The following is a 115343-nucleotide window of genomic DNA, read 5'->3' as shown; positions in this document are numbered from 1 at the left end:
TTAAAGCATTGACACGTGTTTCAAAACCGGGTCTTAGACGTTATACCAACGTGGAGGAAATGCCTCAGGTATTGAACGGATTGGGAATCGCGATTTTATCTACTTCATTAGGAATAATGACGGATAAAGAGGCTCGCCAAAAAAATGTAGGCGGGGAAGTATTGTGTTATGTTTATTAATAGAAAGGGCTTAAGATGTCACGAATAGGAAAATTACCAATAGATATACCACAAGGGGTTACCGTAACGGTAAACCCGGACAACACGGTGATTGTTAAAGGTCCGAAAGGAGAGCTGTCTCAAAATGTAGGAACCGATATTACCGTAAACGTGGGAGAGAATCAGGTGACTTTGGAACGTCACACCGAAGATAAAAGTCATAAGGCTCAGCATGGTCTTTACCGTGCTTTGGTACATAATATGGTTGTTGGTGTTTCAGAAGGGTACACGATTAAACAAGAGTTGGTCGGAGTCGGTTACCGTGCGAACGCCGAAGGTCAGGTACTTGAACTTGGATTAGGTTATTCACATGGAATATTCTTGGTGTTACCGAAAGAAGTTAAGGTGAGTGTACTTGCTGAAAAGCGGTCTAATCCGATTATTACATTGGAGAGTTGTGATAAGCAACTTATCGGTCAGGTTGCGGCGAAAATTCGTTCATTCCGTAAACCGGAGCCTTACAAGGGTAAAGGTATTAAATTTGTGGGTGAAGTTCTTCGTCGTAAGGCTGGTAAGTCGGCTAAAGTTTAATCACCTGTAAAAAAGTAATGTTATGGCTTTAACGAAGGTAGAAAGAAGAATAAGAATAAAAAGAAGAATACGTAAAGTAGTCTTCGGAACAGCAGAGAGACCCCGGATGACGGTTTTCCGTTCCAACGCGCAGATCTCTGTTCAGTTGATTGATGATAATGTCGCCAAGACATTAGTATCGGCCTCCTCTCTTTGTAAGGAGATTGCAGAGAAGAAAATCACCAAAATCGAACAGGCTCAACTTTTGGGTGCCATGATTGCCGAAAAAGCGAAAGCAGCCGGAATCGAGAACGTGGTGTTTGATAGAAACGGATATTTATATCACGGAAGAGTAAAGGCATTAGCAGATGCAGCTCGTAACGGTGGTCTTAACTTTTAATCGTAAGCAAGAATGGAACAGAAGATAAATAATACGTCTGACTTGGAATTGAAAGACAGATTAGTTGCTATCAACCGTGTAACCAAGGTTACCAAAGGAGGTAGAACCTTTAGTTTCTCTGCTATTGTTGTAGTGGGCAATGAGAATGGTGTAGTTGGTTATGGATTAGGTAAGGCCAATGAAGTAACGACGGCTATCTCTAAAGGAATAGAGGCTGCTAAAAAGAATTTGGTAAAGGTTCCCGTGTATAAAGGAACGATTCCTCACGCTCAAGAGGCTAAATTCGGCGGTGCCGAGGTGTTTATGCGTCCTGCTTCTTCCGGTACCGGTCTTGTGGCGGGAGGTGCTATGCGTGCCGTGCTGGAGAGTGCCGGGGTAAAAGATGTGTTGGCTAAATGTAAAGGTTCTTCCAACCCGCATAACTTGGTCAAGGCTACTTTTGCCGCGTTGAAAGAGTTAAGAGACGCCCGAATGGTAGCTCAACAAAGAGGAGTCAATCTCGATAAAGTGTTTAACGGTTAATTTGAATGACGATGGCAAGGATTAAAATTACATTGGTAAAAAGTAAAATCGGCAGCGATAAACGTCAAGTTAGAACGTTAGATTCTCTGGGATTGGGGAAGATGAACAGTAGCGTGGAACACGAGGCTACTCCTCAGATCTTGGGTATGGTTGCGAAAGTAAAACATCTTCTCCGCGTGGAAGAGGTAAAGTGATTGTCAAACTATTTTAATGATAATAAAATGGATTTAAGTAACTTAAAACCGGCAGTCGGATCAACTCACAATACAAAGAGAATTGGTCGCGGACAAGGTTCGGGAAAAGGAGGTACTTCTACAAGAGGACATAAAGGTGCTAAATCAAGATCCGGTTATAAAAACAAGATCGGTTTTGAGGGAGGACAGATGCCTTTGCAGAGACGTGTGCCTAAGTTTGGCTTTAAAAATATAAACAGAGTAGAATATAAAGCTATCAATGTTGGTATGCTTCAGGCTTTGGCAGAAAGAGATAATCTTACTGTGATCGATAGGGAATACTTGATCAAAGCTAATTTAATGTCTAAGAACGAACTTCTTAAGGTGTTAGGTGATGGAGTATTGACTGCCAAATTGGAAGTAAAAGCTGACAAGTTCTCGGAGAAAGCAAAAGCTGCTATCGAGGCTGCCGGCGGTACGGTAGTTGAATTGTAAGATTAAAAATTTGGGAGTTTAAAGTTGTTTTTAGAATAGATTTACTATTTTTGAAGCAACTTTAACAAAATCCCAGATTTAATGCCTTAAAAGGAAGAACTTATGAAGTTATTTGATACATTAAAGAACATTTGGAAAATCGAGGAACTCAAGACTAGAATTTTGACTACGCTTGGGCTCATTCTCGTTTATAGATTAGGAACTGAGGTGGTACTGCCGGGTATCGACCCTCACATGTTGAATGCGTTGAAGGCACAGACACAAAGTGGTGTTCTGGGATTATTGGATATGTTCTCTGGAGGAGCGTTCTCTAATGCATCGGTTTTTGCATTGGGAATTATGCCGTATATCTCAGCGTCAATCGTCGTGCAATTATTGGGAATCGCTGTTCCTTATTTTCAACGTTTGCAAAAGGAAGGTGAGAGCGGTCGGCGTAAAATAAACCAGATTACCCGGTATTTGACCTTAGTTATCCTTGTTTTGCAAGGTTCAGCGTATCTTACCAACTTATATGCTCAAGTGCCTGCCGAGGCTTTTGTGTTAACAGGTGCTTTCTTTAAGATTTCGTCCATAGTTATTATGGCCGCGGGATCTATGTTCGTTCTATGGTTAGGTGAAAGAATAACGGATAAAGGTATTGGCAATGGTGTCTCTATCATTATCATGATCGGTATTATCGCTCGTTTGCCCTTCGCTTTTTTTGCGGAGTTAACCTCTCGGGTGACGCAGCAAGGTGGCGGTTTAGTCGCTTTGTTAATCGAGTTGATACTTCTTTTCTTGGTATTCTGCGGGACGATTATGTTAGTACAAGGTACGCGTAAAGTGCCTGTACAGTATGCTAAACGTATCGTGGGTAATAAGCAATACGGTGGTGTACGTCAATATATCCCGTTGAAGATCAATGCTGCCGGAGTTATGCCTATCATTTTTGCTCAGGCAATTATGCTTTTGCCTATCTCTTTGATCAACTATGCTAATTCAGAGTCTTTATCCGGTTTTGCTTCGGCCATGTCCAATTTTACCGGTTTCTGGTATAATGGAGTATTCTTCGTGATGATCGTAGCGTTTACTTATTTTTACACGGCTATCACGGTGAATCCGATGCAGATGTCTGAAGATATGAAAAAGAACGGCGGTTTTATTCCTGGTGTGAAACCGGGAAGGAAAACAATGGAGTTCCTTGATACGATTATGTCGAGAATCACTCTTCCCGGTTCTATATTCCTTGGGATTGTAGCTATTTTGCCTGCATTTGCTCAAATTTCCGGAGTAAATCATCAATTTGCGCAGTTCTATGGCGGTACATCCTTGCTGATTTTGGTCGGTGTCGTATTGGATACGTTACAGCAGATCGAATCTCATTTGTTGATGCGTCATTATGACGGGTTGATGAAATCGGGACGTATTAAAGGTAAGAATCCGGGCGGTCCTGCTGCTTATTAATTGAAAGTAAAGGAATAGGAAATTGAAAATGAAGAAGATTGTATATTAATTTTCCATTTTCAATTTTCCGTTTTCAATTAAAAAGTATTACTTTTGCGGCATGATTTTTTTTAAGACACAGGAGGAAATCGAGCTATTACGGGAAAGTAACCGTTTGGTTGGAAGGGCTTTAGGAGAGGTATCTAAATATATACGTCCTGGAATTTCAACGTTGGAATTGGATAAGATCGCGGAAGATTGCATCCGTTCAAATGGTGGGGTTCCCGGTTTTCTTGGATATGGAGGGTTTCCTAATACGCTTTGTATATCGATAAATGATGAAGTTGTCCACGGAATTCCATCTTCTCGATGTCTAAAAGAGGGTGATATCGTTTCCGTCGATTGTGGGGTCGTAAAGAATGGCTTTTATGGTGATAGTGCTTATTCTTTTGCCGTGGGAAAAGTCAGTGAAGAGGTCGATAAACTTTTGAGGGTGACTCAGGAGTGTTTGTACAAGGGAATAGAGCAGGCAATATCTGGAATGCGTATAGGCGATATCGGGTATGCCGTACAATCTCACGCGGAAGCGAACGGTTTTACTGTCGTGAGAGAGTTAGTCGGACACGGGGTTGGCCGAAATTTGCATGAAGAGCCCCAAGTGCCAAATTTTGGAAGAAGGGGACAGGGGTGCAAGTTAACGACGGGAATGGTTATAGCCATTGAACCGATGATAAATATGGGGAAACGTTATGTTTATCAGCTGTCCGATGGTTGGACGATTCGAACCAGAGATCATATGCCCTCAGCACATTTTGAACATACCGTTGCGGTGGGTAAAGGAAGTGCTGATATTTTGTCGACGTTTGAGTATATATAGAAATTGTAAATTGTAAATTTTGGATTGTAAATTAGAAGATAAAAGGTTTAATTTAAGATCTAAAATCTAACATCTAAAATTAAATTATGGCGAAACAGCCTTCAATAGAGCAGGATGGAGTAATAACGGAAGCATTGTCAAATGCTATGTTTCGTGTTGAACTGGAAAACGGGCATATTATAACGGCCCATATCTCCGGGAAGATGCGGATGCACTATATAAAAATACTTCCGGGAGATAGGGTACGGGTGGACATGTCTCCGTATGATCTCACGAAAGGTAGGATAACATTCAGATATAAAAATTAAATTGTTGAACCATGAAGGTAAGAGCATCTGTAAAAAAGCGTAGTGCTGATTGCAAGATTGTCAGGAGAAAAGGCGTTTTGTACGTCATTTGCAAAAAGAACCCGAAGTTTAAACAACGTCAGGGTTGATTATTAATTTAAGTAAAAAGAGTAAAGAAATTTATGGCAAGAATCGTTGGTGTAGATTTACCCTCGAACAAAAGAGGAGAAATAGCTCTAACCTATATCTTCGGAATAGGTAGAAGTAGTGCCCGGACCATACTTGAAAAGGCGGGCATCGATTTTGACACTAAGGTGAAGGATTGGAATGACGATCAATTAGCTGCTGTACGTAAAGTCATCAATGGTGAGTACAAGGTAGAAGGAGAATTGAGAACTTCAGTCCAGATGAACATTAAACGACTGATGGATATCGGTTGTTATCGCGGAATCAGGCATCGTATCGGTCTTCCGGTCAGAGGACAAAGTACGAAGAATAATGCCCGTACGAGAAAGGGTAAGAAGAAAACTGTTGCGAATAAGAAAAAAGCAACTAAATAATTGAATTGAGATTGAATTATGGCAAAGAAGTCTACATCAAACAAGAAACGGCTAGTTAAAGTAGAAGCCGTGGGACAAGCGCACGTTCATTCGTCTTTTAATAACATCATTATTTCTTTGACCAATTCCAACGGTCAGGTGATCTCTTGGTCATCCGCGGGTAAGATGGGTTTTAGAGGATCGAAGAAAAACACTCCATACGCGGCTCAAACAGCAGCTACCGATTGTGGGAAGGTTGCTTTTGATTTGGGTATGAGAAAAGTGAAAGTTTACGTAAAGGGACCAGGTAATGGTCGTGAATCGGCTATTCGCGCTATCCACGCTTGTGGAATAGAAGTGGCTGAAATTATCGATGTTACCCCGCTTCCGCACAATGGATGTCGTCCTCCTAAAAGACGTAGAGTATAAGCGTGGAGCTTAATCTAAGAATTTTAAAATACAGAATAAAATGGCTAGATATACAGGACCTAAGTCTAAGATAGCAAGAAAATTTGGTGAGCCCATTTTCGGACCGGATAAAGCGTTGGAACGTAGAAACTATCCTCCTGGACAACACGGTTTGGCTCATCGTAGAAAGAAAATCTCCGAGTATGGAATGCAGCTAAAGGAGAAACAAAAAGCAAAATATACTTATGGATTGTTAGAAAAGCAATTCCGTATTTTGTTTGAAAAAGCCGAGAGCAGTAAGGGTATTACCGGTGAGGTATTGCTTCAATTGTTGGAGTGCCGTTTGGACAATGTCGTGTACCGTTTAGGTATCGCTCCTACCCGCGCCGCTGCCCGTCAGTATGTATCGCACAGACATATCGTGGTTAACGGCAAGGTATGTAATATTCCTTCTTGCCACGTACGCCCGGGAGATATCGTAGGTGTGAGAGAGAAATCCAAATCTTTGGAGGTGATCAATGAATCTTTAAGAGGTTCAAAGACCAGTAAGTATTCTTGGTTGGAGTGGGATGCTGCTTCTATGAGCGGTAAACTTCTCAACGTTCCGGAAAGAACGGACATTCCAGAGAACATCAAAGAGCAGTTAATCGTAGAATTATATTCTAAGTAGTAAAATAAAAATATATATGGCAATATTAGCTTTCCAGAAACCGGACAAAGTGATCATGCTCGAATCAACGGATAAATTCGGAAAATTCGAATTCCGTCCTTTGGAGCCTGGTTACGGTATCACTATTGGTAATCCACTACGCAGAATCTTGTTGTCTTCTTTGGAAGGCTATGCGATTACCGGTATTAAAATTCACGGTGTAGAACATGAATTCGCTACAATTCCCGGAGTTATCGAGGATGTAACCGAGATCATCTTGAATTTGAAACAGGTTCGGTTTAAAAGAAAAGTGGAGGACGTGGAGAATGAGAAGCTGACCGTTGTCGTTTCTGGACAAGAGACGTTTACTGCCGGTGATATGAACCAATTCCTGTCTGGGTTTGAGATCTTGAATCCGGGACTTGTAATCTGCAATATGGACTCTTCGACCACGTTGGAAATGGAGATTACCATACAGAAAGGACGGGGATATGTTCCTTCTGCTGAAAATATGCCGGCGGAGGTTGAAATCGGATTTATTCCGATCGATGCTATATACACGCCTATCCGGAACGTAAAATACGAGATTGAGAATTATCGTGTAGAAGGAAAGACCGACTACGAACGTCTCCTTTTCGAGATTGAAACCGATGGTTCGATTAATCCGACAGATGCGTTGAAAGAGGCAGCAAAAATTCTAATTCATCACTTCATGTTATTCTCGGATGAAAAGATTACTCTGGAAACCGAAGACAAGTATGGAAATGAAGAGTTTGATGAAGAGGTATTGCACATGCGTCAGTTGCTGAAGACAAAATTAGTGGACATGGATCTTTCTGTTCGTGCCTTGAATTGTTTGAAGTCAGCTGAGGTAGAGACTTTGGGTGAGTTGGTTCAATTCAATAAGAACGATTTGTTGAAGTTCAGAAACTTCGGAAAGAAATCTTTGACAGAATTGGAAGCTTTGCTTGAGAACAATAACCTCGAGTTCGGAATGGATGTTGCCAAGTATAAATTAGACAAAGAATAAGTAAAATGAGACATAAAAAGAAATTTAACCACTTAAGTAGAACGAGTGCTCACAGAAAAGCACTACTTTCTAATATGGCTTGTTCTTTGATTCTTCACAAGAGAATTAAAACGACAGTAGCTAAAGCTAAAGCCCTTAAGATGTATGTTGAGCCGCTTTTGACAAAGAGCAAGAACGATACGACTCACTCTCGCCGAATGACATTCTCCTACCTTCGTCAAAAAGAAGTAGTGTCCGAATTATTCGGGGATGTGGCTCAGAAGATAGCTAATCGTCCGGGAGGTTATACCCGTATTTTGAAATTGGGTGCTAACCGTATCGGTGATAATTCTGAAATGTGTATTATCGAGTTAGTTGATTATAACACCACTTACACGGAGGTGAAGAAAGAAGAGGTGAAGAAAACAACTACTCGCCGTCGTAGAAGTACGACGAAAAAGGAAGAGGCTCCCAAAGCTGAGGTTGCCGTTGAGGCTCCTAAAGCGGAAGAAGCTCCTGCGGAGGAGACTCCTAAAGCCGAGTAAGTAAATTTTTACTTCGAAATATAAAAGCCGCCGCGAAAGGCGGCTTTTTTATTATTTCAGGACAGATGGGCCATAGGTACTTTCGAAAAAGAGATAGGACAGGTCGAAGGAGACGTCTTTCTCGGGCATTTTCTTTGTTTGTTAGATTAGAAACAATTTGTAAGAAGTAATGCAGGTTATTTCTTTTGTTTTTCGTATCTTAGTATCCCTAATTTATTATGAACTTAAAAAGCACAAGAGATGTATATTACGGAAGTTGTAGGAAGAGAAATCTTAGATTCAAGAGGAAACCCCACGGTAGAAGTGGATGTTATGTTAGAATGTGGAGCTATGGGACGTGCTGCAGTGCCGTCCGGAGCCTCTACGGGAGAAAATGAAGCATTGGAGTTGCGGGATGGAGATAAGAAACGTTACGGCGGGAAAGGTGTTACCAAGGCCGTAAATAACGTGAACACGGTGATTGCCGATGCTTTATTGGGCATGAGTGTACTGGATCAGGTGGAAATAGATCGTGTCTTGATCGAGTTAGACGGAACCCCGACTAAAAGTAATTTAGGTGCCAATGCATTATTAGGGGTTTCTTTAGCCTGTGCTAAAGCTGCTGCCAATGCTTTGGAGATGCCTTTGTATCGTTATTTGGGAGGAGTGAATGCTAAGGTTTTGCCTGTGCCGATGATGAATATTATTAACGGAGGTTCTCATTCAGATGCTCCGATTGCTTTTCAGGAATTTATGATCCGTCCGGTTGGGGCAGATTCTTTCCGGGAAGCATTGCGGATGGGAGCTGAAGTTTTCCATAGTTTGAAAAAAGTATTGCACGACCGGAACCTGAGTACGGCTGTCGGTGACGAAGGAGGTTTCGCTCCCGCTTTAAAAGGAACGGAAGATGCCTTGGAGTCTATCATTAGTGCTATTAAGGCCGCGGGTTATAAGCCGGGAGAAGATGTTATGATCGGTTTGGATTGTGCTTCTTCCGAGTTTTACAAAGACGGTATATATGATTATTCTAAATTTGAAGGGCCTCAGGGTGCCAAGAGGAATTCAGAACAGCAAGCCGCTTACCTGGAGGAATTGATTACGAAATACCCGATTGATTCCATTGAAGATGGTATGAGCGAGAATGATTGGGACGGTTGGCAATTGTTGACAAAGCGTATAGGTGATCGTTGCCAATTGGTGGGGGATGACCTTTTCGTTACGAACGTACAATACTTGAAAAAAGGAATCGAATTGGGATGTGCTAATTCCATTCTTATCAAAGTAAACCAGATCGGAACATTGACAGAGACGTTGGATGCGATAGAAATGGCTCAGCGTGCCGGGTATACGACAGTAACTTCTCATCGTTCAGGGGAGACTGAGGATGCTACGATTGCGGATATCGCCGTGGCAACGAATTCCGGTCAGATAAAAACGGGTTCTTTAAGTCGTTCCGATCGTATGGCCAAATACAATCAATTACTTCGTATAGAAGAAGAGTTAGGAAATAATGCTAAATTCTACGGTCGTAAATTTAGTAAGTAAGTATAATTTATACGCGAGAGAGCCGTTCGTCATTTTTCGAACGGCTTTTATTTTGGATATTTCTATCGTTTATTTGCCTATAAAGATATTTTTTAACAAGACGGTCTTTTTAGAAGATTTTATTATAACTTTCGGGGGATTTAATTTCTGGAATTTAAACAAGGAAGGTATGAAAAAATATGTGGCAGAGATGATTGGAACGATGGTTCTCGTCCTCATGGGGTGTGGCAGCGCTGTTATCGCCGGTAGTGAAATAGGTTTCTTGGGTATCGCTTTTGCGTTTGGTTTGTCTGTTTTGGCCATGGCATATACTATCGGGAGCATATCCGGGTGTCATATCAATCCTGCCATAACTTTAGGAGTGTGGTTATCCGGGAGGATGGGCGGTAGAGACGCGGGCATGTATATGTTGTTCCAGGTCATAGGGGCTTTTATGGGTTCCGCGATTCTTTATATGATCTCTTCCGAAATGGGGTTGGAAGGAACCGGGGCTAATGTATACGCGGATGGAGATGTTCTTCCCGCTTTTGTGGCGGAACTGGTATTTACCTTTATCTTTATTGTAATTGTACTTGGTTCTACTGGCAAGGGTGCTCCTGTGGGTTTTGCCGGTTTGGCGATCGGTTTGGCGTTGGTTTTGATTCATATTGTTTGTATCCCGGTGACGGGGACTTCCGTTAATCCTGCCAGAAGTATTGCTCCTGCTGTTTTTGCGGGAGGCGAGGCGTTGTCGCAACTTTGGCTGTTTATCGTCGCTCCTTTTTGGGGAGCTGTTTGTGCTGCCGGGTTATGGAAATATTTGGGAAAAGCAGATGATTGAGTTGGCGATTATGTGATTCGGAGATTTACGATGGCAGATAAAAACGATCCAAAGATTCGGAGATTGAATTTAATCTCTGAATCACGAAATGCTTATCGTTTCCAAGCTACAATTAGGTATCTTGTGGATTTGTAAATATTTACTCTTCTTCTATGTCGTTTCCCGTATTTTCTTTTTTAGGTTTTCCTTCCACGATCAATACGATTTCCCCCTTTACTCCTGTTTCCGTGAAATGTTCCAGCAGTTCCTTAAGGGTTCCCCGTTGAAAGTCTTCGTGTAATTTACTGATCTCTCTTGCAACGCATGCTTTTCGATCCTCTCCGAATAATTCGGCCATTTGTTCCAAAGCTTTGACGATACGGAAAGGGGATTCGTAAAATATCATTGTTCTTTCTTCCTCTGCCATCTGGGTTAATTTTTTCAATCGTCCCTTTTTTTGAGGTAAAAAGCCTTCAAAACAAAAGCGATCGCAGGGAAAACCTGAATTGACCAAGGCCGGAATCAAGGCCGTTGCTCCTGGCAGACACTCTGTTTCTATGCCTTGTTCCACACAGGTACGTACCAGTAAAAAGCCGGGATCGGAAATCCCCGGAGTTCCGGCATCGCTAATGAGAGCTATATCTTCTCCCCGTTGGATCCGCTCCGCCACTCTTTTCACTTGCTGGTGTTCGTTGAACTTGTGATGCGAGAGTAGTGGCGTGTTGATATCATAATGTTTTAAAAGTTTTGCGGAAGTTCGAGTATCTTCCGCCAAAATGACGGAAACCTCTTTTAAAAGTCTTAAAGCTCTTAGCGTGATATCTTCGAGATTACCCACGGGGGTAGGGATCAGGTAAAGTTTGGCCATATGAATATTTGTAAAATTAACCTCAATCGATTGGAAAACAAAAGTAAGGTATTTATTTGAAAAGCGGTTGCATAAAGACTAAAATGTATTAGTCGGATATTTCGAACGGAGGGTTATTTAGATGGATTTTAAGGTCGTTGCTCGCGTAAAATATTGGTATTTATGTTTTTATGTTTTGTTTTTAGTGAAAATTGTCTGGGGATGGAAAAATATGCAAGGATTTTTTTGGTAGGAATGAAAATTGCCGTATATTTGCATCCGCTAAAGGCAAACGATGGTCCGTTCGTCTAGGGGCTAGGACGCAAGATTCTCATTCTTGTAACACGGGTTCGATTCCCGTACGGACTACAATTTTAGGATTATTATAATGGTCCGTTCGTCTAGGGGCTAGGACGCAAGATTTTCATTCTTGTAACACGGGTTCGATTCCCGTACGGACTACATAGTTTTTAGGATTATTACGATGGTCCGTTCGTCTAGGGGCTAGGACGCAAGATTTTCATTCTTGTAACACGGGTTCGATTCCCGTACGGACTACGAAAGTTGAATTAAATTTATTTGAAGAGATGGCAAATCATCAATCATCAGAGAAAAGAATAAGGCAGACTCAGAAAAGAAGATTGCACAATCGTTATTATGCAAAAACTGCGAGAAATGCTGTTAGAAAATTGCGTGCATTGAATGAAAAAGAAACTGCTATGGATTTGTTTCCGAAGGTTGTGGCTATGTTGGATAAATTAGCGAAAAAAAATATTATCCACAAGAATAAAGCTGCAAACTTGAAATCCAAGTTGGCTTTGCACGTGAATAAACTATAATCTTCTTTTTCGTTTTAAGATATTGAGGTAACGGATTTCCCGTTACCTTCATTTCTTTATTTGTCTGATCTTGAGATTTCCGTCTCAGGATTTTTTTTATTTCTTGAAATGGATTAACTTACCATATCTAAAATTGATCGGGTATGGATGGTAAGTATATTCCAATATCTTCATGGGCAGAAGACGATAAACCTCGTGAGAAACTTTTATCTAAAGGGGTTTCGGCTCTTTCAACAAATGAACTGCTGGCGATTTTGCTGCGTTCCGGGAGCGACGGGGAATCTGCTTTGGATTTGGCACGCAGGATCCTTTCAGACCATAATAATGATTTGAATGTAGTTGCCCGGCTTGGCGTTCGTGATTTTATGAATGTTTATAAAGGGATAGGTGTTGCTAAAGCGGCTTCTGTAATTGCGGCTTTCGAGCTTGGTCGAAGAAGAGGGCTTGTCGGAAAAACTGATGTTATGACACTTGTTTCCAGCCGGGATATTTACGAGTTGCTTCAGCCTCGTATAGGCGATTTGGATCATGAAGAGTTTTGGGTTATTTTTCTGAATACAGGTTGTAGAGTGAAATCTTGTGAACGTTTGTTTTCCGGAGGAATGGAAGGAACTCTTGTCGACATGCGCATACTTTTTCGTAAAGCATTGGAGATGAAGGCCCGTTCTTTTGTCATTGCTCATAATCACCCGAGCGGAAATATAGAACCGAGTAATCAGGATATAGAGTTAACCCGGAAGATTCGAAAAGCGGGGGATACGTTAGATATAATTTTATTGGACCATTTGGTTATTACTTCTCATGGTTTTTATAGTTTTGCGGATTACGGTATTTTGTAAATAAGAGGCTGAAACGGAGGTTTTGGTAAGATTATTGTATGATCCGGGACAAAAAAGAGATCGGTATTTATTTGTCTGTCAATGAGCAAATCTCTACCTTTGTGTCTGACAGTTGTGCCATGTTGGCATTTCGTGTTATTGTCAATGTGGCATACCCTGTTGTTGGCAAAGATTTTGTTTATTAATAAAAATCACAAGAATAGAACTAAAAAAATTATAGATATGTCGGAAGAGAAGAAAAGAAAACAGGAAGAGGAGTTGATTGGGGCTCAACATGTATCAGAATCAAAAGGTGAGGGACATGAAGAATCTTCAAAAAAGAAGGATAAGTCTTGTAAAAAGGAAGAAAAGCAATTGGAGGAGATGGGACAGAAACTGATGGAGATGAATGATAAATATCTTCGTTTGTCAGCAGAGTTCGATAATTACCGTAAGAGGACTTTAAAAGAGAGAATGGAGCTGACGAAAACGGCCGGAGAGCAGGTGTTAACAGGAATATTACCCGTGGTCGATAATTTCGAGAGGGCTTTGGCAAGCATGGAGAAGGCCACGGATGTTCGTGCTTTAAAAGAGGGGGTTGATTTGATTTATGCTAATTTTAAGGATTTTCTGATGCGAAATGGCGTGAAGGTGATTGAGACAGAAAATGTGGATTTCAACACGGATTTGCACGAGGCTGTGACCACTATTCCCGCACCTACGGAGGAGCAAAAAGGTAAGGTCATCGATTGTATCGAAAAGGGATATACGTTGAACGATAAGGTAATTCGTTTTGCGAAGGTTGTTGTTGGAGAATAATTGATTTTAGATTGTAAATTGTAAATTTATAGTGATTTACGGTGTGTGCTAAATCTAAAATTTAAATCTAAAATTTAAAATGGAAAAGAGAGATTACTATGAAGTGTTGGGGGTATCTAAAAATGCGGATGCTGCTGCGATAAAAAAGGCATATAGAAAATTAGCATTACAATACCATCCGGATAAAAATCCCGGGGACAAAGAGGCCGAGGAGAAATTTAAGGAAGCTGCAGAAGCCTATGATGTATTGAGTAACGAAGAGAAGAGACGCCGGTACGATCAATTCGGTCATGCGGGAATGGGAAGCGGGGCCGGTGGTTTCGGAGGCGGAATGAGTATGGACGATATATTTTCTCATTTCGGAGATATTTTCGGAAGTTTTGGCGGTTTCGGAGGTTTCGGCGGAGGGGGAAGAAGTGCTCGTCGGGTAAATCGGGGGACCAATTTACGGGTGAGAGTAAAGATGAGCCTAAAAGAGATTGCCACCGGTATAGAAAAAAAGATCAAGGTAAAGAAGTACGTGGCTTGTGAGCATTGTAAAGGAACGGGAGCAAAAAATGGCACCTCTTTTTCGACTTGCAGCACTTGTGGGGGAAGCGGACAGGTAACACGGGTACAGAATACTATTTTGGGAGCGATGCAGACAACTTCGACTTGTCCGACTTGTCAAGGAGAGGGGAAGATTATTAACGATAAATGTACGTATTGCAATGGTGAAGGAGTACAGATGTCTGAAGAAGTAATCACCATAAATATTCCCGCGGGAGTGGCAGACGGCATGCAATTGTCCCTGGGAGGTAGAGGGAACGCTGCCCGTCGGGGAGGTGTGAACGGGGATTTGATCGTGATGATAGAGGAGGAGGAGCATCCAGATTTGTTGCGTGACGGCAATGATTTGTTGTATAACGTATTTGTCGGTTATCCGGAAGTCGTGTTGGGGGAGACGGTCGAGATCCCGACGGTTGACGGCAAGGTGAAGGTGAAAATTGAGCCGGGAACCCAGCCTGGTAAGATTTTACGTTTACGCGGCAAAGGATTACCCGATGTCAACGGATACGGTAAAGGCGATCTATTAGCTAAAGTAAACGTGTGGATTCCGAAAAATTTATCGAAAGAAGACAAAAAATTGGTGGAAAAGATGAAAGAAGGAGAGGGTTTCCATCCGGGAGCCAGCGATAAGAAAAGTTTCTTTTCCAAGGTGAAAGATTTTTTTGAATAGTATATAAAGTATGATTACACTCACTCAATTAGAATATATTGTTGCGGTTGACGAGTACAGGCATTTCGCCACGGCTGCGGATAAGTGTTTCGTAACTCAACCGACATTGAGTATGCAGATAAAAAAATTAGAAGAGGATCTGGGTGTAATTATATTTGACAGAAGTCGTCAACCGGTTGTCCCGACTGATATTGGAAAGAAATTGATCGATCAGGCGAGGGACGTTTTAGCGGCGAATCAACGGATCAGGGAGATTATCAACGAGGAGAAAGAGGAGGTGTCAGGTTCGTTGAAGATAGGAATAATTCCAACCTTAGCTCCTTATTTATTACCTATTTTTATTGGTAATTATATTCGTAAATATCCCGCGGTAAAGGTGGAGGTGGAGGAGCTGGTTTCCGAAGAGATTATTTATCGATTGAAGCGTGATACGTTGGATGCGGGAATCTTCGTGACTCCTTACGGGGATGAAAAAATTATCGAATGTCCCGTGTTTTATGAAGAGATGATGATTTATGCTCATCCGGAACATGAATTGTTGAAGAAAGAGATCGTGGAGGTAAAGGATATAGCAACACCCGAGATATGGATGTTAGGGAGTGGGCATTGTTTTAGGGATCAGGTGATCAATTTATGCGAGATGAATGCTGTTCAGCATAAGAATTTGCCTTTTGAGTTTGAGAGTAATTCATTGGAGACCTTAATGAAGATTGTAGATCAGGAGGGAGGGTTTACCTTGATTCCGGAATTGGCGATCCGTGATATGAGCGAAAAGAAAAAAAGGCAGGTGAGATCTTTTTCTACACGTATTCCGTTAAGAGAAGTGAGTGTAATTTATTCAAGACATTATGCGAAGCAAAAGTTAATCGATTTGCTCTGTGAAAACATTAAAGAGGTCGTTCCTTCGATTATGTTGAAAAAAGACCGTGGAGAGGTTGTTGAGTGGAGAAAAATAAATAGTTGAGAAAGGATGAATGGAATAAAAAAAAGTTTTGAAGATGCCCGGCAGCTATTAGCTGATTTTGTAGCGGATGAAGAGAATATATGTCGAATTGAAAAGGCCGGGGAGATTCTTGTCGGTGCTTTACGGGAGGGGAAAAAAGCGTTGAGTTGTGGAAATGGAGGTTCTCTCTGTGATGCGATGCATTTTGCTGAAGAATTAACCGGTCGTTTTCGTGAAAATCGTAGAGCATTGCCGGCAGTAGCTATTGCAGATCCTTCTCATTTGACATGCGTCGCCAATGATTTTGGGTTTGAATATGTTTTTTCTCGTTACGTGGAAGCTCACGGTATGAAAGGGGATGTATTGTTAGCGATAAGTACGTCCGGTAATTCGTTGAATATAGTTAAAGCTATTCAAGCGGCCAGGGAGAAAGGGATGAAGGTTATCGGATTGACAGGGAAAGACGGGGGAAAAATGAAAGAAATGTGCGATGTGAATATTTGTATTCCCTGGAATGGATATTCGGATCGAATACAGGAAATTCATATTAAGATCATCCATATTTTGATCGAGTTTATAGAGAATAAACTTTTTTCATAAAAAAATACACAAACAATAAAGGCTAAGGCGACGAGTCTTAGCTTGTAAAAATGCAATTATAAAAGTTATGGGAAACAAAATTAATGATCCGATTGCCCGATTGATGGGCTTGAGGTATAAATCACATCCTTGGCATGGTTTGGATATCGGTGAGGAATCTCCCGCGGTCGTAACGGCTTTTATCGAGATGGTTCCTACGGATACGGTGAAATACGAATTGGATAAAGTAAGCGGTTATATAAAGATAGATCGCCCTCAAAAATACTCTAATGTCGTTCCGGCTTTGTACGGTTTTCTACCTCAGACTTACTGTGGCGGATTGGTGGCGGAATATTGTATGATGCAGTCGCAGCGGACCGGGATTCATGGAGACTCGGATCCGTTGGATATTTGCGTGTTGACAGAGAAAACGATCTCGCATGGAGATATTATTGCCGATGTTCGTCCTTTAGGAGGATTTCGTATGTTGGACGGAAACGAGGCCGATGATAAGATTATAGCCGTGTTGAAACATGATGCCACTTATAGTGTGTATAATGATATCGCGGATTTGCCACATATTGTAGTCGATCGGTTGAGGCATTATTTTTTGACGTATAAGGATCTTCCGGGTGAAGAGAGGCATACGGAGATTATTGATGTATATGGGAAGGAAGAAGCCTATGAAGTGATTCGCCGTAGTGTTGAAGACTACAAAAACCATTTCCAAGGTCTGGAAGATATCCTGAGTAGAGTGTAGGAATTGTGGATTGATAATTGTAAATTAAAGGATTAAGTGATTGGAGGATTCTGTGATTAAAAAAACATTTCCTAATCTGCAATTTGCAATGTAATGCTTTTAGTTTCCCCACCCTTCGCGGTCGAGGCTTCTGTACTGGATGGCTTCGGCGATGTGTCGGGGGAAGATGAGGTTTTGATGCTCCAGATCGGCAATCGTACGGGATAATTTGATAATACGGTCATAAGCTCGGGCGGAAAGTCCGAATCTTTGCATGGCGGTTTTTAATAAAGCTATGCATTTTTCATTTAGAGAGCAGTATTTTTTCAATAGAGGAGATGTCATTTGAGCGTTACAGTATACTCCGGGATATTTTTTGAAGCGAAAGTTCTGAATCCTTCTGGCTTCAATGACTCGTTTTCGGATCAGGATGCTGGACTCACTTTCTGTCCGGATAGCCATTTTTTCCAATTCGACGGGAATCACTTCTATATGCATATCGATGCGGTCGAGTAAAGGACCGGATATCTTGGCAAGGTATTTCTGTACGCTTCCGGAAGGGCAGGTACAGCTCTTTGCCGGATGGTTGTAGAAACCGCAAGGACAGGGGTTCATGGAGGCGATCAACATGATGTTTGCGGGATATTCTACGCTGAATTTTGCCCGACTGATAGATATCGTACGATCTTCAAGCGGTTGACGCAAGACCTCTAATACGGATCGCTTGAATTCCGGTAATTCGTCTAAAAAAAGGACTCCGTTATGAGCAAGTGATATTTCTCCCGGTTGCGGCCAGCTTCCGCCTCCTACCAAAGCGACATCGGATATGGTGTGATGGGGCGATCTGAAAGGCCGGTAGGTAATAAGTGAGGTTTCGTGTTGTATCTTTCCGGCGACGGAGTGTATTTTGGTCGTCTCGAGTGACTCTTCGACGGTCATGGGCGGGAGAATGGACGGTAATCTACGGGCTAACATCGTTTTACCTGATCCGGGAGAACCGATCATGATCAGATTATGGCCTCCGGCAGCGGCGATTTCCAATGCTCTTTTTACATTTTCCTGTCCTTTTACATCTTTGAAATCCAGCATTTCGTTGTCGGTGTAATTGTTCTCTTCTGCGAATTGATAAGAAAACGGCTGGTAATCTTTTTCTTTTTTAAGGAATGTAATTACTTCTTTCAAATGGTGAAATCCGTATACTTCAAGTCCTTTTATTACGGCAGCTTCATTGGCGTTTTGAATGGGGACAATGATCCCTTTAAAATTTTCTTGTTTCGCGTTGATTGCAATGGGAAGCACGCCTTTCACGGGTTGTAGGCTCCCGTCGAGGGAAAGTTCTCCCATGATAACATAGTTTTTTAATTCTTCATGTGGGATTTGTTCGTTTGCAGCTAAGATTCCTAAAGCTAACGGGAGATCGTACAATGATCCTTCTTTTTTCACATCTGCCGGGGCAAGGTTAATGATGACTCTTTTGCCCGGAATTTTAAGCCCGATTTCCCTTAAGGCAGAATCAATACGTTGCTGACTCTCCTTAACGGCATTATCGGGTAATCCCACGATTATGAATTTGGCTCCCCAAAGAATATTTACCTCTATTGTGATGGTGATGGCGTTTATTCCATAGACGGCACCTCCGAAAGTCTTTACTAACATGGTCAAATAGTTTTATAGTAGGGATATGATGTTGTAAGTTAAGACTTTTTTACACGAAAACAATGCAATATACTGAAAAAATGGAGGGAAAAGATTGTAAATCGATTTTTGATTTACGATTGATTCCGGATCACACATTCATTGCAAGTTTTAAATTGTAGATTGTAATGGGACGCTGAATTTTCTAATTTACAATATTGCATCTACGATTGTCAATCATTCTAATCACCTAACTATTTAATCGTCAATTGCAAAATTTTAGTTCTACTTTTTCTCCGTCGAAGACGGCGTAACTAAAATGTGAAATCCAATCTCCCGTATTGATGTAGCGGCTGCTTTCACACAACGGGAGATCGATGGGAATATGGCGATGTCCGAAAATGAAGTAATCGAAATGCCGTTGTTGTAAAATTTGTTTACAATAGAGGACGATCTCTTCTTTGTCTTCTCCCAAGTATTCCAGAGCTTCTATTTTGCCATTGTCTTTCAAACGGGAATGAGAAGACCAGGCATGAGCCAATTTAATTCCCCAGTCTGGATGGATAAGCCGGAAGCATTTTTGTAAAAAACGGTTATGGAAAGCTCTTTTAAGGAAAAGATAACCTTTATCTTTAGGATTTAATCCGTCTCCATGACCGATCATGAAACTTTTACCGTTGATTCGCGTCTCTTCAATGGCGGTATGTAAAATTACGCCGCACTCTTTGTTTAGGTAATCGAAGGCCCATATATCATGATTACCGGTAAAGAAATGTACTTTTATGCCGTTATCCGTATAGCGGGCCAATTCTGCGAGAAAACGGACATGTCCTTTAGGGACGGAGCGTTTGTATTCAAACCAGAAATCAAACATATCACCAAGCAGGTAAAGTTCAGCACATTCCGGCCTGATCTTTTCCAGGAATGAAACAAGCTTTCTCTCTCTCTCCCTGTTGTTGTCTAAGAGTTTAGCTCCCAGATGAGCATCGGAAAGGAAATACACTTTTTTGTGCTGCATGGTGAATATTTGTTTATTTTTTCAACAGATCATTCAGTCGGTCCTCCAATCGGCTTCCCCATAGATTTTTTCCGACGATTTCCATATTTTGATCGATAATATAATTGGCCGGTATTGTTTTGACGTTCCATGTTGCGGCAACCCGACTTTGTAACGCGTATTCATCGCGTACGCATTTCCAGGTGATATTGTTTTTCTTTACAAGGTCTTCCCATAGAAATTTATTTTTGTCTAAACAGACCTGATAAATTTCTACTCCTCTGTTTTTAAATTTCTGATATACCTTTTTGAGATCGTTGATATAAGTCTGGCTCTGTTGTGCGGTTAGTACCCCGAACTCGAGAACGACAAATTTACTTTTAATGGGAAGTAAAGACAGCGAGTCTCCTTTGGCATCGGGTAATTTTATATCAGGTAAGGATTTTTCCGAATTGTTGATCGCTTCCGCTAATTGTTGATTGCGTATGGCCTGCCCTATTTGTTTCAAGTGGTTCATAATAGCCTTGGTATACTGTGATTCCGGGTAAAGGGCACTTAAAGAAGAGGCAACAACCTTGAAATAATGTAAGTCGTTGATCTCGTCTAATATGAACAGGTTATTGTTTATCTTTTGATAGAGGGCATAATAGGCGGCCAACGAGGTAGCGTGTTTGATGATGAAATCACGCGTGAAATTGACTTGTTTGGTTAGGGCTTCGCTCCATGCTTTAGAGTATTCTTCCCGTTGACTATCGTAACTCTTGTCCTCGGGAAGGGTTCGATACGCCTTTTGTAATGAATCCGTCAACGTCACGGTTCGTTGAAGTTGGAAATTCAATAATTTGATCCACAACGAATTTTCTGAACCCTCAACCCAATAATTGTTTTGAATGTCTTTTAAGGTTCCGCTGATTTCGATTTTCTCATCCGGGCTGGCAATAATAGTCACCTGTTCCTTGTTTGGAAATTTCAAGGAATAAAATGAGGGATAAGTAATGTTAAGCTTGAAATTAAAATGTCCTTGTTTATTCAATTTGGCTGAATCTATGATCTTTTTTCCGGCTACGTCAATTTGTTCTAAATACACTTTTGTTCCGGCAGTAGCCTCTTTAATAGCACCTGTTATTTCCACGTTGGATTTTTTCCCGCAAGAGATAACAAGGAGAATGAATAATCCTGAAAGTAATAAATTTTTCATAGTTGACTGGAATGATATAAATAATCCGTTCGTACATGTTTGGCGTTCGAAAGTAATACTTTTTTCCGTTATTTAAATATAAATGGGTGGATATGATAGAAAAAAGAGCTAATAATTTTTTAATCCTTCTTTTTATTGTTCTGTTTTTTAGGAAAAAGAATTATTTTTGTTCCGATGAGAAAGGATAGAATGAACGTGCCGGCATTATTGCTTTTATTTGCATTTCTCCTTGCAACTGTCGGGATAAATGTAATTAAGGTACAATGCCTCGGTTGTCGGATGGCCCATGTGGAGGTACGGATGTTTCCGGGTGAAGAGGTCTCTTTATGTGGAAACGATTGTTGTTCTTCGTGCAAAAAACTTCAGAAGAGTGCTTGCAAGCAAGAGAGAGCCGAACATGACTTTTATAAGTTGCCTGGAGACTGGGCTGTTTCAACTGTGGTATTTTTATGTTTTGATATTCTGGATCGGAAAGACGAGGTATATTTTGTTCCTCCAATAACGAGTCTTGCTTCCTTTTCTTTCGATACGGATCTTTCTTTCATTGGCGACTTCCGGCCTCCGGAGTTGTTATGTATTTTCCGCTGTTGATTTACGTTTTTTTCTTAAGAGGATAAACGAGATTTATCTTTGATCTTTAGTGTATTCGTAATGGAGTGATAGGCCTTCCGGATAGGCGTATTTATTGGAAAATGCAAGTTAGAAATAATAGATGAAATATATAATGATTGTATTATTGATGCTCGGAACTTTTATGGTTCGGGCTGAAATAATTAAGGGCCGGGTTATGGAAGAGGCGGCCGATGGTTTACAACCGATAGCAGGGGCTAATGTATACTGGTTGGGTACATCGAAAGGTGTGGTGGCTGACGAAAAGGGTGAGTTTAAAATTAAATGGGATGATAGTGGAAAATTAGTTGCCAGTTTTATAGGATTTCAATCGGATACGGTAGAAGTAAAATCTACGGATAAGTTTGTGGAATTCGTATTGATCGAGGGGCGTCAATTGGATGAAGTGAGTGTTGTTTCCAGAAAAAGATCTACCGTCATGAGTACGAATCGTCCCGTGATTGAACAGGTCATTACCGGTACGGAACTTTTAAAAGCTGCCTGTTGTAATTTAGGCGAGAGTTTTGAGACGAATGCTTCTGTCGATGTTTCATATGCCGATGCGGTGACCGGAGCTAAACAAATTCAATTATTAGGATTGACGGGAAAATACATCCAGTTGATGACAGAAAATTTCCCTAATTTTCGGGGACTTTCTTCTTTGTACGGATTAGGTTATATTCCAGGGCCTTGGATGGAGGCAATCTCCATTTCAAAAGGAACGGGATCGGTGGTAAACGGGTATGAATCGATTGTCGGACAAATTAGTGTCGATTATAAAAAACCGCAGAATAGTGAAAAGCTGTATTTGAATGCTTATTATAGTGATGACGGGATGTTTGAATTTAACTCTAATTTCGGAGTCAAATTTAATGATCGTTGGAGTACGATGTTTTTGATACATGGAGATTGGTTGGATAAAGTTCATGATGGAAATAAGGATGGTTTTTCGGATATGCCGGAGAAGACCCAATACAATGTCATGAATCGTTGGGCATATAAAGACGATAAGTGGTTTTTTCAATTCGGAGGAAAGTTTTTGGATGAGGAGCGGAAAGGTGGAGAGAGCAAGCATCATTCGGTCGGTGTGAATTCGGGTTCTTCGTATCGAATCGGAATAGACACAAGACGTTACGAGGGTTTCTTAAAATGGGGTTATCTTATGCCGCGGTACGACTATACGAGTATGGCCCTTATGATAAATTATACGGATCATGATCAGGATTCGTATTACGGATTAAAAAGATACGATGCCCGTCAGAGAAATCTTTACCTGAACTATATCTTTCAGTCTATATTCGGTTCCAATCCGGATCAACAGTACGCGACGGGAATTAGTTTCAATTACGATGATTATGATGAGTATTTTCAAGACCGTTACTTTACGGATGATAATGCTACGGTTACGAATCCGGTTAATTTTGAGCGTCAGGAAAAGGCCGTGGGTGCGTTTTTTCAATATACCGGAATGTTTTTTGATAAAAAAATTACTTTTATGGCGGGTTTGAGATATGACCATCATAATTTATACGGGAATTTTGTAACTCCCCGGCTTCATCTTATGTTCAGGCCGGACGAGATGACCAATTTGAAACTTACTGCCGGAAGAGGATTACGCATGTCTAATATTTTAGCGGAGAATAGCTATTTATTAGCGTCTTCGGCAGGTATCTATGTTAATGGAAAATTGTTGGTGGAAAATCCGGGTGAATTAAAGCATTTAAAGATGGAAGATGCTTGGAATATTGGTGTAAATCTGAACCGTAAATTCTATTTGTTTAATCGAATTCTGTCGATTTCAGCTGATTGTTATCATACGAAGTTTACGGATCAGGTGGTTGTTGATAACGAGACGGCTTTTGACCGGGTGAATTTTTATAATTTGGAGGGTAAGTCTTATTCCAATAGTTATCAAATCGAAATGCAATACGAGGTAATTCCCCGTCTGGATCTTTTAGCCGCTTATCGTTATAACGATGTTAAAACAACGCTTCATGGAAGAAAAACAGAAATGTTGCCTTTGGCCAGCCGTTACAAAGGACTGTTGAATTTATCGTATCACACTAATATGAGAAAATGGCAATTTGACTTTACGACTCAATTTAACGGGGGAGGAAGGATGCCTCGTCAGACAGGAATCCCTGAAACTTATCAGACGGGAAGTAATTTTAAGGCTTTTCAGTTGATGAATGCGCAGGTGACCAAGTTTTTCCGTCGATGGAGTGTATACGGGGGATGTGAGAATATGGGGGATTTTAAACAGAAACATCCGGTGATAGCTTCAGACGATCCATGGGGAAAATATTTTGACTCCTCGAAAATTTGGGGACCGGTTCACGGGAGAAAATTTTATATCGGAATACGCTTTGCCTTAGATCGGGAATCATAGATAATGATTTTTAAATTTAAAATAGAATACATATATTTGAAGTACTCCTATTAAATAATTAATAAACAATTTGATTATGAGAATTATACAAATAATTTGTGCGTTGGTATCGTTTATAACCGTCGGTTTGACGGTTGATGCCCAGACTAAAAAAGATACGACTGTAATTTTTAAAACGGATATTCATTGTCCTAAATGTAAGGCAAAAGTTGAAAAGAACATTCCTTTCGAGAAAGGAGTAAAAGATCTTAAAGTCAATCTGAAAGATTCTACTGTTTTATTGACCTTTAGAATGGATAAGAATTCCGTAAAGGGATTGTGTGCGGCTCTCGCGAAATGCGATGTAAAAGTTTTGGGAATGTATTCTAAGGACGGGAAATTATTGCGGTGTAAGGTTTGTAAACCGAATAACTGCGACAAAAATTGTACGGGGGACTGTAATGATTCGTGCGACCGGAAATGTGAGACATCGGAATGCAAAGGAGATAAAGCATGTTCCGTCGTCTGTACAAAAGAAGATTGCGATAAGGATAAAAAATGAAAACAGGAAGAAGGGCGGAGAAATTCTTTCGCTCTTCTTCCAGATTTCAATTCTCTAAAATAAATCGAGAGATTCGATCCGCTTGTTTGGTAATGTCTTTCAGTAGTTTTACCTGAACTCTTGTTCGTTGGAGATTTTGATCCGTGTAAGTTACGGGATAGTAGAGATCTCCTTGAAGATAGTCTGTTAGAAAGCGGATAGCCTGTAAATAAGTCATTAATTTGCAAGAAAAACCGAGTGTTTCTTTTTCTTTACGGGTTAACAGGTGCTTGGTTTTTTCCATGAATCCGGTACAAAAAGCTTTGAAATACTCTATATTGAAATAAACCTGGTTCAGGTTTGTCGTTTCTTCGCCGGCTGTATTACAACAAGATCTTGCAGCATCTCCGAAATCGTAATGTACAATGCCCGGCATGACGGTGTCCAAATCGATCATGCATAAAGGATGATTGTTTCCGTCGAATAAAAGGTTATTGACTTTAGTGTCGTTGTGAGTAACTCGTGAAGGAAAATAGTGTTCGTCCTTCATGGATTGAAAATCAGTCATTTCCGGGTCTAAAGAGGAGAGGTAGGTTACCAACTCTCGGCTCTTTTCTATTTTTTCGTCTTCTGCTTTTAAAAGGGCGTCTTGTAATTCATGTTGCCTATGGACGACATGATGAAAATCGGGGATGGTCTCGATCAGAAGCGAAGCGTCGAAATCGGATATGCGATTTTCAAATTCCCCCAACCCTATTCCGAATTCGTAAGCCATGGGAGCCGAGGTGACTACTTCGTAGTTCCTTGATCCTTTGATAAATAATGCGAGCGTCCAATAATTACCGTCGTAATCTTTGTAATACGGTTTTCCCTTATTCGTGTAAAAATAGGTGATGTATTTTCTGGTAATATCGTTAATCTTGTGTTTGATCAAGCGGTTGCGAATATGTCCGCAAACCAGCTCTTTGTTTCGGACCAATTTCGGTATATCCGTGAAAATATTCCCGTTGATGCGTTGGAGAATGTATTCAGCCTCTTCATCTACTTTCACCAGATACGTATCGTTGATATGTCCCGAACCGTATGGAGTAGCGGAAATGAATTGTCCGCTACTCTTAAAGGCTTCGTATATCCGTTTGATTCTGTCCATTATATATTAAGCTCCCGTTTTTGATTTTATTTATTTGTTTATATCCGTGTATACGCCTTCCGTTTCAAAACGGTTTAATGCCTGATTGACGAAGTCGGTATCTTCTTTGTAAGTCACTCCAAACCATTTGGCGTTTGTTTTTAAAATCTTCACTTTTATTTCTTTCCGGTTGAGAAGTGTATCCACGACACTGGGAATATAAATTTCAGCCTTTGGGTTTGTCTTGTTTTGGCGGTAAAATTCGATGAATTGTTTTTCGATCTCTTCAAATAACATAGGCGTGAATCCCCAGAAATTCATGGAAACGATATCATCGCCTCGTAGTACTCTTCCGGTTGCGATGTCTTTGATGCCGTCATTGTCCTTGATGATTTTCGTACATTCTGTAATACTTGTCATGAAAAGGTCTCGGTCGAAAGTACAAATTCCTCTTGAAACGGAACCGTTTTCAGACAAGGTGGAATCCAAGCGGTATCCAGCAAGACTGAAACAGGTGTCATCCGGATTATAAGCGATGAATTCGTGCATTTTTTGAAATGCATCCCGACCGTAAAAATCATCGGCATTAATAGCGATAAAAGGTTCCTGAATCGCCTCTTTGGCGGACCATATGGCATGAGCCGTTCCCCACGGTTTTTCTCGTTCGACGGGAGGTAGATTGCCCGGTAAACGATCCATTTCCTGAAAACAGTAATAGGTCTCCGCGTGGTTTTCGGCATATTTCCCTACTGCTTCCCTGAATTCTTTTTCGAAACTCTTTCGGATGATAAAAACGACTTTATCGAATCCAGAATGAAGAGCATCGTAAATGGAGTAGTGAAGTAATGTTTTTTGATGAGGTCCGAGTAATGCCAATTGTTTTAAACTTCCGAATCTCGATCCCATTCCGGCTGCCATAATAAGCAAAGTTGTTTTATTTTTTCTTGTTTCCATATTTTTATATATAAACCAAACTTCTATTCATACAAAACTAATAAAAACTTTACAATTGAATAATGAAACATCAATTTTGTTTTATATTGAAAATATCCTATCTTGCCGCACATAAATCAGAGGTGTACATGTTTTGGGATATTAATATCGAAAAACTTAAAAGGGATAATCATTCTCATGGTGAATGTGTTTTCAATGCATATTCAAAAGAGTTGTATGTATTTGCTTATAGCGTGGTGGGAGGTAAAGTGGAGTCAGAAGATAACGTTCAAGATTTTTGGGGGAAATTATGGCCGTTGATTCATTATTTCTGTCAAAGGTTTTCTTTTCGTTTTTATTGTCATACTTCAATTTATCGCATGTCATTAAATGTATTACGAACCAAGTAGCGATACACGGGATTGTCTGAAAATATGATTGGTTCTACTGATATTCAATTTGAGATGGAACGGGCGGATTTACGTTTTAAACTGGAACAAGCAATTGCAACTTTACCTGAAAGATGCAGAGAAATTTTTATCGAGATATGTGTTGAAGGAAATTCTTATGCAGCTATTGCAGAGAAATACAATTTGTCTGTAAATACGATAAAAGTGCAGGTTAGTAAAGCTTATCAGATATTGCGGGAAGAACTTTCTCATGAGGAGCGATTGATCTTTTTTCTTTGGTGTATGCAGCAAAATAGCTTTCGATTTAATTCGAGTTCGGAAAGGTAAGTCTTTCAAATTGCTTTATTGTTCATTTTCCTGATAATCAGGATTGTCAATCGTCAATTGTATTTGGGATTCGTCGGAAGGAAAAACTTCGACGGAGCGGAGTTGTCGTTGGATGGCCCGGGTACGTTTTCCCATAACTTCTTCTAATTGATTGTTGGCTGTCTGAATACTTTTTTGCGCTTTTTCAAGCATGCCTCCGAATTTGTCAAATTCGTTTTTCACGTTTCCGAGGATTCTCCATACCTCACTGCTTCTTTTTTGGATCGCTAACGTCCGGAATCCCATTTGGAGGCTGTTTAGGATAGCGGCGAAAGTGGTGGGGCCCGTGACAATTACCTGGTAGTTGCGTTGGAGTTGTTCCAACAGGGAGGCCCGGCGAACGACTTCGCTATATATACTTTCGAAGGGCAGAAACATAATTCCAAAGTCCGTTGTATGCGGGGGATCAAGGTACTTGTCATGAATATCTTTAGCCATGTTTCTGATGGTTTGTTCTATATTTTTGGATGCAACATCGATTCGTTGCGGATCTGCCGATTCATAAGCATCTAACAATTGCTCGTAAGCATCTTTGGGGAATTTGGCATCGACGGGCAAAAAAACATTCTCCCGGGAATCCTCCTTACCCGGAAGTCGTATGGCAAATTCGACGATGGCGTCCGAGTTTCTTTTGGTTTTTACATTGGCCGTGTATTGTTCAGGTGCCAAGAGTTGTTCCAAGAGCATTTCCAATTGGATTTCTCCGATAGAGCCTCTCATTTTCACATTGCTCAATACGCGTTTTAATCCGCCTACGTCATGAGCTAATGTCTGCATTTCTCCTAATCCTTTTTGCACGTGTTCCAATTGTCTGCTGACTAATTCGAAAGATTGACCTAATCTTTCATGCAATGTTTTTTGTAATTTTTCTTCTACCGTCTGCCGCATATCCTCGAGTTTTTTCTCTGTGGACTGTACCAGATTTTGTTGACGAATGGTTAGTTCCTCCATTTTTTCTTTTAGCAGGTGTTGGAAAAATTCCATATGTTCGGAAAAGTTTTTTTGAAACGAGTGGATTACTTGAGTGTTTTGATCTGAGAGGTTTTTTAGAACATCTCGATGCTCTGTTCGAAAATCGGAGAGATTTCGGGATAGTTCTTCTCTGTTTTGACCGGATCGGGCAGTTTCACACTCTCTCGAATATCGGATCTCGTCCAGCATGTTTTTTTCTAATCTGGAAAGATGTTGTTGAAGTTGTTCTATCTGCTTTTGTGTCCCTTTATCTCTAAAACGGAAAATGAGAATGATGTTGATAACCAGTATGATGATAGAAAGGATTAAAATAAGAATTTCCATATTTCTGATAATTATTTGTCAAAAATAAGGAAATAAAAAAGGAGGGTAAAAATTTTCGGTAGTTATTTTGAGGTAATAAGCGAAATTATTGCCTGTCAGCTACCTCTTGCTCAATTCCTTTAAGTTTATGGGGGATGAATATAAGAGCTTGGGTATCGTAGCCTCTTTTTTTAGCTCGTTTTAATAAATCGTTTAGTTTTTTCTTCGAAATTTTAGGTGACCTACTTACGATCCAAAGATGATCGATTTCGGAACTTCCAATCAGGGCAGCACTATAATCGTCTTCTACTTCCAGAATATAATAATCCGCGCTGAAGATCAGAAAAAAAGTAACTTTTAAAATTCCCGGTTTGTCTTTATCCGGAATATGTACTTTCCCTACTATTTCCCGTTTTTCTCCGTTCAGGCTGTCCTGGAATCCGCAACCGATGACCTCAATGTTTCCGTTAGATTTGATGATGTATTCTGTTGTGACCCCTACCAAACCTCGCTCGAACGGGTGATCGAAGCGGGCGATTTCATACCATAGTCCGGCGTATCTATCCATGTCCAGACTGTCTATTGCCGTGTTGTCGACTTTCCCTTCGGTTTGCCCGATTCCTACTGAGATGCTGATTCCCGTGAGCAGCATCAAAAATAAAAATAACTTCATGACATAAGTGTTGATAATTAGATGTTTGATCTAATTTCTACGAGTGTCATGGGAAAAATGTTATTGGTTTTTATTCGCTAATTGACCGCAGGCGGCATCAATGTCTTTTCCTTTGCTATGTCGTAGATTGACAACGATATTTTTGCTTTCAAGAAAGCGAATAAAAGAATCTCTATTCTCTGCCGGGCTGTGTTGGTATTTTGCTCCTTCGACTTGATTGTACTCTATGATATTGATTTTAACCGGGAATTGCCGGCAAAATGAGGCGAGTGCTTTTGCAGCTTCCAAACTGTCGTTAATCCCTTTCAAAAGAAGGTACTCAAATGTCGGACGAGTCCCGGTTTTTTCCACGAAATATTTAATGGCTTCGGCCAGTTGCGGAAGAGGATATGCTTTATTGATCGGCATAATTTGATTTCTGGTCGAGTTAATGGCGGAATGTAAAGATATGGCTAAGTTAAAACGGACCTGATCATCCGCTAATCTTTTTATTCCTTCCGGAATGCCGGATGTCGAAAGGGTGATCCGGTAGGGAGACATGGCTAATCCCTCTTCGGAGGTTATTTTTTGGATGGCTTCCATTACATTATCGTAGTTCAGGAGAGGTTCTCCCATGCCCATAAAGACAATGTTGGAGAAAATCAATCCCCGTTCTTCAGCCATTTTCTTTACGGCTACTACCTGATCGAAAATTTCTTCGGGTTGTAAGTCTCGGGTGAAACCTAATCCGCCCGTGGCACAAAAACTGCATTTTAATTTGCATCCTGCCTGAGACGAAACACAGGCTGTGGCTTTATCCCGTGAGGGAATAAGTACGGACTCTATCAATTGCCCATCATCCAACGTGAAACCTAATTTGGTCGTTCCGTCGTTGCTTTTTTGGATGTGGGTTAAGGCTATGGTTTTGATAACAAAATATTTATCCAATAGCTCCCGTGTATTTTTGGATAAATTGGTCATGTCCTCGAATCGGGTTACACCTCGTTGCCAAAGCCATTGCCAGATTTGTTTCGTGCGAAACGCTTTTTCTCCCTGCTGTTCAAGGAAATCGGAGATCTCTTTCCCGGTACATTTCCTGATATTTCGTTTTTCTACCATAATCTCTTTTCTACGAAGGCAAAGATAGAAAGAAAACGATTTCTTTTGAAATCACGTTTTATTTTTCTGGTTTCCGGATAAAAAAATCTGCTTTTGACGGGTGTCGTTTCTGTCCGTTCGTTTTTAATAACAAGTTAAATAAAAGTGAATATGCTGGCTCTAATTGATTTTATTGTATATTTGCCGACGTTTGCCTGAAAGTGTGATTAATCGGGATTCGTGTATGTGTAAATTTAAAATTGGATTATATAAAATGAATGTTTAAATGAAGCAGATGAGAAAAATTTTTATTGTTGTTTTTGCTTTGCTTTCAGCGTCTATAGCTCGGGCGGATGAAGGCATGTGGTTGTTATCCTTGTTGAACAAGAATATCGACACGATGCAAGCCATGGGTTGTAAACTATCGGCTGAAGATATCTATTCAATAAATCAAGCGTGTTTAAAAGATGCAGTAGTGGGATTAGGACGGGAAGGTCGTCCTTTTAGTCATTTCTGTTCCGGCGAGATTATTTCTCCGAAGGGGTTGGTGATGACAAATCATCATTGTGGTTTTGGTGCGATTCAATCTCATTCTACAATAGAACATGATTATCTCTCCAATGGTTTCTGGGCATATAGTTTGGAAGAAGAATTGGCGAATCCGGGAATAACCGCTTCCATTCTTCAACGGATGGAAGACGTGACGGATCAGGTAAATGCCGTGTTGAACGATGATATGACGGAATCGGAGAGAGCCGTGGCGATCGATAGCATATCTAAATTGATCGTGGAGAAAGTAACCAAGGGTACGAATTTAAGTGCTCAGGTACAGGATATGTTTGAAGGCAATCAATTCTTTTTGTTGGTATATAAGATTTATAGGGATGTTCGTTTGGTCGGAGCTCCTCCCCAAAGTATGGGTAAATTCGGGGGAGATACTGATAACTGGATGTGGCCTCGCCATACGGCGGACTTCTCCTTGTTCCGTATTTATACCGGTCCCGACGGAGAGCCGGCTTCATTCTCGGAAAAGAATATTCCGCTAAAACCCAAGCATCATTTCCCGGTTTCTGCTAAAGGAATTCAGGATGGAGATTTCGCTATGACTATGGGATTCCCCGGTTCCACGGATCGTTTTTTAACCTCGTTCGGATTAAAAGAGACCATGGATGTTACCAATGATATTCGTTACAAGGTGCGTACGGAGAAACTTCGGGTTATGAAAGAAGGAATGGATGCTTCCCCGAAAACCCGTATTCAATATGCTTCTAAGTATGCCAGTTGTGCTAATTATTGGAAGTATTCCCATGAGCAGAATATAGCATTGAAGAAGTTGAACACGATGGCCAATAAGCTTGAGATTGAAAACGAATTTACTGCTTGGGTTAATGCGGATCCTGCACGTAAAGCTAAATACGGAAACGCTTTGAACCTGATTAAGAAGGGTTACGAGGATATGGCTGATTACTCTGTAGCTATGGCCTATTTGCAAGAAGCATTGGGAGGACCGGAACTTCATATGTTTGCTTTCCGTACGAGTAATTTGCTCGAGAAGTTATCTAAAAAAGATACGCTTTCCGATGATAAAAAAGAGAAGATAAGGGAAGTTTTGAAGAAATACGCGAAGGATTTTTACAAAGATTTTAATGCTGAGATAGATAAAAATTTAGTATCTACTTTATTTAAGATTTACAGCGAGTCGGTGGGAGAAGAGATGTATCCGGAGATTATTCAATTTATAAATAAAAAGTATAAAGGCAACTATGAAAAATTCGCTCAGGATATGTTCGATAAATCGATTTACGCGAGTGAAGAGTCCTTTACGGCGTTTTTGGAAAAACCGGACATGAAGAAATTGGAGAAAGATTTGGCATATAAAGCCGGGAAGTCTTTCTTTGAGTTTTATATCGGTATGAGTGCCAAGACGAGTGAGATGAATCAAAATATAGCCAAGGGCAATCGTTTGTTTGTAAACGGGTTGATGAAGATGAATCCGGATAAGGTATGGGCGCCGAATGCTAATTCCACGATCCGTTTGTCTTATGGTAAGGTCGGTAGTTACAAACCGAGAGATGCCGTATTTTACGATTATTACACGACTCTGACGGGAGTGATGGAAAAAGAGGGACCTAAAGGCGGTGAATTCGAAGTTCCTCAACAATTGAAGGATTTGTATGCTGCTAAGAATTTCGCTCCTTACGGAACGGATAATGTCGTGGCTTGTTTTATTACCAACAATGATATTACCGGAGGAAATTCCGGTTCTCCGGTAATCAATGCTAACGGAGAATTAATCGGAGCCGCGTTTGACGGAAACTCCGAAGCGATGTCCGGAGATATCGATTTTGAAGAGAATCTGCAACGTTGTATCAATGTGGATACCCGTTATGTTCTATTTATTATCGATAAAATGGCTAAAGCTAAAAATTTGATCGACGAGATGACAATCGTATATTAATAGAGAAGTTTTTATATGGGTAAAGAGCCGGCAGGTTACTGCCGACTCTTTTTATTTGGGCATACAGCACTTTTGTTTTTCCGGAAGGTTATGCTTTTTTCGACCCAAGCGTTCTTGTAGGGATTGCATCATGTAATAAAAGTTAGGCATAAACAGCGTACCTACTAACGAGCTCATCAACATTCCGGCGAAGACGGCGATGCCGAGGGATATACGGCTGGCCGCACCTGCTCCGGTGGAGATAACCAAGGGGAAAGTACCGAGAATGAAAGCGAAGGAGGTCATTAATATCGGACGTAGACGAACTCTTCCTCCTTCCAATGCAGCTTCGTAGATTGATTTTCCCTCGTTATGGTAATCCCGGGCAAACTCGACAATCAGTATGGCATTTTTAGCCGTTAGTGCGATTAGCAGGATAATGCCGATTTGCGTATATACACTGATAGGCAAATTCATGATCATAACGCCGATCACGACGCCTAAAAGAGCAATGGGGAGTCCCATGATTACCGCGAACGGGGTGGTCCAGCTCTCGTATTGAGCGGCCAAAATCAGAAAAACAACGATAATGGCTAAGGCGAAAATAAGAGAGGTGGTAGATCCGGCATTCTCTTCCTGATACGCCAAGGCTGTCCATTCATGGCCGAATGAAGTACCTAATTTTTCCTGCATAAGTTGTGCCATGATGTTTAGGGCTTGGCCGGAACTGTAACCGGGGGCGGCTTCTCCGGAAATCATGGCTGCCACGTAAGTATTGTATTTGGGTAGTAATTCGGCTCCGAGTTGTTGTTTTACGGTTGTAAATGCCGAAAGGGGAACCATATTACCCTCGGCATTTTGTACGTTTAAATAAAGAACATCGTGGATTAATCGACGACTGTCGGGAGCCCCTTCCAGTTTGACCTGGTAAGTACGTCCGTATTTAACGAAATTGTTCACGTAAACGGAGCCTAAGTAACTGGATAAGGCGTTGAATATGTTTCCGATGGGGATTTGCATGAGTTCGGCCTTATCCCGGTCTATATTTAGAAAATATTGGGGTACGTTGGCGCTGAACGTGGAACGCAGGGAAGATAATCCGGGATGGGCGTTCCCTGCCTGTACCAAAGCGTCTGTCGCTTGTTGTAACATTTGGGGACCGTAACTGTTGATATCTTCTATCATGACTTGGAAACCGCTGCTTTCACCCAATCCGGGAATGGGTGGAGGAGAAACGGCGTAAGCCTCGGCTTCCTTAATTTGTAAATAGGCCATTTCGTTGAAACGATTAACGATAGATCCGACACTAAGGCTTTTATTTTTGCGTTCGTCCCAATTTTTTAGCATCACGAAAATAGATGCGGCATTGGAACTTTCGGCATTGTCCATGATGGAAAAACCGTTGATGGTAATATAGGTCTCTACTCCATCCAGTTCATCTAATATTTTGCTGGCTTTCTCAACTGCTTTAGCCGTTTGGAAGTAGGAGGCTCCGTCCATCAATTGCATGGAGATGATAAAGTACCCTTGATCCTCATTGGGAATAAAGGTCTGGGGTTCTCTCGAGAATTGAACAAAAGCGATGACGGAGAGGAGGATAAAAACGATAAAAGTCAATACGGATTTTCGCATAAAGCCTTTTACTACCCATAAATAGCCGTTCGTGGTTTTTTCGAAGAAACGGTTGAAACCTTTAAATAAAAAGAACTTGGACGGTTGTTTGGGTTTAAGAAAAAGAGCACACAGAGCCGGACTTAAAGTTAAAGCGTTGAATCCGCTGATTACCGTGGCTACGGCAATCGTCAAGGCAAATTGTTTATAGAGCGATCCCGTAATTCCTCCAATGAATGCCGTCGGGATGAATACGGCCAACAGAACCAAAACGATACCGACGATGGCTCCGGATACTTCTTTCATAGCCTGTTTCACGGCCTCTTTCATGTTGTCGTATTTCCCGGTTTCAATCAATCGGTAACTGTTTTCTACGATTACGATGGCATCATCTACGACTAAGCCGATAGCTAAAACAAGACCGAAGAGGGTTAGGGTATTAATAGAAAAGCCTAATAGCCCCATGAAAGTAAAAGTACCGATCAGAGATACCGGGATAGTAATAAGAGGTATTAACATGGCCCTCCAGTTTTGCAGGAATAGCAGAATGACAATAAGTACCAGTATAAATGCAGAACCTAAGGTTTTGTATATCTCTTTAATAGATGCTTTAATAAATTCGGTCGTATCTAAGGTGATATTGTAATGAACACCTTCCGGAAAATAGGAACCCAGTTTTTCCATCTGGGCTTTTACCCGTTCTGCTACGTCGAGAGCATTTGCCCCCGGGAGTTGGTAGATGGCTATAGCGGCTACGTTTTGTCCCTTTAAAGTGGCTTCTACATTGTAGCTTTCATTGCCTAATTCGATGGTCGCTACATCTTTTATTCGTAAATATTTTCCTCCGGGTAAGGCTTTTATGATGATGTTTCCGAACTCCTCTTCGTTCAGTAATAAGCCTTGGGTTTCAAGAGTATATTTGAATGCTACTTTTTGATTTAATGGCATGGAGCCGACCGATCCTGCTGCTACTTGTATGTTCTGACTTTTAATAGCGGCAATAACTTCTTCCGGCGAAACTCCCCGAATCGTGAGCAAATCGGGGCTTAACCAAATACGCATGCTGTAATTCCCGGCTCCGAATAGTCCTACGTTTCCGACTCCTTTGACGCGTCCCAATTCGTTTACTAAATTCAGTTCCGCGTAATTGGAGAGATAAAGTGCGTTGTAATTCGGATTGTCGGAAGTAATGGAAAGAAACATAACCACGTTTGTCGATTCTTTTGTCGTCGTGACTCCGATTTGGGTCACTTCTTGAGGTAAGGTACTAAGAGCCATATTTACCCTGTTTTGTACCAATACGGTTGCCATATCAAGATCCGTTCCAACTTCGAATGTGATGGTTAATTTATAAACCCCCGCACTTGAAGAAGTAGATGACATATAAAGCATTCCCTCGACTCCGTTGATTTGTTGTTCGATGGGGGTGGCTACCATTTGAGAAATGGTTGTCGCGTTTGCTCCCGGATAACTCGCCTCTACAACTACGGTCGGGGGAGTAATAGTGGGGTATTGTTCCACGGGTAGACTGCGGAGGGTAACCAATCCGGCCACGACGATCAATATGGATAGTACGGTGGCGAAGATGGGTCTATTAATGAAAAATGTTGACATCATAGAATTTGAAGATTTAAATTAAAATGGATCATTGACAGCGCCCGTTACTTGGGTACGGAGAGTACAGGGGTTACTTTCATTCCGGGACGAACGTTTACGAGAGCTTCCACTACATATCGTTCTCCCATTTCGACTCCCTGTGTGATTTCCCGCATTCCGTCCGGAGTGAGTACTCCCACATCCACGTGTCTGAATTCTACCGTATTGTCGGGATTGACAATATAAACGAATCTTCCGCTTTGGTTGGTTCCGATAGAACCTTCCGGAATAAGGATAGCTTTGGTAACCGTTTTATATGGGATGATCACTTTCACGTATTGTCCGCTAAGAAGCTCTCCGTTAGGATTTAGAATGGTGGCTCTGAGGGTAAGGCTTCCTGTCGTTAAATCTATATTGGGAGCGGTATAGTCTAATGTTCCCACCCATGTTTTTTCAGGAGTATTTACATCTTGGATGGTAATCTGTTTTGGCGCTTGGTTCGGGGCCGTTTGCGACATTTTTACGTAATCTTGGTAGGCCATATTGAAATAGAGAAACATCCTGCTGTCCTTGTAAATGGTGGCTAACGTAGTCGTTTCCGTGCCGACGAGATTGGCTTGATCTATAAGATTCCGGGATATTCTGCCCGAGAAGGGTGCTTTTATGTAACAGTAGTTCAGGTTGATATGGGCTAAATCTAATTGACTGTGGGCTTCTTCGTAAGTGGCCATGGCTTCCCCGTAATTGGCTTCTGCTTGTAAATAATCAATTTCGCTGACGGCATTTGTTTTTACGGCATCCTTCATCTTTAGGTAGGAAGCTTTGCTATAAGCTAATTGAGATTTAGTGCTCTCCAGGGTGGCTTCTGCTTGGCGTACCTTATCTTTATAAGGTTGGGGTTCGATGACGAAGAGTAGTTGTCCTTCATGCACGCGTTGACCCGGTTTGAAATGGATCTCTTCTAAAAAACCGGGAACTCGGGCAACTAAATCTACCGTTTGTTCTGCCTCCAGATAGCCGGGGTATTCAAACGTGTATACGACTGTCCGTTGCGTGGGATTACTTACTTCGATAGAGGGAGCGGGTGGAGCCTCTTGTGTTTTGCGTTTTCCGCAACCTCCCGCGATGATGCTTATCGTTATAAATGATATTCCAAGAAGATGAGTCAGTCGTTTCATTGTATGTTGTTTTTATGGATTATTTCTTTATTTCTCGAGACGGTCTCCGATCGGCCATCCGCCTCCTAATGCCTGATATAATTGGATAAGGTACCGAAGCGATATGCTTTGGGCTTGAATCAGAGAGTTCTCGTAGTTTAACAAACTTACTTGCGAGCTGAGGACATTCTGGTAGTTCGTCAATCCGCTTTTATACAGGTTTATGGCCAATTCTAACGTGAGTTTGGATTGCTGGAAAGCCTCTTTCATAGCCGAAATTTGTTGCAATGACTTGTTATAGGTGACCATGGCATTGTCCACTTCTTGAATGGCGGTCAATAGGGTTTGATTATAATTGTTAATTTCTTCTTCCAGTTGTAATTGAGCTGTTTTTTCCGATTCGACGAGATTACGACCGCTAAAAATGGTCCACTTCATCGTGGGAGCGATTTGCCATATCATGTTGTCGCGGTCTGTGAAGTTTTCAAACTGTTCCGATGAATACCCGAAAAATCCGGTAAGTAGGAATTTTGGCCACCAGTCGGCGCGACTGGCTCCGACCGCGGCAGCTAAACCGTCAATGGTTCGTTCTGCGGAACGAACGTCCGGACGTTGCCGGATAAGATTTGCCGGAATTCCGAGAGCTGCTTTTCTCGGATTGGTCGGGATCGGTTCGGCTTTTAGTAATTTCTCCCGCAGGAGGTCCGAGTGTTCCCCGATTAAAACACTGATTAGATTAATTTCTTCGTTTATGGAAGATTCTATTCCGGGAATACTGGCTTTTGTTTGTAGATACAGGCTTTTGGATTGTGCGACATCTAATTGTGATACTAATCCCACGTCAAATTTAGAGACGGTCAATTCCATGACCTTTTTTTGTGATTCCAAGTTTTCTTGTGTTACCTGAAGTTGTTTTTGTGCCGTGCGTAAATTGATGTAGGCCGTTGATAATTGGGCTGCCATGGAAACCATAACTCCCCGGTAATCTTCTTGGGCTGCCAGATAGAACTCTTTTTGGGAAGAGCTCTCTTTACGAATTCTTCCGAATATATCCAATTCCCAATTTAAATTTAGTGTTGCTGTTCCGTTCCGTTCGATTATGTTTTTTTTGTCTGCGCTCAGACTGCTTTTTTCAGGAGCATAATTTACGGTAAGATCGATAGAGGGGTAGTACGGACTACGGTCTACTCTTAATTTCGATTTTGCCATTTCGATTTTACGGATTGCAATCCGTACATCATAGTTTCTATTTACAGCTTTAATGATTAGCGAGTCAAGAATCGGATCCTTGAATAATTTCCACCACTCGTCTTGTGAGGGAAGGGGTTGTTGCAGATTAGAATTCTCATTTTCTTGCTTTGACCGGATCATTTTGTTTTGGCCAAAGCTCGGGTGAAGAATCATAAAGGTAATAATCAGAAGAAAAACTCCTGGCTTCATGGGTATTGCTGCTTGTCTCATAAACGTATTGTTGATCGTTTAATACAATTCACAGAAAGTCGTCCAGATGAAAGACGACTTTCTCTTTTGCAGCTATACGGTTTTTTATTGGAAAAGTTAGAAACCGAATATCATTTTATCGACAATGATAATGACCTGGGCAGACGGATATCCCAATATTTTACTCTCGATTTCGGTTATAGGACGGATTTGGATAATATCTGCCGGATCGATATCCAAATTTCTGGTTAATCGGTTATTAATGATTAAAATCGGCTCGTCCAGTTTATCTATGTTAAAGGTATAATCCTGATGCTCGTGATTGAATTTTAAAATACCGTCGGCGTAACTGATGAATCTGCCGGCTTTTTGTTTGGTATTGATCACGACATAGGACGTTTTGGGATCTTCGGGAGAACGAACCATATTAACGGTGGCGATTTCATCCGGAATACGATTACCTATACTGTCGGCAGAAAATTCTTTTCCGTCGATTAAATAGATGATCTTCGAATTTTGAGCATTGACTTTAATCTTGGTTTTTCCGTTTTCTTGGATGACCTCTAAGCCGTTGGACATAAACTCTTCGAAGCCGTTGTCTGAAGTCGTTCCTTGTCGATATTCAAATGAATTCCCCATGTTTTCCATCATTTCTTGCATTCGTGCAAACATTTCGTCCATGCTACCCAATCGCTCCCGGTGATTTTTTAAAAATCCGTTTAGCGTGGTAGAGTCATTATGAAAGGGGTTTTCTTGTAAGAATCTTTTTAAAAGTTCCTGATGTCTGTCCAGGATGTTTTCTTCTTCCTGTTCGGGTGCATTGATGTAGGCGAGAACGTCCATACCCTTTACCTGAAGGGCATTTGCCAATAGATGAATCTTGTTCAATTCGATATCTCCCCTCAGTTCGATGATCGTAGTTTTATTTTTTTCCTCATTCCATAGAACCAGGGAAGTAATCGTATCGTCATTTTGCGTGACGAAAATACGTTCATTTCTCGTGACTCCTTGATAACTTTGCACTTGGTTGTATTTTGACTCGTTTTCTAATAGGGGATTTAACCGATGGTATATATTCTCGAGGACGTCGGCTTTTATTTGTTGGCGGTCAATCTGAAGAACATTGATTTCTTTTACCTTTTTAAGTACTTCTTCCGCGGAGAGCGAAAGATTATTCTTTTTATATAATCCGTAAAGTGACGGGTTCAGCATGGTCACGGTTATTCCTTCTTTGTTACGGAAGGTTTTCATCTCTTTTCCAATTTGTGCTTGGAGTGGGAAAATGAGAATGGTATTCATCATAATGCCCATGAATAGATTCAGAATCTTCATAACTTAAGTTTTTAATTTATATTGTGACTGATTTTCGTGTTAATTCTCCGGTAAAATTAATGAATAATCAAGATGATCGTTTATGCTTAACGTTATTTACAAAAGTTATGCTATCAGGTTAGAATTTTTATACCTTTGAGGCGTGATAAAACATCAAAGGAAATTACGGTGAAAACTATTTAAAGGAAAAAATTCTGCCGTAGAAAATATTAAATTGGGGGTAAAATCGGAGATTCATAAGTTAAAATCATAAGGTATGTCTGTATTTGTATATAATATCGGTATTGTATTTTATCTTTTTGCAATTCGTATTGCTGCTTGCTTTAATGAAAAAGCTTCTTTATGGATACAGGGGAGAAAAGGTCTTGGGGAGAAGTTGGAAAATATAGATCGGGGAGAGGGTAAATTGGTTTGGTTCCATGCTGCTTCGTTGGGGGAGTTCGAGCAAGGGCGTCCTGTTATGGAGATGTTACGTGCAAAGGAACCGACGACAAAAATAGTATTGACTTTTTTTTCACCTTCCGGCTATGAAATACGTAAAAATTACGCCGGTGCCGATTATGTATTCTATTTGCCTATAGATACTCCTTCAAATGCTCGGCATTTTCTGGATTCCATACGTCCTGATGCCGTTGTTTTTGTAAAATACGAGTATTGGTATAATTATCTGCGCCAAGTAAGCAAACGTCGGATTCCCGTTTATTTGATTTCGGCCATATTCAGAAAAGAACAACCATTCTTTAAATGGTGGGGCGGTTTGCATCGGAAGATGTTGGGATTCTTCACGAAACTTTTTGTACAGGATGAAGAGTCTGTCCGGCTCTTGTCGTCTATTGGGATTACTAACGTTCAAAAAACGGGTGATACGCGGTTTGATCGGGTAAAGCAAATTGCGGATCTTGCCAAACAAATTGATCGGGTAGAGATTTTTTGTTCGGATAAACGTGCTGTCGTTTGTGGAAGTACTTGGCCCGGAGATGAAGAAATTATTCTCGATTATATTAACAGGCAAGATGATACTTATAAATGGATCATCGTGCCGCATGAAATCGGGGAGAGCCATTTGAAACAAATTATGGACGGTTGTAAGAAAAAAATAGCTCGTTTTACGGATGAGCGGGCAGATCTTGCCGCTTGTCGGGTTCTATTAGTCGATTGCATAGGGCTACTCTCTTCTATTTACCGTTACGGGGCGATCGCGTATATCGGGGGAGGGTTCGGTAAAGGGATTCATAACACGTTGGAAGCTGCCATTTACGGAGTTCCGGTTATTTTTGGTCCTAAATTTCATAAGTTTAAAGAAGCTGTGGATTTATTGGAATGCGGAGGGGCATTTACGATAAAAAGTACGGATGAATTTACGGCTCTTATGGATTCCTTAATAAAAAATCCGGCAATCACGGAGACGGCCGGAACGAATGCCCTGAATTTTGTTTGTAGTCGGTTGGGAGCTACCGACCAGATTATTCGTCAATTAATAAATTAATTCCTCTGATTCTTCTTCTTCGATACCTTTAATCCAACTATTCAATTTTTTGAGTATAGCTGATTTTGTCAGGTTTTCGAAACTCTGTATTCTACACTTATGGTCCATATCCGCTTTCACGTATTTCAAACACTTCTCGTTTTTCTTTAAATCCACGGCTGTTCCACTCCAGGGATCAAGTCCCCCGTATATAAACAACATGTTTTGAGCATTCGTTTGAAGCCATTTGTTGATCGCCTGTAATTGCTTCGTGTTGAAAGAAACCTTGTCGATTCCGGCAGGTAATGCGAAATGGAAATCAATGGTATTATCGGGTTCTTCTTTAAAATATTTTTTGAATCGTTTGATGTCATAAGCGTACATACCGGTTTCCGTTAAGGCTGCATAATAAAAGGGTTGAAGTTTCACGATGGATTTATCGTCGAAGAAATCGGGAGAAGATACGGTTACCAAATAGTTAAAAATTTCATTCATATCCCTGGAATCTTCTGTCGGCATATCGTTTATGTCGGCTCCCCATTGCCAGAAGGCAAACGGGAATTCCAAAATAACCAATTTGGTAGCTCTCTCTACTCCGCCTACCGTAAGGAAGGTATAGTTATGGTCCCGGGCAAATTCTTGCATCTTGGGCACGAGCGTATTTAGATTTTCAAAACATCGTTTCTGGAAATCGATGATCTGCCATTTGATATCTTTGCCTCCGCCTTCAAACAATTTCCGGTGTTCGGGAGTTCCTCCCAAATTGTCCAAATATTTTTCCAATCGGGGGTCAATAGCTTCCAAATTCATGGGAGCCACGTAAGGGACGCTTATTTCTACATCTTCCGGATAGAAATAACGGTGGTATATAGTGGTTTGCCCTCCTTTACTGATCCCTGTGGATATCCATTTGGTACCGGGGTATATTTTCCGGATGGCCTGTATGATGTTATGCTGATCGGCCGCGGCCTGTTTAATCGTGAGGTATTTCCAGGGGATTCCGGATGAGGGTACGCTTTGATTGAAAAAACGGTGTTCTATCGTAATCTGGTTTGTATTAAAAAGTTCAGAAAGTTCACTTTCGTTTGCCGTGTGGATGCCGTACCCCTCTAAAACGGCAACCATGGGTACATTGAAATCGCGGTGTCCCAACAAAACTCTTTGTTTAAAATTCCCTTTACTCGGATCTGAATGGTCAACAGGCTGTTCGAACCAAAATTCGTAGTATTCCTTGTACGGAGATATATCCATTTTTTTGATATCGGAGATTTCTTTAATTTCTTGCAATCTTTTTAATAGAGAAGTGTCAGCTAATGAGGTAACTGACATAAATACCATTGTGATAAGAAAAAGAAATAGATGTTTCATGATCCATTGTTTTATTTAGACGGCAATTTATAAAATATTTTTATTTTTTCTTCGAGTTATGATAGCTTTTCATGTAAAATCGATATACTTGCAGAATAATTTAAAAAAGGATTTATGAAAAAGATTATGATCATGGTCGTTTTAACCCTTTTTGTATGGGTTGGAACAAAAGCACAAACAACAGCACCGGCAACTCAGCCTTCAAAAGAGTATGTTGAAACATTGAAAAAAATGATGCAGATCTCGGGTGCAGACTTATCTTTTAAAATGATGGTTCCCCAGATGTTTGCAGCAATTAAGCAACAGCTTCCCAATGTTCCGGCAGATGCTCTTGATGCTATTCAAGCAGAGGTAGAAAAGACGGCATTAGATGATTTAATAACGATGATGGCTCCTGTTTATGAAAAGCAATTGACAAAGACGGATTTGGAAGAGATTATTAAATTTTACGAAACTCCGATCGGGAAAAAATTGGCTGCAGCCCAACCTCTGATTATGCAAGGTAGTATGCAAATTGGACAACAATGGGGTCAACAAGTTGTCATGAAAATTCAAAAAATGTTACAGGACAAAGGATATTTGCCCATGCAATAATACCTGTTTAACGAGACACAAAAATGGGATCATCTTTCGTTAGATGATCCCATTTTTATAAAAAATACCATATTGCCAAGTATTACTTTTGGAAATACCGATGATCTCTAATAACGTTAATTCCTTCAATATTCGCGAGTATGTGATTTACGACTTTATGATATGATATAAAGTGAGGGAAATTGTTTTTATCTATACTTGCTTGGTGAGAATATGTTTCAGATTCTTAATCCTGTGTTTGTTTACCGGCTTTAATATGTTATTGTCCCCGACGGACAATTTGAACAATTACTTATGCATTAATTATAAATGAGTTGTATTGGGACATTATTCTTTGTCGGCCATGATGTAAGCCAGAATGGATTATAATCCTTTAAAAAAAGGATGTTCCTGCAATTGTCTCGCGTTATCTTCTTGCGTTATGCGGATATAACGTAAAAAAACTTTCTCGGAAGAATGTCCCGTAATTTTCATGATGGCAAGTGTCGGTACGTGCGCCAGATAAGCATTCGTGGCGAACGAGCGGCGGGCCGTGTGGGCTGTCACCAGTTGCCATTTTTCCAAGATTTTTTGCACTTTCTGATTTTTTCTTGTCTCTTCAATAATAATAGCCGATTTTATACCTGCTCCTTTAGCTATTCTTTTGATATATTCGTTAAATAGACTATTAGAGGGTACGGAAGGAAAACCGAAATCATATTTTCGAATAATTCTTTTTACGATGGGGTGCAAAGGAATTTCAATGATCTCGTTCGTTTTTTGTGTTTGAAGCCGGATGGTATTATTCTTGGTTATATTCTCTCTTTTTAGTCTGGAAAAGTCGGAAAACCGTAATCCCGTGTAAGCAGCCAAAATGAACATGTCTTTTACTTTTTCCAAATGGACGGCACAGTCATATTGGTCGATTTGTTTCAACTCCTGTGTTGACAGATAGATTGTTTCTTTGTCTTCTGTTGGTTTTCTAAACGTTTTTTTTCTATAATCATCGCTTACGGTAAAGCCTTTTTCATACGCACGACGCATCCAAGTCTTTATATGTTTGATAATTTTTCCGACCGTATTTAGTTTGTAGTTGTGAACTATTAAATACTTTGTAAAATCATTATAAAAATCAAGATCTATCTGGTCTAAGCGAAGTCTTTTTCGTTTATGATCGAAATATGTTTTCAAGATCTTGACACTACACCAATGACTTGTCAAGGTGGAAGGACGATAGTCCGATACATCTTCCAAATAATAGTGGACAAACTTTAATAAATCGCAAGAGGAGGAGAGATTGGTTTTAGGGTCTAATTTGAAACGGATTTGATTTCTTACATGTGAAACCGTAGGAACTTGCTTTTTCCTTTGACATTCTTGCAGAATATCAATAAGTGTATTTCTGGTTTGTTCTATTTCTGAATTTATATTCAGCAAATGTTTTTTTAATATCGGGTTCCCTTTTAAATCTGCATTTACTCTACTGTCTATAACAGCACAACCGTTTTGATTATCCCAGTATAGAGGATTGATTTTCAGTTGACGCGGTAAATAATAAGTAAACCTACCATCTGACAACATCATACGGATTTGTATCAAACTCCAATTTGCCTTTGGCCTGAATAGACTAAATCTGATTCGACCAATAATTCGATCTATATTTGTATTCATAAATTGTATTTTTCCAAACGGGCGATAAATATGCCAATTGATACGCCAGTTTTTGAAGATCAATTCTTCTATTGCCATTATTTATTCATTGTCGATATGAGGAAAAAAATCCCCGGGGGCACACTCCAAATACTGTGCGATTTGATAGAGTTGCGTTACACTATATTTTGCCGGATAGTGCAGGCTCTCGACTTGCCCGATAAAACCTAAGGATACACCTATGCCATAAGCTAACTCTGCCTGGGAAACTTTCAATTCCAAGCGGCGTTTCTTGATTTTTTCAATGACTTGTAGATCTATCTTAGATTTCATACCAACAACTTACCTATGCGAAGTAACTGAAAAATAATATTTTTGTACTTAGCAGTACTAAGCAGAATGTTATGTGCCACTAAGTCAATAAGTAGTAATCTCTGTAATATTAACGAGTAACGATTCTTTTTGTTACCCAAAAAATATTTTTTTGATATAATGTCACCCGTTTGTTAATTTTTTTTGTCATATACCATACGGATATGTATATTTGTTATAAAATACATCTGATGTATGGCGGAATTAACACATTATACTTCAATTTTCGCGACAGATGAAAAATGCAAAGAGACGTTTTGCAAATTTTATCCGGGATTGTGCCTTTTTGCGCATCGTATAGTAAAAAATTTCGATGAAGCAGAAGATATTGTCCAAAATACATTTATAGCTCTGTGGAATAAGAACGTAGAGCTGACAAAAAAGACATCACTGAAATCTTATTTATATAGTTCTGTTTATAATGCTTGTATTAATCACGTGAAGAAGCAAGCTTACGTTGGTGAGAAAATGAAAGAATTTCATCAAGAAGAATACGATGATAAAAATTACTTGTTACAACGTATCGAGAACGAGGTGATAGAAGAAATCTTTCATACGATAGAACGTCTCCCGGAAGAGTGTAAGAAAGTATTCAAATTAAGTTATATAGAGGGACTTGAAGTTAATCGGGTTGCCGAAATATTAGATATTTCGGAAAACACAGTGAAAACTCAACGATTGCGAGCACGTAAATTTTTAAAAGAAAATCTGAAAGACCTTTTCCCGTTATTATTACTTTTTATACCGAATCTATAAAAATACACAGATATGAATAAGTGCGAGAAGCATTGAAATGCAATATGTTATAGATTGATGTTTTTTTTGATAAAAAAAATAAACAAGTATTGTCACCCTCGGGACGTTATTTTTTGTCATATACATGAATTGTAATCCAAAATTAAGAATGGAAAAAGAAGCAACCATAGAAATCATATCAGAATTAATCATTAAAATGATTAAAGGGACTATTGATATGGATGAAAAAGTTGTTTTGGATAAATGGATTGCACAATCCTCCGAAAACAGAGCATTATACGAGCATTTATTAGATGAACGGTATGCTTTGAAACAGTACCAACTTTATCAACAGATAGAACCGGAAAAAGTTTGGGGTAAAATTTCAAAGCGAGAAAAGAAACAATATCATTGGATTCGTTTTGTCGGATATGCTGCTTCTTTTTTATTATTAATAGGGGGAGCTTTTCTTTATTGGCCTGGACAAGACCAAAAGAACGAAGAACGGGTGTCTGTAATGACTGTCCAAAATAATATTTTACCGGGGACAGGGAAAGCGACATTGATTCTCTCCGACAAACGAGAAATTCAATTAGGGCAGGAACATCAAGTTCAGATGATGGATAGTACAGGTATGCGTTTCAAAAACGATTCATCTACTCTATATTATTCGACGGAAACATCGCTAACGGATACAAATGCGGGAAATGACATTCATACTTTAGTCGTCGGGCGTGGAGGAGAGTTTTGCGTGCAACTGCCAGATGGAACTGTCGTCTATTTAAATTCAGATTCTAAATTAAGATATCCATTGGTTTTCAATTCTGAAGAACGCAAAGTATATTTGGAAGGAGAAGCTTATTTTGAGGTAAAATCTGATAAAAGTCGGACCTTCGTTGTTGAAAGCAAAGGTTTCTCGATTAAAGTTTTGGGAACTTGTTTTAATGTATCGAATTACAAAGAAGACGATGTTTCGCGTATCGTTTTGTTAAGCGGGAGCGTGGAGGTTGCTAAAGCGGATAAAAATTACAGGCTTACTCCAAATCAAGCATTGGAGATTACGGAGAATAAAATCGAAATAAAGAAAGTCAATGCCGTAAATTCAATTTCGTGGAAAAATGATAAATTTTATTTTTCAAACGAACGTTTGGAAGTGGTTATGAGAACATTGGCCCGTTGGTATGATGTGAATCTTTTTTATACGAATCAATCTATTAAGGACTATCATTTTTCGGGGTTTATTCCAAAATACGAGAAGATATCCAAAGCATTTGAAATTTTGGAGTTAACGGCCAAAGATGTAAAATTTGATGTTAAAGACAAGACCGTGAAGGTCATGAAATGTGAATAATTAACCATATCGGATTTGAAATGAAATTATTCATCTTGACTATAAGATGAAGTAGAGAGTTGTATGTATTAATGGTATGTATGTGAAATCTGATTAAAAAATCATGAAAAATCCGATACGGTTATTGTTGTTGAAATAATTAGATTGTCCGTCGGGGACAAAAGTATTTATTGAGAGGCTGTCGTCACCAATGAATTCGATAAAAATGTGTGAATAATTATTTATAATTTAACTACTACAAAAATGAGAAAAAACGATCATTCATTCTTTAGAAACAGGTGTAGAAAGTTGTTTTATAAAGGGAGTATAGTTCTCTTTATCCAGCTTTTTACGGTCTTGTCTATTTTCGGAGAAAATCTGTATGGTCAACAAAACAAGATCGTTACAGTACATCTTAAAGATGTAACCTTGCTCTCCGCGCTGGAATATTTAACGAACGTGATAGGGTGTGAAATCCTTTACAATCACGAACAAGTAAAATCTACGAACAGATTTGATTTGGACATGAAAGAAAAGACTATCCGGGAGGTATTGGACAAATGTTTGGAAAACACGAATTTAACCTACAAGGTAGTCGATGATATCTTTGTGCTGACGGCCCGTTCGGCAGATGAAAAGAAAGAGAAAACCGTTACGGGGGAGATCATGGATGAATCGAAACAGCCGCTTCCCGGCGTTACCGTCAGAATTAAGGGAACTACCATTGGAGTTAGTTCCGATCCTCAAGGAAAATTTAAGTTGTCTGTTCCGGATACGGCAAAGTTAACGTTGGTATTCTCTTTTATCGGTATGGAGACTCAGGAGATTGTTATCAAAGATTCCCTTCATATAAAGGTGATCATGAAAGAGGCAACCGAAACATTGAAGGATGTTGTGGTCACGGGATATGCCAACATTAAGAAATCCAGTTTTACCGGAAATGCGATTCGAATAGGGAAAGAAGACTTGTTAAAGGTTTCTTCCCGGAATGTAATTAATGTGTTGCAAGTGTTCGATCCTTCTTTTCGTATCATGCGAAACAACGATATGGGATCGGATCCGAATACCATGCCGGAATTCTATATTCGCGGACGCTCCGGAATAGGTGTAAAGGAATTGGATAAATCCTCTATTTCTCAAACGGCTTTAAAGAATAATCCCAATACACCTATTTTTATCATGGATGGTTATGAGACGACGGTTGAAAAGGTGTATGATTTTGATCCCAACCGGATTGAGAGCATAACTATATTGAAAGATGCCGCGGCGACGGCTATTTATGGTTCTCGTGCTGCTAACGGAGTCGTTGTTATAGAAACAAAGGCTCCGACTCCCGGTAAATTGAGAGCTTCCTATAATTTCACCGGAGGTTTGACCGTACCTGATCTTTCGGACTACAACTTGATGAATGCCCGAGAAAAACTGGATGCGGAGATCGCTGCCGATTTTTATGAAAATGATGACGATTTACAGTATCAGCAGTTACAACAAGAGTTGATTGCTAAACGGAACAATGTTCTAAAAGGGGTCGATAGTGACTGGATCTCTCAACCTCTGCGAAATGAATTTAATCATAAGCACAGTTTATATATTGAAGGTGGTGTGAACGATATTCGTTTCGGGGTTGATTTAAGATATGATGTTCAGAACGGTGTAATGAAAGGTTCGGGTCGTAAAGTTGTGGGAACCGGTTTTTTAATTGATTATCGGAGTAAACATCTTCAAATCAAGAATAAAGTCAGTTATGATGTAAAAAAATCGACCAATTCTCCTTATGGTACTTTCAGCGAATATACAACACGATTGCCTTATGTGCCTTTTGTGGATGAAAACGGGGATTATTTGAAGACCTTACCCTGGCATTACGGTTCCAACACGAAAAATCCTTTTTACGAAGCTAAGATTTTAAATAATTATGATAAAGGAGGGTATAGTGATTTGACTAATAATTTTCAAGTCAATTGGTATGCTTTTACCGGTATGCAGGTACAGGGACAGTTCTCGATCACCAAAAAAGATGAGTGGACGAAAGTTTTCACGGATCCGCTGTCGGATAAATTTAAAAGCGTGTACGAATCAAAAGCGTTACGCGGTGATTTGTCCAAAACGAAAATGGAAGCGATAAGTTGGGATTTGAAAGTGATGGCTAATTACGTACAGTCCTTTGCCAAGCATAATATAAATTTTTCTATCGGTATTAATGCCCGGGAAGAGCGTTATGACCAAACATCTACTTATTACAGAGGATTCCCCTCTGGAACATTGAGTTCTCCGAGTTATGCGGAAGAGACTCAGGAGCCGACTTACACGGATAATCATACCCGATTATTCGGTGGATTGATGGCATTGAATTATTCGTATGACGATATCTATCTGTTCGACGCTTCTTTTCGTCTGGACGGTTCTTCTGAATTCGGCTCTAAGAAAAGAACAGCTCCTTTCTATTCATTCGGTGTGGGTTTAAACATACATAATTACTCTTTTTTAAAGGGTAATCCGACGTTGAGTCTACTGAAAGTTACCGGAACTTTCGGACAAACGGGAAAAGTTGATTTCGAACCTTATGCGGCCAAACATACTTATGAGATTACCAAAAAATATTATGGGACCGGAAATGCATTACAACTCTACTATATGGGTAATGATAATTTGACCTGGGAGATAACGGATAATTATGATGTGAGGTTGGAGTTGGGCTTTTTGCAGGATGCTCTTGAATTTAAAATCGGTTGGTATAATAAGATAACCAAAGACTTAATTTCCGATGTAACCTTACCGGCCTCTACAGGTTTTACGAGTTATAAGGATAATATCGGAGAAGTTCAGAACAAAGGAATTGAGTTGGACGTTCGGGCTACTGTTTTGAGAAATCAAGATTGGAATGTGATTGTATTCGGAAATTTGGCTCATAATAAAAATAAAATCCGGAAAATCTCAGAGTCGCTTAAAGAATATAATGACCGGGTGAATGCCGAGTTTGCGGATTACGATTCAAATTGGAAAGATTCCAAGTACAGTAAACCTTTGATGAAATATACCGAGGGCGGATCATTAACTTCGATCTGGGGTATGAAGTCATTGGGTATTAATCCGAGCGACGGCAAGGAGATCTATGTCTATCGGGACGGAACAATCGGTTATGATTGGATCGCTTCGGAACAAATGATTTTAGGAGATACGGAACCTGACGTGACAGGAGCTTTTGGTGTGAATCTACAATATAAAGGATTTTCATTGTTCGCCACTTTTACTTATGATTTCGGAGGGTATGAATACAATCAGACCTTGGTGGATAAGGTAGAAAATGTGGATTTAAGATACGCGAATGCGGATAAACGCGTTCTTACTCAGCGTTGGCAAAATCCGGGAGATCGCACGAAATTGAAATCTATTAAGGAACGCGAGTACACGACACGTCCTACTTCTCGTTTTGTTCAGAAGAATAATCGGGTAGATTTCAAAGCATTGACTTTGAGTTATGATTTTAATACGGATTTGATCAACCGAATTGGACTGAGTATGTTGCGGTTACAGTTCCAGATGAATGACGTGGCCCATTTCTCGAGTGTAAAACAAGAGAGAGGATTGTCTTATCCTTTTGCCAGAAGTTTTGATTTTACATTAAACGTAAGTTTTTAAAATAGTCGGTTATGAAAATAGATAGAAATATATTTATAGTCATCCTGCTGCTTGTATCACTCTCTTCATGTGATAAATGGTTGGATGTTTCGCCTAAAAATCAGGTGACGGACGAGGAGCTCTTCAAAAATGGCGAGGGTTTTAGAAACGCCTTGAACGGAGTTTATGAAATGCTCTCTTCGCAAGAGCTTTACGGACGGGAACTATCCTGGGGATTCTTGAGTGTTTTAGCTCAAACATATGACGATAATGATATAGAGCAAGCTTATTCCGGTTTGGTAAAATACCAGTACGGATTAGCGGGGAATAAAGAGATTATTTCTACGATCTGGTCGAAGTCTTATAAGGCGATAGCCAATTGCAATAAACTGATCAGCGAGATAGAGGGTAAAAAGGGGTCTTTCTTTGAATTGGGCGATGCTGAAAAGAATTTGATTATGGGCGAAGCTTTCGCTTTACGGGCCTTTATTCATTTCGATCTGTTACGTTTGTTTGCTCCGGCACCCGTTACGGGTGATGGCGGCAGTTATATTCCTTATTTTAATGTATACCCTTCTAAATTTGAAGGCAAAAAGACCGTATCCCAGATTATGGAATTGGTGATACAGGATTTTTTGACGGCAAAAGATTTAGTGGCAAGTTACGATACGGTTTATAATAAGTGGTATATGGCAAGTCCGGAAGCTCGTTTACAGGTTTCCGATGCTGCTGAAGGCGGACGTTTCTTTACCCTGAGAGGCGGGCGGATGAACTATATGGCGATTCAGGGACTCTTGGCGCGGGCATATATGTACGCGGGAGATCTGACGAATGCCGAGAAGTATTGCCGGGGTATTTTAACACGTTACGTGTCGGATGAGGGAGGAGAAGATAGGATTGATTTCACGGAAAAGAATTTTGTTTCTACCGTAGATAAAAAATTCTACGTGAAATACTGGAACGATATTATTTTCGCTCTTTATGACGATCATTTGTTGGAAAAAATTGCGGACTTTAAAACCTCGACAAAAGCCGGTATGTACGTAAAAGATTGGGATGCCATGTTTACGGGCCGGAATGACGGGTTGGATTATCGTGCTTATCAACGTCAACCGATTCCGGGATCAAGTAATGTAGTAACTAAAAAATGGTTGGATTTGGATACCGACGAGCAGTTGGTTCATGCTCAAGAACCTTTAATTCCCGTGTTGCGTTTGAGTGAAATTTATTATATCTTGAGTGAATGTCTTGTGGCTAAAGAAGCTACAAAGGCAGAAGGAGTGGCTTATATGAATAAAGTCCGGGCGAAACGGGGAGCATTGCGGGAGATTTCTGCCGATAATTATACGGACGAATTGATTTGGGAGGGGAAGAAAGAGTATTTGGCGGAAGGACAAGCTTTTTTCTTGTTTAAACGTTTGAACCGACCGATCGTTAGCGGAACACAGATCATTCAAATGGACAAATCCAAGTTTGTGTTGCCTGTCCCTGAAAATGAAAATATTTACTAATAAAATGAAATCGTTATGGGAAGATTATTTTCTCTTTTGATAGGAATATCTTTACTGATCTCTTGCAGTAAAGAGGAGATTCCAATGTATGGTCCTGAGCATTACGTGCAGTTTACTGATATTTGGACCGATTCCCTTGAATACTCTTTTTTCTTCTATTCTTGGGCGAATGATTTGCAGATACCGTTAGCAGTAAAGTTAGTGGGTGATCCTCTGAAGGAAAAAACGAAATTTGTGATAAAGGTGGTCGAGGATGAGACAACGGCTAAACCGAGTCAATACGGACTTCCCGAAGAGATATATTTTAAGCCGAACCAAACGGAAGATACGCTTTATCTGACGTTGAAAAAAGTGGATTTAACCCGGAAAGTCAGACTCGTCGTTGAGATTCAATCCGGGGGAGATTTAATGCCTGGGCAGACGATTTATACACGGAAAATCATATGGTTTAGTGATGAAGTAACTCGTCCCACGTGGTGGCCGGAAGGTGGTCAGGTTGAAAAAATATTTTTAGGTCCCTATACCGTGACAAAATTCAGAAAGTTTATGGAAGTGACGAAAGTCGGAGACCTGACGGATTACAATTACGATGAGAGACGGGCATTGGCCCTCGAGTTTAAAAACGAGTTGATTCGTTTGTCGGAAATGGGTGACCCGTGTTATGATGAAGATAACTCGTTGATGTTATCGAGTGTACCGGTATTAGGGAATTAAGAATCATTAAATATAGAATGACAATGAAGACAAGATATATATTGATTTTGATAGCTGGACTTTTGGGTTTTTGGTCCTGTATCGAAGATGAAGGGAATTACAAATATATTGAATTGCCGGGATTGACTATTAATAAAGGAACTATGGCTTCGTTGCAGGCGATAGTGGGGGAGCCTGTCACCTACGATCCTAAGGTCGAATATGAAGTTCCTGCCGATTCGGTTTATTTTACGTATATATGGTATGATGGGAAGGACTCTGTTTCCAATAAAAAGATATTGGAATTCACTCCTTTACAAATTCGTGAATATCGTTTTAGATTGGAGGCAACGGATACCCGTACGGGGGTTCAATATGTCGGTACGTTATTGTTGAGTGGTGTTTCTCCTTATCAGGATTGTTTTGTGGTTTTGTACAAAGAGGGAGAAACGTCAAGGTTGGGTTTTGTTAAGGTACAAGGATTTATGGAGTTCGGAGATCCGAAAGATTTTAAGGATTATAAAATCTATTATCATGTTTATAAGGATGTGAACGGAACTGATTTAGGGACGGGGCCACAGAAGGTAATTCAACATATTGCAGGGATGAATAAGAGTGAATTTTTAGTAATCCAGAAGGGCGGAGACGGATGCGTAGAGGTGGACGGGACGACCGTTGAAAGGGTGATTACTACAAAACAAGAGTTTGTGAATGAAAATCCTCCTGCTAATCTTGCACCTGTTGATGTTTGCTATCACCCATCCATTAATGTTCTGTTGAATGCGGATGGAAAATTGTATAACCGGGAGATGTTGTCTAATGAAGGTTTCCATTCTAATGCTTACGTGAATGTACCTATGTATATAGACGTGGATAACGGAGTTAAAGGAGGTAAAATCGAACGGTTAATTCAACCGATTTACACGAATACCAATAACTTTTTATTACATGACGAAACCAACCGCCGTTTGATTTATTCGGCTTGTTTCGGTTCTAATTTGGCTGCTATGGTGGTTTTGTTCTGTGAAGATGGCTGGCCGGCAGAGAATTATACTCCTTTGGATAATTTAGGAGATATGGAGTTGACCTATGTCGCCGCTTATGGCGACTACGAATGGGACGGCGGAAGCAGTAAATACGTGATGATATTGAAAGATCCTTCCGGGAAATATAAGATTCAACAATTTGGGGTTCCGGCAAGATCAAGTGGAGGTGTGACTATTGAAGAAGCATACTTGCAAAAAGATTTTTCCGGGGGTGAATACATCACGCCGAACAGCAAATTCTTTTTGTATAAGACAGGAGAGTATTTATTCTTTAGCGGGGGAGCGAATAATGATCTCTTGTGTTGTTACCGTATGGTGGATGGCGAGACGTTCGTACATGATAATTTTAACGGGAAATCCGTAACCGCTCTTTGTCCGAATGAGGGATATACCTATTCTATGTGGTCCGGGTATCCCGGTTTAGGTGTCGGGCTTTCGAACGGGGAGTTCTATTTTTATCACATGACCGATGCTGCATTATACTATAATAAACCAGAAGTTCTGTACCGGTGCTCAGGGTTTGGAGACGGAATTGTTGATGTGATCTACAAACATACTTCGGAATTTACGTTCTGGCAGTAACGTTTGTATTAACGTGCAAAGTATGTCAAGAGCCGTCGAAACGACGGCTCTTTTTTGTGCCTTGTGAAATCGAAACAGGTAACAGGATAGAGACCATATAACATAAAATATGTTAAATAGAGGATAATAATAAACAAAAACACATACAACTAAAATAAATGTCTTAATTTTAGAAGCAAATTTGTTAGTAGACCGTGTCGTGTATTAACTTTTAAACCTAAGATCATGAAAATTAAAATTGAGCATTTGGATAAAGTTTATCCCGGAGGAAAAAAAGCCTTAAATGACCTGAATCTGGAGATTGAGTCGGGAATGTTTGGATTGTTAGGACCGAATGGGGCAGGAAAGACTACTTTGATGAGGATTATGACGCTTTTACAGGAACCGACATCGGGGACGATATTTTTTGATGATTACGATATCGCAAAAGACCGGAAAGCCATCCGTTCTTTATTAGGATATTTACCGCAGGATTTTCGTTTTTTCGAGAAATTAAAGACTTGGGAGTTTTTAGATTACGGTGCGGGTTTAGCCGGAATCGAAAAGAAGCAACGGAAAGAGCTTGTAGATGAAATGTTACGTAAGGTAGGATTATTCGAAGTTCGCGATCGTTGGGCTAATCGTTTGTCCGGTGGTATGAAACGAAGATTGGGAATTGCGCAGGCTATTATCGGTAATCCGAAAGTAATCATCGTCGATGAGCCGACAACCGGTTTGGACCCGGAGGAACGTATCCGTTTCCGGAATATTTTATCCGATATTAGTGATAAAGATGCGATTATCTTATTATCGACTCATATTGTAGGCGATATTTCAAGTACTTGTAAGAATTTGGCCTTGTTGAACAGGGGAGAATTGAAATTTAAAGGTTCTCCCGATGAAATGATTTCCCAAGCCAGAGGAAAAGTATGGGAATTGTTTGTCACGGAAACGGAATACGAGGAGGTAAAGGAGAAATATCCGGTTGTATCCACGATCCCGACGGAAGGCGGCATGGAGATTCAGGTCGTGGCAGAGAAGATTGATGAAAGTTTCACTTGTAAAGCTATTGAACCGAACTTGGAGCACGCTTACGTTTATTACATGGACTTCGTCTTGAAGGACAAAATGGATATGCAGGCGGAAAAAGAACTTGCCGGAGAGTTATTCAAATAAATATAGAACGATATTTTGCTTACCATTCTTTCTGTTTATCTTTGCTCGTCAAATAAACAGAGGGAATGGTAACTTATTTTCAGCAGTATAGAAGACATTATGTAGATACGATACGTCTGGGTGTTCCTATTGTTTTGGGACAATTGGGCATCGTGTTGGTGGGGTTGGCCGATAATATTATGGTCGGACGTTACGGTACAGCGGATTTGGCGGCAGCTTCGTTTGTCAATAGTGTTTTCAATATTCCGATTTTATTCGGTTTAGGTTTTTCTTACGGGTTAACGCCCCTGGTCGGGCAATATTACGGTCGGGGTGACAAATTCCGGGTGGGAGGATTGTTGAGAAACAGTTTGTTGGCTAATCTATGTATAGGGATTTTGTTGTCTGTGATCATGTGGATACTTTATCTTTATGTGGATAGGATGGGACAACCTGAAGAGTTGTTACCGATTATTCGTCCCTATTTTCTCTTGCAGTTAGCTTCTCTGGTTTTTGTTATGATGTTCAATAGTTTTAAACAATTTGCTGACGGAATAACGGATACGGTTACTCCTATGTGTATTATGTTGTCGGCAAACCTGTTGAATATTATCGGAAATTATATTTTTATCTATGGGAAGTTTGGAGCTCCGGCATTAGGATTGACGGGAGCCGGAATTTCAACGTTGACTTCCCGCGTGCTTATGTTTGTTGCTTTTGTCATGTTGTTTTATCGTAGAAGCGGCTATCGTCGCTACTTGGTGGGGTATAAACGAACAAGCTATAATAGGGGAGATGTAGGAGTACTTAATAAAATGGGCATGATGGTCGGATTGCAAATGGGTATGGAAACGGCTCTGTTTAGCGTGAGCGGGGTTATGATCGGATGGCTGGGGACGATTGCGTTGGCTGCTCATCAGGTCGTCGTCGCCGTTTCGACCTTAGGGTTTATGGTTTATTACGGCGTCGGAGCTGCTATCTCCGTGAGGGTAAGTAATTTTTACGGGAGAGGAGATATTGTTAACGTGAGGCAAGCGACTATGGCAGGTTTTCATCTGATCTTTGTATTGGCTGCCGCTGTGGCATGCTTTTTTTTCTTTAGTAGAGGATATATCGGGTATATTTTTACGACTTCGGGAGAGGTGGTACATTTGGTCGCCGTATTAATGGTGATTATGGTTTTTTATCAATTCGGGGATTGTTTACAGATCACGTATGCAAATTCTTTACGGGGAATTGCGGATGTCACCTCCATGGCTGTCATTTCGTTTGTCGGTTATTTTGTGATTGCCCTGCCGGTTTCCTACATACTTGGTTTTGTGTTGAATAGGGGTATTGAGGGAATATGGATCGGGTATCCTGTAGGACTGACCCTTACCGGAGTGATGTTGTGTTTCCGTTATTACTATGTTTTGCGGAATCGCTAAACGGATTCGACGATACATCTTTGGGAAGTCTTCAGTCTGTCTTTAATCTCTTGGTATGCTTTCTCTTTATCCGTGAAATGTACGGTATGTATCCCCATCTTTTGAGCTGCCTGAATATTGGCTGGCAAATCGTCAATAAACAAGGATTCTTCTGCTTTCAAATGATAACGATTCAGAAGCAATTCGTATATTTCTCGATCCGGTTTGACCATCTTTTCGATGGCGGAGATGATTTTTCCTTCGAAATAACTGAAAACTTTTCTTGGCTTCAGGTATTCATAAAAATCTTCGGACATATTAGAGAGGCAAAATAATTTATAATCCCGTTGGGATAATTCTTGAATCAGCTTTTCCGTTTCCGGTATATTGACTAATGAAACTTTCACGAATTCTATAAATTCATTACAATCTTCCACGGAACAGCCTGTTAAAGGTGCGATTTTCTCTATAACCTGTTCTCTGGTCAGGATGCCTTTGTCGTATGCCGACCAATAGTTGGAGAAAAAGCCGTTCGCGTGAATGTATCGAATGAGATCCGGATTACCGGGAAAGGTTTGGAGGATGAGTTTGGGATTCCATTCTACGACAACTCCGCCTAAGTCGAAAATAATGTTCTTTATCATATGGTTCTGGTGTTTAAAAATCAATAATAATTCCAATGGATGGAAGTAGTGTACCTGTATCGTTTTTAATATATCTCATGATATAATGGTCCGGATTGTTTTTATCTACGATGTAACTACCATCCGGGTTCTCTGCTGGAACTAATAAATCCGGACTTTTGGTTTTATGGTTATAGATATTTTGAATATCAGCGTATAAGATCAAAGACCAACGATGGAAATAAAAACTTCGATCGACCCGTATGTCCAATTGGTGGAAGGCCGAGGCCCGTTCGCTGTTGAAACGAGAATAGTCGTAATAGGGTTGATGTTTGGCGTCCCATGCGACGATTAAAGAACTGGTCTTTGCATCGTAAGGGGTGGAAGGAGCCCCGTTCGCGTAACGCCACTTCATCCCGATATCCCAATTCCCGAATTTCCGTATCGCTGTTAACGAGAAAATGTGTCGATTGTCCCAGCTGCTCGGAATATAAACAGATGTCGGTCGAAAATTTTTATCCATTTTTTTAAATTCCGAGTAATAATATGTATAGGCAACAGAAGCCGTGAGTCCGAAAAGTTTCTGGGTTCGTAACATGAATTCGATTCCGTATGCCCGGCCTTCTCCTGAAGATTTTACCGGTTCGTCTCCCACGGCGACATAATCCGTACCTTTATTGGCCAAGACGATACTGTCCAACAAAGAGACAGGGTAATGATCGTATTTTTTATAGAAACTTTCGAGGGTTATCCGGGTAAGGTCTCCTATGCGGAATTCGATACCGGCAACGTAATGATCGGTTGAAATGTATTTTAAATGATTGTCTTTATTCACGAGGAGGCCTTCCGCATTCGCGTATCCCATGGTCGTGTAGGAGGGTAACTGGTAATAGCGTCCCACGTTGAAATTGATGTACCAGAATGGTGTTAATCCGTAGGATAAAGAGAAACGGGGGGAGAGTTGCTTGAAAGGATTTTGCATATCGGAAGAGTAATTGTTCCCGTCTGCCCGAATGCCCAAAGAGAGGGTTAACTTTTCATCTCCGAATATTTTACTAGCTTGTCCGAAAAAGGACCATTTAAAAAAATGGAAATCGTGATTGTAATGAATGGAGGAAATATCTCCTTGCGTGAATAATGTTTTGACGGTTTTATTCTTGTAGGCCGCATGCTCGATACCCGTACCTAAATTGAGTTGGATGCTGGCTTTTAGCAACCGTTGATGTTCGAAACGAAATTTGTTTTCGGTTTCACCCGAACTATAGTCCGTTGATTTCGGACGGTTTTGGTTATTGTCTGTATACTTTTCGATTTCATTTTGTAGAGTACTTCTGCTCAGCACGAAGAGGTTGTTCCAATGTTTGCCGTAATGCCTGTAAGTGATGCCTATGGTATAACTCCATTGTTTACTTTCCGGTAAATAACGGAGTAAATATTTTTGATTGTCGTCAGGGTGCTTCATCCCTTTATTCAAATGATTTACATCGTAAGCTCCTATACCGATAACGGTCAGTTTATCCTTGCCGTCGATTGTTGTTTCTGTTTTGAACTGGAAGTCATTGTATACGGGTAAAAATGGCAGTCCGATGATATTGAACAACATTTTAAGATAGCTCCGGCGGGCCGAGGCAATGAATGTCGTTTTGGGAGTTAGAGGTCCGTCGATGGAGAGACCGAAATCGGTTGCTCCTAAAGTGCCCCTGAATTTTAATTTATCCGGATTTCCCGCTATTTGTTTGAACTCCAATAAAGAACTCATCAAATTACCCCTCGATGCCGGGAAAGCTCCGGCATAAAAATCGACTTCCTTGACAAAATCCACGTTAATGATACTTACTACTCCCCCGGAGGAACCTTGGGTGGCGAAATGATTTAGATTAGGTATTTCCACATTATCCAAGTAAAAACGATTTTCACTTGGACCTCCTCCTCTGACAATGAAATCGTTTCGGAATGCGGGAGAAGAAAGGACTCCCGGCATCGATTGCAATACCTTGGAAATATCCCGGTTACCTCCCGGATTTTTCTCGATTTCGGCAATTCCGATCCGTTGCAGAGATATGGGACTGTTGCTGGTTTTACGAAAGGGATCGGCTTTTATGGTCACCTGATCTAAAGCGAAGCTACTCTCTTCCAGTTCAATATTAATGTTTTTTTCCGAAGCCGTATTTACCATAAACTCTTCAGACAGGATCGTTTTGTAGCCTAAACTGCTTACTTCGAGTCGATTAAAACCGAGTGGTATTTTTTCGATTCGGAAATAACCATTGGTGTCGGTAGTAACTCCGATGGTCGTTTTCCAGATGATTACATTGGCAAAAGGAATGGGTTCATTATTTTTACGATCGACTACTCGTCCTTTTACTACCCCTTTTTCCTGTGCAAAAGAGGAAAAAAGGAAAAGATTAAAAAAAAGAAAAAGAAGTATTCGTCGGATTTTCATAACGGTTTATTTGAGTTCGGAATTCACAAATATAACTAAAAATATCCCGTTCACCTCCATTCATGGTCCTTAATCGTGTTGTAAACTGAATTCTTTATGGGATTTCAGACGAAAATGTAAAGAATATCTATAAAAAAAGAATCGTTTTTTTTGGAAATTTGAAGAAAAGCACTACTTTTGCACCCGAGTTCTTGCCCAGGTGGCGGAATTGGTAGACGCGCTGGACTCAAAATCCAGTGTCCCTTAAAGACGTGCGGGTTCGATTCCCGCCCTGGGTACAAAGCCTCCGAGAAATCGGAGGCTTTTTCTTTTCGTAATATGGTGGCGTTTCCATGCGAATTGTCTAATTTTGTAGGGAGGGTTTTCAATAAAGATAATATGGATTATAATAAGATTTTTTACGAGGAAGCGACAGAACGCCTGAAGGAGGAAATATGTGATATCGGGAAGAGGATGTGGCAACGAAATTACGTGGATGGAAATGGAGGGAATATCAGCGTACGTCTGAACGAGAGTATGGTGTTATGCACTCCTACTTATATCTCTAAGGGATTTATGAAACCGGAAGATATGTGTATGGTGGATATGCAGGGACGACAGCTCGCGGGAGAACGACCGAGTACGAGTGAAATAAAAACCCATCTTGCTGTTATGCGCCGGAATCCGAATGCATGGGCTTGTGTACATGCCCATCCGCCTTATACGACCTCTTTTGCTTTGTGCGGACATCTGCCGAAGGAGGGGGTGGTTTCGGAAGCGGAGATATTTTTGGGAGAGTTAGGATTGGCGTCGTACGCGAGACCGGGGTCGAAGGAGATAGAAAAGGCGGTTGGCGCTTTGGCTTTGGGGCGTAACGCAATTATAATGCAAGGACACGGTGCTATTACCTGGGGAAAAAGTGTGGAAGAGGCCTATTGGAAGTTGGAAAACCTCGAAGCTTATTGTCAGGCAGTACATCTGGCGGAATGCCGTAAGGATATTTTAATCCCCTTTTCGGAGGAAGAGAGGAAAGATTTGAAACGTTTACGGGAAAAATTTGAGCAATGAATGCGATTTTCGATATAGTGACTGTTCGGGCGGATTATGAACAAGGGGCATTGATCGTTATCGATCAAACGCAACTTCCGAACAAGGAAATATACCTGGCGTTGAAAACTCCGGAAGAGATATGGGAAGCGATATACTCGTTGAGGGTGAGAGGGGCTCCGGCGATCGGGGTGGCTGCCGCTTGCGGGATTTCGGTGTGTATGCAGAACTACCGGGAAGAGGATGTGCAGGGCTTTCATAAAGAGTTTGACCGGATAAAGAGCTACTTGGCAACTTCTCGTCCGACGGCCGTAAATCTGTTTATGGCTTTAGATAGGATGGAAAATTGTATCCGGGTGCATGAACCCGATGGCGTACGGGGGATGAAAGATGCTATGCGGCGGGAGGCGGAGGCCATTCGTTCCGAGGATGCAGCAGCCTGTCGGCGGATAGGGGAGTGGGGGTTATCGTTATTATCTCCCGGAATGGGTCTGCTGACTCATTGTAATGCCGGTCATTTGGCAGTTTCCGAATATGGAACTGCATTGGCTCCGATCTATTTGGGGCAAGAGAACGGATATGATTTTAAGGTGTTTGCGGATGAAACTCGTCCGTTGTTGCAAGGGGCCAGGCTAACGGCTTTCGAACTAAAGAGAGCAGGAGTGGATGTCACGTTGATATGCGATAATATGGCGTCGATTGTAATGCAAAAAGGGTGGGTTCAAGCCGTTTTGGTCGGATGTGACCGGGTGGCCGCCAATGGAGATGCGGCGAATAAGATAGGAACTTCTGGAGTCGCTGTTCTGGCAAAACATTACGGGATTCCTTTTTACGTGTTGGGACCGACTTCTACGATCGATTTGGCTTGTTCGACGGGTGAGCAAATCCATATAGAAGAGCGTCCTCCTGAAGAAGTTACCGAGAAGTGGTATGTTCATCGAATGGCTCCGGATAAGGTAAAAGTATATAATCCTGCTTTTGATGTTACTCCTCGTAATCTGATAACGGCCGTTATTACGGAAAAAGGGATTGCATATCCTCCTTTTACCGATTCTTTCCGAAAATGGCTGGAATAGAAGACTTTTAACAGTGTATAAGACATTTTGGCATTTATTTTTCCGTAATTATGACAAAATGTCTTATTTGCGTGGGCATTTTGAACTATTCGGTTTCGGCATAGAGGCAGGAAAAATTTTCTATGTATTGATAGTCATGGTTTTATCTTGTGCGTCTTTTTGTAGAAGGAAATGTGAAACTTTTAGTTTATAGATTCGGTATACCCTTTGTATTTCCTTAAACACGAAAGGAGCATGAGACTATGAACATGAATAATTATACAATTAAGTCGCAGGAAGCCGTGCAGGAAGCCGTGCAGATTGCGCAGGAAAAAGGGCAACAGGCCATCGAGACGGGGCATCTGTTGAAAGGTATTATTGCTAAAGGTGAAAATATCACTAATTTTATTTTTAACAAATTGGGAGTTAACGGACGGAACGTGGTTTCGGCTTTGGATAGGATGATTGATTCCTATCCGAAAGTTTCCGGAGGATCGCCTTATCTTTCCGAAGATACCAATAAGGTGCTGGAAAAAGCAACGAAGATTGCAGGGGAGATGGGTGACCAGTATGTCTCTCTGGAACACATTATATTGGGCTTGTTATCCATCCGGGATCAAGTTTCGCAATTATTGAAAGATAGCGGAATGACAGAGAAGGAAGTCAAAGCTGCTATCGAGGAGTTGAGGAAGGGTTCGAAAGTGAATTCGCAGTCGGCCGAAGACAATTACGATGCATTGGGGCGATATGCCATTAATCTGAACGAGCGGGCTCGCAACGGTAAGCTGGATCCGGTGATCGGGCGGGACGATGAGATTCGTCGGGTATTGCAAATCTTATCCCGGAGAACGAAAAACAACCCGATTTTGATCGGGGAACCGGGGGTCGGTAAGACGGCTATAGCCGAAGGGTTGGCTCAGCGTATCGTTAACGGGGATGTCCCTTCGAATTTGGCATCCAAGAGCATCTATTCCTTGGATATGGGAGCTTTGGTTGCCGGCGCTAAATATAAAGGAGAGTTCGAAGAGAGGCTAAAGGCCGTGGTGAATGAGGTTTTGGCGTCGGAAGGGGATATCATTCTCTTTATCGATGAGATCCACACGTTGGTTGGGGCCGGGAAGTCGGAAGGGGCGATGGATGCGGCCAATATTTTAAAGCCGGCGTTGGCGCGGGGAGATTTAAGGGCTATCGGAGCGACCACTTTGAACGAGTATCAGAAATATTTTGAACAAGATAAGGCTTTGGAGCGTCGATTTCAGAAAGTGATGATCGATGAACCCGATGTCATGAGTGCTATCAGTATCATGCGGGGATTGAAGGAGCGATATGAAAACCATCATAAAGTGCGGATTACGGACGATGCCATTATTGCTTCCGTTGAGTTGTCGCACCGGTATATATCCGATCGTTTCTTGCCGGATAAGGCAATTGACTTGGTGGATGAAGCTGCCGCAAAATTGCGGTTGGAGATGAATTCCGTTCCTGAAGAGATCGATGAACTGGATCGTAAGATCAAACAGCTTGAGATAGAGAAAGAGGCGATCAAACGGGATGGAAAAAGCAAGAAGTTGGATGAGATCCAAAAAGAATTAGCCGATTTGAATCAGGAGCGTACGAAATTGCGGGCTCAATGGGAATCTGAACGGTCTTTGATCGATGAGATTCAAAAAAATAAAGATGCCATCGAACAGTATAAATTTGAAGCTTCCCGTGCGGAGCGGGAGGGAGATTACGGAAAGGTGGCCGAATTGCGTTACGGTAAAATAAAATCTGCGGAACAGCGGATTGAGGAGATTAAGGCGAAGCTGGCCGATATGAAGCATGGAGATTCTTTGATTCGGGAAGAGGTTACGGAGGATGATATAGCTTCGGTCGTATCTAAATGGACCGGAATACCGGTAAGCCGGATGATGCAAAGCGAACGTCAGAAATTATTGCATTTGGAGGAAGAGTTGCATAAACGGGTAGTCGGTCAGGACGTGGCTATTGCCGCTTTGGCGGATGCCGTGCGTCGTAATCGGGCCGGATTGCAGGATGCCAAACGACCGATTGGTTCGTTTATCTTTTTGGGAACGACCGGAGTCGGTAAGACGGAGTTGGCCAAAGCGTTGGCCGAGTTCCTGTTTGACGACGAGTCTTTGATGACCCGTATCGATATGTCCGAATACCAGGAGCGTCATTCTGTCTCTCGTTTGATCGGGGCACCTCCCGGATACGTGGGATACGATGAAGGCGGTCAACTGACCGAAGCCGTACGCCGGAAACCCTACTCTGTTGTTTTGTTGGATGAGATAGAGAAAGCGCACCCGGATGTATTCAATATCCTTTTGCAAGTATTGGATGACGGTCGGTTGACGGATAATAAAGGCCGGGTGGTGGATTTTAAAAATACCATTATCATCATGACTTCTAATATCGGTGCTCATATTATCCAGGAGAAGCTAAAGGACTTAAACGATAATAACCGGGATGAGGTATTGGAAAAGACCAATCACGAGGTATATGAGTTGTTGAAGAAAACGATTCGTCCGGAATTTCTGAATCGTATCGATGAGGTGATTATGTTTACTCCTTTACAAAAATCCGAGATTGTGGATATCGTTCGATTGCAGGTTAATGGTGTCAATAAAATGCTTGCTAACAATGGAATTATTTTGGACGTAACGGGTAAAGCGGTCGAGTGGATCGCGGAAGCGGGTTATGATCCGCAGTTCGGGGCGCGTCCCGTTAAACGAATTATCCAACGAAACTTGTTAAATGACCTTTCCAAACAGATATTGGCCGAACAGGTTTCCAAAGATAGCCATATCGTTGTGGATGTTGAGAACGATCACTTGATTTTTAAAAATAAATAAAAAATGGCGTTGAAACAAAAAGCCGGTCGAAATTTTACTTTCGACCGGCTTTTTGTTTCATGTGGTACTCGAGGCGGGACTTGAACCCGCACAGCCGCAATGGCCACGGGATTTTAAGTCCCGCGTGTCTACCGATTCCACCACTCGAGCAACATTGAAAAAGAACGAGCGAAAAACGGGACTCGAACCCGCGACCCTAACCTTGGCAAGGTTATGCTCTACCAACTGAGCTATTTTCGCAAATATAATCAATAACACTTTTGGCATCTTTAAACCTTACCAAGGTTACATCGATGACGCTTCGCTTTGGGCAAGGTTATGCTCTACCAACTGAGCTATTTTCGCAAATGCGAACGCAAATATAGGGCATTTTTTCTATCGTACAAACGAATTCTCTTAAAAATATAAGGAATTATTTCGGTTTTATATATTAAATTCTGTTTCTCATGTAGTTATTGAACGGATTTAGAGTCCGTTTTTTTTGTTTTTTTTATTGAAATGATTGTTCTCGGGTTTAGAATGATTATATTTGTCGTGTTTTTTAAAGAAAAGAGATGTCTCATACAGGAAGTAGAAGGGTAAAAGGATCATACTTTGTTTCTACGATCAGTATTGCTTTGGTGCTCGTGGTCGTGGGTGCTCTCGTATTTATTCTATTGAATGCCCGCATGGTGTCGGATCATGTTAAACGTAATATCGGTTTCGTTGTCATAATTAAGGATAATACAAACGAAGCTGAAATTAAGCGGGTGCAAAAAATCTTGGATACCCGTCCCTATACTTATTCTTCTCAATATATAACGAAAGAACAGGCTGCTGCTGCTTTCAAGAAAGAGATGGGAGAGGATTTCGAAGCTATATTAGGTGCGAATCCGCTTTTGCCTTCTATCGAGATTAAATTGAATCCGGCTTACGCGAATAACGATTCTTTGGCGATGGTCGAAAAAGGATTGGCCAAATTCGATATCATTCATGATGTTTATTACCAGAAGTCGATGATACAGAGTATCAATGAGAATATTCGTCGGATAAGCGTATTCTTTTTGATTGTCGGGGCCGTTCTGATGTTGATATCGTTTACCTTGATCCGGAATACGATACATCTGGCCGTGTATTCACAGCGTTTTTTAATAAAGACGATGCAGTTAGTAGGGGCAAAATCTTTCTTTATTTGCAAGCCGTTCGTGTATGACAGCATGTGGAGGGGGTTCTTCGGAGCTATGATCGCGAACTTGGTGCTGTTGGGTGCTATATTTTTTCTACAAGAGAATATAGGAAGGGTGATGAATATTATACATCGGGATACGATCGTTATTATGGTGGTGTTTGTCGTTCTTTGCGGTATGTTTTTATCGTTTATATCGGCTTGGTATTCTGTTCATCGATATTTGAACAGGGATTTAAATGAATTGTATACATAAAAAAAGATATATGGTAAATGATTTGAAAGAAAAGAAGGATGGTTTCCCGATACCCAAGAGTAACTATAAATTTATTTTGATCGGTTTCGGGATCGTCGTGCTCGGATTTTTATTGATGATGGGAGGCGGATCTGATTCTCCGGATACTTTTAACTATGACATTTTTAGTTTTAGGAGAATTACCTTAGCCCCGATGGTCGTTTTATTCGGTTTCGGTTTCGTGTTCTGGGGCATTATGCGTAAACCTAAAAAAGAGGAGAAATAGATGTAGTATTGAGGTAGGACGAAGAGATGTTATAGGAATTTTCCCGTTCTCAATTTAATATAAATTTATGGAGTGGTTTGAAGCATTGGCGCTCGGTATAATTCAAGGATTAACAGAATTTTTACCTGTAAGCAGTTCCGGACATTTACAAATTTTTGGTGCATTATTTGGTGTTGAGGCTGAAAAGAATCTGACGTTTGCCGTTGCGGTTCATGCGGCGACCGTATGCAGTACGGTTGTGATCTTGTGGAAAGAGGTTTCTGTTTTGTTTCGGGGATTTTTTAGTTTCAGGTATAATGACGAGATGGCTTACGTGTTGAAAATATTTATATCGATGATTCCGGTGGCGATTGTGGGGTTTTGTTTTAAGGATTTTGTAGAAGAGATATTCGGTTCGGGCTTGTTGATCGTGGGTTGTATGTTGTTAGTGACCGCGTTGCTGTTGACTTTTGCCTACTACGCCAAACCTCGGGAGAAAGCCAATATCTCTTATAAGGACGCTTTTGTGATAGGTTTGGCACAAGCGTGTGCCGTATTGCCTGGATTATCCCGTTCCGGTTCGACGATAGCGACGGGCATATTGTTGGGGAATAAAAAAGAGATTGTTGCCAAATTTTCTTTTTTGATGGTTTTGATACCCATTTTGGGAGAAGCTATGCTGGATTTGGTAAAGGGGGATTTTTCTTCCGGCGACGGTGTACCTGTTGTATCTTTGATTGTCGGGTTTATCGCTGCTTTTGTTTCCGGATGTATCGCTTGTAAGTGGATGATAAGCATTGTAAAGAGAGGAAAATTGATTTGGTTCGCCATTTATTGTGCTATTGTGGGAATATTGACAATTGTGTTGGGATGACAGAAGTTTGGAGTAAGATTCGATTTCGAGAAGAAGGAGATTTTCAGGCGGGAGCTGTAATCGTGATCGATAAGCCTTTGCGTTGGACCTCTTTTGACGTGGTGAATAAGGTTCGGATCTGTTTGAAAAGGAAATTCGGTAAGATAAAGGTAGGGCATGCGGGGACATTGGATCCGTTGGCGAGTGGGGTCGTGATCGTATGCGTTGGAAAGGAGACGAAGGAGATCGAAAGATACATGGGAGAAGAGAAAGAGTATGTCGCGGAGATAACTTTCGGACACACGACTCCTTCTTACGATCTGGAGACATCTTTTAACGGGACCTTTACGTATGAGCATGTGAACCGTATGTTGATGGAGGAGGTCATTACTCGTTTTGTCGGTGAGATTGAGCAATATCCCCCGATTTTCTCCGCTGTACGAGTAGATGGGGTTCGTGCTTACGAGAAAGCCCGTAAGGGGGACGAGGTGGAGATGAAGAGTCGTCGGGTGACGATTCGGGAGATTGAGATTGTGAAAATGGAACTTCCCGTGGTTGAGTTAAGAATCGTGTGTAGTAAAGGAACATATATACGTTCGTTGGCACATGATTTAGGACAGGCCTGTGGAAGCGGTTCGTATCTTTCTGCTTTACGGCGAAGCCGGGTGGGCGGATTTAAAGTGGAAGATGCTTGTAAAATGAATGAAGTAGTTGAAACGTTGCAGGAAATGCTGTGATTTTCAAAATTTGATAAATAATAAATTAGTTTACTCATATGAAACTATCGAAATTTAAATACAAGTTGCCTACGGAATTAATAGCATTACATCCCATGCAGAATCGGGACGAGAGTAGGTTAATGGTATTGGATAGAAAAACAGGAAAGATTGAACATAAAGTATTCAAGGATGTTATTGATTATTTTGAAGAAAAAGATGTTTTTGTGTTCAACGATACAAAGGTATTTCCTGCGAGGTTGTATGGGAATAAGGAGAAAACCGGAGCCGAGATCGAAGTGTTTTTGCTGAGAGAGTTGAATCGGGATCTTCGGATTTGGGATGTTTTGGTAGACCCTGCTCGTAAAATCCGGATCGGGAATAAATTGTATTTCGGGGAAGATGACAGTATGGTTGCCGAGGTTATCGATAATACGACTTCCCGCGGTAGAACGTTACGTTTTTTGTTTGATGGGGAGTATGATGAATTTAAGAAGGAACTGTATGCTTTAGGAGAGACTCCGTTACCTCGTTTTATCACTCGAAAGGTAGAACCGGAAGATGCGGTACGTTATCAGACTATTTTTGCGAAAAAAGAGGGAGCGGTCGCTGCTCCTACAGCCGGGATGCATTTTAGCCGGGAGTTGATGAAGCGTATGGAGATCAAAGGAATCGATTTCGCTTACATCACACTGCATGTCGGATTAGGGAATTTCCGGGAAGTTGATGTGGAGGATCTGACAAAACATAAGATGGATTCCGAACAGATTATCGTAGGGTCCGAGACGGTGAAAATAGTGAATGATGCCAAGGATGAAAAACATAAGGTTTGTGCGGTGGGTACTACTGTCGTTAGAACGTTGGAAAGCTGTGTTACGACAAAGGGTCGTTTGACGGAATTTGACGGATGGACGAATAAATTTATTTTTCCTCCTTATGATTTTAGTGTACCCGATGCTTTTGTATCTAATTTTCATCTGCCCTATTCGACCTTACTGATGATGGTGGCAGCTTTCGGAGGTTATGATTTTGTTATGGAAGCTTATAATCAAGCTGTTAAAGAAAAATATAGATTCGGAACTTATGGGGATGCCATGTTGATCCTGTAAAATGAGATTGTCCGAGAATCGTTTTTCAGGTGACTCTATGCCGATGAATTAATTAAGAGGAGGGAGGCTTTGGGCGAGAGGATCGATCCTGGAAATTTTTGAGACATCTTTTGAAAAAACAAGAGAGGGTGCATCCTGACGAATGGGAACACCCTCTTTTTTCAAAATAAATAATGTTGGAAGCGAGAGAATTATTACAGTTATTTCAAAAACATCCTGTTGTGGACGAAATTCGAAAATCTTTGAATGGATGTCCGGATGTGAAATTGAAAATAGAAAATGGAGTCGGTTCGGTACTCTCTTTTATTGCGGCTGTTCTTGGAAAAGAGAGCGAGGGAGTACAATTGTTCGTATTGAATGATAAGGAAGAGGCGGCCTATTTTTATAATGATCTGTTATTTCTTTTGGGGGAAGAAAAACTTCGTTTTTTGCCTGCTTCCTTTCGTCGTTCCGGTAATTTTGAGGATAAGGATAATGATTCGATTCTGGTGCGGACGGAGGTGTTAAACGCATTGGTGGATAAGCAGGTCGGTTGGGTGGTGACTTACACGGAGGCATTGGCTGAAAAGGTAGTGAATAAAGAGGTTTTAGCCGATATGTCGATGCCTGTTTCTAAAGGAGACAAGTTGTCGATCTCTTTTCTGGAAGACCTGCTTTCGGAGTATAATTTTGAAAGGAGTGATTTTGTATATGAACCCGGACAATTTTCAATACGGGGGAGTATTGTCGATATCTACTCTTTCGCGGAAGAGCGTCCTGTACGTTTGGATTTTTTCGGGGACGAGGTAGAGAGTATTCGTTATTTTGATGTGGAGACCCAACTTTCGGAACAACAAATAGAACGTATCGTGCTCGTGCCGGATTTAAGTGAGACCGTAGATGGCGGCAAATCCGGGACGTTGGCCGAATTCCTCGGGAAAGGAGTGATTTGGTGGTTAAAAAACACTTTTTTGATCCGTGATCGTTTGAATACATTAAAACAGGATGATCCGGGTGATTTGTTGGTTGTTGCCGATGATCTCCTGCAAATGGTCGGGAAGTGTCCGGTTGTTGAATGGGGATCGGATCTTTATTTTCGGGGGCAGGTTCTGAGAATGGAGACTGAATTACAACCGGCAGTAAACAAGCAATTCGATTTGTTGGCGGAACATTTGCAAAGTAAACAACGAGAGGGATACACGCTTTGCGTTTGTTCAAATAATGAAATGCAGCTTCAACGGTTACGGGATATTTTTTCGGACAAGGGATATATCGTAAATTTTAAGTCCGTGGAGGGGACTATACACGAGGGGTTTTGTGACGTACAATTGAGGATTTGCATATATACGGAGCACCAGATTTTTGATCGTTATCATAAGTATCGATTGAAAACGACACAGATAAGAAAAGGGAGGGAATCTATTACGATTAGTGAATTGCAAAATTTACATCCCGGTGATTATGTCGTTCATGTGGATCATGGGATCGGCCGGTTCGGCGGGTTGGTCAAGATTAATAACGACGGCCGTGAACAGGAGGCCATACGTTTAGTCTATAAAAATAATTCGGAATTGTATGTCAGCCTTCACGCTTTACATAAGATCTCTAAGTATAAGGGAAAGGACGGTGTTCCTCCGGTTGTCAATAAATTGGGGGGAGATGCTTGGAACCGTTTGAAGCAGAAAACGAAATCCAGGGTGAAAGATATTGCCCGGGAGCTGATAGCGTTGTATGCCAAACGTCGTAAAGAATCGGCCTTTGCCTATTCTAAGGATAGTTATTTGCAGGAAGAGATGGAAGCTTCCTTTATGTACGAGGAGACCCCCGATCAGATGAAGGCGATTCAGGCCGTAAAAGAAGATATGGAAAATCCGCACGTGATGGATCGGTTGGTGTGTGGAGATGTCGGCTTCGGAAAGACGGAGGTGGCGATAAGAGCTGCTTTTAAAGCCGTCGCGGATAGTAAGCAGGTGGCCGTTTTGGTACCTACTACGGTTTTAGCTTATCAGCACTATAATACTTTTATCAAAAGGCTTGCAGGGATGCCTTGTCGGGTGGAGTATATCAGTAGAATGAAAAAAAGTTCCGACATAAAACGGGTACTGAGAGAGTTAAGCGAGGGGAAAGTAGATATTATCATCGGGACTCATCGTTTAACGAGCTCCGATGTGCATTTTAAGGATTTGGGGCTATTGATTATTGATGAAGAGCAGAAATTCGGGGTGGCCGTAAAAGAGAGGCTGAAACATTTGAAATTGAATGTCGATACGATTACCATGACGGCAACGCCAATTCCCCGGACCTTGCAATTCTCTTTGATGGGAGCAAGAGATATGTCGATTATCCGGACGCCGCCTCCCAATCGCTATCCTATTGTTACCGAATTGCATCGTTTTGATGAAAAAGTTATAAAAGAGGCGATCTCTTATGAACTGGCACGTGGCGGACAGGTATTTTTCATTCATAACCGGGTGGAGAATATCCGGGAGATTCAATACCTGATTCATCGTCTGATTCCAGGAGTGAAGAGCTGTGTGGCCCACGGGCAGATGAACGGAGAGGATTTGGAAACCGTGATGCATGATTTTATACGGGGAGATTATGATGTATTGATAGCTACGACTATTGTGGAATCCGGTTTGGATATTCCTAATGCCAACACCATGATTATCAATCAGGCACAAAATTACGGATTGAGTGATTTGCATCAATTGAGGGGACGGGTGGGGCGTTCTAACCGGAAGGCATTCTGTTATTTGTTGACTCCTCCGTTGGAATTGATCAATCAAGATGCCAGACGACGCTTGAAGGCGATAGAGGATTATAGCGGACTCGGGAGTGGTTTTAATATTGCGATGCAAGATTTGGATATTCGCGGTGCCGGCAATATTTTAGGTGGAGAGCAGTCCGGATTTATTGCCGAGATCGGTTACGAGACCTATCAACGGATATTGAATGAAGCTTTGTTGGAGTTGAGGGATGAAGAATTTCCGGAATTGGAAGAAAGAAAATCGGAAAATAACGAGTATTTTTCGGTGGATTGTGTTATCGATACGGATTTTGAGATTTTGATTCCTGAAGCTTACGTGGAGAATGTAAGCGAACGGATTCGTTTATACAGGGAGTTGGATAATATCACGGATGAGAATACGTTACAGCGATTTGAAATTGAATTGCGGGATCGTTTCGGAGAGATTCCGGTACAAGTTGAGGCTTTGATGGAGGTGGTCCGAATCCGGAGAAGGTGCGTGAACTTGGGAATAGAACGTTTATTGGTTAAAAACGGTAAGATGGTGGCTTATTTTATCGGCGATCAGCATTCTTCTTATTACGCTTCTGCTATTTTTACGGCCGTTTTGAAGTTTGTGCAAAAACAGGTTGTTCCTTGTAAAATGAGTGAACGAAACGATAAATTGACACTCGTGTTTACGGGTATTGAAAATATTGGGCGGGTATCCGGGATAACAAAGGCCATGGAAGAATTTACGGAGAAAAATTAATATGAAATGAATCTGGTTGTTGACATAGGAAATACGCGGACCAAATATGCCGTATTCGAAGATAATCTTTTTGTCGAGAGTGGGACAGGAGTCCCTGAATTGTACGAGAAAGCTCTCTGCTGGCGGAAGAGGGGAGAAGAGGTTAATGTAATTATGGCCAGTACCGGGGCGATATCGACAGGATTAAGAGCTTGTCTAAGCGATATCGCAACTTTTTTTTGTGAAGCTAATCCGCTCATGGCGTTGCCCATTCGTTTAGGATATGATACTCCTCAAACGTTGGGAATAGATCGTATTGCCGGATGTGTTGCCGCCGCTTTTTTATTTCCGGGTAAAGATATACTGGTTGTCGATATGGGAACAGCCATTACTTTCGACTTTATGAATGGGGAAGGTGTGTTTCTGGGGGGTAATATTTCCCCGGGCATCCAAATCCGTTTTCGTGCGTTGAATGAATTCACGTTAAGCCTTCCTTTGGTCGAAGGGTCCGATACGTATGAATATATAGGAAAAAATACTCCGGGGGCCATATTGGACGGAGTTATGAATGGTATACTTTTTGAAGTACGTGGTTATATAGATGAATTGCGTCGCGAAAATCCGGAGGCAATAGTTATCCTTACGGGAGGAGCCAGTCATTTCTTAAAAAAGTCTTTAAAACGGGAAGTTTTTTTTGATGAAAAATTAGTAATTGTGGGATTAAATCAGATGTTAGAATTTCAAAAGAGGAGATAATAATTAAAATATGCATATAGAAAAAGTCGTTGAAGCCTTTACTTTTAAAAAAAATAATGGTAAATTTGCCCGGGATGAAATTATTTAGGGGAATATAAAAGCAAATTGTTTCTTAATTTAAACTTAAAAATAGAGGGATCATATGAAAAGAATTGCTGTATTAGCGTTTGGGATATGTATACTTACCGTTGGCGGTTTAAAAGCCCAAAGTGAATCAAAATTTGGGAAAGATAGTATACAAACGTTGTATAATGCTTCAATTTATACGGAATTATGGAGACAGAAGAATTTCAAGGAGGCGTTGCCTGCCTGGAGATACGTGTTTCTTAATGCTCCGGCATTTCAACAGAATACTTACGTGCGGGGAGAAGATATTATAGAATATATGTATAAAAGTACTCAAAAGAAAGAGTATCTGGATACATTGATGATGATTTACGATCAACGTATAAAGTATTTCGGGGACGATCCCAAAGCGGGAGAAGGATATATTTTAGGACGTAAAGGTTTGGCTTTGCTTCGCTATGGAGATCAGGGAGTGGAAAACAGGAAGCAAGCGTATAATTATTTGCTGAAATCCGTGGAGATGAAAGGAAACGCTTCTCTTCCGGATGTCGTTGATCGGTTGATGTGTACGGCTTGTGAACTGGCTAAGGAGGAGCAACTTTCGGCCGATGAGGTGTTGCACTTGTATGACGATTTGTCCCGGCTTGCTAAGGAGAACATTTTGGGAGGCGGAAAAATCGGTGAGAATTTCGAGAAATGTCAAAAAAACTTAGATGCCTTCTTCTTTGCTTCCGGTTTAGCGAATTGTGAAACTTTAGCTGGTTTGTTGACGGCGAGATATGAAGCGAATAAAACCAATTTGGACGAATTGAAGAGTATTTCTTCTCTGCTGAGAAGACGTGAGTGTACGGATCTTCCGATCTATACAACCGTTGCCGAGACAATATATCAGTTAGAGCCCTCTTCCGATGCGGCTTATGGTTTGGCCGTTATGTTTTTGGGCAAGCGCGATATAGAGAAGGCCGAACGATATTTTAAAGAGGCGATAGATAAAGCCGAGAATGTCGAAGAGAAGGAGAATATTTATATGATGTTGTCCCAGCTTTATTTAACGACGAAGAATTTTCCTCAAGCCAAAAAATACGCTCAGGAAGTGTTGAAGATAAACCCGAATTCCGGAAAGGCATATATTCTTATAGGAAAAGCTTATGTTTTCGGAAGTAAAGGTTATAGTCAGGATGATTTTGAACAGCATACCGTTTTTTGGGCTGCAGTAGATAAATTTATTAAAGCCAAACAAGTGGACCCCGAGGTTTTGACAGAGGCGGATGAGTTGATAAAAACCTATTCGGTTTATTTCCCTACCTCTGGAGAGGCTTTTTTCAACTCTATAAAGAGTGGGGACACGGTTAAAATCGGAGGTTGGATAAATGAAAATACGGTCGCAAGATTTAATAAAGAATAGTGTGGTTTTGTTTCATCATGTATGGAAAATACAAAGCGTTACCGTCCTTATTTTAGGGACGGTAATGCTTTTTTCTTGTAAAACAGACCAAAAAGAGATCGATCGGATTGTAAGTCGGACTGATAGACCGGAAATGTCGGGAGAAAATCTTACATTGCTCTATTCGGACTCTGCCCGCATTAAATATAAAGTGATTACACCCGTGTATGATAAATACAATAAAGAGGGGCAGAAATACGATGAATTTCCGAAAGGTATACACGCTATATTGTATGATAAGGAGGGAAACGAAGTGGGTTCCCTGGTGTCGAAATATGCGAAAAAATTGGAAGATGAGATGTTATGGGAGATTCGTAATGAAGTAGTTGTAGTGAATTCCGAGGGGAAAAAATTGGAAACGGAGTTGTTATATTGGGATATGAAAAAAGAGTTTCTTTATACCGATCGATACACACGTTTTACTTCCGGGGAACAGATGATAGAGGGAAATAACGGATTTGAGTCGGATCAGCAATTGAATAATCCACAATTTAAGAATGTTACGGGTAAAATAGCCGAATCAGAAAATCAAACTAAATGACCGTTTTTGTTGCCATAATAACTTGTTTGCTACTGTCCGCTTTTTTTTCCGGGATGGAAATAGCCTTCGTGGCATCCAATAAATTACGTATCGAGATTGACAAATCCAATAAGGGGATTACCCAAACGCTTATCGATTTGTTTGTATCTAATTCCGGAATGTATATTACCACGATTCTGGTCGGAAATAACGTGGTCATGGTTATTTACGGTATTTTCATGTCGGATTATTTGGATCCCCGTTTGGAACAAATAGGCATCTCTTTAGGATTCCGAATGTTTGCCGTCACGTTAATTTCGACTTTGATCATGTTGGCCGTTGCGGAGTTCTTGCCTAAGGTTATCTTCAGGTTACGTCCCAATTTATTTTTACGTATTTTTGCCGTACCTGTCTTTTTATTTTACATCTTATTTTTTCCTATATCCTATTTTTCCGTTTGGTTCGGGGGATTGTTGTTGCGGGTTTTCACGGGAAAGAAATTGGCACACAAGGAGGAAGATAGAGCTTTTGGAAAGATTGATTTGAATAACCTGATAGAAGAAGGAGAGGCTTCGGGAACGTTAAACGAAGATGAACATGATATAAAGCTGTTCCGGAATGCTTTGGACTTTTCCGAAGTAAAGTTAAGGGAATGTATGGTTCCCCGTACGGATATCGTGGCCTTACCGTTGGACGGAAGTTTGGATGAATTGAGAGATCTCTTTGTGCAGACGGGTTTTTCTCGTATTTTGATTTATAAGGATAGTATAGATAATGTTATAGGATATGTACATTCATCGGCCCTTTTCCATCATCCGGAGACGATTGTTAAGGCTGTCAGTAAGATTTTGATCGTCCCGGAAACCATGTCGGCTTTACGTTTGCTGAATCTTTTCACGAAAGAACAAAAAAGTGTAGCTGCCGTGGTTGATGAGTTCGGGGTAACGGCAGGAATGGTGACGATAGAGGATATCATGGAGGAGATTTTCGGTGAGATCGAGGACGAACATGATCATCTAAACCTGAAGGAAGAGGTGCTGGCACCTAACGAATATCTTTTTTCCGGCCGTCTGGAGGTCGATTATCTGAACGAGAAATACAATCTGGATCTTCCTGAAAGTGAAGAATACGAAACATTGGCCGGATTAATATTGTATTATAATGAAGATATTCCGAATGAAGGAGAGCAAGTTGTCGTTGAGGGAATTACTTTTGAAATATTGCAGGTAAAAAGTGCACGTATTGAAGAGGTTAAAGTTATGATATGAAAAGGAGCTTTATTTTAAAGCTCCTTTTTGTTTCAACATATCTTCAAAGTGTCTGATGTTGTTTTCATGCTCCCGGGTACAAATCATAAGGTAATCGTTTTGTTCCGCGATGATGCAATTATCAATACCCTCTACAATTACTTTTTTCTGGTGAGGAACGCACACGATACACTCCTTGGAGTCGATAAAAAGTACGTTTCCATTATTACTTACATTTTGATTTTCGTCCTTGGGACTTATTTCGTGAAACGAGTGCCATGTTCCGACGTCCGACCAGCCAAATTCACCTTTGATCACATAAACTTTAGAAGATTTTTCCATGATGCCGAAGTCGATGGATACATTTGGACTTTGGCTGTAAATATGAGATATGTTTTCGGCGGAATCGGGCTTTTCAGCATTTTTATATTCATTCTCGAACAGAAGGTAAAGATCTTCCAAATGATTTTTAAATTCGTTGATAATTTCTTTTACTTTCCAAATAAAAATACCCGCGTTCCAAAGGAAATCACCTGACTCCATAAATACTTTTGCCAATTCTTTATCCGGTTTTTCCGTGAAAGTCTTGACTTTGGAAACGTATTCCGTGATTCTGTTTTTTTTGATTTGGATATATCCGTAACCGGTTTCCGGTCGGGTCGGTTTTATTCCGATGGTAAGCAATCCTCCGTATTGTTCGACAAAATCCAGGCCCTTCGTGATGTTGTCGATGTATTCTTTGTCGTTGAAAATAAAATGGTCGGAGGGGACGACTACCATCGAGGCTTCGGGGTTTGTTCTTGCGATTTTATAGGCGGCATAGGCTATGCAGGGGGCGGTATTCTTGCCGAAAGGCTCTTTTAAGATATTTTCGGTCGGAATTTCCGGTATTTGTTTTTTTGTGATGTCCTCGTAGGCCGTTCCTGTAACGATAATGATATTCTGTAGGTCGAAAATTTGATTTGCTCGTTCAAAAGTTTGTCTCAGAAAACTTTTACCTGTATTCATGATGTCGCAAAACTGTTTTGGACAAGCCTTGTTGCTGACTGGCCAGAATCGTTTTCCGAGTCCACCTGCCATGATTACGCAGTACGAGTTTTTATTCATATTCAATCGAAGTTTTGAAATTAAATTCCTCTTATTGTTGTCGAAATTAGTAATAAATCCGTGAATAATTTCTATTTTTACGATAAAATTTGGAGAAAGGATTGGAGACGGGTATTAATAAAGAAGTTAGTATTGATGAAAATTTTAGATCGGTTAGGAGCTTATATACTATTTCTGGGGAAAATATTCACAAAGCCTGAAAAAAAACGAGTTTATTTAAAGGAGTTGCTCAATGAATTTGAAAAATTGGGTTTGAACTCGATCGTATTGGTAATGATTATTTCCTTTTTTATTGGAGCTGTATTGACGTTACAAACGGCATATAATATGTCAAGCCCGCTTTTACCCCGTTATTTGATCGGTTATTTGACGCGTGAAACGTTGTTGTTGGAGTTTTCTTCGACCATTGTAAGTTTGATTCTGGCAGGAAAGATCGGTAGCAATATTGCTTCGGAGATCGGTAGTATGAAGATTACGGAACAGATAGAAGCGCTGGAATCCATGGGGGTAAATTCCGTTTCTTATTTGGTCGGTCCTAAGATTGCGGCCGCTTTGGTTATCAACCCGGTCTTATACGTGTTTAGCGTGTTCGTCGGTATTATCGGTGGAATCCTTTCCGGGTTGGCGTCGGGAGTCGTGAATTATGATGATTATATTCATGGGCTGCATTTTTCCTTTAACCCGTATTATGTGACTTATTCGATTATAAAAACCCTGTTTTTTGCGGTTATTTTTACTTCTATTCCTGCATTTTACGGTTATAATGTTCAGGGAGGGGCTTTGGAAGTCGGACGTGCAAGCACGAAAGCCGTTGTGGATAGCAGTATTGCGATATTAGTCTTTAATTTGATATTAACTAAAATCTTATTGTAATGATTCGGGTTGAACATGTATATAAATCATTTGATAAGAAAGTTGTATTGTCGGATATCAATGCCGTTTTTGAAGAGGGGAAGGTCAATTTGATTATTGGGAAAAGCGGTTCCGGTAAAACGGTATTGTTAAAGTCTTTGATCGGTTTACATCCGATCGATTCCGGCCGGATCCTGTATGACGATCGTGATATTACCTCTATGGATACGAAACAGGTAAAGAAGATCAGAGAGGAATTGGGGGTCGTATTTCAGGGGGGAGCCCTGTTCGATTCTCTTTCCGTTTTGGAAAATGTAAAATTTCCGTTGAATCTTTTTTCTCGTATGAGTGAGAAGGAAAAAGAGGAACGAGCCTTGTTTTGTTTGAACCGCGTTAATTTGGATAACGTGGGAAAATTATATCCGGCAGAGATAAGTGGAGGAATGAAAAAAAGGGTTGCTATTGCCCGGGCGATTGTCATGCAGCCGAAGTATTTGTTTTGTGATGAGCCCAACTCGGGTTTGGATCCTTTAACCTCTATTGTTATCGATAATTTATTATCGGAATTGACTCACGAATATCAAATGACGACGATTATTAATACTCATGATATGAATTCCGTGTTTGAAATAGGCGAGAACATTCTATTCATTCATGAAGGGAAAAAAGAGTGGGAGGGCAATAACGCGGAGATAATGAATGCTACTAACAAAGCTTTGAATGAATTTTTGTTTACTTCGAAATTTAATCAATTGATAAAAGAAAAATGGGAGGATCGTGGGGAGTCAAAACCTAAAGATAAGGTATAGCGTATGAAAAATGTATTGTGGATTATATTGATAGTAACCTGTATGACGGCCTGTTCGGAAAAAGTCCCTTTAGACAGAAAAGAATTCACGTCATTGTTGATCGATATGCATATGGCAGACGGAGCTCTCGTGGTATGGATGGAGGAGGAGGGAAATGACCGCAGAGATGACCGGAAAAAATACATGTATTATAATGACTTATTCGAGAAGTATGGAATCACGCGGGCGGAGTTTGACTCATGCGTCCATTATTATTCGGCTAAAACGGCTCTCTTTACTAAAATATACGATGTCGTTATTGATTCTTTGAATCGCAGGTTAACGGAGAAAACGCGTATTTATAAGCAATTGACGGGTCAGGACTCCTTAAATTTAATGCCGGGTTATAAAATGTGGGTATTCGATACTTTGGATTGTGATTCTGTCCGGATTGAAGATGAATTCATTGGTTTATTGTGTGCCGGGAATTGGATGAAAGAGATTGTTATGACGGATACGGTTACGTTAGATAGACAGAATCCGTATGTCGAGATCGAATTGGATAGTATTGTTCCCGGAATGTATAATTTTGAGACAAGTCTGAAATTTGAACACCGGGACAGGAAAAGGAGTAATAAAATCCTTTCTTATTTGCTTTCGGATCAGAATGATACGCTGAAGATCAGTGATACGTGGGTGGTGATGGATTCGATTAAACGAGATTATAAGTGGTCTTATTACGTGGCCGATTCCACCTATAACAGACTTCGCATCCGTATTCTGGCCGGGGAAGAGACAAGAAAGGGAGAAAAAGAATGGAACGGAAAGGTTTGGAATACGGGTATATTTAAACTGTATCAAACTCCGAAAGAAGAAGAGCGTAACAAGGAACTCTATCGATTAAATAAATAATGAGAAAAATTGCGGCTAATTATATTTTCTTGCCGGGTTATCCTTTGGTGAGGAATGGATATGTTGTTATTGATGGTCAGAATGTCGTAGACGTGGTAAACACGGGAGGTTTTATTCGTGAGATTCCCGGTTTGGAATTTTATGGGGGAATGATTGTTGCTGGGTTTTTAATGAGCGATAAACGGGATTGGTGTCCCGGGGATGATTTGTTATCGTGTATTGTCGATATGTATGATAAAAGATGTGATTGGAGAACTGGATTGGCTCTTGTGCAAGGAGCTGATTGGGAGCACTTCAGATGGTCAGAGGAGGCTTCTGTTTTACGTTTGGTATAATACTAAAATAAAGAACGATGAGTAAATTGTATTTGACACTTGTTTTATTTTTTATTTGGGGAGTGTTATCGGCGGGTCCCCTTTGGATGCGCTATCCGAGTATCTCTCCGGATGGTAAACAAATTGTATTCAGTTATAAGGGAGATATTTATAAAGTTTCTGCAGATGGAGGGCGAGCTGAGCAATTAACGACGAATCCCGGGTATGAAACTTATCCGATCTGGTCTCCTGACGGTAAATACATCGCTTTCGCGAGTGATCGTTACGGGAATCTGGATATATTCATTATGCTTGCAGAGGGAGGAACTCCTAAACGGTTAACCACTTATTCGGGTAAGGAGATTCCGTATGCTTTTACTCCTGATGGAAAAGAAATTGTTTATGGGGCTCAGATACAGGATCCGGCTGAAAGCGCTTTGTTCCCTTCCCCGGCTTTAACGGAACTTTATGCGGTTTCTGTCAATGGAGGAAGGCCCCGACAGGTGTTGGGAACGCCTGCGGAAAGCATTTGTTTTTCCAAATCGGGTAAACAGTTTCTGTATCATGACAAGAAGGGTGGAGAGAATGAGTGGCGTAAACATCATACCTCTTCGGTCACTCGGGATATTTATCTCTATGATATAAAAAGTAAGAAACACACGAACCTGGTCGGTTGGCAGGGAGAGGATCGAAATCCTGTTTTCGCCCCGGGAGACGAGAAAGTTTACTTTTTAAGTGAACGCGGAGGTTCTTTCAATATCTATTCGTTTAACCTGACCGTTCCGGATCGGGTCGAGCCCGTCACTTCGTTTAAGAATCGTCCCGTGCGTTTTTTGAGTATTGCCAATACCGGACGTTTATGTTTTGGGTATGACGGAGAAATTTATATAAAAGACGAAATGTCTAATCCTAAAAAGGTTGCAGTTGAAATTCGCGGAGATCAGGCCATTGATGACAGAGAAGAGCTTCTTTTTACTTCGGGTGCGACGGATGCCGAAGTTTCACCTGACGGTAAGCAGATTGCTTTGATTTTACGCGGGGAGGTGTTCGTTACATCTACGGATTACGTGACGACAAAGCAGGTTACCGAGACTCCGGAACAGGAGAAATGGTTGAGTTTTGCTCCCGATAACCGGACATTGGCTTACGCGAGCGAACGCAATGGAAATTGGAATATCTATACGGCAAAGATGGCCCGAAAAGAGGAGATTAATTTTCCGAATGCCACGTTGATCGATGAAGAAGCCGTATTACCCGCCTCTTCCGTGGAGCGTTTTGCCCCTCAATTTTCTCCGGACGGTAAAGAGTTGGCTTTTATAGAGGACCGTAATAAATTAATGGTAGTCAATCTGCAAAATAAGAAAGTTCGGCAAATTACCGATGGAAGTATGCATTATCGAACAGGAGACGGTTTCACTTATAAATGGTCTCCGGATGGTAAATGGTTCGCCTTGGAATTTATTGGAAACAAACATGATCCTTATGGGGATATCGGGATCGTTCGTGCGGATGGAGGAGGGCAAATTATCAATTTGACCCGTAGCGGCTATTCGAATGGTAATCCCCGGTGGGTGTTGGATGGAAATGCGATACTGTTTTCGAGTGAACGCTACGGGATGAGGAATCATGCTTCGTGGGGCTCTTTGGAAGACGTGATGATCGTTTTTTTAAATCAGGATGCCTACGATAGGTTTAGGTTGAGTAAAGAGGATTACGAGTTGCTGAAGCAAGAGGAGAAGTCGGCTTATAAAGGAGAGGAAAAATCGGAGAAACAACAACGGAAAGCGATTGTCGTGGAGTTGAAAGGAATAGAAGATCGGATCGTACGATTGACTCCGAGCTCTTCCGAATTGGGTGATGCCGTTTTGAGCCGGGAAGGGGAGAAGCTGTATTATCTGGCTTCCTTTGAGGGCGGCCTTGGTTTGTGGGAGATGAATCTGCGTAGTAAAAATACTCGTCTGATACATAAATTGAACGGGAACTGGGGTTCTTTAGTGCTGGATAAATCGGGTAACAATCTCTTTTTATTAGGTAGTCGGAATATGCAGAAGATTAATCTGCAGTCCGATAAGCAAACACCTGTCGTGTATAGGGCCATGATGGAATTGGATAGAGTGGCCGAGAGGGCTTATATGTTTGACCGGGTGCGTCGGCAGGAGGCTAAGCGATTCTATGATAAAGATATGCATGGGGTGGATTGGCCGGCCGTGACGAAGGATTATGAAAAATTTTTACCGTATATCAACAATAACCATGATTTCTCGGAGTTGTTGAGTGAACTGCTCGGTGAATTGAATGTGTCTCATACTGGCGGTCGTTTTTATCCGGAAGAGAGAGGAGACGAAACTGCCGAGACGGGGTTGTTGTTTGAATGGAACGAGCGTCGGCCGGGTTTGATCGTTACGGAAATATTGGAAAAGGGACCTTTCGATAACGCCCGGTCGAAAGTACGGGCCGGAGACGTTTTGGAAAAGATTGACGGACAAAAAATCGAAATCGGGATGGACTATTTTCCTATGTTAAATAAAAAGAGAGGTGAGAAAACGTTATTCTCTTTCTATAATCCGGAATCGCAAGAGCGTTGGGAAGAGGTCATCAAACCGATCTCTAAAAGCAGTATGCGGCAGCTGTTATACAGACGTTGGGTTAAACAGAGAGCCGCGGAGGTCGATCGTCTTTCCGGAGGCCGGTTGGGCTATGTGCATATCGCAAGCATGAGCGATCCGAGTTTCCGTTCGATTTATTCCGATATATTGGGGAAATACAATGATCGGGAAGGAATTGTTATTGATACTCGTTTCAATGGCGGAGGACGTTTACACGAAGACATCGAGGTGTTGTTTAGCGGAGAAAAGTATTTTACTCAGGTTGTCAGGGGACGGGAAGCCTGTGATATGCCCAGTCGTCGTTGGAACAAACCATCCGTTATGATTATAGGCGAAGCGAATTATTCGAATGCTCACGGAACCCCTTGGGTCTATAAATATAAAAATATAGGGAAGTTAGTCGGGATGCCTGTTCCGGGTACTATGACAAGCGTTTCCTGGGAGCGCTTACAAGATCCGACGTTGGTTTTCGGTATCCCTATTGTCGGATATCGTCTGGCAGACGGTTCTTATTTGGAGAACAAACAGTTGGAGCCGGATGTGAAGGTGGCTAACTCTCCGGAAAAGGTCGTTTCGGGGAAGGATGAACAACTGGAAAAAGCTGTGGAGGAGTTGTTGGGAGAGATCGGTCGGAAATGAATAAGAAAAGGGCGCTGCAACGCCCTTTTCGTCAATCAATAGAGAAGTATTTAACTAAAAACCAATTATCAGTATTCTTTTATCTGGCCTTCGAGATAATAAAATTTTAGATCCCTGGGTACGTTTTCCGTAAATTCTATTTTGTAATGGCTGGGTAGGAGAATTCTGATATCCAGCTCTTGTCCCCTCCACGGGCCTTCGATTTTGAAATAATTATCCATTCGTAAGGTATCGTTCTTCAGCTCCCAGTTGATTTGGATACCTTTATCTTCCGCGTTAAGATAGTCCGAGGCATTGGTACTCCGATTGAAAGATATTTGGGGTTCCTCGACGTTTTTTGACGCGTAGATGGAAAATTTAACAGGAGAAACCAAAAAGGATGCTTTTTTATCTCGGACTCTAAAAATTGATCGATATCTATTAGTATTGTAACCTGTATTGTAGCGATCCTTGAGATCTATGACGATTTTATTCGATAACGGACTGAGAAGCGTTGAGGTGTGGGTCCTTATTGTTCGTTGCGTATAATTCTGTGCTTCCGATAATCCGACAATGAGCAGTAGAAATAAACAGACTAACCATATTACTCCGGCCGGCAACAGAATAGTTCTATTGTTACTTTCAAAAGAGATCAATATTTTAAGTGCCAGAAAAATGATGAATAAACAGGGTATGACGGTTAGGAAGAAAAAGCAGATTTTAAGGATGGAAAGATGAAAAGGAGAAACCATGCAGATGGCTTCTTCGTACGCTTCCGCCCACGGCATTAAGTTGGGTAAAAATAGTATCGATATGAATGTAAAGAGCGATACGATACCGAATAAGAGAACGGATAAACCGAAGAGAAAAGCGATGGCTTTCCCTATCCCGCCGAAAAATCTACCTATGAGCTCTCCTATCCTTCTGAAAAACCGATGTATCGGAGATATTTTTATTTCCTGATACTCTTCTTTTACCGAACGTTCGATGTTGGGGATGTTGATATTTTTACCTTTCATTTCTAATTTTTCTCTGGAGTTCTTGGCTTTGGGAATAACTGTCCAGAGTACGATATATACTAAAATGAAAATGCCGTAGTATAGTGAAAAAAGGATAAAGCAGATACGTATAAGTATCATGGAAATTCCCCAATAGGAAGCCAAACCCGAGGCGACACCCCCCAATACCATGTGATCCGGATCCCGGTACAGTTTATGTGTGGGTTTCCCTTTGGATTCTTCTGCTTCTTCCTCGTCGTCTATGATATCAGCCGGTTTCCCCATGGTCGTGATTGCTTTCTCGACGTCTTCCAAAACGATGGATTCCCGGAAGTTTTCTTTTTGATATTGCATGAAAAGTTCGGCAATGCGGCTTTCGATATCATACATGATTTCGGTCCCGTCTTCTTCCTTTATGTAATGATTCTTAAGTGTATTGAGGTAATCCTGAAGTTTTTCAAAAGCATCTTCATCGATATGAAAAACCTTTCCGCTCAGATTTATGGTGTATGTTTTTTTCATGGTAATAGGATTAAGCGTTGTGATTTTCTTTAATATGATTTACAGCAGAGGTTAACTCTTCCCAAGAGTTTTCCAGCTCTTTTAAAAAAAGACGTCCTGATTCGGTAATGCTATAATATTTCCGAGGAGGCCCTTGCAAAGATTCTTCCCATCGATAGGATAGGAGGCCTGTGTTTTTTAACCTTGTCAATAAGGGATAGATTGTTCCCTCGACAACGATCATCCTGGACTCTTTTAATTTGTTGATAATATCAGGGACGTATACGTCTTTTTGTGAGATAATCAACAAAATGCAATACTCCAGGATTCCTTTTCGCATTTGAGCTTGTGTGTTTTCAATGTTCATGTCCTGCGTATTTGTTTTTGTGTATGGCAAAGATATAAATAAAAAATAGTATTATGCAATACATGGTACTATAAAAATAAAAAATATTTTTTTAAGCATGAATTCATCTCTCGGACAAGAGGCAAACGTTTCCGTGGATTTTACTTGAATAGAGTGAATTAAACTTCATAATAAAGATTAACTTTGCATCGAAAAAATAAGGAAACGATAAAAAAATAGATATGAAAAAGGTATTATTGATGATTTTGGATGGTTGGGGAATCGGTAAACATGATCATTCGGATGCAATAGGGAGTACCCCGACTCCTTGTATTACGGCTTTGGCCAATAATAATCCCCGCTCTTTGTTGTATACCAGCGGTGAGAATGTCGGGTTGCCGGACGGACAAATGGGAAATTCGGAAGTGGGACATTTGAATATTGGAGCCGGTCGGGTAGTATATCAGGATTTGGTGAAAATTAACCGGGCTTGCCGGGATCATTCCATTGCTCGAAATCCGGAAATTGTAAAAGCTTTCACCTATGCTAAAGAAAACGGTAAACGGGTTCATTTTATGGGGTTGGCTTCCCAGGGCGGTGTGCATAGTTCTTTGGATCATGTATTTGCCCTTTGTGAGCTGTCAAAGGAATACGGTATTGAAGATACTTTCGTGCATTGTTTTATGGACGGCAGGGATACGGATCCTCGTAGCGGAAAGGAATTTTTGCAACTTCTGGAGGCACAAATGGCTGAATCTACCGGAAAGATAGCTTCCGTGATCGGTCGTTATTACGCTATGGATCGGGATTCTCGTTGGGAACGGATTCGTGAGGCTTACGATCTTTTGGTAAGAGGTAAGGGAACACCGGCAACGGATGCCATTGCTGCGGTACAGGAATCCTATGAGGGAGGGGTAACGGATGAGTTTATAAAACCGATTGTCAGGGTAGATGAAAACGGGAATCCGATAGGGACTATTCGGGAAGGAGATATGGTTATCTTTTTTAATTTCCGAAATGACCGGGCTAAAGAATTGACGGTTGTGTTGACACAGGAAGACAAGCCTGATTTCGGGATGAAAACCATTCCTTTGTATTATTGTTGTATGACTCCTTACGATGCTAAGTTTCAGGGATTGCATATTCTTTTTGATAAAGAGAACGTGGTGAATACCATTGGGGAGTATGTCGCATCTTTAGGTTTGAAACAGTTGCGTATTGCTGAAACTGAAAAATATGCCCATGTTACCTTCTTTTTGAACGGGGGACGCGAGGAGCCCTTTGCCGGAGAAAAACGGATACTGGTCCCTTCTCCCAAGGTTGCTACTTATGATTTGCAACCGGAAATGTCGGCCCCGACCGTGACTGAAAAAATAGTGGAAGAGTTGAAACGAAAGGAGGCGGATTTTATTTGTTTGAATTACGCTAACGGGGATATGGTAGGGCATACGGGTGTTTATGAAGCTATTCAGAAAGCTGTTGCAACGGTTGACGAATGCGTCGGAAAGACGGTGGCGGCCGCTCGGGAAAACGGGTACGATGTATTGATCATTGCCGATCATGGAAATGCGGACAATGCGGTGAATGAAGACGGATCTCCCAATACGGCCCATTCTCTGAATCCGGTTCCATGTATTTGGGTGACGGATTCTAAATGTGATCATCTCCGGGATGGAGTTTTAGCCGATGTCGCTCCGACGGTTTTAACTATTATGGGATTACCTATCCCGCCGGAAATGACAGGAAAACCATTGTTGGTCTGAATATCCCCGGGGAGGATGTGTTATTTAGTTGTGAATGATCAGATAAAAGGATTCTGAGATATAAGGATTGGGTGATTGAAACGATAGATGATTGTAGATTTTAAATTGTAAATTAAACAAATCTAAAATTTACAATGAATAGGGGATTAATATGATGGTCGATTTAGAGGAGGTAATATCAAGACTCAATCGTAAATTATAAATTCGATCTGGAATTTACAATGAAGTGATTCAATTTAATGATCCGGTTTCGCTAATCTGTAATTGCGGGTTTGGCGTATGGATTTATTGGTCGGGAAATTGTCGGGTAATGAGAAATGACTAAATTTGCCCGTTTTATTTCAATTTTCAGTTACATGATACAGATAGGGGATACGATTGTCAGCTTGGACGTGATCAAAAAAGAGTTTTGTTGTGATTTATCGGTTTGCAAAGGTATTTGTTGTGTTGAAGGCGATGCCGGGGCACCTTTGGAAGAAGAAGAGGAGAAATACATACGGGAGAATTACGAGAACATTAAATTATACATGAAACCGGAGGGGATACAGGCTGTAGAAGAACAGGGATGGGCTGTTATTGATGTGGAAGGCGATTTGGGTACGCCTTTGATTCATGGAGGGGAGTGTGCCTATGCTATTGAAGAAAACGGAAGTTGTTGGTGTGCTATTGAAAAAGCCTGGACGGAAGGGAAAAGTACTTTTCGCAAACCTATTTCCTGTCATTTGTATCCGGTTAGGATCACCAGATACCCCTCGTATCAAGCAGTTAATTACGATGAATGGAAGATTTGTGCGGGGGCGAAAATAAAGGGAGAAAAAAAAGGTATTCCTCTTTACATTTTTCTAAAAGATGCTTTGATTGAGAAGTATGGAACGGAGTGGTACGAACAGTTATGCTATGTGGCAAACGAGATAAAACGGGGGAAAATCAAGTTTAAGCTTTGAAAATTTAGATGCTTTTCTTTGTAGAGAAAAAAAGTTATTTTATCTTTGCAGCGCAAAAGCAAAATGGTGGATGTAGCTCAGTCGGTTAGAGCGTCGGATTGTGGTTCCGAAGGTCGTGGGTTCGAGCCCCATCTTCCACCCACCTATAAAAACGGTTGATTTTAACCGTTTTTTTTGTATTTAATACGGAGTTCAATTCGATTTTCCCAATCCCTTCCAGGCAATGTAGATTTTAGATTTATTTAATTTACAATTTAAAATCTACAATCTACAATCTACAATCATCTATCGTTTCAATCACCCGATCCCTTAATCACCCAATCCTTTTATCTGATAATCTACAGCTACGATAAGCTGTCGTATCCCTTTCCGTGTGCTATCATTGTCTGTTTCCATTAAATATCGAGAGATATTTTGTCTCCAATAGAATTTTAGTTACTTTTACACAATCGTTGACGAAACGAGTGAATTGAATATAAACTATTAATAATCAGAGTAAAATAAATGGCTACAGAAAAATTTTTGTGGAGGCACGTCGGACCACGTCCTGAGGATATCGAGGATATGCTGAAGGTAGTCGGTGTCAAATCTCTTGATGAACTAATCGATCAAACTGTTCCAGAATCCATTCGATTGAAGAAAGAGTTGGATTTACCTTCTCCTTTAACGGAATCCGAGTTTTTTGCGCGGATGAGGAAGGTTGCGTCTAAAAATAAATTATATCGTACCTTTATCGGGCAAGGATACTATGATACGATTACCCCGGCTGTGATTCAGCGTAATATTCTGGAGAATCCGGCTTGGTATACTTCTTATACTCCTTATCAGGCGGAAGTTTCACAAGGACGTTTGGAGGCTTTGTTAAATTTCCAGACGATGATAGTGGAATTAACCGGTATGGAGCTTTCCAATTGCTCTTTGTTGGATGAGGCTACTGCTGCTGCCGAGTCTATGACCATGATGTTTGGTTTGAGAAGTAAAGAGATGAAGAAAGCTGGAGCCAATAAATTATTTGTCGATAACAAGATATTCCCTCAAACGAAGGATGTATTGGTGACCCGTTCCGTTCCGCAAGGCATCGAATTGGTGTATGGGGATTACGATACATTTGAATTTACTCCGGACGTTTTCGGTGCTATCATTCAATATCCTGCTGCTGACGGTGAGGTTCGCGATTATAAGGCGTTTGCCGACCGGGTACATGCCAACGGGGCTTTATTGTCCGTCGTGGCGGATTTGATGAGTTTGGTATTGTTGACCCCTCCGGGACAATGGGGAGCGGATGTCGTGGTAGGAACTACTCAACGTTTCGGTATTCCGATGGCGTACGGAGGTCCTCATGCTGCTTATATGGCGACCAAGGAAGAGTATAAACGTAATATCGTGGGCCGAATCATCGGAGTGACGATAGACGCTCAGGGAAACAAGGCTCTTCGGTTGGCTTTACAAACCCGCGAACAACATATTAAGCGAGAAAAGGCTTCTTCGAATATCTGTACTGCCAAGGCGTTAAATGCAACGATGGCTGGTTTTTATGCAGCTTATCACGGACCGGAAGGTTTAGTGCGGATTGCTCGTCATATACATTCCGCCGCTGTTATTCTGGCTACGGAGATTCAAAAATACGGTTATAAACTGAAGCATAATAAATTCTTTGATACGTTACGTTTCGAGTTACCGGAAGGCGTTTGTCAGGAAAACGTTAGGGATGCGGCATCGGAAAAAGAGATCAATCTTTTTTATTGCAATTGCGGCTGCGGTAAGGTTGTCGGTTTATCTACCGATGAAAAAATCAACGAAGAGGAGATCAATACGATTATCGGAATTTTTGCCAAAGCTGCCGGTAAGGTGGCGGAGCGGGTTGAATTCCTTGACGACCGCACGATTCTTGAACCTTCCATGTTGCGCGAGGATGAGTTCTTGCAACAATCCGTATTCAATATTTATCATTCTGAAACCGGAATGATGCGTTATATGAAAAACTTGGAACGTCGGGATATTTCATTAGCCACCTCTATGATTTCATTGGGTTCTTGTACCATGAAGTTGAATGCGGCCGTGGAGATGTTGCCGATTACCTGGCCGGAAATAGGTGGAGTGCATCCGTTTGCTCCGCTTTCACAGGTTGAAGGTTATCAGCAGATGATCCGTGAAACGGAAGAGATGTTATGTAAGGTGACCGGGTTTGCCGGTTGCAGTTTAATGCCTAATTCCGGAGCTGCCGGAGAGTACACGGCTTTGATGGTTATTCGTCAGTATCATATTTCTCGCGGAGAGGGACACCGGAATGTTATTTTGATTCCTGCTTCCGCTCATGGAACGAATCCTGCTTCCAGCTCAATGGCCGGGTTTAAGATTATCGTGACGGCAACGGATCCGGAAGGTAATATCGATGTGGAAGATTTCCGTCAGAAAGCGATTGAGAATCGGGATAATCTAATTGGAGCGATGATTACCTATCCTTCTACTCATGGAATTTTTGAAGAGTCCATTAAAGAATTATGCCAAATCATACACGAAAATGGAGGACAGGTATTTATGGATGGTGCCAATATGAATGGACAATGCGGTTTAACGAGTCCGGGTACTATCGGTGCAGATGCTTGTCATTTGAATTTGCATAAAACTTTTGCAATGCCTCATGGCGGCGGCGGTCCTGGTGTCGGACCGATTTGTGTCGCACCTCATCTGGTAGAATTTTTACCGACTCACACTATGGTGAAGACCGGAGGTGAACATGGAATCCATGCGGTGGCTGCTGCTCCGTACGGTTCCGTGGGAATGTTGCCTGTAACGTACGGTTATTTGTTGATGTTAGGCGGTAAGGGATTAAAGATGGTTACGGAGATGGCTATATTGAATGCCAACTATTTGGCTTCTTCTTTCGAGAAGTTGGGCTTTAAGATCTTGTTTAAAGGCAAGCGGGGACGTGTTGGACACGAGATGATATGGGATTGCAATATGTTTAACAAAGAGTATGGAATATCCGAATTGGATATAGCCAAACGCTTGATGGACTTTGGTTTCCATGCTCCGACGTTGTCATTCCCGGTTCATGGAACCTTGATGGTTGAACCGACGGAAAGTGAACCGAAAGAGGAACTGGATCGTTTTATCGAAGCTCTGAAAACCATTCGCGAGGAGATGCTTGAAGTGGGGGAAGGAAAGGCCGATAAGACGGACAACGTGTTGAAAAATGCTCCTCATACGCATAAGGTCTTGACTGCTGACGAGTGGAACCACTCCTATCCGCGCAGTAAGGCCGCTTACCCGTTAGCTTGGGTGGCTGAAAATAAATTTTGGCCCCAGGTGGGTCGTGTAGACGATGGTTACGGCGATCGTAACCTGATGTGTACTTGTGATCCGATTGATGCTTATGCCGATCAGAAATAAGCTGGTTCTATGATAAAAAAAAGCTGCGTTACTTACGCAGCTTTTTTTATGATTTTAAAATCCGTTTAATGGTATGGTGGCTGTCGGAATCAGGAGGATAAAGCCCATAAGAATGAGTAGTATTAAAAACTTCCAGAAAAATGTAATCCATTTATCGTAAGGGATACGGGCGATACCCAAGGCTCCTATCAGTACACCGGAAGTCGGAGTAATCATATTTGTGAAACCGTCTCCGAATTGGAAAGCCATTACCGTGGCTTGTCGCGAGAGGCCGATAACATCGGAGAAGGGAGCCATAATGGGCATGGTTAAAGCGGCTTTCGCGGAACCTGATGGGATAATGATGTTGATAAAAGTCTGAATGATATACATGATTCCGACGGCAGCCACTTTCCCGACCTCACTCATTAAAGTAGCCAGAGCGTGTAAAATAGGATCGATGATATGTCCTTCCTGTAAGATGATGATAATGCCTCCTGCTAATCCCACGATCAGGGCTGCAGACAATATATCTTTGACACCCTCGATAAATAATTTTACGATGCTGTCTGCACTCTTACCCGCGGCAAATCCGGAAAATATACCCATGGCTAAAAACAGACCGGAAATTTCGGGAAGATACCAGCCATAGCCCATGACACCGATAATCAGGAAGATAATGGTAAAACCGAGGATGGTGAGAATTAAGAAATGGTATGATTTCCGGATTCCGAAAAAGCCGGAAATCGCGAACAATATCGTGAGAATAGGAACGATACAGGTTGTGAGACTTGTATGTTCTCCGATACTCAATGTGCTTGTCGGATAATTGAACGAGAAAATAATGAGACTGGTCAAGATAAAAAAATAGACGAACCAGCCGGATTTTGTGGATGAGTATTCAATTTTTTCGTCGTTTTTTATCTCTGTACGGCGCCAATAATTGGTATCTATTTCATACACGATCGAAGATGCGGGACAGGCCTTTACTTTTGCCGCGTAGCGGAGGACAAAAGCGATAAGTACGATATTTAGAATAACCCAACAAAGTAATCTGTATTCAAAACCGGAGAATAGAGGCAAGTCGGATAATCCCTGGGCAATACCGATGGTGAATGGATTTAGAATCGCTCCTGCAAATCCGACGTGGGCCGCTACATATACCAAACATAAACCGGTAATGGAATCGTATCCCATGGAGATGGCCAAAGGAATGATGATAACGATGAAGGCAAGGGTCTCTTCACTCATTCCGAAAATGGCCCCGAAACTACTGAATAATAACATGATCATTGTCATGATGATATTATTAATTCCGATCTTTTTTAAAAATGAATAATGTTCTAAACTGGCGGTAAAGTGTAAGAAAGAGAAAATACCCACGTCTATGGCCCGGCTGTTATTCATGATCCAGAAAGCTCCTCCGATGATTAAAATAAAAGCAATAATGCCGGCTTGTTTTTCAAATCCGTTGAACAATGCCGAAAATATTTCCCAGGTTTGAGGTGTTTTAGTTACTTCATGGAAAGAATCGCTTTTAATTACCGTGCGTTCTATCCCGTTGACATCGACGGTTTCTCTGGCATACTCGCCTCCCGGAATGATCCAAGTTAAAACGGCGCAGATGATAATAATTGAAAATACAATAGTATAAGTATGGGGAACTTTTTTCAGCATAGGTTTGATATTAGATTGAGTGGCCAAATTTACAAATAATTACGAGAGTGAAATAGGATGTTTATTAGAATTCTTAAATTTGCATGCAGATGAGGATAGGAAATAGAGGTACGAGTGGTTGATGGAAGATGACTGGAGCAGATGGAGGATGATCGGACGGGAAAAATGAAATGAAGAATGGTAACAGAAGAAAAACAAGACAAGGTATTTATGCGTGATTTTTTCCGTAAAGTGGGAAAAGCGATATATGATTATGATTTGATTGCGGATGAGGATCGTATTTTGGTCGGGGTATCGGGGGGAAAAGATTCCTTGGCCTTGCTCGAAGTTTTAGCCTTGAGGGCGAAAGATCCCAAACAACATTATACGGTCGTGGCGGCCCATATCGATGTGGAGAACGTGGAGTACGAGGTAGACAATGAATATTTGAGATCCTTTTGTGAACGTTTGGGCGTGGCGTACATCCATCGGACGATCCGGGTCGATATGGAGCAAAACCCTAAAAAACCGGCTTGTTTTGTTTGTTCCTGGCATCGCCGGAAAATGCTTTTCGATATTGCCAAGGAACAACATTGTGGCAAGTTGGCATTGGGACATCATCGGGATGATGCGGTAGAGAGCCTGTTAATGAGTATGATATTTAACGGAACAATCAGTAGTATGCCTGCTCGTCTGGAGATGTTCGGACATACCTTTATGATCATTCGTCCTTTGATTTATCTTGGTAATGCCGAAACATTAAAATACGCGACGCTCCGGCAATTCAAACAACAGAAAAAATACTGCCCTTTCGAGAAAGCAACGAACAGAGATGCGGTCGGAAAGATTATAAATCAATTAGAGACCTTATCCCCTCATGTGCGAAATAATCTTTTTGCGGCAATGCGAAATATTCAAACGGAGTATTTACCTTGAAAGAGAGAATCGTTAAAAACGGGGAAATCCTATCTTCTCTCCGTTTACGTAGATATATTCGTCTATATCTTCGCAATCGGTTGCCTGATCTTCTTCAAATCGAATGGAAAGGTTGTTGATGTATGCGAACCGACGGCAACTATGGAAATCGGCGTAGCGTTCTTCAATCTCTTCCCGAAACATATCCGTTCGTTCCCGAGGAGATAACTTTTCCAATTCATCCGCATGTTCGAGTAATATATCTAAAATAAACTCGGCAGCCCAACTTCCCAGTTCTTTTTCTTTTACCCATTCCGGATTTTGTTCGTCTAAAATATGAAATATTTCTTGTAAATAGGGGGAATCTCCCCAATCTTCATAAAGTTGGATCAGATCGTCATTGTCTTGATATTCGGTCTTAATTGTTTCCAACACGTGTTTCTCCATTTGTTCGTTTTTTGAATTGACCTGCAAATTAAGAAAATAAACGCCAATTTACCATATATGTCTCGGCTTCTTTTTGTACACCGTCTTTTTTTGTTCGATACGGAGGCCAAGTAATCGACATATAGAAGAAAAGTATAACTTTTTAATGGAAAGTTTGGTTTATAAAAAAAAAGGTTTTAAATTTGTAGGCAGGAGGTGAGGATTCCGGAGAAATGGAATTCTTTTTTAGATAAAGGCACTTATTGGAGGATAAGTGTCATTTATTTTTTTTTATATAGTAATTAATAAAACCATATAATTATGACGAAAAAGGTATCTTATATTACAAAAGAGGGCCTGAAAAAGCTGCAGGATGAATTGGATAATCTGCAAAATGTAGAACGGCCCAAGATTTCTAAAGCCATAGGTGAGGCAATCGAAAAAGGTGATATCTCCGAGAATGCCGAATACGATGCGGCAAAAGATGCCCAAGGTTTATTGGAGGCAAAAATCGCTCAGTTGCAAGATATTGTTTCGAATTGCCGGATTATTGATGAATCCCAGATCGACACCTCTAAAGTACAAATATTGAATAAAGTGACAATTCGCAATACGAAAACGAATGCCACGATGACTTATACTTTGGTGTCCGAAAGCGAAGCGGATTTTAAGGCTGGGAAATTATCCATTACAACGCCGATAGCGAAAGCATTAATCGGTAAAAAGCTGGGCGATAAGGTGGAGGTCCAGGTTCCGGCCGGATTGATGGAATTTGAGGTTATGGATATTTCTATTTAACTAAGATCGGATTTGGCTTATGTCTTCCTTATTTACTAAAATTGTGCAAGGAGAGATCCCTTCCTATAAGGTGGCTGAAGATGAGCATTATTATGCTTTTTTGGATATTGCACCCTTGCAAAAGGGACATACTTTGGTAGTTCCTAAAAGAGAAGAAGATTATATTTTTGACTTGACGGATAAAGAGTTAGCCGGATTGATGGTATTTGCCAAAAAAGTCGCTAAGGCCATCCGGGAGTGTGTCCCGTGTAAACGGGTCGGAGTCGCGGTGTTGGGATTGGATGTACCTCATGCTCATATTCATTTGGTCCCTTTGAAGGAAGGGAATGAATTGAATTTTGCAAATCCGAAAAAACAATATTCAAAAGAAGAGATGGAAGCTTGTGCGGAGTTAATTCGTCGTCATTTTAAAAATTAAACGGTAAATGAAATCTTTATAAGATTTAAGGAGGCTCCTAAATTATTTAGCGAGCCTCTTTTTTAAAGTATGGAAAGAAAGAAGTTATATAATGCTTATGAAGTGCACGAGGGATATTATTGTTTCGGTTGTGCTTCTGCGAACGAGTACGGTTTGCGGTGTGAATTTTACGAGGAAGGTGATTATATCACCTGTCAGTGGATGCCTCGTCCTGAATTTCAGGGTTTTTTCAATGTTTTGCATGGCGGGATACAGGCTACGCTGATGGATGAGATTGCTTGTTGGAATGTGTTTGCGAAGGTAAAGAGTGCGGGGGTTACGATCGAGATGAACGTAAAATACCGTAATACCGTGTACACGGATAGGGGTGAGTTACTGCTACGTTCTAAAATAGTAGAACAAGGGAGCCGTTTGGTTAAAATGCATGTGGAGTTATTCAACGCCGATGGACAACTGGGAAGTGAGGCGGATGTGGTCTATCGCGTATTTCCTGAGGAGGTTGCGGCGAAACGTTTGGGATGGACAGGCATAGAGGCTTTTTATAAAGAAAATGAAGAGAGATGAGATATAAAAATATTGTTTGGGATTGGAATGGGACATTGCTGGATGATATCCGGATTAGCGTGGAGACTTTAAATCGGATGTTAGCCGGAAAAAATTTTAAAAAAATAACCGAGGAGCGTTATCGGGATCTGTTTGGCTTCCCGGTGAAAGGATTTTATGAGTCTTTAGGGTATGATTTCGATAGAGACGATTGGGACGCTGTTTCTCAAGAATTTGTGGATGTATACGGGAGTTTAAGTCATGGTGTCGAATTAACGGCGGGTATCGTTCCGGTTCTCTCTGCAATACGGGGTCAAGGAATTCGACAATATATATTATCGGCATTGCAGGAGAATTTGTTAGAGGAGATGTTGGAACGTTTTCAGATCCGGAATTACTTTGACGGAATATGCGGTTCCGACAACATATATGCCGGGGGGAAAACAGCTATGGGAGAAAAAATGGTTTCCTCGTATTCCATTGTTCCTCGGGAAACTTTGATGATAGGGGATACTTTGCATGATGCCGAGGTTGCGAATGCTTTGGGATTTGATGTCCGTTTGTACGTCGGAGGACATAATAGCGAGCGGCGTTTGCGAGAAGTTGCCCCTGTCCTTCTTTGCATGGAGGAGATAATTAAAGAGATTGAGTGATTCAGCGATTAAGTGATTTTTCAATCACGGAATCACTTAATCGCTGAATATAATCATAGTTCGTATTGATATAATTGTGCCAATAGATTGTAGTAATCCCGTTCGACATCAAGGAAGCTTTGCAGGCTGTCGTATAGGGTCGTTAATTCCGTAAAGTAGTCGACGATGGAAAGTTGACCGGCTTGAAGTGCTTTATTCAAAAGCTCCACGTTACGTTGATGTTTTAATAAGGCGGCGTATTCGTTGCGTGAGGTTTGCAACGTTACCGCTTGTTCGTATAGTTGTTGCAGTGAAGAACGAAGATTAAGACGACTCTCTTCAATGGTCGTGGTGACAAATGCGGCCTGCGCCTTGGCTCTCTTTACCGTATTCTTATTTTCAAACAACGGGATAGAGATGCCGATAACAAAACCGTTGGCGGAAACATTGTTACCGGAAGCGTTGCGTTTGTAGCCTAAGTCGAATTTGGGTAAAGTCAGTGATCGGCTGACCTTCACTTCCTGATTGGCAACTTCCTGTTCCCCTATAAGATTCTTCATATTCGGATCCATAGCGAGATAAGCTCTGTAAATGGCATCCAAGTCAAGAATTACAACGGTTTCCGGATACTCGAAGTCATTGAATTCTATGGGAATATTTCCGTTTAAATTGTATAGTTGTAGTTCTGCCGTGGAGAGAGCCGCCGCATTGAGACGGCTTTGATTGCGTGCTGCAAGCAATTCAAGTTGAATTTTGTTTATCTCTAATTGGTTCGCGTCTCCGCTTTCAACTCTTCGTTGATAAATAGTTGCAAGTTGTTCGGCATTCTTCAATCGTTTGTCGAGCACTTCCTTTTGCTTCCTGAGATAGATGATTTCGATACAGGTTTGTTTTGCTGTTAAAAGTAGTTGTTGCCGGTAAGCTGCCAATTGGTAATCGAGAGTAGTCGATTTCAATTCGGCTAACTTGTTTTTTTGTCCGTATACCGAAGGGAAATCGAGAGCTTGTTTGAAGGTAAAAGAGTATTCCGATTCGGGATTATTGCGATTCCCCCACATTTTCTCGAATTCGGCGGTAGGGTTTTCCAGGTATTTACCCGTTTGGGTTTCTAATTTCTGGGCGTCCGTCAATTTTTCTTTTGCCTGAAGGGTTTTATTATTTCCTTCAATCTCTTTCAAAACCCGGTGAATGGAATTTTGGGCGTGGACTCCGGTTGTTAGCATTGCCAGACCGGTTATGATTAACGATAGATAATAATTTCTCATGTGTATTATTTATATATTGTTTGATTCAAGGTTTTCCTGTTTTTTTTCTTTATGCTTCAATAGAAGATACATGATGGGGACAACGAATCCGTTTAATAGGGTTGAACTTAACAAACCGCCCAATATCACCTGGGCCATGGGACTTTGGATTTCGTTGCCGGGAAGATCGCCGCCCACGGCTAAAGGGATTAAAGCTAACGCAGAGGTTAAAGCGGTCATTAATATGGGATTCAGTCGGTCGAGGGAACCGTGAATAATACTGTCATATAAAGAATAACCTTGTGCTTGTAAATAGTTGTAGTGTGATACTAACAATATTCCGTTTCGAGTGGCGATACCGAACAACGAAATAAACCCGATAATCGCGGGAATACTGATGATTCCCGATGTCAGCCATATGCTGATGACTCCTCCGATAATAGCTAATGGTAGATTGATCATGATGATTCCCGACAGGGGAAGGCTATGAAATTCATTGAATAGAAGGAGCAGAATGATCAGGATGGAGATCAAAGAGGTGATGAATAAGGTCCGGGAAGCTGCTTGTTCGCTTTCGAATTGTCCCCCGTATTCCACGTGATACCCTTCCGGTAGGGAAATTTGTTCTTTTACCGTTTTCTGGATATCTTTCACGACTCCGTTCAAATCGCGTTCTGCAACATTGGCGGAAATAACGATTTTACGTTGGACGTTTTCTCGGCTGATCGTGTTCGGTCCCACGAAAGGAATGATTTCTGCCACGTAATGTAACGGTATTTTTTTGCCGTTGGCGTCTATCATCAGTTCCCCTATTTCTTCCCTATTTTTCCTGTTTTTATCGTCTACTTTTATGGTAAGATCAAAAACTTTCCCCCCTTCGTATACTTGAGAAACTACCTTTCCGGAAAGGGCGATATTGATGAATTCGGAAAATTGCGGCAAGGTGATTCCTTGCTTGGCAAGCATATCGCGTTTCGGTTTGATTTGTAATTGGGGTCGTTCTACCTGTTGTTCCAATGATAAATCGGCAATCCCTTCTACTTTTTCAATGGCATTTTTGATTTGACTGCCGATTGCAAACAATCTATTCAGGTCATCCCCGAACAGTTTGATCGCTATGTTGGCTTTTGTTCCGGATAACATGGCGTCGATTCGGTGAGAGATGGGTTGACCGATTTCAACATTCACTCCTTTCAACTCGTTTAGTTGATGACGTACATCTGCTAAAAACTCATTGCGACTGCGTTTATCCAATAGGAAAGGAGCCTCTATTTCCGATACATTTACCCCTAAAGCGTGTTCGTCTAATTCTGCCCGGCCGGTTTTGCGGGCAACGGTTTGGATTTCCGGAATATTTAATAAAACATTTTCCGCTATTTTCCCGATGTTGTCAGACTCTTCTAAAGATATTCCCGGCATCCCGCTAATGTTTATTGTTAAAGAGCCCTCGTTAAAAGAGGGGAGGAAACTTCTTCCCAAATGAGCTATGACGATAATGGTGAAAATCAGTAGAGTTATACTGGAACCAACGACTAATTTTTTGTGTTTAAGAGTCCACTCGAGAGCTTTTTTATAGACTGTTTTAAGGGCTCTGGCTACGATCGGTTCCCGTTCGTTTTTCTTTAGAGCTTGGGGAGTTGTCAGTAAATAGCTACATAATACGGGTGTAAGGGTTAAAGCTACTACGGTAGAAGCAAATAAGGCCACGATAAAAGCAATTCCCAATGGAATGAGCATACGTCCTTCCATACCTGAGAGGAAGAACAGCGGAAGAAAACAGGCCACGATGATTAACGTAGAATTTAAAATGGGCATTCGTACTTCTTTCGAGGCTTCGAATACGATCTTTAAGGATGAGAGGCGTTCCTCCGCCGGTTTCGATTGATTTTCTCGTAGTCGTTTGTACACGTTCTCAACGTCTACGATGGCGTCATCCACTAATGAACCGATGGCGATAGCAAGTCCTCCTAAACTCATGGTGTTTATCGTGAGTCCTAACGCGTGTAAGACAAGAATAGCCACAAGTAGGGAAAGCGGAAGGGCTACTAATGAAATAACGGTCGTCCTGATATTCATCAAAAAGAAAAAAAGTACGACAATGACAAAAACGGAGCCTTCGAACAAGGCTTTCTGAATGTTTGAAATAGAACTTTCGATAAAACGGGATTGCCGGAAAATATCCGAGGATATGTTTACGTCGGCAGGTAATGTTTTTTGTAGTTCGCTGAGAGCCAGATCCACCTTGTCGGTTAATTCCAGCGTATTGGTGTTGGGTTGTTTCGTTACGGTCAACAGTACGGCAGGTTTTCCTTTTTCGGAAGCTAATCCTAATTTCGGAGTTTTTGCTCCGATCCGGATATCGGCGATGTCGCTTAAAAGAATAGGACGATTGTTGATTGTCTTTACTACGGCTTTCCCTATATCCTCCAAATTGTTGGTTGAGAGAAGTCCCTGAACGATGTATTCGTTTCCGTATTCATAAAGAATACCTCCCGTGGAGTTTTGATTCATCTCTTGTACCACGGGTAGTAACTCTTCCATGGTGATATTGTAATATTTCATCCGGGCAGGGTGAAGCAGAATCTGGTATTCTTTTATATCGCCGCCAATGACGGTAACTTGTGCAACGCCTCCGGTAGATAGGAGTCTGGGACGAATTGTCCAATCTGCTATTGTTCGCAAATCCTGTAACGTGGTGCTATCGGCTGTAAGACCGAGGATCATCATTTCTCCCAGTATGGAAGATTGCGGTCCTAAGGTCGGTTGTCCGACGTTATCCGGTAAGGTCTCTCCTAAAGTGGCTAATTTTTCCGAAACGATTTGCCGGGCGGTGTAGATATTGGTTCCCCACTCGAATTCTACCCATACCACGGAAAATCCGGTGGTGGAAGAGGAACGTACCCTTCGTACGTCCGTTGCCCCGTTTACCGCGGTTTCTATTGGAAAGGTAACGATACGTTCCACCTCTTCCGGAGCCATTCCGGTAGCCTCTGTCATGACGACCACTGTTGGAGCGTTTAAGTCCGGAAATACATCTACTTCCATGTTTTTTGCCGTGTAGGAACCCCATAAGAGCAAGCCTACGGCTGCAATCATAACGATTAGACGATTATGAAGAGCATACTGTATGATCTTATTTAACATAAATATAGTCTATAAATCTGAGTATTTGATACGATGTTGTATGTCAGTGGGTATGTCCATGGGGGATTATACCTGAATTGGCGGCCATCTTTACTTGATAGGCTCCTTGAGTCACTACTTTGTCTCCGGTTTTTATTCCTCTTATAACCTGAACCTCTTTACCGTTATTGGCCCCTAAGGTTACTTCCTGCTTACGGTATCCTTCCTCATCCAATTGAATATAAATATAAAATATTCCCATCTCGTTTGTCAAGGCGGACACGGGTACTGTCAATGCATTGGCGATAGGAGAGGAGATAAGAAATACTTCCACGAAAGAACCGGGAATAATCTCTCCCTTGTTATCGAATTCAAAAGAGATAGGCACATAGAAAGAGTCCTTATCGGATGTTTTTCCATAAGAGAGCAATCGTCCGTTTAATTCTTTCAAGGAGTATATTTTATTATCGTAGGAAGTCTGAAAATTGGCACTACTGATATTTTTAAGTGCATTATAGTATTTTTCGGAAACCTCCGCCCTGAGTACTAAACGTTTGTTTTGAGATAATGTTGCTATGGGTTGTCCTACGGTAACGTATTCCCCTTCCCGAATGAGTATGTTTTTCACGTAGCCGTTGATGGGAGCCGTTATCCCGACACCCTTGGCCGTTTTATTAACAGCGATGGCATCGAATGCGATCTTAGCATTTTTATATTCCATTTGCAATGTCTCGTATTCCTTTTGGGAAATGATTTTGTCGTCGATAAGGGATTTTGCCCGTTCGTAATTGTTTCTTGCCGTTTCGTAGGCAATTTTCAATTTGCTGTAATAATCCCCTTCGGCCATGTTGCGGGAAGAGATGTGGAATAATGTCTCTCCTTTTTTTACGCTGCTTCCTTCCAATAACTGTTGCGAATTATAAGAGACTACTCCGTTACTTGTGGCTACGATTATGGCTTCGTCCCCCGGAGCCGGTAATATTTGACCGGTTGTTTTTACTATTTGGTGAAAGGTTTTGGGATGAATTTCCTGAACTTCAAAATTAGTTTTGGCGGCCTGTGCTTTTGTGAAGATGATTTCATCTTCGTTATGCTCCGTGTTTTTCGGAGTCTCCTTATCACAGGATGTATTTTCATCGTGATTGTGCTCCGCCTGCTGGGCGGATATCGTTTCTTGTTTTTCAGAGTTCTGATTCTGACATGCCGTAAATAAGATAGCGAGCAAAAGTAATAAAATAGATATATTTCTCATATTAATTAGATAAAATGATATAAACTCCTTACAGTAAAGGATTGATATGAATTAAAAATGCTGAGAAATACGGATTCCGTGAATACACGCAAATTTCCGTTATACCATAACGGGAGGTGCTCGTCCGGCAAGGGTTGAATTGACGAATAGGGGATAGAGTCGTTCCTGAAATGGAATGATGTATTTTCGAGAGATGCGGTCGTCATGAAAGTCATCAAGCATTTCGGTTAAAAGAAACGGCGGAAGGAATAAGATATCCGGAGTAAAATGCGAACAACAATTGCAATCTGTTTGATGTTGTTTTATAATATCCAATTGAAATAATGATCGGACCTCACATTCTTTGTCGCAAGAATTCGAGTTGTGAATATGTCCGCAGTTCCCGGTTTTTTCTTGTTGGGTACAATGCGTTTGGATAAAGCATATCATCTCCCCGTGATGGTGGTGGGGAATGGCCATGTAAAGTAGCATGATAATGTTCGCTACGATGAGTGGAATAAATGCTACACGCCGTTTTTTCATGATATACGAATTCTGATCTTTGCAAATATAACGTTCTGATCTATAATTTGCAAACGATGAGAATGCTTTAGGAAAATGTTAACAATTTTATTTGTTGATCGCTTCGAATCCTTTCAGCATCAATTCGGCGGAGGCAGGATTCGTGGCAAGGGGAACATCATGGACGTCACATACCCGCATTAGCATTTGGACATCAGGTTCATGCGGGTGTTTATCCAATGGATCTCGAAAAAAGAAAACCATTTGTACGTTATGTTCTGCCACGAGGGCTGCTATTTGGGCGTCGCCGCCAAGAGGACCGGAAAGCAATCTCTCGACATCAAGTCCGGCTTCCTGTACGTGTTTTCCCGTCGTTCCCGTGGCTACGATATGAATGTTTGCTGAATGTAAAAATTCGAGATGCCTGTTCAGGAAGGCTACCATCTCCGCTTTTTTCCCATCATGGGCAATAACTGCTAATTTCATGTTTTATCTATATAGTGTTAGACTTGTTTGTTACGGTAAATCACCTATTTTGTTCTTTTATTTTTTCGATCTGTTTCAATAATGAATCCAAGTGAAGAAAATATTTTTTGCTGGAAATGGAATAATTGCCTTTTACAATGGAGTCGGCCATAGGTTCCGGGACGATGTAATACTTTCTTGCTCCGTTTTCATAGGGACGATACAAGTAATGCCCAAGGTATTTCATCCGGTAACTGAAAAGGCCGTCCGCTTTTCTGGTTAGCGTTAATCGGACCGATATGCCTCCATCCGTATAACGGTAATGTTGATTGGATATGAGATTGCCTAACGAGTAAACGGTAATGCCTACCGTGTCTTTGCCGTTTATCGCGTATTCTGCGGGTTGCACGACATGCGGGTGAGAACCGATAACGATATCGACACCTTGCCGGTGCAGCCATTCGTTCAGTTTTTTTTGAGTGGCGTTGGGAGTTGAGTGATATTCGTATCCCCAATGCATGAAAACGATGATGTTACTGGCTGAGTCCTGTCGGGCTTTTTGAATATGTCGTTTTATGCGACTGGTGTCGATAAGTGAAACCACGCATCCTTTAGGCACGGGTAAGCCGTTGGTTCCATAGGTATAATTCATTAAAGCGATCTTAAATTTCCCTTTTTCGAGATAGAGGGGAAAACGATCCTGATAACTGGCCGTATCCGAGAATGTTCCCGTGTGTTCGATGTGTAAAGAATCTAAATAATGGATGGTCTTTTTTATGCCTTGTTCGCCTTGGTCACAGCAATGATTGTTGGCTGTCACAAAGGTGGTGATGCCGCATCTATGCATGTCCCGCACTAATTGCCAGGGAGAGCAAAATCTTGGATAGCCGCTGAAGCCTTTGTCGGAAAGAGTCGTTTCCAGATTTGCAATTGTAAAATCTGTCTGGAGCCAGTAATTGGCCATGTATTTGAATGAATTCATGTAATTGTGTTCTTTCCGGACAGAATCGTATGCACTGAGAATCTGTGGAAAGTGCTGCATGATATCCCCGCAAAAGAGTAGAGATACCTTCTCTTCTTCCGGAAAAACAAACGGTTTGACAGGAGTAGCTTCCCGGCAGGCCATCAGACCGACTAAAAATATAATAACGTATGCTTTCATGGAAAAAGGGCCGTCATTACTGGCGGCCCTGAAGATTATTTTTTCAAATCGAATTCAAACTCTTCTTCCGAGGGTGGAACACATTGTCCGTCGGAGCAAGCCATATATTCAACGTAGCCGACTAATTTAGCCTTCTCTTTGGTCAATCTGACGCGTTGAACCATGGTGACTGAATCTTTGAAATATCCTAAATTCATGTTGAAAGCGCTACTCTTTTCCACCAATGCTTTGGTTGTCGCTTTAAATTCTCCTACCAATTCGATACCGGAAGTTTCATCTTTATCTATATGGAAGGTAGTCGGTTGAGGACCTCCTTCCGGAAGTTTCGTGTCGTATAAATGCCATCCGTTTTCAATCGTGGCTTTGCAAACGATGTCGTAAATTCCTTCACTGACCTTCTTTACGGAAATTTGCCATTTTACGGGTTTTAAAACCTGTGCGCTTGCTATTACCGTCAAAGCCAAAACGACTGTAAGAATCAATACTTTTTTCATATTTCAAATTTTTAAAGATTCAGGATTGGCAAATTACTAAAATATTAGGAAATCACAATGTTTTTCCGGAATATTATAGTGTTTTCTTTACGGCTACTTCTTCGAATCCTTCTATCATATCTCCGACTTGGATATCGTTAAAATTATTGATGTTTAATCCGCATTCAAATCCTTTACTGACTTCTTTTACATCGTCTTTGAACCGTTTCAATGAACCGAGCTCTCCCGTGTTGATCACAATACCATCCCGAATAACGCGTATTTTCGAATTACGGGATATTTTTCCGTCTCTGACGATACAACCGGCGATAGTACCCACCTTGGAAATCTTGAAAGTTTCCAGTACTTCGACGGTTGCCGTGATCTCCTCTTTCATTTCAGGGGAAAGCATCCCCTCCATGGCGGCCTTAATCTCTTCGATCGCCGTATAGATGATAGAGTACAAGCGGATATCGATTTGTTCTTTCTCTGCCAGTTTACGCGCACCCAATGACGGGCGAACCTGGAATCCGACGATAATAGCATTTGAAGCGGCAGCCAACATGACATCTCCTTCCGAGATCTGTCCTACAGCTTTGTGGATCACGTTTACCTGAATCTCTTGAGTCGATAATTTTATTAACGAATCAGAAAGGGCTTCAATAGAACCGTCAACATCTCCTTTTACGATGATATTCAATTCCTGGAAGTTTCCGATAGCGATTCGTCTTCCGATTTCATCCAACGTTATGTGTTTTTGAGTTCTCAGACCTTGTTCGCGTTGTAATTGTTCCCGCTTGTTTGCCAATAGTCGAGCCTCTTTCTCATTCCCCATCACGTTAAATTTATCCCCCGCTTGCGGAGCTCCGTTCAGACCAAGTATCAATGCCGGGGTTGAAGGACCTGCTTCTTCCATTTTTTGTCCCCGTTCGTTGAACATCGCTTTCACGTGTCCGAAATATTGTCCGGCCAATACAACATCTCCCACGCGTAGGGTTCCCGATTGAACCAATACGGTAGCCACATACCCCCGGCCCTTGTCTAATGAAGACTCTATAATGGATCCGGTCGCTTTTTTATACGGGTTGGCTTTTAGTTCCAGAATTTCCGCTTCTAACAATACTTTTTCCAATAACTCTTCAATATGAAGTCCTTGTTTGGCTGAAATCTCCTGACATTGGTATTTACCTCCCCACTCCTCAACCAAATAGTTCATGTTAGCTAACTCTTCCCGTATTTTATCTGGATGCGCACCTGGTTTGTCGATCTTGTTGATAGCGAATACAATCGGTACACTTGCTGCACTGGCGTGGTTGATTGCCTCAATGGTTTGGGGCATGACATTGTCGTCGGCAGCTACGATGATAATAGCGATATCCGTTACCTGTGCTCCTCTGGCACGCATGGCTGTAAATGCCTCGTGTCCGGGCGTATCCAAAAACGTTACCGTTCTTCCGTCCTGTAATTTCACGCTATAAGCTCCGATGTGCTGGGTAATACCTCCTGCCTCACCCGCGATGACGTTAGCTTTACGAATATAGTCCAATAAGGATGTTTTACCGTGGTCGACATGTCCCATTACCGTTACGATAGGGGGACGAGCCTCTAAATGTTCCGGTTGATCCTCCTCCTCTTCCTCGATGGCTTCTTGTATATCGATGCTGACGAATTCGACGGCAAATCCAAACTCTTCCGCCACAACGTTGATCGTTTCCGCGTCCAAGCGTTGGTTGATGGAGACAAATAAACCGAGGGACATGCAGGCGGATATAATTTCAGTCGCGGAGATATCCATCATGTTGGCCAATTCGCTTACTGTAACGAATTCCGTCAATTTCAGGATGTTCTTCTCGATCTCAGCCTGTTCCATTTCAGCCTGCATTTTTTGATGTACAGCCTCTCTCTTGTCTTTCCGGTGTTTGGCCGCTTTCGTTTTACCTTTACTACCTAAGCGGGCAAAAGTATCCTTAATCTGCTTTTGAACGTCTTCTTCCGTAATTTCGGCTTTTGTCGCTTTTTTCTTTTTGAGCTTTTTGAGTTTCTTTTTATTCTCCTCTATTTTTAATGATTTTGGAGAATCGACAGCTATCTTCTCGTCTTTCTTTAATATTCTTTTCCTTTTTTTCCGAATCTCCAGCTCGTCTCCCGATTCCAAGGAATCATCCTCCGGAGTATCAACTTTAGCCGGAATGATTGTCTTGTTACGTTTAAGCTCTTTTTTGTCACGTTCTCTCTCCTGTTTGCTTTTCTTCGGAGGACGAGTCCGTTGGTTAATAGAGTCCAGATCAATAGAACCGACAACCTTCACCTCTTTCAGCGTGGGAGTCGGGGATTTGAAATTTATTTCCGTGTTGGTCTCTTTTTCTACAGGCTTTTCCGGTTCTTGTTTTCTTGCCGGAGGTACTACTGTTGCCGGACGATTCTCGACTTTGGGCGTTTGACGAATAACTTCCTTTACCCGGGGTTGTTCTACCGTCTTACTCTCTTTTTTCTCTTCGGCTTTCTCTTCCTGGCGAGGTTTGTTTACGCGGTTTAAATCGATACGGTCGATAACTTTGATTTTATTCTCGATCTTAACCTCGTCCTTTATTGATATGAATTTATTCTCTTCTTCCTCTTCCTGACTATTGGTTAACGTATCTATAGTCACGGCCTCTTTTTTTTGTCGGCTCGTTTTTAAATCAACTTTAATAGATTCTTTTTTGGCCTCGCTATCCGTTGAAAATTCTTTTGCAACCAAAGCGTATTGCTCTTCGGTCAATTTTGCGTTTGGATCAGATGAAATCTTAATCCCCTTATCTTGTAGGAAATCTACAATGGTAGACAGGCCTACGTTAAATTCTCTAGCAACTTTACTTAATCTTACTGCCATATTAAGATTTTAATTTTACAAGCATTATACTTCAGGTCTTATTTATTCAAATTCAGCTCTTAAGATTTTAAGAACTTCTCTGATTGTTTCGACCTCAAGATCGGTTCTGCTCTCTAATTCTGATTCGCTTAATTCTAATACACTTTTAGCCGTGTCACAGCCTACTCGCTTCAATTCGTCGATTACCCACGGTTCGATCTCATCTGAGAACTCGTCTAAGTTGACGTCTTCTTCCTCGGCTTGATCCAATTCGCGATACACATCTATTTCGTACCCGGTAAGTTGGCTCGCCAGTTTAATGTTCAATCCTCCTTTACCGATGGCCAAGGAAACCTCTTCGGGATTCAGGTAGACATTAGCTCTTTTACTCTTTTCGTCAATCTCTATTTTGTTGATCTTCGCCGGATTAAGAGCTCTTGTGATGTATAGTTGAACGTTGTTCGTGTAATTGATGACATCAATGTTTTCGTTTTTCAATTCCCGGACGATACCGTGGATTCTGGATCCTTTCATTCCGACACAGGCTCCTACCGGGTCGATACGGTCATCATAAGATTCGACAGCCACTTTGGCTCGTTCTCCCGGAACGCGAACTACATTTTTGATGGTAATCAAACCGTCGAAAATTTCAGGAACTTCGTTTTCAAACAATCGCTCCAGAAATACGGGAGAAGTTCTCGAAAGTACAATGTAGGGAGATGCATTTCTCATTTCCACGCGAATGACAACAGCCCGAATCGTGTCTCCTTTTTTGAAGAAATCACTTGGAATCTGCTCTTGTTTCGGCAAGATGAGCTCGTTTCCCTCATCGTCCAACACCAGAATCTCTTTTTTCCATACTTGATAAACTTCACCGGTGACGATTTGTCCCACCCTTTCCTTGTATTTCGTGAAGACATGATCTTTTTCCAATTCCAATATGCGGGCAGAAAGATTTTGTCTTAATGCCAGAACGGAACGACGTCCGAAATCCTTGAATTTGACCTCGTCGGTCACCTCTTCGCCTACTTCATAATCGTTATCGATTTTTTTGGCTTCAGTAAGTGAGATTTGCGTATTGGGATTTTCAAATTCTTCGTCTTTCACAACGATACGATTTCTCCAGATTTCCAAATCTCCTTTGTCGATGTTGATAATGATATCAAAATTTTCGTCTGTTTCGTAACGTTTTATAAGCATACTTCTGAAAATATCTTCCAATACTCTCATTAAAGTCGCTCTGTCAATATTTTTTAGTTCTTTGAATTCCGCAAATGAATCTATTAAATTAATATTTTCCATCTTTCTCTTATTATTAGAAAATAACAATATCTTTAACCTCCTTTATCTCTATGAAATCTATGTTTTTTTCAACCCGAACAGTCTCTTTCTTTTTTTTCCCTTCGACACTCTGCTTCTCCTCGCATTCCAGAACAATGCCTTTTTCGGAATAGGCTTTTAATTTTCCCTGCAATTTATTACCGTTTTGTAAACGTACTTCTACCAGATTGTTCAGATTCTTTTCATACTGCTGGGGAACTTTAAACGGGTAACCGATGCCGGCACTTGAAACTGTTAAGTCGAAATCTTCACTTTCCCTATCGAGAAGGGCTTCCAGCTCTTTGCATACCGTACGGCAAGTGCCCACGTTTACTCCTTTTAGCGAATCGATAAAAACTTCAATCTTATTCTCCGGAGAAACCGTCAGATCGACTAAAAATAAATTTTGCTCTTGAGCGATACGCTCAATCATGCCCTTAATTTCCTCCTTGCTTTTCATTCCTCTTCTTTCCTTTTTAAATAACACAAGAGGGGACATATCGCCCCCTCAGTGTTTAACCGTGGCAAAGATAGTATTAATTATTTTAAAAACAAAGAGTTCTCCTCCAATTTTCTATACGATTCGTTTTTAACGTGCGTTTATATCCGAATCCTTAAGGATAAGATTTGGATCGTGTGATGAGATGAATTTTTAGTGTTTATGTCGGTTTTTCAGGTAAAGGGCAATAGGAGAAAGATCAAGTACCGGGGAAATTATGAAACATATTCGTAATAAATTTACATAGTTCGAAATAAAATTTGTAAGTTTGCCGAAATTTTTGAGTTATGGAGTTTAAAGCAAAAGATATTGCAGCTCTGCTAAATGGGGTTGTAGAAGGGGATCCTGAGATTTCTGTGAATAATGTGTCAAAAATTGAGGAAGGCCGGCCGGGTACTTTGGCCTTTTTAGCCAATCCGAAGTACGAGCATTACATTTATACGACAGAGGCATCGATTGTTTTGGTGAATAAAACATTTGAACCTGCTCAAGAACTTTCTTGTACGATTATCCGGGTGGAATCGGCTTATGATGCGATAGCTACTTTATTGCAAATGTACGAGAGCATGCGTCCGAAACCGGTAGGGATAGAGCAACCTTCTTTTGTTAGCGATTCTGCTGTTGTGGGAGAAAATCCCTATATCGGAGCCTTTGCTTATATCGGGAAAGGCGCAAAAATTGGAAATAATGTAAAAATATATCCTCAGGCTTATATCGGCGATGGCGTTTCGATCGGAGACAATACGATTATCTATTCCGGAGTAAAGATCTACCAGGGTTGTGTTGTCGGGACTTCTTGCATCCTTCATTCTGGGGCCGTAATCGGAGCCGATGGATTCGGTTTCGCTCCTGAGGGCGATCACTATAAAAAGATTCCGCAGATCGGCAATGTTGTGATTGAGGATGACGTTGAAATAGGGGCGAATACCTGTATTGACCGGGCTACCATGGGATCGACTTTTATCCGTAAAGGGGTTAAATTGGATAATTTAATCCAGATCGCCCATAATGTGGTCGTGGGTGCCAATACGGTTATTGCGGCCCAATCGGGTGTGGCCGGGACAACTAAAATCGGGGAAAATTGTGTTTTTGGAGGTCAGGTAGGCCTTATCGGTCATTTGACTATAGGTGCCGGAACACAGATAGCGGCTCAAAGCGGTATCACGGCAAATATACCCGAAAAATCCGTGCTTCGCGGATCCCCCGCTTTTGATCTTCCTAAGTATCAGAAATGTTATGTCGTTTTCCGTAAATTGCCAGAACTTTACGGGCAGATAAAAGATTTGGAGAAAGAGATAAAAACCTTAAAGTCGAAATAGAGATGACAGTAAAGCAAAAAACCTTGAAAGGAGAGTTTTCTCTAAGTGGTAAAGGGTTACATACCGGCAAGCATGTTACGGTTACCTTTAAACCTGCTAAAGAGGATTTCGGTTATAAGATACATCGGATAGATTTAGACGGAACTCCTGAAATTCCAGCTTTAGCTGAATACGTGAAATTTGTAGATCGGGCGAGTTGCCTTGAAAAAGATGGAGTGTATATATATACGATGGAGCATGCAATGGCTGCTTTGTATGGTAGCGGAATAGACAACTGTTTGATTGAGCTGGATGGAGAGGAATTTCCGATTTTAGACGGAAGCTCTAAAATGTATACGGATGAAATCGCCAAAATAGGTTTGGAAGAACAGGCAGCGGAACGGAAATATTTTGTCGTGAAAGAGCAGATGGAGTATGTGAGTGAAGACGGTTTGACCAAATTGACCCTGTTGCCCGATAAGGATTATAACGTGAATCTGGTAGTGGCCTATGATTCTCCCTATTTAAAAATGCAATATGCAACTTATTCGGAAAATAACGTTGATTTTGCCAAAGATTTTGCTCCTTGCCGTACTTTTGTTTTCTTGCGGGAAATTGAAATGTTATTGCAACATAACCTGATCAAGGGAGGAGATTTGGATAATGCTATTGTTATCGTGGATCGCAAGATATCTCAGGAAGAGGTCGATCGACTGGCAAAGTTGTTCAATTACGATTCGATAGAGATAAAAGAGGGTATATTGAATAACTTGACCTTGTATTTTGATAATGAGCCGGCTCGTCATAAATTGTTGGATGTTATTGGTGATTTGGCTTTGTGCGGGCGTTTTATCAAAGGACGGGTAATTGCGGAAAGACCGGGACATAAAGCAAATGCCGCTATGGCCCAAAAAATATACAAGGCTATTCTTCATGCGGAACGTGGGGATGTTTGCCCCGATGTGGATGTTACATCGGAACCGTTGATGGATATCAATAAGGTAAAATCCTTATTGCCTCATCGTCCTCCTTTCTTGTTAGTGGATAAAATATACGAGGTGACCGACGATATTGTGATCGGGTGTAAGAATGTGACCATGAACGAACCTTTCTTCGTGGGACATTTTCCGGAAGAGCCGGTGATGCCCGGTGTGCTGATCGTGGAGGCAATGGCTCAATGCGGGGGAATTTTGGTGCTCAATCAAGTAGAAGACCCGGAAAACTATTCTACTTATTTTGTGAAAATTGATGGAATAAAATTCCGTCGGAAAGTGGTTCCGGGAGATACCTTGGTATTTAAATTAATAAAAACCGCCCCGATTCGGCGCGGGATTGTAACAATGAAAGCTTATGCTTTTGTTGGGAAAAATTTGGTGTGTGAAGTCGCAGAGTTCATGGCGCAAGTTGCAAAAACCAAGAAGTAATTGTATACTTGCATCGTGAATTTTAATGATAGTGTGTAAAAAATAGATTTTAAATCAAATAAAAAACGAATGAAACAACCGTTAGCATACGTTCATCCGGAAGCGCAGATCGCCGATAATGTGGTGATTGAGCCTTTTGTGACGATAGATAAGAACGTGGTGATAGAAGAAGGAACGCGTATCGGGTCGAATGTAACCATATTGGAAGGTGCGCACATTGGAAAAAATTGTAAGATATTTCCAGGAGCCGTTATTTCGGCGGTCCCGCAAGATTTGAAATTTAAAGGAGAGAAATCGATCGTAATGATTGGTGATAATACCACGATTCGGGAGTGTGTGACCGTGAATCGCGGAACGGCAGCCAAGGGTATCACTAAAATCGGTAATAATTGTTTGATTATGGCGTATGCCCATATTGCTCACGATTGTGAAATCGGTAATAATTGCATTATAACGAATGCCTGCCAGTTGGCGGGTGAAGTCGTGGTGGATGATTTTGCTATTTTGGGGGGTATGACTGCCGTGCATCAATTTGTACATATCGGGCGCCACGTAATGATTCAGGGCGGTTCTTTGATCGGTAAGGATGTTCCTCCTTTCGTGAAGGCCGGAAGATTACCGCTTTCTTATGCCGGAGTGAACTCTATCGGGTTGCGCCGCCGGGAATTTACCAACGAGAAAATCAACGAGATACAGGATATCTATCGGATTCTTTATCAATCCGGTTTAAACAATTCCGATGCGATAGAACGCATTGAAGCGGAAATGCCCGCTTCCAAGGAAAGAGATGAAATCATTCTTTTCGTTCGTAATAGCAAGCGAGGAATTATGAAAGGATATTTAGGATAAAAAAAGCGCCGATCGGCGCTTTTTTTATTGGTTCAATTTTATTCCTCTTGTCTGTACGGGATTTTAGTTCCCTCTTCTACTGTATCGGTAGTGTATATCTTGTCGAGAAAGGAGGGAGCGTATGATTTTGCAGGTCCCGGAGGGGGAGGACAGTCTAATCTATACGAAATATCATAATCATCATCCCGAATCTCGACGGTAACAGATTTAGAAGGATCTCCTAAACCGTATCTTGTTTCTGCGCGGGCTCTGAAGGCATAATCGTAACCAGGGATTAAATCCGTAATTTTGATGGTTGAAATAAAAGATTTGACAGGAATCCATTCTTTATGATCAAGTCTACGGTATTCGACAATGTATCCTTCTATGGGAGCTGGATAATATCGAACTTCGGCTGTTATGGTTACCGATGTTACAGCAAATAGTGATACATTAATACATAACAATGCACATAGCATTACCCATTTTTTAATTGATATCATAATATTCAGTTTAATTAATAAAAATCTGTGTCAAAGATAAGGTATTGTGTGTAGATATCCAAAATGAATTATTATTATTTTAATAAAAAAATAAAATAGTTATATAAATTATATATATACAGATACTTGTGTCGAATGGTTGGTTTGATATCAATACCGCGGGTAATGACTTAAGTTTTATATCGGATTTTAATCGTTTTTTGAATCACGGTCGTATGGATAAAAAAGACCTTGCCGCTTAACGGCAAGGTCTTTTAAGTATATGGCGTAATATCGAATTACAATTTCGGTCCGGCAGTCACTAAGGATTTTCCATGAGGGTTTCCGGTGAATTTTTCGAAATTCTTAACGAAACGTCCGGCGAGGTCTTTGGCTTTTGTATCCCAATCGGCAACGTTGGCATAGGTGTTGCGCGGATCCAGAATCTGGGTGTCAACACCCGGAAGAGCCGTCGGAACAGCCAAGTTAAAATAGGGAATCTCCTTCATTTCGGCCTTATCGATAGAGCCGTCTAAGATCGCGTCGATGATACCGCGTGTATCTTTGATGGAGATACGTTTTCCTGTACCGTTCCATCCGGTATTCACTAAATAAGCGGTAGCTCCGAC

The 115343-nt window shown here is 41.1% G+C and carries 103 protein-coding genes and 7 tRNA genes (2 of these 110 only partly in view); 73 read left to right on the top strand and 37 right to left on the bottom strand.

The annotated features are described in order from the left end of the window. From rpsH to BN3283_RS11615, 17 genes are all read left to right on the top strand, one after another. A protein-coding gene (gene rpsH / locus BN3283_RS11690; RefSeq protein WP_041503062.1) for a 30S ribosomal protein S8 crosses the window boundary here: on the top strand, nt 1-179 show its end. The gene continues 217 nt to the left of window position 1, outside the view; only the last 179 of its 396 coding nucleotides appear in the window; its start codon lies off the left edge, out of view; it ends in the stop codon at nt 177-179. 15 nt (nt 180-194) lie between these two features. Beyond that, nucleotides 195-749 carry a 50S ribosomal protein L6 gene (rplF, locus tag BN3283_RS11685; protein ID WP_041503061.1) on the top strand — a complete coding sequence of 185 codons (555 nt, stop codon included), beginning with the start codon at nt 195-197 and terminating at the stop codon, nt 747-749. Between the two features lie 22 nt (nt 750-771). Next, nucleotides 772-1128, top strand: a complete 357-nt coding sequence (gene rplR / locus BN3283_RS11680) for a 50S ribosomal protein L18 (protein ID WP_041503060.1) — start codon at nt 772-774, stop codon at nt 1126-1128. A 12-nt stretch (nt 1129-1140) separates the two neighbouring features. After that, nucleotides 1141-1650, top strand: coding sequence for a 30S ribosomal protein S5 (gene rpsE, locus BN3283_RS11675; protein ID WP_041503059.1), 510 nt, complete (start codon nt 1141-1143; stop codon nt 1648-1650). An 11-nt stretch (nt 1651-1661) separates the two neighbouring features. Next, complete coding sequence (gene rpmD / locus BN3283_RS11670; protein WP_041503058.1) at nt 1662-1844, top strand: 50S ribosomal protein L30; 183 nt, start codon at nt 1662-1664, stop codon at nt 1842-1844. Between the two features lie 27 nt (nt 1845-1871). Continuing rightward, nucleotides 1872-2318 carry a 50S ribosomal protein L15 gene (rplO, locus tag BN3283_RS11665; protein ID WP_041503456.1) on the top strand — a complete coding sequence of 149 codons (447 nt, stop codon included), beginning with the start codon at nt 1872-1874 and terminating at the stop codon, nt 2316-2318. Nucleotides 2319-2420: 102 nt separating this feature from the next. Beyond that, nucleotides 2421-3761 (top strand): preprotein translocase subunit SecY, encoded by a 1341-nt coding sequence (secY, locus tag BN3283_RS11660; RefSeq protein ID WP_041503057.1) that lies wholly within the window; start codon nt 2421-2423, stop codon nt 3759-3761. 100 nt (nt 3762-3861) lie between these two features. After that, on the top strand, nt 3862-4617 hold the full coding sequence (gene map / locus BN3283_RS11655) for a type I methionyl aminopeptidase (RefSeq protein ID WP_041503056.1): 756 nt from the start codon (nt 3862-3864) through the stop codon (nt 4615-4617). A gap of 86 nt (nt 4618-4703) precedes the next feature. Next, nucleotides 4704-4925 carry a translation initiation factor IF-1 gene (gene infA / locus BN3283_RS11650; RefSeq protein ID WP_009137817.1) on the top strand — a complete coding sequence of 74 codons (222 nt, stop codon included), beginning with the start codon at nt 4704-4706 and terminating at the stop codon, nt 4923-4925. Between the two features lie 11 nt (nt 4926-4936). Then, entirely contained in the window at nt 4937-5053 is a 117-nt protein-coding gene (gene ykgO, locus BN3283_RS14350) for a type B 50S ribosomal protein L36 (RefSeq protein ID WP_072025884.1), read from the top strand. Nucleotides 5054-5086: 33 nt separating this feature from the next. Beyond that, complete coding sequence (gene rpsM / locus BN3283_RS11645; protein WP_041503055.1) at nt 5087-5464, top strand: 30S ribosomal protein S13; 378 nt, start codon at nt 5087-5089, stop codon at nt 5462-5464. An 18-nt stretch (nt 5465-5482) separates the two neighbouring features. Continuing rightward, nucleotides 5483-5872, top strand: coding sequence for a 30S ribosomal protein S11 (gene rpsK / locus BN3283_RS11640; RefSeq protein WP_041503054.1), 390 nt, complete (start codon nt 5483-5485; stop codon nt 5870-5872). A gap of 40 nt (nt 5873-5912) precedes the next feature. Beyond that, the gene (gene rpsD / locus BN3283_RS11635; protein WP_059026723.1) at nt 5913-6521 is read left to right on the top strand and encodes a 30S ribosomal protein S4; all 609 of its coding nucleotides are present in this window, start codon (nt 5913-5915) and stop codon (nt 6519-6521) included. Between the two features lie 16 nt (nt 6522-6537). Beyond that, the gene (locus BN3283_RS11630) at nt 6538-7530 is read left to right on the top strand and encodes a DNA-directed RNA polymerase subunit alpha (RefSeq protein ID WP_041503052.1); all 993 of its coding nucleotides are present in this window, start codon (nt 6538-6540) and stop codon (nt 7528-7530) included. Between the two features lie 5 nt (nt 7531-7535). Beyond that, on the top strand, nt 7536-8054 hold the full coding sequence (gene rplQ / locus BN3283_RS11625; RefSeq protein ID WP_041503051.1) for a 50S ribosomal protein L17: 519 nt from the start codon (nt 7536-7538) through the stop codon (nt 8052-8054). Between the two features lie 240 nt (nt 8055-8294). Further along, complete coding sequence (eno, locus tag BN3283_RS11620; RefSeq protein ID WP_041503050.1) at nt 8295-9578, top strand: phosphopyruvate hydratase; 1284 nt, start codon at nt 8295-8297, stop codon at nt 9576-9578. A gap of 169 nt (nt 9579-9747) precedes the next feature. Continuing rightward, nucleotides 9748-10398 carry an aquaporin gene (locus tag BN3283_RS11615; RefSeq protein WP_059027255.1) on the top strand — a complete coding sequence of 217 codons (651 nt, stop codon included), beginning with the start codon at nt 9748-9750 and terminating at the stop codon, nt 10396-10398. A gap of 139 nt (nt 10399-10537) precedes the next feature. Here the strand turns inward: BN3283_RS11615 and rsmI are convergent, their stop codons facing one another. Further along, entirely contained in the window at nt 10538-11245 is a 708-nt protein-coding gene (gene rsmI / locus BN3283_RS11610; RefSeq protein ID WP_059026722.1) for a 16S rRNA (cytidine(1402)-2'-O)-methyltransferase, read from the bottom strand. Nucleotides 11246-11521: 276 nt separating this feature from the next. Between rsmI and BN3283_RS11605 the strand changes: the two genes are divergently transcribed. The 10 genes from BN3283_RS11605 to BN3283_RS11560 all read left to right on the top strand — a co-directional run bounded on the left by BN3283_RS11605 (nt 11522) and on the right by BN3283_RS11560 (nt 17201). Then, nucleotides 11522-11593: transfer RNA gene (locus BN3283_RS11605), tRNA-Glu, on the top strand. Nucleotides 11594-11614: 21 nt separating this feature from the next. Next, a tRNA-Glu gene (locus BN3283_RS11600) sits at nt 11615-11686 on the top strand. Between the two features lie 24 nt (nt 11687-11710). After that, a tRNA-Glu gene (locus BN3283_RS11595) sits at nt 11711-11782 on the top strand. 29 nt (nt 11783-11811) lie between these two features. After that, a complete protein-coding gene (gene rpsT / locus BN3283_RS11590; protein ID WP_059026721.1) occupies nt 11812-12063 on the top strand; it encodes a 30S ribosomal protein S20 in 252 nt (83 codons plus the stop codon). A gap of 143 nt (nt 12064-12206) precedes the next feature. After that, complete coding sequence (gene radC, locus BN3283_RS11585; RefSeq protein ID WP_041503048.1) at nt 12207-12902, top strand: RadC family protein; 696 nt, start codon at nt 12207-12209, stop codon at nt 12900-12902. Between the two features lie 222 nt (nt 12903-13124). Then, nucleotides 13125-13700, top strand: a complete 576-nt coding sequence (locus tag BN3283_RS11580; protein ID WP_041503047.1) for a nucleotide exchange factor GrpE — start codon at nt 13125-13127, stop codon at nt 13698-13700. Nucleotides 13701-13779: 79 nt separating this feature from the next. Further along, nucleotides 13780-14919 (top strand): molecular chaperone DnaJ, encoded by a 1140-nt coding sequence (gene dnaJ, locus BN3283_RS11575; RefSeq protein ID WP_041503046.1) that lies wholly within the window; start codon nt 13780-13782, stop codon nt 14917-14919. 10 nt (nt 14920-14929) lie between these two features. Continuing rightward, entirely contained in the window at nt 14930-15883 is a 954-nt protein-coding gene (locus tag BN3283_RS11570) for a LysR substrate-binding domain-containing protein (protein WP_041503045.1), read from the top strand. 6 nt (nt 15884-15889) lie between these two features. Further along, entirely contained in the window at nt 15890-16462 is a 573-nt protein-coding gene (lpcA, locus tag BN3283_RS11565) for a D-sedoheptulose 7-phosphate isomerase (RefSeq protein ID WP_059026720.1), read from the top strand. A 67-nt stretch (nt 16463-16529) separates the two neighbouring features. Next, nucleotides 16530-17201, top strand: a complete 672-nt coding sequence (locus BN3283_RS11560; protein ID WP_041503043.1) for an inorganic pyrophosphatase — start codon at nt 16530-16532, stop codon at nt 17199-17201. A gap of 99 nt (nt 17202-17300) precedes the next feature. Here the strand turns inward: BN3283_RS11560 and BN3283_RS11555 are convergent, their stop codons facing one another. The 3 genes from BN3283_RS11555 to BN3283_RS11545 all read right to left on the bottom strand — a co-directional run bounded on the left by BN3283_RS11555 (nt 17301) and on the right by BN3283_RS11545 (nt 21010). After that, a complete protein-coding gene (locus tag BN3283_RS11555; protein WP_041505481.1) occupies nt 17301-18836 on the bottom strand; it encodes a YifB family Mg chelatase-like AAA ATPase in 1536 nt (511 codons plus the stop codon). A gap of 244 nt (nt 18837-19080) precedes the next feature. Next, entirely contained in the window at nt 19081-19833 is a 753-nt protein-coding gene (locus BN3283_RS11550) for a UDP-2,3-diacylglucosamine diphosphatase (RefSeq protein ID WP_041503041.1), read from the bottom strand. 13 nt (nt 19834-19846) lie between these two features. Continuing rightward, entirely contained in the window at nt 19847-21010 is a 1164-nt protein-coding gene (locus tag BN3283_RS11545; protein ID WP_059026719.1) for a redoxin domain-containing protein, read from the bottom strand. Between the two features lie 174 nt (nt 21011-21184). On the opposite strand from BN3283_RS11545, the gene BN3283_RS11540 reads away from it, so the two are divergent. The 3 genes from BN3283_RS11540 to BN3283_RS11530 all read left to right on the top strand — a co-directional run bounded on the left by BN3283_RS11540 (nt 21185) and on the right by BN3283_RS11530 (nt 24549). Continuing rightward, entirely contained in the window at nt 21185-21601 is a 417-nt protein-coding gene (locus BN3283_RS11540; RefSeq protein WP_147625597.1) for a hypothetical protein, read from the top strand. A 121-nt stretch (nt 21602-21722) separates the two neighbouring features. Continuing rightward, complete coding sequence (locus BN3283_RS11535) at nt 21723-24008, top strand: TonB-dependent receptor (protein WP_059026717.1); 2286 nt, start codon at nt 21723-21725, stop codon at nt 24006-24008. Between the two features lie 76 nt (nt 24009-24084). Further along, entirely contained in the window at nt 24085-24549 is a 465-nt protein-coding gene (locus BN3283_RS11530) for a heavy-metal-associated domain-containing protein (RefSeq protein WP_052649434.1), read from the top strand. A gap of 46 nt (nt 24550-24595) precedes the next feature. Here BN3283_RS11530 and BN3283_RS11525 read toward each other — a convergent pair whose 3' ends face one another. Next, complete coding sequence (locus BN3283_RS11525; protein WP_041505486.1) at nt 24596-25678, bottom strand: aminoglycoside phosphotransferase family protein; 1083 nt, start codon at nt 25676-25678, stop codon at nt 24596-24598. Nucleotides 25679-25708: 30 nt separating this feature from the next. Then, entirely contained in the window at nt 25709-26611 is a 903-nt protein-coding gene (locus BN3283_RS11520; RefSeq protein ID WP_041503036.1) for a sugar phosphate nucleotidyltransferase, read from the bottom strand. 413 nt (nt 26612-27024) lie between these two features. On the opposite strand from BN3283_RS11520, the gene BN3283_RS11510 reads away from it, so the two are divergent. Continuing rightward, nucleotides 27025-27327 carry an RNA polymerase sigma factor gene (locus tag BN3283_RS11510; RefSeq protein ID WP_052634516.1) on the top strand — a complete coding sequence of 101 codons (303 nt, stop codon included), beginning with the start codon at nt 27025-27027 and terminating at the stop codon, nt 27325-27327. A 15-nt stretch (nt 27328-27342) separates the two neighbouring features. On the opposite strand, the gene BN3283_RS11505 is transcribed toward BN3283_RS11510, so the two are convergent. From BN3283_RS11505 to rlmN, 3 genes are all read right to left on the bottom strand, one after another. Beyond that, nucleotides 27343-28662, bottom strand: coding sequence for a DNA recombination protein RmuC (locus tag BN3283_RS11505; protein ID WP_059026716.1), 1320 nt, complete (start codon nt 28660-28662; stop codon nt 27343-27345). Nucleotides 28663-28747: 85 nt separating this feature from the next. Next, nucleotides 28748-29314 carry a lipocalin family protein gene (locus tag BN3283_RS11500; protein WP_059026715.1) on the bottom strand — a complete coding sequence of 189 codons (567 nt, stop codon included), beginning with the start codon at nt 29312-29314 and terminating at the stop codon, nt 28748-28750. 60 nt (nt 29315-29374) lie between these two features. Further along, nucleotides 29375-30412, bottom strand: a complete 1038-nt coding sequence (rlmN, locus tag BN3283_RS11495; RefSeq protein WP_181416494.1) for a dual-specificity RNA methyltransferase RlmN — start codon at nt 30410-30412, stop codon at nt 29375-29377. A 274-nt stretch (nt 30413-30686) separates the two neighbouring features. Here rlmN and BN3283_RS11490 point away from each other — a divergent pair, with 274 nt between their 5' ends. Further along, nucleotides 30687-32849 (top strand): S46 family peptidase, encoded by a 2163-nt coding sequence (locus tag BN3283_RS11490; RefSeq protein WP_041505553.1) that lies wholly within the window; start codon nt 30687-30689, stop codon nt 32847-32849. 51 nt (nt 32850-32900) lie between these two features. Here the strand turns inward: BN3283_RS11490 and BN3283_RS11485 are convergent, their stop codons facing one another. The 4 genes from BN3283_RS11485 to BN3283_RS11470 form a co-directional block, all read right to left on the bottom strand. Next, nucleotides 32901-36056, bottom strand: coding sequence for an efflux RND transporter permease subunit (locus BN3283_RS11485; protein ID WP_041505488.1), 3156 nt, complete (start codon nt 36054-36056; stop codon nt 32901-32903). Nucleotides 36057-36100: 44 nt separating this feature from the next. After that, nucleotides 36101-37213 carry an efflux RND transporter periplasmic adaptor subunit gene (locus tag BN3283_RS11480; RefSeq protein ID WP_059026714.1) on the bottom strand — a complete coding sequence of 371 codons (1113 nt, stop codon included), beginning with the start codon at nt 37211-37213 and terminating at the stop codon, nt 36101-36103. A gap of 27 nt (nt 37214-37240) precedes the next feature. Beyond that, the gene (locus BN3283_RS11475; protein ID WP_270517075.1) at nt 37241-38653 is read right to left on the bottom strand and encodes an efflux transporter outer membrane subunit; all 1413 of its coding nucleotides are present in this window, start codon (nt 38651-38653) and stop codon (nt 37241-37243) included. Between the two features lie 96 nt (nt 38654-38749). Next, entirely contained in the window at nt 38750-39964 is a 1215-nt protein-coding gene (locus BN3283_RS11470) for a DUF4252 domain-containing protein (RefSeq protein WP_059026713.1), read from the bottom strand. Nucleotides 39965-40220: 256 nt separating this feature from the next. Here BN3283_RS11470 and BN3283_RS11465 point away from each other — a divergent pair, with 256 nt between their 5' ends. After that, nucleotides 40221-41450, top strand: coding sequence for a 3-deoxy-D-manno-octulosonic acid transferase (locus tag BN3283_RS11465; RefSeq protein ID WP_041505490.1), 1230 nt, complete (start codon nt 40221-40223; stop codon nt 41448-41450). Here BN3283_RS11465 and BN3283_RS11460 read toward each other — a convergent pair. Beyond that, the gene (locus BN3283_RS11460) at nt 41439-42797 is read right to left on the bottom strand and encodes a S28 family serine protease (protein WP_059026712.1); all 1359 of its coding nucleotides are present in this window, start codon (nt 42795-42797) and stop codon (nt 41439-41441) included. The genes BN3283_RS11465 and BN3283_RS11460 overlap by 12 nt on opposite strands. A gap of 114 nt (nt 42798-42911) precedes the next feature. Between BN3283_RS11460 and BN3283_RS11455 the strand changes: the two genes are divergently transcribed. Continuing rightward, nucleotides 42912-43391, top strand: a complete 480-nt coding sequence (locus tag BN3283_RS11455; RefSeq protein WP_041503027.1) for a DUF2059 domain-containing protein — start codon at nt 42912-42914, stop codon at nt 43389-43391. 363 nt (nt 43392-43754) lie between these two features. Here the strand turns inward: BN3283_RS11455 and BN3283_RS11450 are convergent, their stop codons facing one another. Beyond that, nucleotides 43755-45041: a site-specific integrase gene (locus BN3283_RS11450; protein ID WP_070807508.1), complete on the bottom strand. Its 1287-nt coding sequence runs from the start codon at nt 45039-45041 to the stop codon at nt 43755-43757. A gap of 81 nt (nt 45042-45122) precedes the next feature. Continuing rightward, on the bottom strand, nt 45123-45353 hold the full coding sequence (locus BN3283_RS11445; protein ID WP_041503025.1) for a helix-turn-helix domain-containing protein: 231 nt from the start codon (nt 45351-45353) through the stop codon (nt 45123-45125). A 234-nt stretch (nt 45354-45587) separates the two neighbouring features. Between BN3283_RS11445 and BN3283_RS11440 the strand changes: the two genes are divergently transcribed. The 8 genes from BN3283_RS11440 (at nt 45588) to BN3283_RS11405 (ending at nt 57468) form a co-directional block, all read left to right on the top strand. Further along, complete coding sequence (locus tag BN3283_RS11440; protein ID WP_052634512.1) at nt 45588-46148, top strand: RNA polymerase sigma factor; 561 nt, start codon at nt 45588-45590, stop codon at nt 46146-46148. Between the two features lie 148 nt (nt 46149-46296). Beyond that, entirely contained in the window at nt 46297-47478 is a 1182-nt protein-coding gene (locus BN3283_RS11435) for a FecR family protein (RefSeq protein ID WP_059026710.1), read from the top strand. Between the two features lie 243 nt (nt 47479-47721). Continuing rightward, a complete protein-coding gene (locus tag BN3283_RS11430; protein ID WP_082027566.1) occupies nt 47722-51096 on the top strand; it encodes a SusC/RagA family TonB-linked outer membrane protein in 3375 nt (1124 codons plus the stop codon). Nucleotides 51097-51107: 11 nt separating this feature from the next. Next, entirely contained in the window at nt 51108-52586 is a 1479-nt protein-coding gene (locus BN3283_RS11425) for a RagB/SusD family nutrient uptake outer membrane protein (protein WP_059026709.1), read from the top strand. Nucleotides 52587-52601: 15 nt separating this feature from the next. Next, on the top strand, nt 52602-53300 hold the full coding sequence (locus tag BN3283_RS11420; protein WP_059026708.1) for a DUF4843 domain-containing protein: 699 nt from the start codon (nt 52602-52604) through the stop codon (nt 53298-53300). A gap of 23 nt (nt 53301-53323) precedes the next feature. Beyond that, a complete protein-coding gene (locus tag BN3283_RS11415) occupies nt 53324-54907 on the top strand; it encodes a PKD-like family lipoprotein (protein ID WP_059026707.1) in 1584 nt (527 codons plus the stop codon). A 225-nt stretch (nt 54908-55132) separates the two neighbouring features. Continuing rightward, nucleotides 55133-56062 carry an ABC transporter ATP-binding protein gene (locus BN3283_RS11410; RefSeq protein ID WP_041503019.1) on the top strand — a complete coding sequence of 310 codons (930 nt, stop codon included), beginning with the start codon at nt 55133-55135 and terminating at the stop codon, nt 56060-56062. Nucleotides 56063-56127: 65 nt separating this feature from the next. Next, the gene (locus BN3283_RS11405) at nt 56128-57468 is read left to right on the top strand and encodes an MATE family efflux transporter (RefSeq protein WP_059026706.1); all 1341 of its coding nucleotides are present in this window, start codon (nt 56128-56130) and stop codon (nt 57466-57468) included. On the opposite strand, the gene BN3283_RS11400 is transcribed toward BN3283_RS11405, so the two are convergent. Both BN3283_RS11400 and BN3283_RS11395 read right to left on the bottom strand, forming a co-directional pair. Next, the gene (locus BN3283_RS11400; protein ID WP_286137658.1) at nt 57465-58091 is read right to left on the bottom strand and encodes an HAD family hydrolase; all 627 of its coding nucleotides are present in this window, start codon (nt 58089-58091) and stop codon (nt 57465-57467) included. The two genes, BN3283_RS11405 and BN3283_RS11400, sit on opposite strands and share 4 nt — an antisense overlap. 13 nt (nt 58092-58104) lie before the next feature. Then, nucleotides 58105-60513, bottom strand: coding sequence for a TonB-dependent receptor (locus BN3283_RS11395; protein ID WP_070807476.1), 2409 nt, complete (start codon nt 60511-60513; stop codon nt 58105-58107). A gap of 193 nt (nt 60514-60706) precedes the next feature. On the opposite strand from BN3283_RS11395, the gene BN3283_RS11390 reads away from it, so the two are divergent. The 4 genes from BN3283_RS11390 to clpB all read left to right on the top strand — a co-directional run bounded on the left by BN3283_RS11390 (nt 60707) and on the right by clpB (nt 65449). Beyond that, nucleotides 60707-60791 (top strand) — tRNA-Leu (locus tag BN3283_RS11390). A 100-nt stretch (nt 60792-60891) separates the two neighbouring features. Further along, nucleotides 60892-61560, top strand: coding sequence for a class II aldolase/adducin family protein (locus BN3283_RS14345; protein WP_286137657.1), 669 nt, complete (start codon nt 60892-60894; stop codon nt 61558-61560). Next, a complete protein-coding gene (mtnA, locus tag BN3283_RS11385) occupies nt 61557-62615 on the top strand; it encodes an S-methyl-5-thioribose-1-phosphate isomerase (protein ID WP_041505498.1) in 1059 nt (352 codons plus the stop codon). The genes BN3283_RS14345 and mtnA overlap by 4 nt, the downstream gene beginning before the upstream one ends. Nucleotides 62616-62857: 242 nt before the next feature. Further along, the gene (gene clpB / locus BN3283_RS11380) at nt 62858-65449 is read left to right on the top strand and encodes an ATP-dependent chaperone ClpB (RefSeq protein ID WP_059026705.1); all 2592 of its coding nucleotides are present in this window, start codon (nt 62858-62860) and stop codon (nt 65447-65449) included. A gap of 62 nt (nt 65450-65511) precedes the next feature. On the opposite strand, the gene BN3283_RS11375 is transcribed toward clpB, so the two are convergent. Both BN3283_RS11375 and BN3283_RS11370 read right to left on the bottom strand, forming a co-directional pair. Further along, a tRNA-Leu gene (locus BN3283_RS11375) sits at nt 65512-65599 on the bottom strand. 17 nt (nt 65600-65616) lie between these two features. Further along, nucleotides 65617-65689: transfer RNA gene (locus tag BN3283_RS11370), tRNA-Gly, on the bottom strand. Nucleotides 65690-66003: 314 nt separating this feature from the next. On the opposite strand from BN3283_RS11370, the gene BN3283_RS11365 reads away from it, so the two are divergent. The 10 genes from BN3283_RS11365 (at nt 66004) to BN3283_RS11320 (ending at nt 77304) form a co-directional block, all read left to right on the top strand. Further along, a complete protein-coding gene (locus BN3283_RS11365; RefSeq protein WP_041505500.1) occupies nt 66004-66870 on the top strand; it encodes a cell division protein FtsX in 867 nt (288 codons plus the stop codon). Between the two features lie 10 nt (nt 66871-66880). Further along, nucleotides 66881-67135 carry a DUF3098 domain-containing protein gene (locus BN3283_RS11360; protein WP_041502729.1) on the top strand — a complete coding sequence of 85 codons (255 nt, stop codon included), beginning with the start codon at nt 66881-66883 and terminating at the stop codon, nt 67133-67135. 67 nt (nt 67136-67202) lie between these two features. Continuing rightward, nucleotides 67203-67988 (top strand): undecaprenyl-diphosphate phosphatase, encoded by a 786-nt coding sequence (locus BN3283_RS11355; RefSeq protein ID WP_041505501.1) that lies wholly within the window; start codon nt 67203-67205, stop codon nt 67986-67988. Beyond that, complete coding sequence (gene truB, locus BN3283_RS11350; RefSeq protein WP_059026704.1) at nt 67985-68704, top strand: tRNA pseudouridine(55) synthase TruB; 720 nt, start codon at nt 67985-67987, stop codon at nt 68702-68704. The genes BN3283_RS11355 and truB overlap by 4 nt, the downstream gene beginning before the upstream one ends. A gap of 38 nt (nt 68705-68742) precedes the next feature. Further along, nucleotides 68743-69792 (top strand): tRNA preQ1(34) S-adenosylmethionine ribosyltransferase-isomerase QueA, encoded by a 1050-nt coding sequence (gene queA / locus BN3283_RS11345; RefSeq protein ID WP_041502731.1) that lies wholly within the window; start codon nt 68743-68745, stop codon nt 69790-69792. A 173-nt stretch (nt 69793-69965) separates the two neighbouring features. Then, nucleotides 69966-73271, top strand: a complete 3306-nt coding sequence (gene mfd, locus BN3283_RS11340; protein WP_162835845.1) for a transcription-repair coupling factor — start codon at nt 69966-69968, stop codon at nt 73269-73271. Between the two features lie 6 nt (nt 73272-73277). Next, nucleotides 73278-74006, top strand: a complete 729-nt coding sequence (locus tag BN3283_RS11335) for a type III pantothenate kinase (protein ID WP_041505502.1) — start codon at nt 73278-73280, stop codon at nt 74004-74006. Between the two features lie 142 nt (nt 74007-74148). Next, entirely contained in the window at nt 74149-75477 is a 1329-nt protein-coding gene (locus tag BN3283_RS11330; protein ID WP_041502733.1) for a tetratricopeptide repeat protein, read from the top strand. Next, nucleotides 75443-76057: an LPS export ABC transporter periplasmic protein LptC gene (lptC, locus tag BN3283_RS11325; RefSeq protein ID WP_082027569.1), complete on the top strand. Its 615-nt coding sequence runs from the start codon at nt 75443-75445 to the stop codon at nt 76055-76057. Before BN3283_RS11330 ends, lptC begins: the two co-directional genes overlap by 35 nt. Beyond that, nucleotides 76054-77304, top strand: a complete 1251-nt coding sequence (locus tag BN3283_RS11320; RefSeq protein ID WP_059026703.1) for a hemolysin family protein — start codon at nt 76054-76056, stop codon at nt 77302-77304. The genes lptC and BN3283_RS11320 overlap by 4 nt, the downstream gene beginning before the upstream one ends. A 9-nt stretch (nt 77305-77313) precedes the next feature. On the opposite strand, the gene BN3283_RS11315 is transcribed toward BN3283_RS11320, so the two are convergent. Beyond that, nucleotides 77314-78390 carry a mannose-1-phosphate guanylyltransferase gene (locus BN3283_RS11315; protein WP_059026702.1) on the bottom strand — a complete coding sequence of 359 codons (1077 nt, stop codon included), beginning with the start codon at nt 78388-78390 and terminating at the stop codon, nt 77314-77316. 135 nt (nt 78391-78525) lie between these two features. Between BN3283_RS11315 and BN3283_RS11310 the strand changes: the two genes are divergently transcribed. The 5 genes from BN3283_RS11310 to BN3283_RS11290 are packed head-to-tail and all read left to right on the top strand — an operon-like array spanning nt 78526 to nt 84501. Beyond that, nucleotides 78526-79263 (top strand): MlaE family ABC transporter permease, encoded by a 738-nt coding sequence (locus tag BN3283_RS11310; RefSeq protein WP_181416495.1) that lies wholly within the window; start codon nt 78526-78528, stop codon nt 79261-79263. Beyond that, nucleotides 79263-80051: an ABC transporter ATP-binding protein gene (locus tag BN3283_RS11305; protein WP_041502736.1), complete on the top strand. Its 789-nt coding sequence runs from the start codon at nt 79263-79265 to the stop codon at nt 80049-80051. Before BN3283_RS11310 ends, BN3283_RS11305 begins: the two co-directional genes overlap by 1 nt. 3 nt (nt 80052-80054) lie before the next feature. Then, complete coding sequence (locus BN3283_RS11300) at nt 80055-80942, top strand: DUF4296 domain-containing protein (protein WP_082667102.1); 888 nt, start codon at nt 80055-80057, stop codon at nt 80940-80942. Next, nucleotides 80942-81277, top strand: a complete 336-nt coding sequence (locus BN3283_RS11295; protein ID WP_059026700.1) for a hypothetical protein — start codon at nt 80942-80944, stop codon at nt 81275-81277. Before BN3283_RS11300 ends, BN3283_RS11295 begins: the two co-directional genes overlap by 1 nt. 17 nt (nt 81278-81294) lie before the next feature. Then, nucleotides 81295-84501, top strand: a complete 3207-nt coding sequence (locus BN3283_RS11290; protein WP_059026699.1) for a S41 family peptidase — start codon at nt 81295-81297, stop codon at nt 84499-84501. A 68-nt stretch (nt 84502-84569) separates the two neighbouring features. On the opposite strand, the gene BN3283_RS11285 is transcribed toward BN3283_RS11290, so the two are convergent. Both BN3283_RS11285 and BN3283_RS11280 read right to left on the bottom strand, forming a co-directional pair. Then, a complete protein-coding gene (locus tag BN3283_RS11285) occupies nt 84570-86000 on the bottom strand; it encodes a PspC domain-containing protein (protein ID WP_059026698.1) in 1431 nt (476 codons plus the stop codon). A gap of 10 nt (nt 86001-86010) precedes the next feature. After that, nucleotides 86011-86346, bottom strand: a complete 336-nt coding sequence (locus BN3283_RS11280) for a PadR family transcriptional regulator (RefSeq protein ID WP_041502741.1) — start codon at nt 86344-86346, stop codon at nt 86011-86013. Nucleotides 86347-86567: 221 nt separating this feature from the next. Between BN3283_RS11280 and gpmI the strand changes: the two genes are divergently transcribed. From gpmI to gcvP, 4 genes are all read left to right on the top strand, one after another. After that, nucleotides 86568-88088, top strand: coding sequence for a 2,3-bisphosphoglycerate-independent phosphoglycerate mutase (gpmI, locus tag BN3283_RS11275; RefSeq protein ID WP_041505508.1), 1521 nt, complete (start codon nt 86568-86570; stop codon nt 88086-88088). 356 nt (nt 88089-88444) lie between these two features. Beyond that, nucleotides 88445-89032: a DUF3109 family protein gene (locus BN3283_RS11270; protein WP_041502944.1), complete on the top strand. Its 588-nt coding sequence runs from the start codon at nt 88445-88447 to the stop codon at nt 89030-89032. 65 nt (nt 89033-89097) lie between these two features. Next, nucleotides 89098-89173 (top strand) — tRNA-His (locus tag BN3283_RS11265). A 363-nt stretch (nt 89174-89536) separates the two neighbouring features. Further along, complete coding sequence (gene gcvP / locus BN3283_RS11260) at nt 89537-92425, top strand: aminomethyl-transferring glycine dehydrogenase (RefSeq protein WP_059026697.1); 2889 nt, start codon at nt 89537-89539, stop codon at nt 92423-92425. 54 nt (nt 92426-92479) lie between these two features. Here gcvP and BN3283_RS11255 read toward each other — a convergent pair whose 3' ends face one another. Beyond that, a complete protein-coding gene (locus BN3283_RS11255) occupies nt 92480-94081 on the bottom strand; it encodes a YfcC family protein (RefSeq protein WP_059026696.1) in 1602 nt (533 codons plus the stop codon). A 177-nt stretch (nt 94082-94258) separates the two neighbouring features. Between BN3283_RS11255 and BN3283_RS11250 the strand changes: the two genes are divergently transcribed. Beyond that, complete coding sequence (locus tag BN3283_RS11250) at nt 94259-94996, top strand: tRNA lysidine(34) synthetase (RefSeq protein ID WP_059026695.1); 738 nt, start codon at nt 94259-94261, stop codon at nt 94994-94996. Nucleotides 94997-95008: 12 nt separating this feature from the next. On the opposite strand, the gene BN3283_RS11245 is transcribed toward BN3283_RS11250, so the two are convergent. Next, on the bottom strand, nt 95009-95422 hold the full coding sequence (locus BN3283_RS11245) for a hypothetical protein (protein WP_059026694.1): 414 nt from the start codon (nt 95420-95422) through the stop codon (nt 95009-95011). Between the two features lie 300 nt (nt 95423-95722). On the opposite strand from BN3283_RS11245, the gene greA reads away from it, so the two are divergent. The 4 genes from greA (at nt 95723) to BN3283_RS11225 (ending at nt 97813) form a co-directional block, all read left to right on the top strand. Next, a complete protein-coding gene (gene greA, locus BN3283_RS11240; RefSeq protein ID WP_041502747.1) occupies nt 95723-96199 on the top strand; it encodes a transcription elongation factor GreA in 477 nt (158 codons plus the stop codon). Nucleotides 96200-96218: 19 nt separating this feature from the next. Then, entirely contained in the window at nt 96219-96617 is a 399-nt protein-coding gene (locus tag BN3283_RS11235; RefSeq protein ID WP_041502748.1) for an HIT family protein, read from the top strand. A 69-nt stretch (nt 96618-96686) separates the two neighbouring features. Then, nucleotides 96687-97181, top strand: coding sequence for a PaaI family thioesterase (locus tag BN3283_RS11230; protein ID WP_041505509.1), 495 nt, complete (start codon nt 96687-96689; stop codon nt 97179-97181). Next, entirely contained in the window at nt 97178-97813 is a 636-nt protein-coding gene (locus BN3283_RS11225) for an HAD family hydrolase (RefSeq protein WP_070807475.1), read from the top strand. The genes BN3283_RS11230 and BN3283_RS11225 overlap by 4 nt, the downstream gene beginning before the upstream one ends. 53 nt (nt 97814-97866) lie before the next feature. On the opposite strand, the gene BN3283_RS11220 is transcribed toward BN3283_RS11225, so the two are convergent. From BN3283_RS11220 to rimP, 10 genes are all read right to left on the bottom strand, one after another. Further along, nucleotides 97867-99057 (bottom strand): TolC family protein, encoded by a 1191-nt coding sequence (locus BN3283_RS11220; RefSeq protein WP_059026693.1) that lies wholly within the window; start codon nt 99055-99057, stop codon nt 97867-97869. Between the two features lie 9 nt (nt 99058-99066). Beyond that, nucleotides 99067-102180 carry an efflux RND transporter permease subunit gene (locus BN3283_RS11215; protein WP_041502752.1) on the bottom strand — a complete coding sequence of 1038 codons (3114 nt, stop codon included), beginning with the start codon at nt 102178-102180 and terminating at the stop codon, nt 99067-99069. A 43-nt stretch (nt 102181-102223) separates the two neighbouring features. Continuing rightward, nucleotides 102224-103411, bottom strand: coding sequence for an efflux RND transporter periplasmic adaptor subunit (locus BN3283_RS11210; protein ID WP_059026692.1), 1188 nt, complete (start codon nt 103409-103411; stop codon nt 102224-102226). A gap of 99 nt (nt 103412-103510) precedes the next feature. Further along, nucleotides 103511-103933: a DUF6769 family protein gene (locus BN3283_RS11205; RefSeq protein ID WP_059026691.1), complete on the bottom strand. Its 423-nt coding sequence runs from the start codon at nt 103931-103933 to the stop codon at nt 103511-103513. A gap of 87 nt (nt 103934-104020) precedes the next feature. Continuing rightward, the gene (locus BN3283_RS11200; protein WP_059026690.1) at nt 104021-104398 is read right to left on the bottom strand and encodes a methylglyoxal synthase; all 378 of its coding nucleotides are present in this window, start codon (nt 104396-104398) and stop codon (nt 104021-104023) included. Between the two features lie 40 nt (nt 104399-104438). Continuing rightward, the gene (locus BN3283_RS11195; protein WP_059026689.1) at nt 104439-105539 is read right to left on the bottom strand and encodes a CapA family protein; all 1101 of its coding nucleotides are present in this window, start codon (nt 105537-105539) and stop codon (nt 104439-104441) included. A gap of 35 nt (nt 105540-105574) precedes the next feature. Next, nucleotides 105575-106033: a protein-disulfide reductase DsbD domain-containing protein gene (locus tag BN3283_RS11190; protein WP_041502756.1), complete on the bottom strand. Its 459-nt coding sequence runs from the start codon at nt 106031-106033 to the stop codon at nt 105575-105577. Between the two features lie 73 nt (nt 106034-106106). After that, nucleotides 106107-108884 (bottom strand): translation initiation factor IF-2, encoded by a 2778-nt coding sequence (gene infB / locus BN3283_RS11185; RefSeq protein WP_059026688.1) that lies wholly within the window; start codon nt 108882-108884, stop codon nt 106107-106109. Between the two features lie 42 nt (nt 108885-108926). Next, entirely contained in the window at nt 108927-110165 is a 1239-nt protein-coding gene (gene nusA / locus BN3283_RS11180) for a transcription termination factor NusA (protein WP_041502758.1), read from the bottom strand. A gap of 13 nt (nt 110166-110178) precedes the next feature. Then, entirely contained in the window at nt 110179-110643 is a 465-nt protein-coding gene (gene rimP / locus BN3283_RS11175) for a ribosome assembly cofactor RimP (RefSeq protein WP_059027250.1), read from the bottom strand. Nucleotides 110644-110969: 326 nt separating this feature from the next. Between rimP and lpxD the strand changes: the two genes are divergently transcribed. From lpxD to lpxA, 3 genes are all read left to right on the top strand, one after another. Beyond that, a complete protein-coding gene (lpxD, locus tag BN3283_RS11170; protein WP_041502759.1) occupies nt 110970-112001 on the top strand; it encodes a UDP-3-O-(3-hydroxymyristoyl)glucosamine N-acyltransferase in 1032 nt (343 codons plus the stop codon). A 2-nt stretch (nt 112002-112003) separates the two neighbouring features. Further along, the gene (locus BN3283_RS11165; protein WP_059026687.1) at nt 112004-113404 is read left to right on the top strand and encodes a bifunctional UDP-3-O-[3-hydroxymyristoyl] N-acetylglucosamine deacetylase/3-hydroxyacyl-ACP dehydratase; all 1401 of its coding nucleotides are present in this window, start codon (nt 112004-112006) and stop codon (nt 113402-113404) included. Nucleotides 113405-113473: 69 nt separating this feature from the next. After that, nucleotides 113474-114253: an acyl-ACP--UDP-N-acetylglucosamine O-acyltransferase gene (gene lpxA, locus BN3283_RS11160; RefSeq protein WP_041502761.1), complete on the top strand. Its 780-nt coding sequence runs from the start codon at nt 113474-113476 to the stop codon at nt 114251-114253. A 38-nt stretch (nt 114254-114291) separates the two neighbouring features. Here lpxA and BN3283_RS11155 read toward each other — a convergent pair whose 3' ends face one another. Both BN3283_RS11155 and pckA read right to left on the bottom strand, forming a co-directional pair. Beyond that, the gene (locus BN3283_RS11155; RefSeq protein WP_082667101.1) at nt 114292-114735 is read right to left on the bottom strand and encodes a fibronectin type III domain-containing protein; all 444 of its coding nucleotides are present in this window, start codon (nt 114733-114735) and stop codon (nt 114292-114294) included. A 278-nt stretch (nt 114736-115013) separates the two neighbouring features. Continuing rightward, nucleotides 115014-115343, bottom strand: the end of a protein-coding gene (gene pckA / locus BN3283_RS11150) for a phosphoenolpyruvate carboxykinase (ATP) (RefSeq protein ID WP_041502763.1). It continues 1278 nt past the right edge of the window; 330 of the gene's 1608 nt are visible here — the last part of the coding sequence; its start codon lies off the right edge, out of view — the gene reads right to left on this strand; its stop codon occupies nt 115014-115016.

Source organism: Gabonibacter massiliensis, assembly GCA_001487125.1.
Classification (GTDB): Bacteria; Bacteroidota; Bacteroidia; order Bacteroidales; family Marinifilaceae; genus Gabonibacter; species Gabonibacter massiliensis.
The sequence above is the reverse complement of the archived record's forward strand: the minus strand, read 5'-3'. Positions and strand labels throughout refer to the sequence as shown.

Coding starts and splice junctions, on each gene's coding strand:
- BN3283_RS11315 (WP_059026702.1), bottom strand. CDS start 78,390: ATGAATAAAAACTCGTACTGCGTAATCATGGCAGGTGGACTCGGAAAA.
- BN3283_RS11580 (WP_041503047.1), top strand. CDS start 13,125: ATGTCGGAAGAGAAGAAAAGAAAACAGGAAGAGGAGTTGATTGGGGCT.
- BN3283_RS11165 (WP_059026687.1), top strand. CDS start 112,004: ATGACAGTAAAGCAAAAAACCTTGAAAGGAGAGTTTTCTCTAAGTGGT.
- BN3283_RS11270 (WP_041502944.1), top strand. CDS start 88,445: ATGATACAGATAGGGGATACGATTGTCAGCTTGGACGTGATCAAAAAA.
- mtnA (WP_041505498.1), top strand. CDS start 61,557: ATGAATGCGATTTTCGATATAGTGACTGTTCGGGCGGATTATGAACAA.
- rsmI (WP_059026722.1), bottom strand. CDS start 11,245: ATGGCCAAACTTTACCTGATCCCTACCCCCGTGGGTAATCTCGAAGAT.
- BN3283_RS11500 (WP_059026715.1), bottom strand. CDS start 29,314: ATGAAGTTATTTTTATTTTTGATGCTGCTCACGGGAATCAGCATCTCA.
- BN3283_RS11255 (WP_059026696.1), bottom strand. CDS start 94,081: ATGCTGAAAAAAGTTCCCCATACTTATACTATTGTATTTTCAATTATT.
- BN3283_RS11470 (WP_059026713.1), bottom strand. CDS start 39,964: ATGAAGATTCTGAATCTATTCATGGGCATTATGATGAATACCATTCTC.
- rpsD (WP_059026723.1), top strand. CDS start 5,913: ATGGCTAGATATACAGGACCTAAGTCTAAGATAGCAAGAAAATTTGGT.
- BN3283_RS11360 (WP_041502729.1), top strand. CDS start 66,881: ATGGTAAATGATTTGAAAGAAAAGAAGGATGGTTTCCCGATACCCAAG.
- eno (WP_041503050.1), top strand. CDS start 8,295: ATGTATATTACGGAAGTTGTAGGAAGAGAAATCTTAGATTCAAGAGGA.
- clpB (WP_059026705.1), top strand. CDS start 62,858: ATGAACATGAATAATTATACAATTAAGTCGCAGGAAGCCGTGCAGGAA.
- BN3283_RS11400 (WP_286137658.1), bottom strand. CDS start 58,091: ATGATAAAGAACATTATTTTCGACTTAGGCGGAGTTGTCGTAGAATGG.
- BN3283_RS11405 (WP_059026706.1), top strand. CDS start 56,128: ATGGTAACTTATTTTCAGCAGTATAGAAGACATTATGTAGATACGATA.
- BN3283_RS11425 (WP_059026709.1), top strand. CDS start 51,108: ATGAAAATAGATAGAAATATATTTATAGTCATCCTGCTGCTTGTATCA.
- BN3283_RS11195 (WP_059026689.1), bottom strand. CDS start 105,539: ATGAAAGCATACGTTATTATATTTTTAGTCGGTCTGATGGCCTGCCGG.
- BN3283_RS11305 (WP_041502736.1), top strand. CDS start 79,263: ATGATTCGGGTTGAACATGTATATAAATCATTTGATAAGAAAGTTGTA.
- rimP (WP_059027250.1), bottom strand. CDS start 110,643: ATGAAAAGCAAGGAGGAAATTAAGGGCATGATTGAGCGTATCGCTCAA.
- rpsK (WP_041503054.1), top strand. CDS start 5,483: ATGGCAAAGAAGTCTACATCAAACAAGAAACGGCTAGTTAAAGTAGAA.
- BN3283_RS11250 (WP_059026695.1), top strand. CDS start 94,259: ATGGTAACAGAAGAAAAACAAGACAAGGTATTTATGCGTGATTTTTTC.
- BN3283_RS11365 (WP_041505500.1), top strand. CDS start 66,004: ATGTCTCATACAGGAAGTAGAAGGGTAAAAGGATCATACTTTGTTTCT.
- BN3283_RS11520 (WP_041503036.1), bottom strand. CDS start 26,611: ATGGAAACAAGAAAAAATAAAACAACTTTGCTTATTATGGCAGCCGGA.
- BN3283_RS11505 (WP_059026716.1), bottom strand. CDS start 28,662: ATGGAAATTCTTATTTTAATCCTTTCTATCATCATACTGGTTATCAAC.
- BN3283_RS11235 (WP_041502748.1), top strand. CDS start 96,219: ATGTCTTCCTTATTTACTAAAATTGTGCAAGGAGAGATCCCTTCCTAT.
- BN3283_RS11435 (WP_059026710.1), top strand. CDS start 46,297: ATGGAAAAAGAAGCAACCATAGAAATCATATCAGAATTAATCATTAAA.
- rpsM (WP_041503055.1), top strand. CDS start 5,087: ATGGCAAGAATCGTTGGTGTAGATTTACCCTCGAACAAAAGAGGAGAA.
- queA (WP_041502731.1), top strand. CDS start 68,743: ATGAAACTATCGAAATTTAAATACAAGTTGCCTACGGAATTAATAGCA.
- rpsT (WP_059026721.1), top strand. CDS start 11,812: ATGGCAAATCATCAATCATCAGAGAAAAGAATAAGGCAGACTCAGAAA.
- lptC (WP_082027569.1), top strand. CDS start 75,443: ATGAAAATACGGTCGCAAGATTTAATAAAGAATAGTGTGGTTTTGTTT.
- infA (WP_009137817.1), top strand. CDS start 4,704: ATGGCGAAACAGCCTTCAATAGAGCAGGATGGAGTAATAACGGAAGCA.
- mfd (WP_162835845.1), top strand. CDS start 69,966: ATGTTGGAAGCGAGAGAATTATTACAGTTATTTCAAAAACATCCTGTT.
- BN3283_RS11395 (WP_070807476.1), bottom strand. CDS start 60,513: ATGAAAATCCGACGAATACTTCTTTTTCTTTTTTTTAATCTTTTCCTT.
- BN3283_RS11215 (WP_041502752.1), bottom strand. CDS start 102,180: ATGTTAAATAAGATCATACAGTATGCTCTTCATAATCGTCTAATCGTT.
- BN3283_RS11560 (WP_041503043.1), top strand. CDS start 16,530: ATGGGAAACAAAATTAATGATCCGATTGCCCGATTGATGGGCTTGAGG.
- infB (WP_059026688.1), bottom strand. CDS start 108,884: ATGGCAGTAAGATTAAGTAAAGTTGCTAGAGAATTTAACGTAGGCCTG.
- BN3283_RS14345 (WP_286137657.1), top strand. CDS start 60,892: ATGGATTATAATAAGATTTTTTACGAGGAAGCGACAGAACGCCTGAAG.
- lpxD (WP_041502759.1), top strand. CDS start 110,970: ATGGAGTTTAAAGCAAAAGATATTGCAGCTCTGCTAAATGGGGTTGTA.
- BN3283_RS11480 (WP_059026714.1), bottom strand. CDS start 37,213: ATGAAACGACTGACTCATCTTCTTGGAATATCATTTATAACGATAAGC.
- BN3283_RS11330 (WP_041502733.1), top strand. CDS start 74,149: ATGAAAAGAATTGCTGTATTAGCGTTTGGGATATGTATACTTACCGTT.
- BN3283_RS11225 (WP_070807475.1), top strand. CDS start 97,178: ATGAGATATAAAAATATTGTTTGGGATTGGAATGGGACATTGCTGGAT.
- secY (WP_041503057.1), top strand. CDS start 2,421: ATGAAGTTATTTGATACATTAAAGAACATTTGGAAAATCGAGGAACTC.
- BN3283_RS11420 (WP_059026708.1), top strand. CDS start 52,602: ATGGGAAGATTATTTTCTCTTTTGATAGGAATATCTTTACTGATCTCT.
- map (WP_041503056.1), top strand. CDS start 3,862: ATGATTTTTTTTAAGACACAGGAGGAAATCGAGCTATTACGGGAAAGT.
- BN3283_RS11210 (WP_059026692.1), bottom strand. CDS start 103,411: ATGAGAAATATATCTATTTTATTACTTTTGCTCGCTATCTTATTTACG.
- BN3283_RS11550 (WP_041503041.1), bottom strand. CDS start 19,833: ATGCAGCACAAAAAAGTGTATTTCCTTTCCGATGCTCATCTGGGAGCT.
- gcvP (WP_059026697.1), top strand. CDS start 89,537: ATGGCTACAGAAAAATTTTTGTGGAGGCACGTCGGACCACGTCCTGAG.
- BN3283_RS11570 (WP_041503045.1), top strand. CDS start 14,930: ATGATTACACTCACTCAATTAGAATATATTGTTGCGGTTGACGAGTAC.
- BN3283_RS11290 (WP_059026699.1), top strand. CDS start 81,295: ATGAGTAAATTGTATTTGACACTTGTTTTATTTTTTATTTGGGGAGTG.
- BN3283_RS11245 (WP_059026694.1), bottom strand. CDS start 95,422: ATGGAGAAACACGTGTTGGAAACAATTAAGACCGAATATCAAGACAAT.
- BN3283_RS11490 (WP_041505553.1), top strand. CDS start 30,687: ATGAGAAAAATTTTTATTGTTGTTTTTGCTTTGCTTTCAGCGTCTATA.
- rpmD (WP_041503058.1), top strand. CDS start 1,662: ATGGCAAGGATTAAAATTACATTGGTAAAAAGTAAAATCGGCAGCGAT.
- BN3283_RS11475 (WP_270517075.1), bottom strand. CDS start 38,653: ATGAGACAAGCAGCAATACCCATGAAGCCAGGAGTTTTTCTTCTGATT.
- nusA (WP_041502758.1), bottom strand. CDS start 110,165: ATGGAAAATATTAATTTAATAGATTCATTTGCGGAATTCAAAGAACTA.
- BN3283_RS11530 (WP_052649434.1), top strand. CDS start 24,085: ATGAGAATTATACAAATAATTTGTGCGTTGGTATCGTTTATAACCGTC.
- BN3283_RS11440 (WP_052634512.1), top strand. CDS start 45,588: ATGGCGGAATTAACACATTATACTTCAATTTTCGCGACAGATGAAAAA.
- rpsE (WP_041503059.1), top strand. CDS start 1,141: ATGGAACAGAAGATAAATAATACGTCTGACTTGGAATTGAAAGACAGA.
- BN3283_RS11630 (WP_041503052.1), top strand. CDS start 6,538: ATGGCAATATTAGCTTTCCAGAAACCGGACAAAGTGATCATGCTCGAA.
- ykgO (WP_072025884.1), top strand. CDS start 4,937: ATGAAGGTAAGAGCATCTGTAAAAAAGCGTAGTGCTGATTGCAAGATT.
- rplF (WP_041503061.1), top strand. CDS start 195: ATGTCACGAATAGGAAAATTACCAATAGATATACCACAAGGGGTTACC.
- gpmI (WP_041505508.1), top strand. CDS start 86,568: ATGAAAAAGGTATTATTGATGATTTTGGATGGTTGGGGAATCGGTAAA.
- BN3283_RS11320 (WP_059026703.1), top strand. CDS start 76,054: ATGACCGTTTTTGTTGCCATAATAACTTGTTTGCTACTGTCCGCTTTT.
- BN3283_RS11200 (WP_059026690.1), bottom strand. CDS start 104,398: ATGAAATTAGCAGTTATTGCCCATGATGGGAAAAAAGCGGAGATGGTA.
- BN3283_RS11230 (WP_041505509.1), top strand. CDS start 96,687: ATGGAAAGAAAGAAGTTATATAATGCTTATGAAGTGCACGAGGGATAT.
- BN3283_RS11510 (WP_052634516.1), top strand. CDS start 27,025: ATGATTGGTTCTACTGATATTCAATTTGAGATGGAACGGGCGGATTTA.
- truB (WP_059026704.1), top strand. CDS start 67,985: ATGACAGAAGTTTGGAGTAAGATTCGATTTCGAGAAGAAGGAGATTTT.
- BN3283_RS11190 (WP_041502756.1), bottom strand. CDS start 106,033: ATGAAAAAAGTATTGATTCTTACAGTCGTTTTGGCTTTGACGGTAATA.
- BN3283_RS11445 (WP_041503025.1), bottom strand. CDS start 45,353: ATGAAATCTAAGATAGATCTACAAGTCATTGAAAAAATCAAGAAACGC.
- BN3283_RS11415 (WP_059026707.1), top strand. CDS start 53,324: ATGAAGACAAGATATATATTGATTTTGATAGCTGGACTTTTGGGTTTT.
- BN3283_RS11485 (WP_041505488.1), bottom strand. CDS start 36,056: ATGATGTCAACATTTTTCATTAATAGACCCATCTTCGCCACCGTACTA.
- rplO (WP_041503456.1), top strand. CDS start 1,872: ATGGATTTAAGTAACTTAAAACCGGCAGTCGGATCAACTCACAATACA.
- BN3283_RS11555 (WP_041505481.1), bottom strand. CDS start 18,836: ATGTTAGTAAAGACTTTCGGAGGTGCCGTCTATGGAATAAACGCCATC.
- BN3283_RS11285 (WP_059026698.1), bottom strand. CDS start 86,000: ATGAAAAAAACATACACCATAAATCTGAGCGGAAAGGTTTTTCATATC.
- BN3283_RS11295 (WP_059026700.1), top strand. CDS start 80,942: ATGAGAAAAATTGCGGCTAATTATATTTTCTTGCCGGGTTATCCTTTG.
- rplR (WP_041503060.1), top strand. CDS start 772: ATGGCTTTAACGAAGGTAGAAAGAAGAATAAGAATAAAAAGAAGAATA.
- BN3283_RS11430 (WP_082027566.1), top strand. CDS start 47,722: ATGAGAAAAAACGATCATTCATTCTTTAGAAACAGGTGTAGAAAGTTG.
- BN3283_RS11410 (WP_041503019.1), top strand. CDS start 55,133: ATGAAAATTAAAATTGAGCATTTGGATAAAGTTTATCCCGGAGGAAAA.
- BN3283_RS11540 (WP_147625597.1), top strand. CDS start 21,185: ATGAGAAAGGATAGAATGAACGTGCCGGCATTATTGCTTTTATTTGCA.
- BN3283_RS11465 (WP_041505490.1), top strand. CDS start 40,221: ATGTCTGTATTTGTATATAATATCGGTATTGTATTTTATCTTTTTGCA.
- lpcA (WP_059026720.1), top strand. CDS start 15,890: ATGAATGGAATAAAAAAAAGTTTTGAAGATGCCCGGCAGCTATTAGCT.
- BN3283_RS11460 (WP_059026712.1), bottom strand. CDS start 42,797: ATGAAACATCTATTTCTTTTTCTTATCACAATGGTATTTATGTCAGTT.
- rlmN (WP_181416494.1), bottom strand. CDS start 30,412: ATGGTAGAAAAACGAAATATCAGGAAATGTACCGGGAAAGAGATCTCC.
- BN3283_RS11335 (WP_041505502.1), top strand. CDS start 73,278: ATGAATCTGGTTGTTGACATAGGAAATACGCGGACCAAATATGCCGTA.
- lpxA (WP_041502761.1), top strand. CDS start 113,474: ATGAAACAACCGTTAGCATACGTTCATCCGGAAGCGCAGATCGCCGAT.
- BN3283_RS11280 (WP_041502741.1), bottom strand. CDS start 86,346: ATGAACATTGAAAACACACAAGCTCAAATGCGAAAAGGAATCCTGGAG.
- BN3283_RS11525 (WP_041505486.1), bottom strand. CDS start 25,678: ATGGACAGAATCAAACGGATATACGAAGCCTTTAAGAGTAGCGGACAA.
- BN3283_RS11310 (WP_181416495.1), top strand. CDS start 78,526: ATGAAAATTTTAGATCGGTTAGGAGCTTATATACTATTTCTGGGGAAA.
- BN3283_RS11300 (WP_082667102.1), top strand. CDS start 80,055: ATGAAAAATGTATTGTGGATTATATTGATAGTAACCTGTATGACGGCC.
- rplQ (WP_041503051.1), top strand. CDS start 7,536: ATGAGACATAAAAAGAAATTTAACCACTTAAGTAGAACGAGTGCTCAC.
- BN3283_RS11455 (WP_041503027.1), top strand. CDS start 42,912: ATGAAAAAGATTATGATCATGGTCGTTTTAACCCTTTTTGTATGGGTT.
- BN3283_RS11535 (WP_059026717.1), top strand. CDS start 21,723: ATGAAATATATAATGATTGTATTATTGATGCTCGGAACTTTTATGGTT.
- BN3283_RS11220 (WP_059026693.1), bottom strand. CDS start 99,057: ATGAGAAATTATTATCTATCGTTAATCATAACCGGTCTGGCAATGCTA.
- radC (WP_041503048.1), top strand. CDS start 12,207: ATGGATGGTAAGTATATTCCAATATCTTCATGGGCAGAAGACGATAAA.
- BN3283_RS11615 (WP_059027255.1), top strand. CDS start 9,748: ATGAAAAAATATGTGGCAGAGATGATTGGAACGATGGTTCTCGTCCTC.
- BN3283_RS11205 (WP_059026691.1), bottom strand. CDS start 103,933: ATGAAAAAACGGCGTGTAGCATTTATTCCACTCATCGTAGCGAACATT.
- BN3283_RS11450 (WP_070807508.1), bottom strand. CDS start 45,041: ATGAATACAAATATAGATCGAATTATTGGTCGAATCAGATTTAGTCTA.
- dnaJ (WP_041503046.1), top strand. CDS start 13,780: ATGGAAAAGAGAGATTACTATGAAGTGTTGGGGGTATCTAAAAATGCG.
- BN3283_RS11355 (WP_041505501.1), top strand. CDS start 67,203: ATGGAGTGGTTTGAAGCATTGGCGCTCGGTATAATTCAAGGATTAACA.
- greA (WP_041502747.1), top strand. CDS start 95,723: ATGACGAAAAAGGTATCTTATATTACAAAAGAGGGCCTGAAAAAGCTG.
- BN3283_RS11155 (WP_082667101.1), bottom strand. CDS start 114,735: ATGATATCAATTAAAAAATGGGTAATGCTATGTGCATTGTTATGTATT.
- BN3283_RS11545 (WP_059026719.1), bottom strand. CDS start 21,010: ATGAAAAATTTATTACTTTCAGGATTATTCATTCTCCTTGTTATCTCT.